This window comes from Plantibacter sp. ME-Dv--P-095, from assembly GCF_030209365.1.
GTDB lineage: Bacteria > Actinomycetota > Actinomycetes > Actinomycetales > Microbacteriaceae > Plantibacter.
This window is the reverse complement of the sequence record NZ_JARVSB010000012.1, coordinates 1-89,162: the sequence shown is the minus strand read 5'-3', so window position 1 is coordinate 89,162 and position 89,162 is coordinate 1. Positions and strand designations below refer to the sequence as shown.

Here is an 89,162-nt window from a genome sequence, read left to right as displayed (position 1 = left end):
AACGCGATATATCGCGTTCAATCGGAAGGAAGCGCACCATGGCACAGGAGAAGTGGATCATCGCCCCCGGCGAGAGCCGCATCATCGACCTCGAGCTCGTGAGGCGGCTGAAGGTCGGCCTCATCGGCGGCCAGGTCGACATCATCGGGCACGACGAGCCCGGTGCGCGCATCGAGGTCGGCGCCGTCACCGGCAAGGACCTCAAGATCACCATCGACGGCGACGTCGCGGAGATCGACCACCCGCAGCTGCGCTGGGACAACTTCCTCGAGGTCTTCTCGAACTTCGGCGCAAACCGCGCCACCGCCCAGGTGAGCGTGCTCGTCCCACGGGACATCGCGCTCACACTCGGCGTCGTGAGCGCCGGCGCGCTCGTCTCCGGACTCACCGCCGACGTGAAGCTCAACACCGTCTCGGGCGACCTCGTGGCCGACCGCATGACCGGCCGCCTCGACCTCAACTCCGTCAGCGGCGAGGTCACCGTCCAGCACCACACCGGCCGCATCAACGCCCACACCGTGTCCGGCGACGTCACCGTCTCCGGCGACATCACGAGGGCGTCCGTCGACGGGGTGTCCTCCGACCTCCTCCTCGACGTCCACGGCGCCGCGGAGCAGCTCGACCTGAACACCGTGAGCGGCGCGATCACGGTCCGACTCGACGACGACCTCGCCGCGCGCTACACGGCGAACTCCGTCGGCGGCCGCCTCGCCATCGACGGCGTCGTCCTCAAGGGGCTGCGCGGCGGCGGCTACAGCTCGCACACCGGCGCCCTGTCCGGTCAGTTCGCCGAGGTGCGCCTCAACACCGTCGGCGGTGCGGTCACGGTCCTCCGACGCGCGACTGCAGAGCCCGCCACGGCGACCGCCGGGAGCGAGGCCGGAGCATGAGCCCCGTCTTCGCGCACGGCAGTCTGCGCCTGTACCTGCTGAGCCTCCTGGAGGAGTCGCCCAAGCACGGGTACGAACTCATCCAGGCGCTGACGGATCGGAGCGGCGGGACGTACAGCCCGAGCGCCGGCACCATCTACCCCCGCCTCGCGAAGCTCGAGGAGGAGGGCTTGGTCACCAAGACGAGCGACGGCCGGAAGAGCGTCTACGAGATCACCGAGGCCGGCCGAGCGGAACTCGCGGCACGCGCCGGCGAACTCGACGGCATCGAGGACCAGCTCACCGACTCCGTGCGCCGGATCGCCGACGAGGTCCGGAGCGGGGTGACGGCGGCCATGAAGAGCCTCCGCGCCGATCTCGCCTCCGCGGCGCGCGAGGCGAAGCAGTCGTCGAAGCCCGGGCCGAGCTGGACGACAGCCTCCGAGGAGAGCGCCGACCAGAAGGTGCAGGGCCGCCTGGCGCTGCACGAGACGGACGTGTCGATCAACGAGTTCCGACAGGCGGTCCGCACGGAGCTCCGCGAACACGTCGCACGCGGTGGCGTCCTCGACGAGGCGACCGTCTCGGCCCTGCGCGCCGACCTCGTCGCCGTCCGCGACCGCCTGCGCGAGCAGCTCCGCGGCTCCTGACGATCCACGGACGATGAAGCGCCCGCCTCCACATCGGGAGACGGGCGCTTCATCGTCCGTCGGGTCAGCGCGCGGCGCCGGCGAGCGAGCCCGTGGTCGCGGCGGTGTCGAAGATCACGCAGGTGACGAGGCGGTCGTCCATCTCCTCCCAACTCCCCTTCGTCGGCGTGTAGTAGTTGAACTCGAGCGAGGAGTCCTCGTAGACGATCCCGGCGAACGCCTGGAACTGTGCGTAGCAGCCGTCGTCGGCCTGCTGCGTGACCGCCTCGTCGCCCGGCCAGTCGTCGCCGGTCAGGGTGACCTCGCCGTACACCTCGTACTGGTGGGGCTCGGAGCACGGCACGGTGGGCACTTCGGAGACCTCTTCCGTGGACGACTCGTCGTTCAGGCAGTCGCCGACGGAGAGCGTGAAGACGTCGGTGGTGCCCCCACCGACGATCTCGCCGGACTGCGCGTCACGGGTCTCGGCCGGCTTCGGGAGGATGCCCTCCACGACACTGCAACCGGAGAGCGTCAGGGCTGCGGCGAGGGCGGCGAGGGCGAGCGGGAGGAGACGACGGCGAGCGGTCACGATGAGGGTCCTTGCGGTGGGTGGTCGATCATGAGCGGCTGTCCCGGCTCACAGCCAGGCAACAGCCGTCGATCAGGATATTCGTCGGCCGTTCTGGTCCGCCACTCCCCCGCTCGATGAACACTGCGTCACGGTCGGGTGACGATGCCTGTCCATCCAGCCCATCTCCGCTTGACTCCCCTTGGCGAAGGAGTAATATCGCCGCTCGTGACAACTGAGGGTCGAGAGCCCGGGACAGAACCACGATCAGCAAAACGCTGGTTGATCGGGGACCCGCTGCCGACCGAGAACCTGGAGGGCCAGCTCCTCCCCAAGCGCCTCGCGCTGCCGATCTTCGCGAGCGACGCGCTGTCGAGTGTCGCGTACGCTCCGCAGGAACTCCTCATGATCCTGACCCTCGGCGGGCTCGCGTTCCTGAGCTTCGCGCCCTGGGTCGCCGCGTGTGTCGTGATCCTGCTGGTCGTGGTCGTCGCGAGCTACCGGCAGCTCATCAAGGCCTACCCCTCGGGCGGTGGCGACTACGAGGTCGCGCACCGCAACCTCGGCGAGAAGGCCGGCCTCGTCGTCGCCTCGGCGTTGCTCGTCGACTACGTCCTGACGGTCGCCGTGTCGGTCGCCTCCGGCGTCGACAACATCATCTCCGCGATCCCCGGGCTGAACCCGTGGCGCGTGGAGCTCGCGGTCGGCTTCGTGCTCGTGCTCATGGCCGTGAACCTCCGTGGCGTCCGCGAGTCCAGCAAGGCCTTCGCGATCCCCACCTACTTCTTCATCGCGAGCGTGCTCGTCATGATCGTCGCCGGGCTGGCGCGCACCTTCCTCGGCGACGCCCCGGTCGCGTCCAGCGCGGAGTTCACGGTCCAGGGTGAGAGCCTCACGCAGGCCGCATTCATCCTGCTCCTCCTCCGCGCGTTCTCCTCCGGCTGTTCGGCGCTGACGGGCGTCGAGGCGGTCTCGAACGGTGTCCCCGCGTTCCGTCGCCCGCAGATCAAGAACGCGCAGAAGACCCTCGTCCTCATGGGCGGAACGGCCATCGTGCTGTTCGTCGGACTCACCGCCCTCGCGCTCATCTCCCGCGTGCACTACGCCGAGAACGCCTGCCACCTCGAAGGGTTCGCGAACTGCGCCACCACGCCGCAGCCGAGTCTCATGGCGCAGGTCGCGACCGCGGTGTTCGGCGCGAACAGCATCCCGTTCTTCCTCATCCAGGCGGCGACGGCGTGCGTCCTCCTCCTCGCCGCCAACACCGCGTTCAACGGGTTCCCGCTCCTCGGCTCGGTCCTCGCGCGCGACTCCTACGCCCCCAAGTCGCTCAACACCCGCGGCGACCGCCTCGTGTTCTCGAACGGCATGATCATCCTCGGGCTCGCCGCCTGCGCGATCCTCGTGGTCTACCAGGCCAACCTCACGCAGCTCATCCAGCTGTACATCATCGGGGTCTTCGTCTCGTTCACGCTCGGGCAGACCGGCATGGTGAAGCACTGGCTGCGCATGCTCCGTGAGGGCTGCGACAACCGGGGCTCCGTCTACCGCGGCCTCGCGATCAACGCGTTCGGCGCGCTGCTCACCGCGAGCGTCCTCATCGTGGTCACGATCACCAAGTTCACCCACGGCGCGTGGCTCGTGTTCGTGCTCATGCCGATCCTCTTCGTGCTCATGCTGGGCGTCAACCGCTACTACCGCGACGTCGAGAAGGAGGTCGAGGTCGATCCGACCACGACCTTCGGCGCGACGGGCGACCACGCGATCGTCCTCGTCGGCAAGATGCAGAAGCCGATCCTCAAGGCGCTCGACTACGCGATCGCGGCCAAGCACGACAGCCTCGAGGCCGTGCACATCTCGGTCGACCCCGAGTCCACGAAACTGCTCGAGCAGCAGTGGATCGAGCAGAACATCCACGTCCCGCTCGTCATCCTCGAGTCGCCGTACCGCGAGTTCGCGATGCCGCTCGCGAAGTACATCAAGGCCCACCGCGCGGAGCACGGCTCCGAGGTCGTCACCGTCTACATGCCGCAGTACATCGTCGGCCACTGGTGGGAGAGCCTCCTCCACAATCGGCGGGCTTCACGGATCCGCAACCAGATCATGCTCGTGCACGGCGTCACCGTGGCGCTCGTGCCGTGGTTGCTCGACTCCTCGGAGCTCATCTACGGCCGCCGGTCCCGTCCGCTGCCCGGGCAGGAGCGACGCGGCGAGATCGTGCGCGTGAAGAAGCCGATCGAGCGGAAGCCGCACATCGACCGCAACACGGGCCGCACGAGGACCTGAGCCGAGCGCCCGGCGCCGGGCGTCACCGGTCTGGGCGGCTGTCGGGATCACGACGGTAGCCCGTCGGCGTCAGGCCGAGCACCCGTCGGAAGTCCGAGGTCAGGTGCGCGTGGTCGGCGTAGCCGAGGTCCGCGGCGACCTGGGCGATCGTGACGTCGGCGTCGTCTCGCAGACGCTGCGCCGCCTCCTGCAACCGGTAGCGCCGGATGATCGTCAGGGGCGGCAGCCCGACGGACCGCTGCGCGAGCCGCTGGACGGCACGGACGCCCACGCCGAGGCGTGCTGCGAGCTGCTCGACCCTGACGATGTCGCGGTCACCCGCAACGACCTCCTCCATCCGGTTGGCGAGCAGGCCGTCGGCGTCGGCCGTCGAGAACCGGTCGGCGCACCAGGCCAGGCAGGCGCGAACCGCCCCGCTGCGGGCGGCGTCGCGGTCTTGGCCGGCCATCGCCGCGACCACGTCGCCGTGGAGCGACGGCGCTGCGAACGGCACCTCGACGTCGCGGAGCGTCCCGGGATCGTCGACCAGGGTCATGAGCGCCGCCGGCCGCAGCAGCATGCCGACCACCCAGCCGCTCCCCGTGAGATCGCGGTGGGACGCGCTCGTGGTCGGGCCGGCGAGCGTCACCGCATCAGGCCCGACGACGAGGTTGGACGCGGGGAACGGCAGCAGTTCCTGGCGTGAGCTTCGCCCCGGTGCGAGTCGCCACTCCGGGATCCAGAACCACCGGACGAGGCCGGAGAGCCCCGGTGGCGCCTCCACCCGGTGGAAGGTCGGCAACCGGGCCGGGTAGAGCACGCCGCGGGGATCGATGGACGCCCCGGTGCCGTCGATACCGGACATCTGGCCCTCTCGTCGCGAATCTTCAAGCCACCCGGCCCTGCTGGTCCGTACCGTCGCAGCATGAGCGAATCCACTGCATCGAAGACCGGTGTCACCGGCGACCACACCACCGCCGGGGTGCCCAACGGCTCCACGAGCCTGACCCCGTTCCTCGTGGTGGCGCGCGCCGCCGAGGCGATCGAATTCTACCGAGCGGTCCTCGGGGCGCGACTGGTGGACGCCACCGAGATGGGCGGCGTCGTCGTGCACGCCGAACTCGACCTCGGCGACGGACGCCTCCAACTCGGGGAACCGAACCCGGAGTACGGCTTGATCCCTGCGCCCGGCGGCGAGTCCGACTGCTACTCCCTGGGCTTCTTCTGCGCCGACGTGGATGCGGTGGTCGCGAGGGCCACGGCCGCGGGTGCGACGATCCGGGAGCCGGCCACGGATTTCGTCTCCGGCGACCGCTTCGCGTCGATCCGCGACCCGCTCGGCGTCCGCTGGTCGATCATGTCCCGCATCGAGGACCTGTCCGAGGAGGAGAGCGCTCGACGCGTGGCCGACTGGGCGGCACAGGCCGCGTCCGGTCGGAGCTGACAGACTGAGGGCATGTTCACCTGGGGTCTCTCGCTGCTCTTTCTCGCGGCCGTGTCCGGCACCCTCTCGATGGCGCGACTGATCGCGGCGAACCCCGACTCCCCGCTGCCGATGTGGCAGGGGCGGCCGCAGCGGCTCCCCCAGTTCACGATCATCCTGCGCGGACTCTCCGGCGGCCTCGGGGTGTTCGGCGTCTTCCTCCTGTGGTCGGAGATCGGCTTCTGGAGCGTCCTGCTGCTGGTCATCGCCCTCGGCATCCCCATCGCGCTCAACATCCGGCACAACCGCCGGTTCGAGGCATAGCCGCCGTGTTCGATCGCCCATCTTCGGGCGAACGAATGCTCATTCGCCCAGAATTGGGCGAACGAGCGGCTAGGCGAGGAGCGAACCGAGCCCGTAGCCGACCAGGGCCGCGACGACCGACGCGACGAGCATGCCCAACACGTTCGTCAATCCGGCCCGGGAACGTCCGTCGTGGAGCAGCCGGACGGTCTCGATGCTCGCGGTGCTGAACGTCGTGTAGCCGCCGAGCAGCCCACCCCCGAGGACGAGGCGCCACGCCTCGTCGACGACCCCGCCGAGGGCCAGCGCCGTGACGAGGCCGAGCAGCAGCGACCCGCTGACGTTGATGACGGTCGTGCCCCAGGGGTACGCACCACCCACACGGGAGCGGATGAGGCCGTCGACGACGAAGCGGGCAGCGGCGCCGACACCGCCGGCCGCCGCGATCGCGAGGAACAGCCAGGGGGTCATGAGCGGCCACCGCCGATCCGTCGGGCGAGGACGATGCCGCTCCAGCTCGCGAGGACGCCCAGCACGACGCTCCCCACCGCGTACAGCACCCCCACGAGCGCGCTCCCCTCGAGGAGGAGGACACTGCTGTCGGCCGCGAGCGCGCTGTACGTCGTGAAACCGCCGAGGACGCCGGTGCCGAGGAAGAGGCGGAGATCACGTCGACGGCCGTCGTCGGGCCCGCGTCGGAGGAGCGACTCGAGGAGGAGGCCGAGCAGGAAGGCGCCGACGACGTTGATGCCGAGGATGGCCACAGGGACACCGCCGATGGGCGGGATCGCGAGCGAGATCGCCTCGCGGGCGCCCGTCCCGATCGCGCCACCGAGCGCGACCATCGCGATCGTGGCGGGTTGGAGGTGCGGAGCCCGTGTCCCCGTCGGAGCGGCCGTCACCGCAGGTCGCCGGCGGGGGCGTCCCACAGCGGTTCGTCGGTGGCGCTCGGCGCGAGAGGGACCACGACCACCGGACGCGCCTGCCGATGGGCCAGCGTCGCGGCGACGGAACCGTTGAAGAACTCGAGGATGCCCTTCCGCAGGCCACGCTCCCGGGTTCCGACGATGATCGCCCGCGCGGACACCGAATCGGCGAGCCTGCCGAGGGCGCGCGCCGGATCGCCGGCGAGCTGGGTCAGCTCCCACGCGACGCCGGTGTGGTCGAGGAGACGATGCGCGGTCGCCTCGAGGCCGGGATCGGCCGGCTCCGGGTCGAAGTCGTGCAGATCGGCGTCGAACGGCAACGACGTGACGGTGCCGTCGACGTTCTCGACCACGACGAACCGGCTCGCGTCGACGTGGGCGAGGACGAGCCGGCAGGCGAAGGCCTGCGCGAACGACGCTGCCTCGACGAGCACGGTATCGGGCTGCCCCGGCGTGACACCGACCACGATCGCGGTACCCCGCTGCGCTTCGCTCATGTCGTCACTCCCCCTTCGCGCGCTTCGCGGCGGCCTTGGCCGCCTGCTTGGCGGCTCGGACCTGCGCGAGCGACTCCGGGTCGACGATGTCGGCGACGGATCGCAGACTCCCGTCCTCGCCGTAGGGTTCCGACGCCTCGCGCCAGCCGTCGGCGCTCAGTCCGTAGCGCTTGCCGAGGAGCGCGAGGAAGATCTTCGCCTTCTGCTCACCGAATCCCGGCAGAGCGAGCAGGCGCTTCAGGATCTCCGGGCCGTCGGGCGCGCCGCGCGTCCAGATCGCCTCCGCGTCGCCGTCCCAGTCGTCGACGATCGCGGCGCAGAGCCCCTGCACCCGCCCGGCCATGGAACCCGGGAACCGGTGCACGGCGGGACTCGTCTTGAAGAGGGAGGCGAACGCCTCGGGTTCTTCCCGCGCGATGGTGGCCGCATCGAAGGAGCCGAGACGATCGCGGATCTTCAGCGGGCCGGCGAAGGCGGTCTCCATGGGGACCTGCTGGTCGAGGAGCATGCCGATGAGGAGGGCGAGCGGGTCCGAGGACAGCAGCCGGTCGGCGTCCTGGTCTCCCGTGATGTGCAGGGTTCCGGTCATGCCACCATCGTCCCACCAGTCGTCGCGCAGGCCCACCCCCGGTGCGGCACGCCGTGCAGCCCGCCCGCCGAGCGGGTCCTCCCGCACGAGCGCTCCGGCCACGGGCAGCATGGTAAGCTGAACGCTAGTCTTTATCGTTCCCTGGTAGGCGAAAGCCCCGGACGCCCCGCAAGCGCGGCCGGTCAGAAAATCATGAGGGGGTCTCGCATGGGTCGTGGCCGTCAAAAGGCAAAGCACACGAAGATCGCTCGTGAGCTCAAGTCGTTCAGCCCGGACGTGAACTACAACGCGCTCGAGCGCGAGCTCACGGGACACTCCGCCGACGGCCCGAACACGGGCGTCGACGAGAGCTACGACGACGAGATCGCGAAGTGGGCTGAGTACGCCGACAAGTACGCCGACGGTGAGGCGAAGGGCGCGTAGTCGCGTCCTTCCCGTTCGTCGAACGGTGTCCACCATCGGAGTCGTCACCCGCAGCTGAGGGGTTTCTCCGACGACCCTGGGCAAATGGAGTTCTGACGAGGCGAAGACTAGCCTGGACGGATGAACACCGACGAGCTCCGTAGTGCCGCCAAGAAGCGCCTGAAGGCGCAACACGATTTCAAGCAGTTCCTCGCCGTCTGGGGTGCGGTCTCCGTCCTCCTCGTCGTCATCTGGCTCCTCACGGGCGCCTGGGGATACTTCTGGCCGATCTGGCCGATCTTCGTGATGGGCATCGCGGTCCTGTTCGTCGGTCTCGACGCCTACGGGCCGTCGAAGCACATCACCGAGGACGCGATCGACGCCGAGGTCGCCCGTCTGGTCGAGAGGCAGCAGCAGCGTGCCGCGGCACGTGCGGCCGCCGCCCAGCCCACGTACGAGCAGGGTCAGCAGTACACCGGTGGCCAGACCACCGCCTACGACCCCTCCGTCTACCAGAACGGGCAGACCGGCCAGGCGCCCGTCTACGACCCGACGCAGTACCAGCGCCAGACGGGGTCCTACGACACCGCGCAGTACCAGACCGGCCCGACGGCCGGATACGGCGCCCAGCCGTCGCCCGACTCGGCGACCCAGGCCTACACCGGCACCCAGCAGTACGGCACGCAGGAGCAGCCGTCGGCTGAGACCACTGCCGTCCCAGCTCCGCCCCGGACCACCGAGCCGACGCCGACCGAGCAGTTCGCCGCCGTCTTCTCCGGCACCGGCCTGCCGACGGCCACGGACCACGCGCCGAGCGAACCGGCCGAGTCCATCGTCCTCGAGTCCACGGCCACCGGCGACACCGAGACGGTGACGGCGGCCGCCGACGAGACGCAGGCACGACTGGACGGCGAGACTCCGGTCGAGCACGTGTCCACCGAGGGCACCGCAACCGATGGCGCCACCGACCGGGCGACGACGTCCGCCGCAGCGGCACCCGCCGCGACCGTCAGTGCACCGCGGAAGACGACGACGCGCTCGACGACACCGCGGAAGCCCGCCGCCAAGGCGGCGACGGCCGCCGGCACCACGGTCCGGAAGACGAGCTCGACCCGCGCCTCCACCGGCGCCGCCGCACCGAAGGCTACCGGGGCGAAGGCTCCGGCCACGAAGGCCGCCGGTGCGACGGGGACGAAGCGGGCCACGTCCGCCTCCGCCACGGACGGCACGCCGAAGGCCGCGACGGCCAAGGCTCCGGCCAAGCCGCGCACGACGAAGCCGAAGGTCACGCCGACCGAGGCTCCGACGACGGCCACCGAGCCGGGCACGGCCGAGTAGCACCCGCGACACGACGACGGCGCGCGATCCCCTCGGGGGTCGCGCGCCGTCGTCGTTCAGGTGCGGGGGTTCAGCCGCTCAGGAGAGCTGCGAGCGCTCGACCCACTCGAGGTACTCCTCGGAGACGGTGCCCGTGACGTACTCACCGGTGAAGCAGCTCATCTCGAGGTCGCTGATGCCGGACCCCTCGAGGATGGCGGCCTTCATGTCGGCGACCTCCTGGTAGATGAGGTTGTCGGCGCCCAGCTCGCGGGCGATGTCGGGGATCTTCTTCCCGTGCGCGACGAGTTCCTGCCGCGAGGGCATGTTGATGCCGTACACGTGCGGGTACCGGACGGGTGGGGCGGCGGAGGTGAACGTCACCTTGTTGGCGCCGGCGAGCCGGGCCATGTCGACGATCTCCTTCGAGGTGGTCCCGCGCACGATCGAGTCGTCCACGATGAGGATGTTCTTGCCCTTGAACTCCGACCCCATGGCGTTGAGCTTCTGGCGCACGCTCTTCTTGCGCTGGGCCTGGCCCGGCATGATGAAGGTGCGGCCGACGTAGCGGTTCTTGTAGAAGCCCTCGCGGTACTCGATGCCGAGCTTCTGCGCCACCTGCATGGCCGCGGGCCGTGAGGAGTCGGGGATCGGCATGACGACGTCGATGTCGCCCATCGGCGTGTACTCGGCGATGGTGTCGGCGAGCCGGTTGCCGAGCCGCAGCCGTGCCTCGTAGACCGAGATGCCGTTCATGACCGAGTCGGGCCGCGCGAGGTAGACGTACTCGAAGGAACACGGGACGAGGCGCGGGTTCTTGGCGCACTGGCGGGAGTAGAGCTCGCCGGAGGCGGTGATGAAGACGGCCTCACCCGGGGCGATCTCGCGCACGGTCTCGTAGCCACCGGCCTCGAGGACGAGCGACTCCGAGGCGACGACCCAGTCGTTCCCGACCAGACCCGTCTGGCGCTTCCCGAGGATGAGCGGGCGGATGCCGAACGGGTCGCGGAAGGCCAGCAGCCCGTGGCCGGCGATGAGGGCGATCGTCGCGTAGGAGCCCTCGACGCGCTCGTGGACGTTCTCCACGGCGTTGAACACCTGGTCGGGGTCGAGGTCGAGGCCGCTGATCTGCCCCTGCAGCTCCGTCGCGAGCACGTTGAGGAGGAGTTCGGTGTCGCTCGTGGAGTTCACGTGACGGCGGTCGACGTGGAACAGGTCCTTGCTGAGCTCACGCGTGTTCGTGAGGTTGCCGTTGTGGATGAGCGTGATGCCGTAAGGCGCGTTCACGTAGAACGGCTGCGCCTCGCTCTCGTTGGCGGCGTCGCCCTTCGTCGCGTAGCGCACGTGCCCGAGCCCCATGTTGCCGAGCAGCGAGCGCATGTCGCGGGTGCGGAAGGCCTCCCGCACCTGCCCCTTCGCCTTCACCATGTGGAAGGTGCTGCCGTCGGCGGTGGCGATGCCGGTGGAGTCCTGACCGCGGTGCTGCAGGAGCAGGAGGCTGTCGTAGACCTGCTGATTGGCAGGCTCGGTTGAGACGATGCCGACGATGCCGCACATGCGTGGGGACTCCTTGTGGTTCGTGCTGGGCGAGTGACGGAACGGAGGGAAGCGGGACGTGCGGCGGTGGCGTCAGTCGCGGTAGGCGCCGACGAGGCGGACGGCGCCGCCGTCGACCCCCTTCGCGCCCTGCTCGAAGCCGGTGAGGTCGTGGGTGGCGGCGTCTGCACCGAGGTGCACGGTGCCGACCTGCCAGGTCGCGATGCCGTCGGCGTCGAGCGCCGCAGTGATGTCGGCCGCCAGCGCGGGCGACACGACGGCGAAGAACCCGACACCGAGGTTCCAGGTGCCTTCGCTGGACTCCAGCGTGGAGCCTGCGAGGTCGCTCAAGGTGCGGAACACGGGAGCGGGGCTCCAGGTGGAGCGGTCGACCTCGGCCCAGGAGCCCTTCGGGAGGACGCGTGCGAGGTTCGCGGCGATGCCACCGCCCGTGACGTGGCTGAGCGAGTGCACGCCACCGGCGAACGCGGGGGCGTCGAGCAGGCGCAGGAGCGGGAGGGTGTAGAGACGCGTCGGTTCGAGGAGGGCCTCACCGAAGGTGGTGCCGAGCTCGTCGCTGTGGTCGCCGTAGCCGACGCCCGCCTGGGCGAGGATGTGGCGGACGAGCGAGAACCCGTTGGAGTGCAGACCGGAGGACGCGAGGGCGAGGATGACGTCGCCGTCCTCCACCCGGTGCTCACCGAGGATCGCATCCGCTTCGACGGCTCCGGTGCAGGCTCCGGCGACGTCGTAGTCGTCGACCCCGAGGAGCCCGGGGTGCTCGGCCGTCTCGCCACCGATGAGTGCGGTCCCGGTGTCGGAGCAGGCGCGCGCGATGCCCGACACGATCGAGGCGATGCGCTCGGGGTGCACCTTGCCGCAGGCGATGTAGTCGGTCATGAAGAGCGGCTTCGCGCCCACCACGACGATGTCGTCGACGACCATGCCGACGAGGTCCTGACCGATGGTGTCGTGCTTGTCGATCGCCTGCGCGATCGCGACCTTCGTGCCGACGCCGTCGGTGGAGGTCGCGAGCAGCGGGCGACGGAAGGAGGTGAGCGCCGATGCGTCGAAGAGGCCGGCGAAGCCACCGAACCCACCGAACACCTCGGGGCCGTGCGTCTTGGCGACGGCAGCCTTCATGAGGTCGACGGCGCGGTCACCGGCTGCGGTGTCGACACCGGCTTCCCGATAGGTGGTGGATGAGGTCATGACCGTCCTGAACCTTCTGCGGTGGGTGGATTCGGGGGGCCGGACTCACCTGGCTCGGCACTCGCGGGACCGGTCGGCTCCGCGTCTGCCGCGGGGGTTCCGGCTGGATGCACGTCAACTCTATCCGCTCGGACGATCCGGGTCCGTCGTGCCATCGAGCGGTCGATGAGGAGGCCGATCCCGAGGGCGGCGGCGCCGAAGACCACGATGCACACGAGCAGCAGGAAGCCGAAGACCTGGGTGAGCGAGTAGTCGGGGCTCGTCGGGAACGCGAAGGTGAGGACGAGGGCCGCGATGATGCCCACGAAGGCCCCGATGACGAGGAACCGCCAGTAGCGGGGCGAGCGGCGGACGGCGACGGACCCCGAGGAGTACACGGTCGCGACCTCGGTGTCGGTGGCGGGTTCGGAGGGGAGCTGAGCTTCCGGCGCTGGCTGCCCGGTGGCATCTGTCATGACTCCATTCTCCCCCACGATCCCGGCCACCGTGAACCGATGGTGAACGCGGGCCGACATCCGTCGGCGACTACGATCGAGCGGTGGACACGATCGAGACGACCGGGGCGATCCCGTCCGACGACGCGTCCGAGCAGGACGTGCTCGCGGCCGTCGTCGCCGCCGCCCGCGACGCCGGCTTCACCCTGGAGCCCGAACAGCTCGAGGTGGTGCGCCGGCTGGCCGCGTTGCCGATCGGCGGGGACGAGCCCGCCCACCTGTACCTCTGGGGCGCGGCCGGTCGCGGGAAGACCTGGCTGCTCGATGCGTTCTTCGCCGCCCTGCCGACGTCGCGGAGACGACGGGTCCACTTCCACTCCTTCTTCCGCGGGCTGCACGCCTCGATCCATCGGCTCCGCACCGAGGCCGCCGACGCCGCCCGGGCGACGGGTGAGCCCGGCGCCGGCTCCCGCGCGGCGGCCGGAGCGGTCGTGAATGCGGTCGAGCAGGCCGTCGACGAACTGCTCGACGACGTCGACGTCGTGCTCTTCGACGAGTTCCACGTGCACGATCCGGGTGACGGCATGCTCATGATCCGGCTGCTCGAGGCGCTCTTCGCCCGGCAGGTGACCCTCTTGACGAGTTCGAACTTCCGGCCGCAGGACCTCCTGCCCGATCCGGTGTACCACCACCTCTTCGAGCCGGGCATCGCGATGATCGAGGCGAACATGACCGTGGTCGAGCTCGGCGGTTCGGCGGATCACCGCCGTTCCTCCCCGATCCGGCGACGCGACGGCTTCGCCCGGGGCAGCTGGTCCGTCACCGGCGAGGCAGCGGACGCCCATCTCGTCACCCTCGGCCTCCACCGTCCCAGTCCCGACGAGGCGACGACGCTGGCGATCAGCGGGCACGCCTTCCGCGCGGCGGCCGCTGGCGACGGCATCGTCTGGTTCACCGCGGCGGAGCTCCTCGAGCGACCGACCTCAGTGGGTGACTACCTCGCGTGGGCGGCGGACTACGACCGGTGGGTGCTCGACGCCCTCCCGGCTTCCCACGAGCTCACCCGCGAGGCTCGCGCCCGGTTCGTCCACCTCGTCGACGCGCTCTGCGACCTCGGCGTCGAACTGCACGTCGTCGCGGCGACCGACCGGGAGACCTTCATCGCCGGTCCCGGTCCCGGCCGGGGCGGCTTCGCCCGCGACGCGGTCCGGACGCGCAGTCGGCTCGCCCTGCTCCGCGAGATCGGCTGACGGAGACTCAGCCGCGGCCGAGCATGCGACGGGCTACTTGCGGCTGTGTTCCAACGATCCGGCACGCATGGCGGCCTCGTCGTTCAAGTCGACGCGGGAGGCGACGTAGTAGCTGCTCCACTTCGCCGCGTGGTACGCGGGGTTCATGACGAACCAGTACGCGCGGCGCTTCCAGCCGTACTGCCGGTCTCGGACGATCCGCTTCGCATCGCGTAGGGCGCCGAACACGGTGTAGGCCACCTGACGGAACCGACTCACGCGGGTGACGGGCTTGCCGATGCGGCGGAGCGCCGTCGTCTCGTCGAAGATGCGCTTGCGGTACTCGTCGAGCGTGAGGTCGTTGGAGTGGATCACCCAGCCGCGCGGTGCGTACGCCTTCCGCAGGCCCGCGGCGATGATGTCGGCACCGAACGCCATGTCCTCGGAGTAGGGCAGGTCGCGGTAGGGGATGTCGCCGAGCAGGAGGTCCCGCCGTGTGGCCGAGTTGACGTCGGAGTAGAACGCCAGGGCGTCGAGCAGGCCGCCGTTCCCGTCGGCGAAGCCGTCGTTCGCGAAGACCGTCGTCCCGAAGTCGGGCCCGAAGTTGTTGAAGACGTCGGTGATCTCGTACTTCAGCAGCGGGAAGCAGGTCGGGCGGGCGACCTGCTTGCCCATGACCGCGACGACGTCCAGGCCGTCGGGATCGAGCGGCGCGGTGAGCTCGTGCAGCCACCGTGCATCGCCGGGGATCGCGTCGTGCGTCAGGTAGGCGACGACCTTGCCACGGGCGAGCCGGGCTGCGAGCTGGCGGGTCCGCCCGTGACCGAACTCGCTGTTCGGGATGACGTGCAGGCGGACGTCCGGGTGCGCGGCGACGATGTCGAGGGTGCGGTCGGTCGAACCGGAGTCGATCACCAGGGTCTCGAAGGTGCCGTCGTACTCCTGCCCCTCGATCGCGGTGAGGATCTGCTCGAGGTACATCTCACCGTTGTACGTGGGGATGACGATCGTGGCGTCGAGCGTCGTCTCCTCGACGGCGTCGAGGGGATCGTGGGCGCCGTGCGGCTCGGCGTCGTCGGGACGGCTCGTCGCTGGGTCGATGTTGGAGGTCACCGCACCAATGTACCCGGACGCCGCTGCAGCCGGCCCGGGTTGGAGCCGCGTCGGTCGGCGGTCGGCGGCAGGGCTCAGCGCGGCAGGAGCAGGGGCACGAGACCGGAGAGGTCCGCCCGTTGCCCCGAAGCGTGGACCGTCCCTCCGGCCATCGCGGCCGCCCAGTCGATGCGCCCCGAGGCGAGGGCGAGCCAGGTGGGCGGGTCCATCTCCACGACGTTCGGCGGCGTCCCGCGAGTGTGCCGTGGGCCCTCGATGCACTGCACCGCTCCGAACGGCGGGACCCGCACCTCGACGGTGTTGCCCGGCGCCCGTTCGACGAGGAGCTCCAGCAGGTACCGCACCGCGGTCGCCATGTCGGTGCGCGCCACCGGTCCGTCACCGAGCGCCTGCTCGAGGGCGGCACGGCCGACGGCGTCGGTGATCCTGGGTCTGACCATGCATCCGAGGCTAGGGCATTGCGCCTTAAGCTAGACGGGTGAAGATCCTCGTCCTCGGTTCCGGTGCCCGCGAGCACGCCATCATCAAGGCTCTCCTCTCCGAAGAGGCCGGGCACCACATCATCGCCGCCCCCGGCAACGCGGGCATCGCGGGGGATGTGACCGTGGTCGGCATCGACCAGGAGAACCCGTCGATCGTGCGCGACTTCGCCCGCGACGAAGCGGTCGACCTCGTCGTCATCGGTCCGGAGGCGCCGCTCGTCGCCGGCGTGGCCGACAAGCTGCGCGCCGCCGGCATCCCGGTCTTCGGCCCCAACCGCTCCGCCGCCGCCCTCGAGGGCTCGAAGTCCTTCGCCAAGCGCATCATGGACGAAGCCGGTGTGCCCACGGGCCGTGCGGTCCGCGCCGAGGACCTCGACGCGGCGATCGCCGCCCTCGACGAGTTCGGCGCCCCCTACGTCGTCAAGGCCGACGGCCTCGCCGCGGGCAAGGGCGTCCTCGTCACCCACGACCGCGAAGCGGCCATCCAGCACGCGACCAACTGGCTCGGCTACGGCGGCATCCTCGTGGAGGAGTTCCTCGACGGCCAGGAGGTCTCCCTCTTCTTCATCACCGACGGCGAGACGGTACTCCCCCTGTCCCCGGCGCAGGACTACAAGCGCCTGCTCGACGGCGACGCCGGGCCGAACACCGGCGGCATGGGCGCGTACTCGCCGCTGCCCTGGCTCGACAACCGCTTCGGCAGCGAGACCGCCTTCGTCGACGAGGTCCTCGAGACCGTCGCGGTGCCGGTCGTCCGTCAGCTGGCCTCGGAGGGCAACCCGTTCCAGGGGCTGCTCTACGCCGGCCTCATCCTCACCGAGCGCGGCATCCGCGTGATCGAGTTCAACGCCCGGTTCGGCGACCCCGAGACGCAGGTCGTGCTGCCGCGCCTCGTGACGCCGCTGTCGGCACTCCTCCTCGGTTCGGCCACCGGCACCCTCGGCGAGCAGCCGCGCCCGGCCTTCGCCGAGGCCAGCGCCGTCACCGTGGTGCTCGCGAGCCAGAACTACCCGGAGACGCCGGTCACCGGACGCGGGATCACCGGTCTCGACGCCGCGGTCGCGGTGGAGGGCGTCCACCTGGTGCACGCCGCGACGGCGGACGTCGACGGCGGGCTCGTCGCCACGGGCGGTCGTGTGCTCAACGTGGTGGCGCTCGGGTCGACCTTCGCCGAGGCGCGGGGCCGGGCTTACGAGGCGCTGTCGCGCATCGAGCTCGAGGGCGGGCAGTACCGCACCGACATCGCCGCACGCGTCTCCTGACGCGACGACGACCGACACCATGCCGAGCCTCACGAGTCACGACGGCACACGCCTGCACGTCGACGTCATCGGCGACGAGTCGCTCCCGCCGTTGGTCGTGCTCGCCGGCGGCCCGGCCCGCCACCCGGTCTACCTCGGCGACCTCGGCGGTCTGAGCACTCGCCGGCGGTTGATCGTCCTCCACCAGCGTGGGGTCGGCGAGTCGGACGCCGGCCCGGCCGGGACGACGGCGACGTGGCCGGAACTCGCCGAGGACGTGGAAGCGGTCCGTCTGTGGTTGGGCCTCGACCGCTTCGAGCTGCTCGCCCACTCCGCCGGCACGCGGGTCGCGATCAGTTACGCCGCCCGGTACCCGCAGCACCTCGACCGCCTCTGCCTCGTCACGCCCCCGGCCACCTGGCTGGTGGACGCCGACGACGACAGCGCCGAGATCATCGCCCGGCACGCCGCCGCGGACTGGTACCCGGGCTTCCTCGACGCACTCCCGGCGCTCCTCGCCGCGCCGGACTCGGCGACCGGCAACCGGCTCTTCCCCGCGGTCGCCCCCATCGCCTGGGGCGATTGGGACGAGACGGCACAGGAGCACGAACGCCTGGGCGCCTGGCACCCGGTGGCTCAGGACGCCTTCGTCTACACCCCGACGCCCGACGAAGTCGAGGACCTCCGCGACGCGCTCCGTCACCTCGCGGCACCCGTGCTCATCATCGCCGGATCCGAGGACGGCCTCACCGGACTCGCACCGGTCCTCGATCTCGCGAAGCGCTTTCAGCTCGGCCAGGCGATCGTGCTCGACGGCTGCGGTCACTACCCCTGGATCGAGCAGCCGCGGTCCTTCGCCGCCGCCGTCACCCCGTTCTTCCCCGCCGACTGAGGCCCGACCGCAAGCCCTGCCGCCGAGAACCCGTCCGGTGTTGACTGGTGCGGTGCAGACGTTCCTCCCGTACCCCGACTTCCACGCCAGCGCCGAGGTCCTCGACGACCCGGCGACGCTGGACGACGTCTGGGCGGTGGCGACGGACTGATGGTGCACAGCGTCGATCTGACCTTCGACGACGAGCTCGACGCTGCCGTCCGAGCGCGCTGGCGTGCCCTGTCGGACCTCGGCCTGCCGAGCCTGTCGACGCATCAGGGCGCCAGCAACCGCCCGCACATCACGCTGCTCGCCGGGGAGACACTGGAGCTGCACGGGCGGCCGGTCTTCGAGCCGTTCACCGTCCGCCTCGGGGCGCCGCTGACCTTCCCGCGCCGATCGGGCGCGGTGCTCGCGCTCGGCGTCGTGCCGACCCTGGAACTCCTCGCGCTGCACCGTCGGGTCGCCGCCGTGGTCGAGGGTGGGTTCGACCACACGCGACCGGGAGCCTGGACGCCGCACGTCACGCTCTCCCGACGCATCGTCTCGGAGCAGACCGGAGCCGCGCTCGAGGCACTGGCCTCGCTCGGGCCGCTTCCGGACGGTGAGGTCCTCGGCCTCCGGTTCTGGAACGGCGACACCAGGACGGTCACGGAGCTCGTCGGCCCCTGACCCGCCCGGTGCCGCCGCAGCGCCCGGCTACTCCGTCTCGACCCGCGCGGCCTCGGCGGCCGCAGCGGCCTGGCCGTGCTGGGTCTCGGGCGTCGACCACGCCGCAGCCTTCGGCTTCTGGAAGAACAGGACGATGATCGCGCCGAGGAGGGCGAACCCTGCCGGCAGGAGCAGCGACTGCGACATCGCCGCGGTGAAGCCCGCGTGCAGGGCCTCGGGGAGCTCTCCACCGGTCACCTCGCTCACGCCGCCGGTCGCCCCGCCGGGAGCCGCGGGGAGTTCGGCCGCCAGCCGGCCCTGGATGAGGGCGGCGATGGCCGCGCTGCCGAGGACGGCACCGATCTGACGGGTGGTGTTGAAGACACCCGAGCCGGCGCCCGCCTGGTGCTGCGGCAGACCACGGGTGGTGAGGTTCGAGACCGGACCCCACATGAACCCGTTCGCCAGGCCGAGGACGGCGCTCGGGAGCAGCAGCATGAGGATCGGCTGCTCCGGTGTCAGCAGGATCGAGTACCACCCGAGCGACAGCGCGAGCAGCAGGAGCCCGGCGAGCGCGAACCACTTCGGGTTCACGCGGTCGATGGCGCGGCCGACCACCGGTGCCAGCCCGGCGGACAGCACGGCCATCGGGACGAGCATGAGCGCCGACTGCGTCGGGGTCAGCCCGCGCACCGTCTGGTAGAAGAACACGAGCGGCAGCGACAGGCTCGTCACCGTGAAGCCGATCGTCGAGATCGCCAGGTTGCCGACCGAGAAGTTGCGGTCGCGGAAGAGCGCCAGCGGGAGCAGCGGCTCGCCCTTCATGACGGCCTGCCAGACGACGAAGAGGGCCAGCACGACGACCCCCGCGATGATGAGGCTCCACACGGTGATCGGGCCGACGATCGTCCCCCACTCGTAGCTCTGGCCCTCCTGGATGCCGAACACCAGCAGGAACATGCCGAGCCCGCTGAGCACGACGCCGAGGATGTCGAAGCGGTGCGGGTGGGTGGCCAGGGCCGGCACGTTGCGCCAGACCATGATGAAGCCGACGATGCCGACGGGCACGTTGATGAAGAAGATCCACTCCCACCCGAGGCCGTCGACGAGCACCCCGCCGAGGATCGGGCCGACGAGGGTCGCGACACCGGCGGTCGCACCCCAGAGGCCCATGGCCGCACCGCGGCGGTCGGGCGGGAAGATGCGCGTGATGACGGCCATCGTCTGCGGCGTCATGAGCGCGGCGCCGAGCCCCTGCACGACGCGCGCGACGATCAGCATCTCGATGGTGCCGGAGAACCCGCACCAGAGCGACGCGAGCGTGAAGACGACGAGGCCGACGAGGTAGAGGTTCTTCGGCCCGAAGCGGTCGCCGAGGCGGCCGGTGATGAGCAACGGCACCGCGTAGGCGAGCAGGTACGCGCTCGTCACCCAGATGACGTTGTTGATGTCGGTGTCGAGGCCGCGCATGATCGCGGGGTTCGCGACCGACACGATGGTGGTGTCGATGAGGATCATGAAGAAGCCGATGACCAGGGACCAGAGGGCCGGCCACGGCCGCACCGCTCCCGGGGTCGGACCGCTGACACCCTGCGGTGGCGTGGACAAGGAGGTGGACATGGTGTCGCTTTCTGCGGGGAGGAGGAGGTCGCATGGCCTGCTCGTGGAGTGGGGCGCGGGCACCGGCACGTGCCAGGCGAGGGCGCGGGTGGAATATACGCCCATGCACCTACCCTCGCAAGCCCGCCGTCGGTCCCGCATGCCGCCGATGCAGGATACTGGTGGGGTGAGCGCATCCTCGGACACCAACGACTGGAACCACGTCTACTCGGGCAAGGTCCGAGATCTGTACGAACCGGCCGAGGGCCCCGAGGACGTCCTGCTCGTCGTGGCGAGCGACCGCGTGAGCGCCTTCGACCACGTGCTCGAACCGGGCATCCCCGGCAAGGGCGAGCTCCTCACGAGCCTGAGCCTCTGGTGGTTCGACCAGCTGCGGGACGTCCCGAACCACCTCGTCCCCGACCACCGGCTCGACGCCTCAGGTGTCGCCGTCGCGACGATCCCCGACGCGTTCGCCGGCCGGGCGATGCTCGTCCGGAAGCTCGACATGTTCCCCGTCGAGTGCGTCGTGCGCGGCTACCTGACGGGCTCCGGTTGGAAGGAGTACGTCGCCAGCCGCACGGTCTGCGGCATCCCCCTGCCGGACGGACTGCGCGACGGCGACCAGCTGCCCGAACCGCTCTTCACGCCCGCGTACAAGGCACCGCTCGGCGAGCACGACGAGAACATCTCGTTCAGTCGCATGGTCGAGCTCATCGGCGAGGACGACGCGGTCGCCCTGAAGGATCTGTCCCTCGAGATCTACCGGACGGCGTCGATGACCGCCGAGCGCCACGGGGTGATCCTCGCCGACACGAAGTTCGAGTTCGGCCGGAACCCGGAGACCGGCGTCATCACCCTCGGGGACGAGGTGCTCACCTCCGACTCCAGCCGCTACTGGGATCGCGACGTCTACCTCGCCGGCGACGACCCGACCGAGCGGATGGCCAGCTTCGACAAGCAGATCGTGCGCAACTGGCTCGCCCACAACTGGGACCAGCACGACGAGGCGACCCCCACGCCGCCGACGCTGCCGTCCGAGATCGTCACGCAGACCGCGGCACGGTACCGCGAACTCCTCGAGCGTCTCACGGGCCTCCCGCACGCTCGCTGACCACGGCGAGGGTCTCGACGACGGCAGCTCAGCTCAGCGCAGGCCGCTCAGAGCATCCGACGACGGGCTCGGAGTCGCGCACCGTCGGCCGCGATGGCCTGTGCGTCGGGCAGCGGCCCCTCCGGCACGATGACGCCCATGAGCTGGGCCGTCTTCTCGAGCGCGTCGCGCGCGTCGTCGGCAGCGAGCTGCGCTTCGACGAGGTCGCACTCGTCGTCGGCTCCCACCTCGCGTCGAGCCGCGCTGCGCTCCATCAGCTCGCGCTGCAACCGTTCGGCGGTGGCGTACATGCGGGTGAGCGTCCAGAGTGACGTCCAGGAGACGTCGTCGCTCAGGCCGATCAGGTGGTCGTTGAGCGGGTCGACCCAGCGCGACGGCTGGTGACCGCCGTCCAGCCGACGATGGTGGTTCCGCCGCTCGGCCCAGACGAGGAGGAGGACGGCGACGAGGATCACGCCGAGCAGTGCGCCGACGACGTCGAGTCCCGGGGCCCATTCCGGGTCGAAGCCGGGGAGTGAGACGGACCGGGTCTCGTCGTGGACGAGCATCCACTCCACGAGCACACCCACGGCCGCACCGACGATGAAGCCGACCAGAAGGAGGAACGTGCCGAGGAGGATGGTGATCCGACGTCGGAGCTGGTGGACGCGCTCCTGACCCGCGGTGAGCTCGCCTCGTTCCGCGAATGGATCCACGATCATGAGGCGGCCACCCACCCGGACCACACCGGGGTGGCGAGTCGTGACCGTCATGGCCCGAGGATACCCCACAAGGTGGGTGATCCGGGGCGTTTCGAGGCCCGGGATCGGCGGGAATCCGCGGAAAAGCCCGTGTGCTGGCCCCCGGAATGGGGGGCGCCCGAAGGGGTCACGTCGTGCGACGGCGATGGCCGGGCGGCGCACCGAGTCATGCGCGGCTCCGAGCGGTGGTGACTCAGGGCCGTACCCCGACCCGGGGGAACGCACCGGACGCGGCGGCGACGAGCGCCTCGTCGACGTCGTCCAGCGCGAACTCGGCACCGACGAGCTCGGCAAAGGGGTAGCGCCGCCAGGCACCGGTCAGGAAGTCGACCGCTCGCTGCAGGTCGCGCGGCCGGGAGTCGTGCACGCCGCGCACGGTCAGGAGACCGCGCACGATGCGTTCGGCGTCGATGCCGAGCGGCGCTCCGGGTGACTCGCTGCCCACGAGCACCGCGGTCCCGCCGATCGACAGCGCCCCGATCGCGGCGTCGATGCCGCTCACCTCACCGGACACCTCGAGGGCGACCGGGAAGCCCTCGACACCAGCCGCGAGACGCGCGAGGTCGAGGTGCTCGGCCTCGCCGGCGGCCGGGTCGACGGTGGCGACCGCCCCGAAGCGCCCCGCGAGTGAGCGACGGGCCGGGTCCGGGTCGCTCACCACGACGCGCGCGCCGGCGTCCGTCGCGATGGCCGTGACCGTGAGCCCGAGCATCCCCGCGCCGGTGACGAGGACCGCGGTTCCGGTCAGGTCGCGCCCGGCGGCGTCGAGTGCGGCGATCGCGGTGGCCGTTGCACAGGAGGCGGGTGCGAAGACGGCGGCGGGCGGCGTCTCCCCGACGATGACGATGGCCGTGCCCTCGAGGAGCTCGACGTGGGTCGCGAACCCACCGCTCAACTCCCACCCGCGATGCACGCGGTCGTGTCCGTACGTGGCGCGTCGGCGGCAGGTCTGCTGGAGGTCGGCGGAGCACCGGTCGCAGACGCCGCAGCTCACGACGACCGACCACACGACGCGCATGCCGGCCACGAGGAGCGTGCCGTCCATCGCCGTCACCGGGCCGCCGACCGCGACGACACGACCGACCTGCTCGTGCCCGAGGACGAGGGGCGTCGCCGCTTCACGGTGCCCCAGGACGGTGTGGACGTCGGAGCCGCACACCGTCGCGAGCTCCACCTCCACGAGCACGTCTCCCGACCCGAGGGTGACACCCGGGACCGCCATCGCCTGGTGACGCGTGCCGGGCCCCTGCCAGACCATGGCGACGGGCGACGGCCGGACGAAGACGTCCTTGCCGACGTGAGCGGTGAGCGTCGTGTGCATGGTTCCCCCCGTTGCCGTCTCCGCCACGCTATGAGTGGCACCCGAACAGGGCCGGGACGCCAGGTGAACAGCAGGTGAACCAGCGGCGACGGATGCGACCGACCGCCTCAGCGCCACGGCTCGAACGCCTCGGGCCACCAGCCCTAGACTGCTGTGACCCACTGTCCCGATGAGAGCAGGCGAGCTGACATGCCCCTCGATCCGATCTTCGTGGAACGGGCGCGGACGCACCGCGCCTACCTCATCTCGAGTGCGCTCGAGCAGGCGAAGGCGTTCTTCCTCCGGCCGAAGACGACGACCGTGAAGCGGCCGCAGCCGACCCCGGGCACGACGCCGGAACCTGGTCGACCGAAGCAGCCACCGAAGACGACGGCGGCCACCACCACGGCGGCCCCTCGCCGGAAGAAGACCCGCAAGCAGCACCGCAAGGCGGCCCTCAACTGGGACAAGAAGGAACTCGCGACGGTCGGCGTGCCCGGCCCGGCCTTGCGCATCGAGGAGCACACCGTCCCCGTCACCGGGTTCCCCGACGTCCGTGTGCGGCTCTACTACCCGCAGGGCTCAGACGCCGGTGCGCCGGTGCCCGCCGTCCTGTCCTGCTTCGGTGGCGCGTTCCGGATCGGCGGCATCGACTACCCGACGACCGACGCGGGCTTCCGGCGGCGGGCGGCGGACGCGGGCGTCGTGATCGCGGCCGTCGACTACGCGCTCGCGCCGGAACACCGGTACCCGACGCAACTCGAGCAGGCCCACGCGGCGCTCGAGTGGCTCTTCACCGAGGCGACGACGCTCGGGGTCGACGCCGAACGCATCGCCGTGGCCGGGGTGTCGGCCGGCGGCAGCATCGCAGCGGCGCTCACCCTGCTGAATCGCGAGCGCGGCCGGCGCCCGATCCGTCTCCAACTGCTCGAGGTGCCCGTCACCGACCTCACCGGAGGCCACATCGACCTCCGACCCGTCCGGGAGATGGGCATTCCGCGCTTCTTCGCGATCAAGGAGCTGCGGTCCGTGGCGAAGACGTACCTCCTCGACCGCCGTCAGGCGAAGGAGCCCCACGCGTCGCCGCTGCTCGCCCGTTCTCACGCCGACCTCCCGCGCGCGGTGATCCTCACGGCCGAGTACGACCCGCTGCGCGGCGACGGTGCGGCGTACCTCGCCGCCCTCCGGGCCGACGGCGTCGACGCGAGCGGGGTGCTCTACCTCGGCGCGACGCACGACACGCCCATCTTCGGCGGGGTGCTGCCGGCCGCGCGCCGCTGGCACGACGACGTCGTCACCGCGCTCCGCTCGCTCCACGACGAGCACCCGGTGGCCTCGGGCGAGTAGCCGACCGGACGCACGCTGGTCAGTCCCGCGCGCTGCCCGAGCCTGAGCCCGCACCCGCATCGTCGAGACTCACGAGGGCGAGCCAGACCTCCGTCCGCGCCGCGAAGGTGTCGAGCGGGCGCTCCAGCAGCCGCTCCACCCTGGTGATCCGGTTCCGCAGCGTGTGCCGATGGATCCCGAGGCGTTTCGCGGCCGGATCCCACTGCCCGTTGGCCTCGAGCCACTGCCGGAGACTCTCGACGAGTACTGAGCCCTCCTCGCGGTCGGCGAGCAGCACGGGCCCCAGGAGGTCCTCTGCGACCGGACGTGACCGTGCGGCGTCGAGGAGGCCGGTCATCCCACCGACCGCGAGCGCCCCGAACCGCTCGATCGACCGCCCCTGGGCCGCCGCCTGCGCGTGGGCCGACACCGCCTGGCCGACACCGAGGGCGAGGTCCGCGAGTCCGACCGCCCGGGACAGCCCGAGGTGACGGCCTGGCGTGCCGCCGAACAGCCCCTCGAGCACGGCGTCCGTGCCGGGCGTGTCGGAAGCGAGCAGGGACAGTCGGCCGTCGTGTTCCGCCACGAACAGTTCCCCGACGGCGAGCGCCGCGGCACGCTCGAGCTCGCTGAGCAACGCCTCCCGGCCGTCGTCGGCGGCGGTGGCCACGCCGACGCGGACGGCGCCCGTCGGGAGGGGCGTCGTGAGTTCCTCGGCGACGGTTCTGGCGGCATCGGACTCACCGGCGAGCAGCAACCGCCAGACGCCGAGCCGTAACGCTCGACCGGCCCGTCCGAGCGCCCCGCCCTGTTCCAGGGTGAGGCCGGTGATCGCGACGACGGAGGTCACGACGCCCTGGGCAGCGGCGTCGAGCGGGCCGTCGGCGCCGCCGATCGCGAGCACTCCGCGGAGGTCGCCGCGGCGGCCGAGCGTCTGGAGCGAGACCGTCCCGCTCGGGCTCGTGAACGTCGCCCCGGATCGCTGGCCGCGTCGGAGGAGCCCCTGCGCCTCCTCCGCGACCCGCTCGACGAGGCGGTCTCGGCCGCGGAGCCGCCCTCCGTCGGCAGCGGCGTCGGCGATGGTCGCGGCATGGGCGTCGAGCAGCACGACCCAGGCGCCGAGCGCGCGGGCGAGCTCGGTCACGACCGCGTGCGAGGCGTCCGGGCGGAGCGCCGCGAAGGCGATGGACCGCTGGGCGGCGAGGGCCCAGGCGTCCCGTTCCCGGTCGGCTTCGGCGATGAGGTCGGCGGCGTAGCGGATGACCGCGATGAAGGGTGTGCGGTAGGGCACCTCGAACAGCGGGACGCCGTGATCGGCACAGGCCTGGGCGAGTTCCGACGGCGGGCCGGCGGTGATGACCTCGGTGCCGAACCCGAGGGCGGCGACGCCCGCCGCGGCGAGGCGTGCCACGTACGCCTCCACCTGCGTGGCGGACACGGCCGTACCGAACTGGGTGCCGGTCGTCAGGACGATCTGGTCCGCGATCAGGAACGGGGTCGGGTCCGGGAGGTCGGAGCTCGACACCCACGCCACCGGACGCTCGAGCGATCCGGCCGTCCCGGCGACGACGAGTCGGAGACCGAGGGCGTGACGATCGAGGAGGTGCTGCAACGACGGGGCCATGGCGTGAGTCTACGTCGCGGTGCCAGTCCGTCCAATGGCGATGCTCGACATCGACGAACTGTCGAGTGTCCCGGGGATCGGCGCTGCCTAGCATGGCTGCATCACGAGCGGTCGACGTCGAGCAGCGGCGGCCGACCGCCAGATCGAACGGAGCATCGATGACGAGCATGAGCAGCGCCCCCACGACCGACGTCCTCGGCGGACCTGCACTTCCCCAGGAACGTCGTCTCGTCACCGCCATCCCCGGACCGATCTCCGAAGAACTCATGGCCAGGAAGCACGCCGCGGTGGCGTCCGGGGTCGGCACCACGATGCCCGTCTTCGCAGCGGGCGCCGGCGGCGGAGTCCTCGTCGACGTCGACGGCAACTCGCTCATCGACCTCGGATCCGGGATCGCTGTGACGGGTGTCGGCAACAGCAACCCACGCGTGGTCGAAGCGGTGACCCGTCAGCTGCAGGAGTTCACCCACACCTGCTTCACGATCACCCCGTACGACTCCTACGTCGAGGTCGCCGAAGCCCTGAACCGACTGACCCCCGGCGACCACGCGAAGCGCACGGCGCTGTTCAACTCCGGCGCGGAAGCCGTCGAGAACGCCGTGAAGATCGCTCGGAGCCACACGAAGAAGCAGGCGGTCGTCGCGTTCGACCACGCCTACCACGGCCGCACGAACCTCACGATGGCCCTCACCGCGAAGTCCATGCCGTACAAGAGCGGCTTCGGGCCGTTCGCCTCCGAGGTGTACCGCGCGCCACTCTCCTACCCGTTCCGTGACGGCGGGCTGTCCGGTGCCGAAGCGGCGCAGCGGGCGATCACGCAGATCGAGAAGCAGATCGGCGCGGACAACCTGGCCGCGATCATCATCGAACCCATCCAGGGCGAGGGTGGCTTCATCGTCCCGGCGGACGGCTTCCTCCCCGCCCTGCTCGACTGGGCCCGCGCGAACGACGTCGTCTTCATCGCCGACGAGGTGCAGACCGGGTTCGCCCGCACCGGCGCCATGTTCGCGTCCGAGCACTTCGGTGTCGTGCCGGACCTCATCATCACCGCCAAGGGCATCGCGGGCGGGCTGCCGCTCTCGGCCGTGACCGGACGTGCGGACATCATGGACGCCCCGCACGCCGGCGGTCTCGGCGGGACCTACGGCGGGAACCCGCTCGCCTGCGTCGCCGCGCTCGCCGCCATCGAAGCGTACGAGGAGGACGACCTCGCCGCTGCGGCCCGAGCGATCGAGACGCGCATCGTGGACCGGTTCACCGCCGCGCAAGCGACCGACCCGCGCATCGGCGACATCCGCGGACGCGGTGCCATGATGGCCGTCGAGTTCGTCGACCCGGCCACCGGCGAACCGGATGCGACGCTCACCGCGCGCGTCGCGAAAGCCTCGCACCAGGCCGGCGTGATCGTGCTCACCTGCGGCACCTACGGCAACGTGGTCCGGTTCCTCCCGCCGCTCACCATCCCACTCGAGCTGCTCGACGAGGGACTCGACGTCGTGCTCGAGGCACTCGCCACGAGCTGACGCCGCGCCCTTCGGCGAGCGGTCCCTGAGCCGGTCGAAGGGCGGAACGGCACGAGCCCGCTCCCCAGCACCCCGGCGACTCCACGACATCGCAACCCCGCTCACCGAGCTTGTCGAGGGGCACGCACGCTGAAACACTGTCACCGACGCCATCGACCCCAGCAAGGAGCTCCACCCATGACCGATGCACGCGAAACCGAACTGCTCAGCAAGGTCCCGAACGGCCTCTTCATCGGCGGCGTCTGGCGCGACGCGTCCGACGGTGGCACCCTCACGGTCACCGACCCGTCCACGGGCGACGTCATCAAGACCATCGCCGACGCCTCGGTCGCCGACGGCACCGCCGCGCTCGACGCCGCCGTCGCCGCGCAGGACGACTGGGCGGCGACCGCGCCCCGTACGCGTTCGAACATCCTCAGGAAGGCGTTCGACCTCCTCCAGGAACGCCGGGACGAGTTCGCGCTGCTCATGACGCTCGAGATGGGCAAACCGCTCGCCGAGGCGAACGGCGAGGTCACCTACGGCGGCGAGTTCCTCCGCTGGTTCTCGGAGGAGGCCGTCCGCATCTCGGGCCGCTACGGCTCCAACCCCGAGGGCACCGGCATGATGACCGTCTCGCAGCACCCCGTCGGGCCCTGCTTCCTCATCACACCGTGGAACTTCCCCCTCGCGATGGCGACCCGCAAGATCGCACCGGCGCTCGCCGCCGGGTGCACCGTCGTCGTGAAGCCGGCGGAGCTCACCCCGCTGACGACCCTCTCCTTCGTGAAGCTCCTCGAGGACGCCGGTCTCCCGGCGGGGGTCGTGAACGTCATCACCACGGCCAGCTCCTCGGCCGTGTCCGCACCGATCATCGCCGACCCGCGCCTCCGGAAGCTCAGCTTCACCGGCTCGACGCCGGTGGGCCAGAAGCTCATCGAGCAGTCGGCGAAGAACGTCCTCCGCACCTCCATGGAACTCGGCGGCAACGCCCCGTTCGTGGTGTTCGAGGACGCCGACCTGGACAAGGCCGTGGACGGCGCGATGGCGGCGAAGTTCCGGAACATCGGACAGGCGTGCACCGCGGCGAACCGCTTCATCGTCCACCGCGACGTCGCCGATGAGTTCGCCAAGCGGGTCACCGAACGGGTGCGCGCGTTCCGTATCGGCCGCGGCACCGAGGACGGCGTGACGATCGGCCCGCTCATCGACGACCGCGCCGTCACGAAGGCGAAGACGCTCGTCGCCGACGCCGTCGGACGTGGCGCCGAGGTGCTCACCGGTGGCGAGGCCGTCGAGGGCGCCGGGACGTTCTTCCAGCCGACCGTCGTCACGGGTGTCGTCCCGGGGTCCGACATCCTCCGCGAGGAGATCTTCGGCCCGGTCCTCGCGATCGTCCCCTTCGACGACGAGGACGACGCCGTGCGCCTCGCGAACGACACCGAGTACGGCCTCGTCTCCTACGTCTTCACCACCGACCTCGCGCGCGGACAGCGCATGATCGGCAGGCTGGAGACCGGCATGATGGGCCTGAACGTCGGCGTCATCTCCAACGCGGCGGCGCCGTTCGGCGGGGTCAAGCAGTCCGGCATCGGCCGAGAGGGCGGGCTCGAGGGCATCCACGAGTACCTGTACCCGAAGTACACCATGACGCCCATCGACTGACGGTCGCCACCACCCGCCCGGCGGACGACGACCGAAAGCGTCGCCGTCCGTCGGATCGACCGTCGAGATCGACACCGACGGTTCCATCCGACGGCGCGAACCGCCATACTCGACTATCGACGCGGATCCCGACCGGGTCACCCACCCGAGCGTCCTGGTCCCCGAGCACCACCCCGGTCCACCCGCACCACCCGATCCCCGAGCACCACCCCGGTCCCTGAGCTTGTCGCAGGGCCACGAACAGGAAGACACCTCATGAGTGCTATCGAACGCGACGTCGTCATCATCGGCGCCGGGGCCTCCGGGCTCACCGCCGCCACCAAGCTCCGCGCAGCCGGCCTGTCCGTCGCCGTCCTCGAGGCTCGCGACCGCGTGGGTGGCCGCCTGTGGACGAACCACATCGACGGCGCGATGCTCGAGCTCGGCGGGCAGTGGGTCTCCCCCGACCAGACGGCGCTCCTCGCGACGCTCGACGAGCTGGGACTCGACACCTACTCCCGCTACCGCGAGGGCGACAGCGTCTACGTCAACGCCGACGGCGTGCGCACCCGCTTCACGGGCGACATCTTCCCCGTGGCCGAGTCGACGGCCGCCGAGATGGAGCGACTGATCACCCTCCTCGACGAGCTCGTGGAACAGGTCGGGGTCACCGAGCCGTGGGCGCACGAGAAGGCGACCGAGTACGACCGCATCTCCTGGAGCGCCTGGTTGGCGGAGCAGACGGACGACGTCGAGGCGCGCGACAACATCGCCCTGTTCATCGCGGCCGCGATGCTCACGAAGCCCTCGCACTCCTTCTCGCTGCTGCAGGCACTGCTCATGGCGGCGTCGGCGGGTAGCTTCACCCACCTCGTCGAGGCGGACTTCATCCTCGACAAGCGGGTCGTCGGTGGGCTGCAGCAGGTCCCGATCAAGCTCGCCGAGGCCCTCGGCGACGACGTCCACCTGTCATCGCCCGTCCGACGACTCGAGTGGTCTGACACCGGCGTCTCAGCCGAGGCCGACAAGGTGACGGTGAACGCCCGCTACGCCATCGTCGCGGTCCCGCCGAACCTGTACTCGCGGATCGACTTCCAGCCGCCGCTGCCGCGACTCAGCCACCAGATGCACCAGCACATGTCGCTCGGTCTCGTCATCAAGGTGCACGCGGTGTACGAGACGCCGTTCTGGCGCGAGGACGGGCTCTCCGCGACCGCGTTCAGCCCGTACGAGCTCGTGCACGAGGCGTACGACAACACCAACCACGAGGACCCGCGCGGCACCCTCGTCGGGTTCGTCTCGGACGAGCGCGCCGACGAGGTCTTCAAGCTGAGCGCCGAGGAGCGCCGGGAGCGCATCCTCACCTCGCTCTCCCACTACTACGGCGAGCAGGCACTGTCGCCCGTCGTGTACTACGAGAGCGACTGGGGCAGCGAGGAGTGGACCCGCGGCGCATACGCGGCCAGCTTCGACCTGGGCGGCCTGTCGCGATACGGCGCCATGCAGTCGACGCCCGTCGGACCGATCTACTGGTCGACGAGTGACCTCGCGGCCGAGGGCTACCAGCACGTCGACGGCGCGATCCGCAAGGGCGCCGACACCGCCGCAGCGATCATCGCCCGGCACCAGGCGTAGCGTCTCCCGGTCCCTGACCTTGTCGAAGGACCACCCCCGTCGATACCCTGCACCAACGAAACACCCGCACACCGCCGTGCAGTCCGGCACCTTCGCACCCGATCGAAAGCGAACACCAGATGAGATACATCGTCGGCTACACAGACACTCCGGCCGGTCGCGATGCGCTCGCGCTCGGCATCAGGATCGCGAGGACGACGGGCGCCCGTCTCGACATCGTCCTCGTGCTCGCCAACGAGGAGCGGCCGACGATCACGCCGGCCGACCCCGGTTATGAGCGGTTCCTGCGCGAGACCGCCGAACGCTGGCTCGCGGAGGCCTTGGCCGCCGTCCCGTCCGACGTCATGGCGAAGACCCACCTGGTCTACGACGAGTCGTTCGCGGAGGGGCTGCTGGAGGCCTCCCGCATCCTCGAGGGCGGTCTCATCATCATCGGTGCGGCTCGCGGCGGGCTCCTCGGACGCTTCACCCTCGGCAGTGTCGCGAACACCCTCCTCCACTCGGCGGTCGTGCCGGTCGCCCTCGCACCGGTCGGGAGCCGCGACCTCCTCGAGGCGCAGCCCACCGGCGGCACGGTGAGCCGCATCACCTGCGCCATCGGCACCAGGGCCGGCGCACACCAACTGCTCGACGCCGCGATCGTCGTCGCGAAGAACGCGGTCATCCCGCTCCGCCTCGTGTCACTCGTCGCCCTCGACCAGCCGGAGGGCGCCGAGCACCCCGAGGCGACCACCCGGGCCGAGGCCCATGCGGCCGAGGTGCTCGCGTACGCGACCGAGCACCTGCCGTCCGACGTCGACGTCACCACGGAGATCGCCTCGGGCACCCGCATCGAGGACGCCGTCGCCGGTCTCGACTGGAAGCCGGCGGAGATCGTCCTCGTCGGCTCCAGCCGACTCGCCACCCCGAAGCACCTCTTCCTCGGCTCCACCGCAGCGAAGATGCTGCGCGAGCTCCCCGTACCCATGGTGGTCGTGCCCCGCGACTCCGTGCTGACCCTCGGAGACCCGACATGACTCCTCCCGAATCCACCCCGGCGCGCGACGTCGCCCACCCCGAGACGACGGCGACCGGCGCCCTCTCCAAGAAGGGACTCGGCGCCGGGACCGTCGGCCTCGTCGGCGCGATCGTCATCGGCATCTCGTGCATCGCGCCCGCGTACACCCTCACCGGGGCGCTCGGCCCGACGGTCGCGGAGGTCGGCACCCATGTGCCCGCGATCTTCCTCGTCGGCTTCATCCCGATGCTGCTCGTCGCCTTCGGCTATCGCGAACTCAACAGCCGCATGCCGGATTCCGGCACCTCGTTCACCTGGGCGACCCGCGCCTTCGGTCCCTGGGTCGGGTGGATGGCCGGGTGGGGCCTCATCGCGGCGACGATCGTCGTGCTCTCCAACCTCGCCGGCATCGCCGTCGACTTCTTCTACCTGATGCTGTCGCAGATCTTCCAGAACCCCGACATCGCCGGCCTGACGTCGAACCCGTTCATCAACGTCATCACGTGTCTCGCGTTCATGCTCGGGGCCACGCTCATCTCCTACCGCGACATGCAGACGACGCAGAAACTCCAGTACGTGCTCGTCGGCTTCCAGCTCCTCGTCATGGTGCTGTTCGGCATCGTCGCGTTCGCGCACGTCGCAGGCGGCGACGCGTTCGACGCCCTGCCGATCTCGCTCGACTGGTTCAACCCCTTCGCGGTCGGCTCGTTCAGCGCGTTCGCCGCCGGCCTGTCGCTCTCGATCTTCATCTTCTGGGGTTGGGACGTCACCTTGACGATGAGCGAGGAGACGAAGGGGTCGAGCTCGACGCCCGGCAAGGCGGCCACCGCCACCGTCGTCATCATCGTCGTCCTGTACCTGTTCCTGTCGGTCGCCCTCATCAACTACGCGGGTGTCGGCGACGGAGAGTTCGGACTCGGCAACGAGGACATCCAGGGCAACGTGTTCTTCTCGCTCGCCGGCCCCATCCTCGGCCCGTTGGCGGTCCTCGTGTCGATCGCCGTGCTGTCGTCCTCGGCGGCCTCCCTGCAGTCGACCTTCGTCTCGCCGGCGCGCACCCTGCTCGCCATGGGCCACTACGGCGCCCTGTCGCCGAAGTTCTCCAAGGTGCACCCGAAGTTCTTCACGCCCGGCTACGCCACGATCGTCTCGAGCGTCGTCGCCTCGGTGTTCTACGCGGTCATGCGGTTCATCTCCGAGGACGTGCTCTGGGACACCATCACCACGCTCGGCATGATGATCTGCTTCTACTACGGACTCACCGCGTTCGCGTGCGTCTGGTACTTCCGGAAGCAGTGGTTCTCGAGCGTGCGGAACTGCTTCTTCCAGTTCGTCGCCCCGCTCCTCGGTGGACTCATCCTGGGGGTGCTGTTCTTCACGACGATCATCGAGAGCGCCGACCCGTCCTACGGTTCGGGGTCGAACATCGGTGGTGTCGGCCTCGTGTTCATCCTCGGCATGATCATCATCGTGGCGGGCATCGTCATCATGCTCATCCAGGCGAAGCTCCGGCCCGACTTCTTCCGCAACAAGACCCTCGCACGCGGCATCGCGGGTGACGCGAACGAGGCGGACGCCGCACTGCCCGAGTGACCGATCGAGCCCGACACCCGTCCGACGCATCGCATCGGACGGGTGTCGTTCGCTCGACGCTAGACTGTTCGCATCCCCGCCGCGTCGCAACGAAAGAGACCTCCGTGCCGACCATCGTCGTAGAAGTCATGCCGAAAGCCGAACTGCTGGACCCCCAGGGCAAGGCCGTCGCCGGCGCCCTCGCGCGTCTCGGCAAGAGCGAGTTCACCGATGTCCGCATCGGGAAGCGCTTCGAGCTGACGGTCGACGGCCCCATCACCGACGCCACGCGCGCCACGGTGCAGCAGATCGCCGACGACATCCTGTCGAACGCCGTGATCGAGGACGTCGTGGCGATCCACTACCCCGAGGGCTCCGAGGCATGACCACCCGCGTCGGCGTCATCACCTTCCCGGGCTCGCTCGACGATCGCGACGCCCAGCGCGCCGTCCGCATGGCCGACGCGGAGCCCGTCGCGCTCTGGCACGGCGACCACGACCTCAAGGGTGTCGACGCGGTGATCCTCCCCGGCGGGTTCAGCTACGGCGACTACCTGCGAGCCGGCGCGATCGCCGCCGTCTCGCCGATCATGACGGAACTCAAGGAGGCGGCCGCGAAGGGCATGCCCATCCTCGGGATCTGCAACGGCTTCCAGATGCTCGTCGAGGCGCACCTACTGCCCGGTGGCCTCATCCGGAACGCCCACCAGCAGTTCATCCGTCGCGACCAGCTGCTCACGGTCGAGAACGCCGACACCGCTTGGACCCACCAGTTCTCGAAGGGGCAGGAGATCACGATCCCCCTGAAGAACGCGGACGGTGGCTACATCGCCGACGCCGAGACGCTCAAGCGCGTCGAGGGCGAAGGGCTCGTCGCGTTCCGCTACGCGGGCGTCAACCCGAACGGCTCCCTCGACGACATCGCCGGCCTCACGAACCCGGCCGGCAACGTGGTGGGGCTCATGCCGCACCCCGAGCACGCCATCGAGCCGGGCTTCGGGCCCGACACCCCGCTCGCCATGCGTTCCGGCGTCGACGGCCTCGCCTTCTTCACCAGCGCGGTGCAAGCCCTCCAGGCCGTCTAGCCAGCACGCGTCGTCTCCACGCCCGTCCCGATCCGTCGGGGCGGGCGTGTTTGCGTCGACGAAGCGACTTCCGGTCCCTGAGCCCACCCCGGTCCCTGAGCCTGCCCCGGTCCCTGAGCCTGTCGAAGGGCACCACCAGCTACCATCGTCACTGGTCGGACCAATCGAGGGGGCAGCATGTCGGAGCCGCTCGAGGCGCTCGTGGGGAGGCTCGTGGAGCTGGCCACGCCGGAACCCGGCACCACCGCGCGGCGGCTGCCACCGGAACGTGAGCTCGGCGAAGCGCTGCAGATGAGTCGCGGAGCGCTCCGCGAACACCTGGCCGTGCTCGAACGGCTCGGTTTCCTGCATCGCACCCAGGGCAGAGGCACCTACATCGATGCCCCGGGCGACGACTTCGTCCGCAGTTGGTTCACGATCTCCCGACAGCTCGGGTACCTCACGGATGCCCAGTTCGCGCGGTCGCGGATGCTGCTGGAGGAGACCGTCGCGGAGGCCGCCGCCGGCTTGGTGGGCGACGAGCAGGTCGAGCTCTTGCGCGCAGACGTCGACCGCATGATCGCCGCGACGCTCGCTGGGGACCACGACGCGGCGCTCGAGGCGGATGTCACCTTCCACAGTCGCCTGAACGCGATCGTCGACGACCCGATCCTTCGGCTCATGCACGAGGGCTTCAGCCATGTGCTGCGCGACACGATCCGGCAGCGTCGGCTCCGGGCGATCGAGGTGGAGGAGCCGGATGGCCGCGGCGTGCGGCGGACGGACAGCGTGCATCACGCCGTTGTCGACGCCTTGGCGGCTCGTGATCCCGACGCCGCGAGACGTGCGATGCGTCAGCACTTCGAGGACTGGTTGCAGCTCAGCGCAGACGACCGCCCGCGCTGACCGGCTCGCGACCCCGGACCGGGACCCGTTCCGCTCACCGAGCTTGTCGAGGTGCCCACGGCGGACCTCCATCAAGCGCACCCTTCCCTCTCCGAGCCGGTCGAGTTGCTGGCGTCCGCGTCGACAGGTCCAGGGACCGGAGAGGTGTGCCCGGGCTACGTTCGGTCCCAGCGCCTCGCGCACCGCCTTCCACGCCCGGTCCCTGAGCCTGTCGAAGGGCCCAAGAGTGGACGTCCACCACCGGCGCCTCTCAGCATCTGGAATGTCAGTGGTCCATGGTGGACTGGAGTCATGACCGAGAGCACCACTTCCGCAGTTCGAGCTGGCGACGAGTACGCCATGCAGCTCGCGGAGTTCTCGGACGAGTACGCGGACATCTGCCGGCAGCAGGCCGTGCTTGCCGCTCGGGCGGCGCGACTCCTGGCTCGCTCGGCGGCCTACGCCGACGCCCTCGCCGACTCGGTCGTCCCGGCCGTGTACCCACCCGCGGAACGGCAGGCCCTCTCCCGCCGATCCACCTGCGCGGCGCTCGCCATGGCTACGCGAACGCCCGAGCAGACGGTTCAGCGGGCGACGAACGAAGCGGAACGGCTCGTGAACGAGGCACCCGCAGTGCTCGCTTCGCTCGAGGCCGGTCGCATCTCCGCCCCGCATGCCCAGACCATCGTCGACCAGCTCAGCGACGTGCCGACCGCGGGTCGGGCGGCGTTCCTGGCGGCAGTGTTGCCAGTTGCAGAACGGTCCACCAACGCGAACCTTCGGAAGCGCGCCCGCGTCCTGCGCGAGCGCCTCCACCCCGAGTCGATCACCGCCCGAGCCCAGCGGTCCGAGGCAGACCGCCGCGTCGAGTTCGAGCGCGCCGCCGACGGCATGGCGTGGGTGCACCTCTTCACCACGGCACCCATTGCGCAGGGCATCATCGAGCGGGTCGAGGCGGCGGCTGCCGAATCACGCAAGGCCGGCGACGCCCGCACGTGCGCGCAACTCCAGGCGGACGCCCTCGCAGCCCTCGCGCTGATCGGAGTGACCCCGGAAGATGTGATGTCGAGCCCGGCGCTCCCGCACCCGATCGAGGTCCAGGAGCACATCAAGCCGACCGTGCAGATCACCGTCCCGGCCTTGAGCCTGGCCGGTGTCTCCGACGCACCGGCGACGCTCGACGGATACGGGCCGATCGATCCCGAGACCGCAGCTCGCATCGCGGTCAACGCACCCTCCTTCACCCGAATCCTCGTGCAGCCGGAAACCGGAGCCGTCCTCTCCGTCGGCCGCGGCCAGTACCGAGTGCCCGCGGATCTCCAGCGCGCTGTGCGCCTCCGGGACGGCACGTGTCGGGCCCCCGGGTGCGGGAGGCGAGCTCGGGCCTGCGATCTCGATCACTCGGTGGCGTGGGAAGACGGCGGCACGACGGATGTCGGGAATCTCGCGTGCCTGTGCCGACATCACCACCGCATGAAGCACCTCCCCGGATGGGACCTCGACCACGGGCCGGGTGGCGTGCTGGACTGGACGACACCCGACGGCAAACGCCATCGAACCGAGCCGGACCCCGCGCCGTTCTGACTACCTCAGGTCCCCGGGCCTGTCGAAGAGCTCCGATGCTTGCCTCCACGGAACGTCGTCGGTACGATTGGTCCAACCAATCTTCTGGAGGACTCCATGGCATCGACGCCACAGCCCGCATCCACCATCACCTTCGTCGGCATCGGTGCGATCGGGTTGCCGATGGTCAGCCAGCTTGCGGCGGCAGGTCACCAGGTCACGGGCGTCGACCCCTTCCCCGCCGCACGGGAACGCGCGTCCGCCGCCGGCGTCGCCGCGGTCGGGTCGATCACCGAAGCACCCCGCGCAGACACCGTCGTCGTCATGGTCGCGACACCCGATCAACTCGCCGAACTCGTCGACCTCGCCGTCGCCGACACGGACCCGGCCGGCCAGACCTGGATCATCATGAGCACCGTCGGACCCGCCTCCGTCATCGAGCAGGCAGCCCGCCTCGAAGCCGCGGGCGCGGCAGTCGTCGACGCCCCGGTGACCGGCGGTGTGGCACGCGCCAGCACCGGCGAACTCACCATGTTCGTGTCCGGCTCCCCCACCGCGACCGCCGCCGCCGCCGGGCCGCTCGCCGCCCTCGGGACCGCGAGGATCGTCGGCGAGGCGATCGGCGACGGACAGGCGATCAAGGTCGTCAACCAGCACCTCTGCGCCGTGCACATCGCCGCTGCCGCGGAAGCCCTCGCACTCGCGACCTCGCTCGGTCTCGACCCCGCGGCCGTCCTCCCCCTCGTCGAGTCCGGCGCGGCCGCGTCCTGGATGCTGTCGGACCGCGGGCCGCGGATGCTGCAGGACACCGACGCACCGGTGATGAGCCGCGTCGACATCTTCGTGAAGGACACCGGCCTCGTCGCCAGTGCGGCGAGCGCTGCCGGAGCCGCGACCCCCGTCCTCGACGCAGCGCGCGAGCGGTTCCTCGCCGCGGCGGCAGCCGGGCTCGGCGCGCGCGACGACTCGCGGGTCATCGAGACCTACCAGGGAGCCGACGCATGAGCGGGCTCAGGACCGATACCGCACATCGGGCCGATCAGGAGGCCACCGCATGAAGACCCTCATCCTCGACGACGACCCCACAGGCACGCAGTCGGCGTCCGGCGTCGACGTCCTACTGGAGTGGGACGCCGACCTCCTGGAGACTGCGCTCGGCTCTGCCGACGCCGTCTACCTGCTCACCAACACCCGCGCCGTCCCGGAGGACGAGGCCGTGGCGCTCCTGGAACGCACCCGTGACCAGGCGGCGGAGGCCGGGCGTCGTCTGGGAGAACGTATCCATGTCGTGCTCCGCGGCGACTCGACCCTGCGCGGGCACGTGTTCCCCGAGACCGCCGTCTTCACCGGAGACCGCAGCGTCATCGTGTTCGTCCCGGCCTTCCCGGAGGGTGGGCGCACGACGATCGACGGCACCCACTACGTCCGGATCGGTGACGAGACACTGCCCGCCCACGAGACGGAGTACGCCCAGGACCCCGTGTTCCCGTTCCGCTCGGGACATCTGCCGGACTACGTGCGCGAACAGTCCGGGCGGGAGGCCACCCACTTCGATCTGGCGGATCTCCGCGACGGCGCCGCCGCGTTCCGAGCAGCCCTCCGTGATGCCGTTCCCGGAACGGTGCTCCTTCCGGACGCGGAAACCGGAGACGACGTCCGGATCATCGCGCAGGCCATCACGGCAGCCTGGGCCGACGGAGCCGACGTGGTCGTCCGGTCCGCGTCACCGCTCGCCGCGGCCATCGCGGGCGTCGAGAGCGACGGCCTGCTCCCCTCGCCGCTCGTGGCGGAGCCGGTCCCCGTGCTCCTCGTCTGCGGCTCCCACACCATCGGTGCGACGCGACAGCTCGCGCCCGTCGAGGCGGCGTTCGGCCCCGCCGAGATCGTCCCCACGAGCGACGCCCTCCAGGATGCGGTCGCCACCGGACGGGCGGTGGCGGAGGTCGCTCGACCGAGACTCGCCGCGACGGGGTTCGCCGCCATCTCGTCGGAGCGGGAACGGGACGCCTCGCACAACACGCTCGACCACGGCGAGCGGGTGATGATCGCGTTGACGTCGGCGACCGCTGCGCTCCGACGATCGGTGGAGGTCGTCGTGTCGAAGGGCGGCATCACCTCCGCCGAGGTCGCCCGGGTCGGACTCGGTGCACGGCGCGCACGGGTGCTCGGCCAGGTGTTGCCGGGCGTGAGCGTCTGGAGCGTGGTCACCCCGGAGGACGAGGAGAAGCTCTACGTCGTCGTGCCGGGCAACGTCGGCGATCCGTCGACCCTCGTCGACGTCCTTGCGGCGCTCGGGCGGACCGCCTAGCGACCGAGGATCTCCGACGCGTTCCCGTCGATCCAAGCCATGAGCGGCATCAGGTGCTCGTTGAGGTCCCGGCCCCGATCGCTCAGGCTGTATTCGACCCGGGGCGGGATCTCGGGGTGGGCGACCCGGACGACGAGTCCGTCCTCCTCGAGGGTCCGCAGGGTCTGCGCGAGCATCTTCTCGCTGATGCCCTGGACCACTCGCCGCAGCTCACCCCAGCGGTGGGTGCCGTCGGACAGGGCGAGCAGGACGAGCACGCCCCACTTGCTCGTGACGTGGTCGAGCACCGTGCGTGACGGGCATGCCGCGGGCAGGATGCCGTCGGTGAATCCCGGGCGTCTTCCCAGCTGGACGGTTCCGCTTGTCATGGCTCATTCCTTACGTCGAAGACAGTAGCTTACCTGAAAGTGGGTACTGCAGATCGGGAAGTAATGTGATGGCGAGCGGGTTCCTCCTCAGCGAACCCCAACGAAAGGACCATCATGTCTCTCGTCGTCACCGGAGCCACCGGCCACCTCGGCCACCTCGTCGTCGAGCACCTGCTCGCCCGTGGAACCGATCCCGCCTCCATCGTCGCCACCGGCCGCCGCACCGAGGCCCTCGCCGACCTCGCCGCACAGGGTGTGCGCACCGCGACGGTCGATTTCGCCGACCCGAGCACGCTCGACGCCGCCCTCGAGGCCGGCGACACCGTCCTGCTCGTCTCCAGCAGCGAGGTCGGTCAGCGCGTCGCCCAGCACGCCAACGTCATCGACGCCGCGAAGCGCGCCGGCGTCGCCCGCATCGTGTACACGAGCGCCTCGAAGGCCGACACCTCGCCCCTCATCCTCGCGCCGGAGCACAAGGCGACCGAGGAACTCCTCCGCGCCTCCGGCGTCCCGTTCACCATCCTGCGCAACGGTTGGTACACGGAGAACTACGGCCAGGCCGTCGACCAGGCCAAGGCGACCGGGTCCTTCGTCGGGAGCGTCGGCGACGGACGCGTGTCGAGCGCGTCCCGCACCGACTACGCGGAGGCGGCAGCCGTCGTCCTCACCACCGACGGCCACGAGGGCGCCGTCTACGAACTCTCCGGAGACGTCGCCTGGACTCAGCCCGAATTGGCCCAGGCGATCGGCGAGCTCATCGGTCGCGAGGTCACCTACCAGGACCTCTCCCCCGAGGACCACTCGAAGGCGCTCCTGGCCGCCGGTCTCGACGAGGGCACGGTCGGCTTCGTCGTCGCGCTCGACGGCAACACCCGCGACGGCCTGCTCGGGGACACCTCCGGCGACCTCAGCCGCCTGATCGGCCGGCCGACGACGCCGCTCGTCGAGGGGCTCCGCCCGCTCGTCGGCTGATCGACGCCGTTCCACGACAGAACGCCGTCCACCCGCCTGAACTCAGGCGGGTGGACGGCGTTCTCGTTGCGGCGGGCCGACTCGGCGACCGACCCAGGGGCCGGCGCAGCTCAGCTCAGTGCAGCTTCTTCTGGACTTCCTTCTGCGCCTTCGCCGTGGCCTTCTTCGCCTTCTTCACGGCCTGCTTGCGGGCCTTCTCGACGCGCGGGTCGTTCCAGAACTCTTCGGCGGCGTGCTTGATCTCGCGGTACCGCGTGCGCCCGGCCTTCGCGCCGAGCGTGTAGGCGCCGAAGGCGACGAGGCCGACGATGATGAGGAGGATCTTCTTACCCATGGTGTTGCTCCCTCTCCCACGGATGCGCCGTGGGGCGTTGATGTGTCCCGATGGTTCATTCCGCGACACTGGCATTCTGCGACGCGGGGCTGCGGATCAGCCGATTCGGACTGGGGCTTGCAATTGCACCGGCGCGTCCTGCGCAGTGACGATCACTGCAGGACGCGTTTCGGTTTGGCGGCTCGGAAGCCACCACCGACCTCGACGAGGACGGGGAGCTCGACGCCGAGCAGGCGGTCGAGGGACTCGACGGCCGAGCTGACGGTCTCCACTGCCGTGCGGGGCGAGACGCCGCGCCGGCAGGTCACGGCGACCTTGAGCGCCTGCGCCCGGTTCACGTCCCATGCGGAGACCCGGACGGCCGAGAACGCCTCCGTGTCGTCGAGCGCATCACCGAGGGCGTCGGCCGCGACGTCCGTCTGGAGCACGATGTCGCCGTGGTCGACCGAGGCGCGATGCACGATCCCGGAACGGCCACGCCCCTGTCGCAGGACGAACGAGATGAGCAGGGCGGCGACGATCACGAGCAGCACGATCCCGGCGATCGGGACGAGGATCGGGGCCGCCTGACCGGCGTCCGTGCCCGGCACCGCGGCGAACGGGTTCCAGGCGAACCAGCCGTCGATCGTGTCGAGCACGGAGCCACGGTTGTCGCGCCACCAGTCGGCGACGACGGGCACGGTGACGACGGCGAGCGCCGCTGCCCCGAGGACGACGAGGAGGAGTCCGACGATGAGGATGAGCAGACGGTTGAGTCCGCGGTTGGTGGAGTTCACTGTCCGACCTTCCCGTTCGACGAGATGGAGGTGGTGGCCCGGAGCGACGGCTGCAGGCCGAACGCGTCGAGGTCTGCTGCGACGGCGCGGTCGACCTCCGAGCGGTCCACGGGCATGCCGCTGGCCGGGGTGATGCGGATCGCCGCGCTGCGTCGTCCGACCGCCACCGTGGTGCCGTCCGGGTGCGTGGCGGCCGTCGTCGAGGCGCGTTGTGCGAGGGCGGAGGCGATGACCTCGTCGTCGACGACCGCGAGGACGCGGCCGGTCGACAACAGGTGACGGTGCCGACGCCCGGGTCCGATGGCGATCCCGAGGAGGATCACGCCGAGGACGAGCACGAGTGCCCCCGCGACGCCGAGGATGACGGGCTGCGTGGTCGGCAGACTCGCCGCAGCGCCCGGGATCTCGCCAGGAGCGACGAGGAGCGGGCGGACGCCGATGAGGGCGAGCAGCGTCTCGACGGCGATCCAGAGCGCGACGAGCACGAGGAGGACGGCGAGGAGGATCGCGGCGGTGGAACGTGGCGAGTGCAGCTCGCGGCGAGCCAGGCGACGGAGCACCTTGGTCGGACCGGCGGCCGGGGTCGTGGCTGCGGTGGCGGTCATGAGACCCGTCCTTCCTGGTCGATCTCGAGTCCGCTCACGCGGATGGAGACACGCGAGACGCTCGAGCCGGACAACTGTTCGACGCGCGCGGCGATGGCTGCGGTGGCGGCCGAGACCCGCTCGACGATGGAGCCCCCGGAACGCTGGAGCGCCTCCGGGGCGGCCGAGACGCGCGCCAACGGGATCGCGCGCATCGGCGAGGTGACGATGAGCGCGAGCGCGCCCCGGTCGTCGGCGAGGTCGACCTTCACGCGTCCCGCCGGGACCCCGAGCGATTCGGCCGCGATGTTGACGGCGACGTGCTCGAGGGCCTTCGCGGTGATCCGCGTCCGGCCCGGCCCGCCGTGCGGGTGCACGACGGGCGCTTCGGCGACCGGGGTGACCCCGCGGTCGAGGACGGCGGTGGTCATGACGAGACGCGCTTCCCGCGGACGGCGTCGACGATCGCGTTCAGGTCGGTCTGGCCGGTGACGATGCGGGCCACGAGAGCACCGATCCCCATCGCGACAGCGACGAACACGAACGCCCAGAACCCGAAGGCCACCCAGCTGAGGGCGAGGACGGCGCCGATCAGGATGCCGGTGTTGGTCGCGGTCACTGGACTCGCGCCTCAGCGTCCTGGTCCTCGTCCTCGGACGGGATGAAGACGTCGCTGACGGTCACGTTGACCTCGGTGACCTCCATGCCGACGAACTGCTCGATCGCGCGGATGATCGAGGCGCGGACCTCGCCGGCGACGGCCTGCAGGTCGACCGGGTAGTCGGCGACGATCACGACGTCGACGGCGACCTGGGTCTCGCCGACCTCGACGCGGATGCCCTGCGACAGGTCGGAGGAGCCGATGGCGTCGCGGATGGCACCGAAGGCGCGGGCTGCGCCGCCACCGAGGGCGTGCACGCCGCGGACCTCGCGGGCGGCGATGCCGGCGATCTTCGCGACCACACCGTTGTCGATCACCGTCTTGCCGTAGGTGTTCGCCTGGGTCGCCGCGTTGTTCTCACCGACGACACCCTTCGTGACGGTGGGCTTCGGGGAGGAGGTGGTGTTCGACATGGTGTTGCCCTTCCTGGTTCGTCTCGAGCGAGCGGTTGATCGCTCCGTTGGTGATAGGACGCAGCCATCACGCCGTTCGTCACGGTCGATCTCGAAGCTCGTGAAGCGACCCCGAATCCAGCACCACACCGTGACGAATCGGCCTCGACCTCCGACGCCCATCCGAGGATCTGTTCGTCACCGCGCGCCGCTAAGATTGGTGGGTCCGGCATCCCCCCTCTTCCTTTGGAGTCCTGCCCTCGTGACGACCACCACCCCCACCACTTCCGCCGTCGCCGACACCGTCGAGAACGCGATCGCGACCCCGGATCGTGAGCAGCCCTACGGCGCGCTCGGTCTGAAGGCCGACGAGTACGCGAAGATCCGCGAGATCCTCGGCCGGCGTCCCACGAGCGGCGAACTCGCGATGTACTCCGTCATGTGGAGCGAGCACTGCTCGTACAAGTCCAGCAAGATCTACCTGCGCCAGTTCGGGCAGAAGGTCACGGACGAGATGAAGAAGAACCTCATGGTCGGCATGGGCGAGAACGCGGGCGTCATCGACGTCGGTGAGGGCTGGGCCGTCACCTTCAAGGTGGAGAGCCACAACCACCCCTCCTACATCGAGCCCTTCCAGGGTGCGGCGACGGGCGTCGGCGGCATCGTGCGCGACATCATCTCGATGGGTGCACGTCCGGTCGCGATCATGGACCAGCTCCGCTTCGGCGACATCGACCACCCCGACACGGCGCGCGTCGTGCACGGGGTCACCGCCGGCATCTCCTCCTACGGCAACTGCCTGGGCCTGCCGAACATCGGCGGCGAGACCTACTTCGACAAGGTGTACCAGGGCAACCCGCTCGTCAACGCCCTGTCGGTCGGCGTCCTGCGTCACGAGGACCTCCGCCTCGCGAACGCCTCGGGCGTCGGCAACAAGATCGTCCTGTTCGGTGCCCGCACCGGTGGCGACGGCATCGGTGGCGCCTCCATCCTCGCGTCGGACTCGTTCGACGCCAACGGCCCGACGAAGCGACCGGCCGTCCAGGTCGGCGACCCGTTCGCCGAGAAGGTGCTCATCGAGTGTTGTCTCGAGCTGTACCGCGACAGCCTCGTCGAGGGCATCCAGGACCTCGGTGCCGCCGGGATCTCCTGCGCCACGAGTGAGCTCGCGGCCAACGGCGACGGCGGCATGTTCGTCGAGCTCTCACACGTCCTCCTCCGCGACCCCTCGCTCACGCCCGAGGAGATCCTCATGTCGGAGTCGCAGGAGCGCATGATGGCCGTCGTCGAGCCGGGCAAGCTCGACGCCTTCCTGGCCGTCACCGACAAGTGGGACGTCGAGACCTCCGTGCTCGGCGAGGTCACCGACACCGGCCGCCTCGTCATCAACTGGCACGGCGAGGAGATCGTCAACGTCGACCCCTCGACCGTCGCGGTCGACGGCCCGGTCTACGAGCGCCCGGTCGCGTATCCCACCTGGATCGACGCCCTGCAGGCCGACTCCGCGTCGGCGCTCCCCCGCACCGACGCACCGGCCGAGCTCGAGCAGCAGTTCCGTGCCCTCCTCGGCTCCGCGAACCTGGCCGACAAGAGCTGGATCACCAACCAGTACGACTACTACGTGATGGGCAACACGGCGCTCTCCTTCCCCGACGACGGCGGCATGATCCGTGTCGACGAGGAGTCCGGTCTCGGCTTCGCGATCGCGACCGACGCCAACGGCCGCTACTGCCAGCTCGACCCCCGCCAGGGCGCGCAGCTCGCCCTCGCCGAGGCGTACCGCAACGTCGCCGTCACCGGCGCGGTGCCCGCAGCCGTCACCGACTGCCTGAACTTCGGCTCACCGGAGAACCCCGAGGTCATGTGGCAGTTCTCCGAGGCTGTCGCCGGCCTGTCGGACGCCTGCCTCGAACTCGGCGTGCCCGTCACCGGCGGCAACGTGTCGTTCTACAACCAGACGGGCGACGTCCCGATCTTCCCGACGCCCGTCGTCGGCGTGCTCGGCGTGATCGACGACGTCGCGCGCCGCATCCCGAGCGGCTGGCAGGACGAGGGCGACAACCTGTACCTCCTCGGCACTACGGCACTCGAACTCGACGGTTCCGCCTGGGCCGGCACGATCCACGACCACCTCGGCGGACACCCGCCCAAGGTGGACCTCGCGGGCGAGAAGACGCTGGCCGAGCTGCTGCACGCCGCGGCGAAGGAAGGCCTCGTGTCCTCCGCCCACGACCTCTCCGACGGTGGCCTCGCTCAGGCGTTGGCCGAGAGCGTCATGCGCTTCGGTGTCGGCGCGCGGGTCTTCCTGGGCGAGGTGCTCAGCCGCGACGGCGTCGACCTCACCACGGCGCTCTTCTCGGAGTCCACGGGCCGGGTGCTCGTCTCCGTTCCGCGCGAGGACGACGTGAAGTTCCAGGGGCTGTGCGAGGGCCGCGGGTACCCCGTGCTCCGCATCGGCGTGACCGACGCCTCCGCCGTCGGCGAGGCGACCGAGCCCGCCCTCGAGATCCAGGACGTCTTGACCATGACGGTCTCCGAGCTGCGCCAGGTGTCGAAGAGCGTCCTGCCGCAGCGCTTCGGGCCGGTCATCGGCTGATCCACCATCGGCTGATCAGAAGCCGTGACACAGCCCCCGCGCCCGAAGGCGCGGGGGCTGTTCCGTCGGGTGGGCGGATACCCGAAACCCACCCACCCGACTCACCCACGGGCGCTCAGGCCGGGAACCCGAATGTCCGGGCCGGCGTCTCCATGGATGTGGTCGCAAGCGACCTCTTCAGCATATCAGATGTTGGAATGCGTCCGGGTCATGCGTCATGCATCGAAGGGCATCATGCAGGAGAAGCAGCCATGCCGAAGAGACGCTCGACGGCCAACTCCGCCGCGATCGCGTCACCCTCGGCGACGGCATCGCGAAGGATCGGGAAGTCGACGCCCAACTCGGCCCAGTCGAGCCACTCGGTCTCGGCGGTCACCGACAGGTGCGGCGACAGGAGCGCGAGGGCGTCGCGGGCGGTCGTGACGAGGATGCGGTTCGGGCAGCAGGCCACGAGATGATCCATGAGCCGCCAGGAGTGTTCGGCGTAGCCCACGGGGTCGGCCCGCCCGATCAGTCGTACGATCACATCCATCTCCGCCACCAACGCGGCGCGTTCGGCATCGCCGAGCGAGGGGACGGTGACCCGGGTCACACCACCGATGAGCGCGCCGAGGGTCTGGAACAGGTGGATCCGTCGAGGACGCACCCCATCCCCCTCCGCAGCTGCGACCGACATGAGTCCCGCCTTCCCGCGATGCTGGGGGTGCATGCGCGCGCGCCAGGATAGCAAGAGCCCGGCCCTCAGGCCGTGAGGAGCGATGCCGACGGCAGGGGCCGGAACCGGTCGAAGTATCCGGCGCGGACGAACCGGATGAGATTCCCCGCCGGGTCGACGAGGCCGAAACCCGGGTAGCGCTCTCCGTGTCGACCGCCATGGTCCTCCGGGAGGAGCGCCGGTACACCGACCTCGAACACCTCACCGCAGTGAGTCAACATGCGTCGGGCAAACTCCAGGTACAGCGCCTTCGGGCTCACCGCCGCGAGGATGCAGACCGAGTCCCGCTCCCCACCCGTCGACACCGGTGCGATCCCACGTCGCTCGATGTAGAGGAGCTCGCCGCCACCCACCGAGACGTGGAGGCGGCGTTCGGTCGCGGTGTCCAACCGACTGATGCGCGCCCCGAGCATCGCGTAGAAGCCCGCCACCTCAGGGACCGAGGGGCATTCGAGCACGCTGACGGCAAGACCGGTGGACATGGTGGCTCCAATGATCGGGTGCTCGGAACACCTCCTGGCGGCCGGGAGGCGCCGGAGTGCAGCCGGGCGGGAACGGGTGCAGAGGCTGATGGAAGCCGCCCATCGGGCGAGCAGCACAACTAGAATATCAAATACTTGTGAAGATGTCGATGTTTTCCCGCATGATCCACAACACATGAGGCGTGAAACTGTCCAACACACCTCGGATATCGGTATCCTGAACAGGTCACATCCCAGCTCGACGATCGGAGACCCATGCCCGTGCCCAAGACCGTCGAGTCGAGCCCTCGGAAGCTCCTCCGCGACATCGTGTTCGACCAGCTGCTGACCGCCATCGAGGACGGCACGCTCGAGCCCGGGGAACGCCTGAACGACGAGGAACTCGAGAAGTGGCTGGGGGTGTCGCGCACCCCGATCCGCGAGGCCATCAGCAAGCTCGCCGACATCGGCCTCGTCGAGACCGCTCCGCAGCGGTACACCCGCGTCGCCAAGCCGACGTTGGAGCAGTACGCGGAAGCGCTGCGGCTCCTGAACGGGTTCCACGAGCTCAGCGCGCGCTGGAGCATCCCCCACTTCACGAACGAGGACGTCGAGACGTTCCGTGCGCTCGGCGACGCCGTCCTCGCCGACATCGAGGCCCGCGACAAGCACGTGCTCCGCTCCTCCTCCGACTTCGCCGACTTCATGGTCGAGCGCTCCGGCAACTCGCTGCTGCAGCAGGTCGCCCGCCAGATGAACACGCGGGTGACCTACACCGCGCTGCCCACGATCGAGTTCTTCCAGTGGGACATCTTCGCCGCGTACGTCGCAGGCCTCGTGGCGGCCGCCGAGGCGCGGAGTGCCGAGGACGCCGAGCGGGTCATGCGCGCCCAGGCGAAGGCCACCGACGCCTTCCTCGAGCAGGTCGTCGCGGCCGGCGGCGGAGTCCCCTCCGCGAGCTAGCCGCTCCACGCCGTCCCGGAGCCGCCTCCCGATCGGGAGGCGGCTCCGCTCGTTGTACGGTGGACCGTCGGCCGCGTGGCCGCGGATTGTCGGAACGGAGCACAGCAGTGGGATTCCTCCTCTGGCTCTTCGACGCGACCTTCACGATCGGCGACCAGGTGGTCCTCTGGCGGGAGGTCGTCGGCAACCTGTTCGGACTGGCGAGCGCCCTCGGCGGCATGCGTCGCCGAGCCTGGGCCTGGCCCGTCGGGATCATCGGGAACGCCCTGCTGCTGACCGTCTTCCTCGGTGCCGTGTTCCACACACCGAACCCGACGAACCTCCTCGGCCAAGCCGGCCGGCAGCTCATGTTCATCGTCGTCTCGGTCTACGGGTGGGTGCAGTGGCGGCGCAACGAGCACGTCGAGACGGCGACCGGTCCCGTGTCGGTCATCAGGCCCCGATGGGCCGGTGCGCGCGCCCGCCTCGTGCTCGTCGCTCTGCTGGTGGGTGGGACGCTCCTGTTGACGCCGCTCTTCCGCGCGCTCGGCTCCTACGAACCGGTCTGGGCCGACGCGTGGATCTTCATGGGCTCCCTGCTCGCCACCTGGGGCATGGCGAAACGGTGGGTCGAGTTCTGGCTCATCTGGGTGGCGGTGGACATCGTCGGGGTGCCGCTCCTGTTCGGGGCCGGGTACTGGGTCTCGGCATCGATGTACCTCTTCTACGGCGCGTTCACACTCGCCGGCTTCTTCGTGTGGGCGCGCGGCGAGCGAGCCGAACCGGCGAGGTGAGCCGACGCCTCGGTCGCCGCGTCTCCTCGGCCCGCCAGGAACGTGACGGTGGCGACGAGGCCACCCGAGGGGCGGGCGGCGAGGCGCATCTCCGCACCGTGGACCTCGACGATGCTCTCCACGATGGCGAGTCCGAGTCCCCGTGACCGCTCGGCGTCGCCCGCGACACGGCCACCGACGCGGTAGAACGGCTCCGTGAGCCGCGCGACGGCCTCGGCCGGGAGGTGCTCGCCGGAGTTCTCGACCCGGAGGACAACGGCATCCTCCGGTGTGCCCGCGCGGGCCAGCGACACGTGCACGAACCCGCCGTCGACATTGTGCCGGACGGCGTTCTGGACGAGGTTCCCGCACAGGTGCTGCAGCATCCCCGCGTCGCCCAGGACGGAGCACACCTCGAGATCGGTGGTGCACCGGAGACCACGGGCCGCTGCGGCCGTGGACACCGCGGCGACGGCGTCGGCGACGATCTCGTCGAGCTCGACCTCCGCGACGCCGAGCTCGGTGTGTCCGAGGTCGGCGAGGTCGAGGACGGCCTCCACGGTCCGGATGCTGCGCGTGTTCGTGTCGCGCAGGCGGGTGATGAGTTCGCGGACGGTCGCTTCGTCGAGGTGCTCGTCCTGTGCGGCGACGTCGAGCATCGCCTGCGTCGTCGCGAGCGGCGTCCGCAACTCGTGCGAGGCGTTCGCGGCGAACCGCTGGTGGGCGTGGAACGCGCGCTCGAGTCGTTCGAGCATGTGGTCGACAGTGTCGGAGAGGTCGGTGATCTCGTCGCGTGGTCCCGCGAGCGCGACCCGGTGGTCGAGCGAGCCGGCGGCCGCGCGCTGCGCCGCCCGGTTGATCTCCTGCAGCGGCCGGAGGAGTCGACCCGACATGAGCCACCCGACCCACGCGCTCGCACCGGCGAGGACGACGAGGACGATGAGGGACCACACCAGCAGGGTGTTCAGGATGTCCCCCTGGTCGGACACGATGAGCGCAGCGCCGCCGTCGGCCGAGGTCAGGCCTTCCACCGGTCGGTAGGTCGCGGCGTCACCAGGGCCGTCGGTCGGTGTCGCCGCCTCCAGGCGTGTCGCGTCGACGGTGCCCGTCGTCGTGCGAATCGAGGTGATCGCGTAGGTCGGGACGTACCGCATGAAGGTGTAGATGAGGACGAGCATGACGGACCCGGCGATCGTGAACAGCGCCGCGTAGGTGAGCGTCAGGCGGAGGCGGACGGTCAGGCGACTGGGTCGGGCGGCCCGGCCCGCGGCGGCGGTGCGCGGCATCAGTCGCCCTCGATCCGGTATCCGACACCGGGTACCGTCGTGATCACCCACGGTCGGCCGAGGCGACGGCGGAGGTTCGAGATCGTCACGCGGATGGTGTTCGTGAAGGGGTCGACGTTCTCGTCCCACGCCTTCTCGAGGAGCGTCTCCGCGCTCACCACACCGCCGTCGGCAAGCAGCAGTTGTTCCAGGACGGCGAACTCCTTGCGCGAGAGCTTGACGTAGGCGCCGTCGCGGAAGACCTCCCGTCGGAAGGGGTCGAGTCGGACGCCGGCGCGCTCCAGGACCGGAGGGCGGGACTCGGTGGTACGGCGGGCCAGGGCTCGGAGGCGGGCGATGAGCTCGGGGAACTCGAACGGCTTCGCGAGGTAGTCGTCGGCTCCGAGCCCCAGCCCGGAGACGGTGTCGTCGAGTCGGCGGGCGGCCGTGAGCATCAGGACGCGGACCTCAGGGTGCTCGGCGACGACGATGCGGCAGACGTCGTCGCCATGGGTGCCCGGCAGGTCGCGATCGAGGACGATGACGTCGTAGTCGTTGATCGTGAGCGCCTCCAGCGCGGCGCCGCCGTCGAGCGCGACGTCGGCGGCGATCGCGGCTTGCCGGAGACCCGTGCGGATCGCTTCGGCCAGGTAGGCCTCGTCCTCGGCGATCAGGACGCGCATGGCGGTTCCTTTCGATGGGCGGGTGGGTGGGTGACCCGGCGAGCGTACGGACACCGATCGGGCATACCCCGAATGTCGGTTAGTCATCGTGCGCTGCACGATGTTCCGAGAACGTCAACGGTTTCCTTGACGCCCGGGCAACGCGTCACCGAGTGGACTGGTCGTCACCAGTCAGCACGCAACGAAGGAGCGACCATGCCCGTGCACACCACCACCACCCGTCCCGTCCGTCGGCCGTTCAGCACGCTCGCCGCACTGATCGCCATCCCGTTCCTCGTCGGATCGCTCGCCGCCTGCGCGTCAGGCTCACCCGAATCCGAGTCCTCGTCCAAGACCCCGTCGACCGTCCAGAGCTTCGAGGACTGGCAGCTCGCCTTCGCCTCCTGCATGCGCGACGAGGGGGTGGACCTCCCCGACCCCGGCAAGGACGGCTCCGGCGCAGCCATCAGCCTCGGCGACGCTGACCCGGAAGCCTTCACGGCCGCGTCCAAGACGTGCACCGACAAGCTCGGAACCCCGCCCGCACCGTCAGGCGGCGACGTCCCCGTCTCGGACCGGTTCGACGAGCAGCTCCAGATGGCCGAGTGCTTCCGCGAGCACGGCATCGACGTCCCCGACCCGGTCAAGGGCGAGGCGATGAACATCCCGAGTGACATCCCTGAGGACGTGCTGGACGCCTGCGGCCTCGACCTGAGCAACGGCAGCTCGACCGGCTCGACCGGCCGATGAGCATCCGTCCTCGGATCGTCGCAGCCCTCTGCGTCGGCGCCGTCCTGATCTCGGGCGGCGCCGTCGCTAGCATCGCGGCTCTGTCCTCGGCCGGACCGACCGGCCAGGAGGAGCCGTCGAACACCGTCCGCACAGGTACCGCACCGATCACGGCAGGCGAGCTCGCCGGTACGACCCAGGCGACCGGCACCCTCGACTACGCCGATCAGCGGACCATCGGCGGCGGGGCCGGCATCGTCACCGCGGCCCCCACCCCCGGCAGCACGGTGTCGCTCGGCGGCACCCTCTACGCCGTCGACAACGTCCCGGTCACGCTCCTGCACGGACCGCTCCCCGCCTGGCGTGCGTTCGGGTCGGGCATGAGCGACGGACCGGACGTCCGGCAACTCGAGATGAGCCTCGCGGCGCTCGGGTACTTCGATCGTGAACCGGACGACGAGTTCGCCGCGTCCACCGCGCGTGCCATCGAGCGGTGGCAGGAGGCCCTCGGCGTCGAGGAGACGGGACGACTGGAGCTCGGCTCCGTCGTCTTCATGCCGGGCGACGTCAGGATCGCGTCGGTGGACGCCGCGGTCGGCACCGCCGCCTCGGACAAGGTCGTCACCGTGTCGTCGCTGACCAAGCGCATCGACGTCCCGCTCAAGCTGGCGGATCAGCGTCTCGGCGTCGTCGGGACGACGGTCGACGTGAACCTCCCCGGCGGCCAGCGCACGACCGGCACGGTGAGCGATGTCGGCGTCCCGACCGAATCGGACGCGGACGGTCAGAAGAAGGTCACGATCCCCGTCGGTGTCACCCTGGACGACCCTGCGGCGGTCGCGGAGCTCCAACGCGCGACCGTCACGGTCGGCTTCCCCACGGAACGACGCGAGAACGTCCTCTCCGTGCCGGTCGAAGCGCTCATCGCCATCGACGACACGACCTTCGGCGTCGAGGTCGTCGACGGGAAGGGGAAGCATCAGCAGGTCCCCGTCACGACGGGGCTGTTCGCCGACGGGCGGGTCGAGGTCTCGGGAGACGGTGTCCGCGAGGGTCTCGACGTCGTGGTGCCGGTGTCATGACGGACCCCAGGACGGTATCGCCCGCCGCACCGGCACGGGCGGCCAGACCACCGATCATCCACCTCGAGGGAGTCACCCGCGAATACGGAGAGCCACCCACCCTCGCGCTCGCCGGCGTCGACCTGGTGGTCGAGGAGGGTGAGTTCGTCGCGATCGTCGGACCGAGCGGCTCCGGGAAGTCGACGATGCTCAACCTCATCGGGACGCTCGACCGTCCCACCAGCGGCACCGCGCGGATCGCCGGCTCGGACGTCGGGCGCCTCTCGGACGCGAAGCTCTCGGCGCTCCGCGCGTACCGCATCGGCTTCGTGTTCCAGCAGTTCCATCTCGCCGACGGCTCGACCACGGTCGACAACGTCGCCGACGGCCTCATCTACGCCGGCGTCCCCCGGGCCGAGCGCCGTCGACGAGCGGTCGTCGCCCTCGAACGCGTCGGCCTCGGCCACCGACTCGGTCATCGTCCCACGCAGCTCTCCGGCGGTGAGCGGCAGCGGGTCGCGATCGCACGTGCCGTGGTCGGCGACCCGCCGCTCCTCCTCGCCGACGAACCCACCGGCAACCTGGACTCCGTGTCCGGGGCGAGCATCGTCGACCTGCTGCACGAACTCCACGGGGCGGGGACCACCGTCGTGGTCATCACGCACGACGCCGAACTCGCAGCGCGACTCCCCCGGCAGGTGGCGATCCGCGACGGCCACATCGTGAGCGATTCGGGGCGCGCCGCATGAGCGGGTCCATGAATCTCGACCACGACCGTCGGTCACGGCTCCTCGGTCGCGACATCCTCCGGCTCGGGACGACGGGTCTCCGGGCACGGCCGACACGTGCGGTCCTGTCCGCGCTGGGGATCGCGATCGGTATCGCGGCGATGATCGCGGTCGTCGGGATCTCCTCGTCCAGTCAGGCGAAACTGCAGGCGCAGCTCTCCGCCCTCGGGACGAATCTGCTGACCGTCCAACCCGGCAAGGATCTCTTCGGCGAGGCGGCGACCCTGCCCGCGAACACCGTCGGCAAGGTGGGGCTGATCGACGGCGTCGAACACGCCGGCTCGGCAGCGGCGCTCGACGGTGTGCTCGTCTACCGCAGCAGCCTCATCGACCGAGCGTCGAGCGGCGGCCTCTGGGCGGCCGCGGTGTCGGAGGGCCTGCTCGACGTCGTCGGCGGGAAGCTCGCCTCCGGTGACTGGCTGAACCGGGCGACGGGGAGCTACCCCGCCGTCGTCCTGGGGTCCAAGGCCGCTGAACGACTCGGCATCACGACGGTCGGTTCGATGATCCAGCTCGGCGACCAGTACGTCACGGTGGTGGGCATCCTGGAGCCGCTCGACCTCGCACCGGAACTCGACACCGCGGCGATGATCGGCGAGACCGTCGCCGCCGAACGCTTCGGGTACGACGGCGAACCGACCACGGTGTACGAACGGTCCACCGATGAGCGCGTCGAGGCCGTCCGCGACCTCCTCCCCCGCACGGTGAACCCCGCGGCGCCCGAGGAGGTCGAGGTCTCCAGACCGTCGGACGCCCTCGCCGCCAAACAGGCCGCCGATCGGGCCTTCACCGGCCTCCTCCTGGGGCTCGGCTCGGTCGCCCTCCTCGTCGGCGGGATCGGGGTCGCGAACACGATGGTGATCTCCGTGCTCGAACGTCGACGGGAGATCGGCCTGCGTCGAGCGCTCGGTGCCACCCGCGGCCACATCCGATCGCAGTTCCTGACCGAGGCCCTCCTGCTCTCCGCCCTCGGCGGGGTCGCGGGCGCAGGCCTCGGAACGGCGGTGACGAGTGTCGTCGCCGCGATGAACGACTGGCCGACGGCCGTACCGCCGGAGGTACTGCTCGCGGGGGTCGGCGCCACGCTGGTGATCGGCGCGATCGCCGGCCTCTACCCGGCGATCCGCGCAGCCAGGACCCCACCGACCTCGGCCCTCAGCGGTTGAGCCGGGCCGGAACCCGACACCACCGTCCCGGGCCCGCTCACGGAGACGCCGGAGCGGGCCCGGACGAGCGGAACCGCCTTCAGTCGTCGACGGCCTCGGTGAGGGCCCGGACGATGGCCGGGAGCGTCCGCATGGCGAGTTCGCGCGGCGAGCCCTCGTCGCCGTCCGGGTCCATGAGGACCGCCGTCTGGATCGCCGACTCGTAGAGGGCGACGACGATGTTCGCGATGTCGGGCGTCGGGATCGTGAACCTGACGTGCGCCAGCCCGGCCGCCTGGTCGAGCCACGCAGCGAGCTGCCGGCCCGCGCTCTCCTGATGCTGGAGGTACCGGGCGGCGACGCCTGAGTCGCGCATCGCGAGCATCCGGAACTCCGACTGCACGAGGCACCACCGGCGGTCGTCCGGCTGGAGTTCGAGGAACGCGCGGATCAGGGCTTCGAGTGATCCCTCGGTGTATCGGCCCGCTGCGTCGAGGAGCGACGGGCTGACGGTCTGCAATCCGGCCTCCAGCCGGTCGAGGCGGAGCTGGTTCTCCCGCGACTCGAGCGCGAAGAACAGCTCCTCCTTCGATTCGAAGTTGGAGTAGAAGGCACCCCGGGTGAACCCGGCGCGCTCACTGATCTGCTCGACCGAAGCCGCATGCACCCCGAGTTCGGCGAACACCTCGTAGGCGGCGTCGACGAGCCGCTCGCGGGTCCGTTGCCGGCGAGCCGATTCGACCGGCGCCTCGTCGTTCGGGGACTCGACTCCTTCGCGCACGTGCATCCTGACACCTTACTGACAGCAGTTCCGGCCCCTTGCCGATACACGAGTGTATCGAATACAGTCATGTATCGGATACACCGCTGTATCGAATCTGTCCGAACCCGTCGGCCGGTCCGACTGCTCGCAGCGCACCGGCCTCGCTAGGAGCGACGCGTGTCCTCACTGCTGTACACCCTCGGCCGCTGGGCCTTCCGCGCCCGGAAGCTGGTGCTGATCCTCTGGATCACCGTGCTCGCGCTCGCGGGCGCTGGAGCGCTGCTCCTCAACCAGGGCACCGACAACGCCTTCTCCATCCCCGGCACCCAGTCGCAGGAGGCGCTCGACTCGCTCGAGCACACCTTCCCGCAGGTCAGCGGCGCGTCCGCTCAGATCGTCGTCGTCGCCCCCGCCGGCGACACCGTCGAGGACACCGCTGTCCGGTCCGCCATCGACGACGCCGTCACCTCGCTCGGCCGCATCGATCAGGTCGAGCAGGCGGTGTCGCCGTTCGACGAGGACATCACCGGTGCCGTCTCCGACGACCAGCGGGCCGCCCTCATCTCGATCCAGTTCGACAGCGCCCAGTCCGACATCACCGCGAAGACCGTCGCCGACCTCGAGCGCGCGGAGGCGGACCTCGCCGACAGCCTGCCGACGGGTGCGCAGTCGTCGCTCGGCGGGCAGTTGTTCAGCAACAGCCTGCCCACGCTGAGCATCATCGAGCTCATCGGCGTCGTCGTCGCCCTCGTCGTGCTCGTCCTCACCTTCGGTTCCTTCCTCGCGGCAGGCATGCCCCTCATCACCGCACTGCTCGGGGTCGGCATCTCGATGGCGCTCATCTTCGTGGCGACGGTCTTCGGACCGATCTCCTCCACCACGCCGATGCTCGCACTCATGCTCGGCCTCGCCGTCGGGATCGACTACGCCCTCTTCATCATCTCGAGGCACCAGGACGGTCTGCGCACCGGTCTCGATCCGGAGGAGTCGACCGCCCGCGCCACCGCCACCGCCGGGTCCGCCGTCATCTTCGCGGGCCTCACCGTCATCATCGCGCTGCTCGGCCTGGCGGTCGCGAACATCCCCTTCCTCACCACGATGGGCGTGGCAGCGGCGGTCGGCGTCGCGATCGCGGTCGTCATCTCGCTCACCCTCATCCCCGCCATGCTGGGCTTCGCCGGCGAACGGCTCCGGCCGAAGGCGAGGCGCGCGAAGCGGCAGGCGACGGCCGGAGACCCGGTCCCTGAGCACCACGACCCGGCCCCTGAGCAGCAGCACCCGGTCCCCGAGCCTGTCGAAGGGCGCCCCAACCGCTTCTTCCTCGGCTGGGTCCGCGGCGTCACCCGCCTGCCCATCGTCACGATCGTCGCCGTCGTGGCCGTGCTCGGCGCCCTCGCCATCCCCGCCCTGTCCCTCCGGCTCGCGCTCCCCGACGCGGGCTCGCTCCCCGAGAGCGACAGCGCCCGCATCACCTACGACCTCGTCTCCGAGCACTTCGGCGAAGGCTTCAACGGCCCCCTCGTCGTCACCGGGAGCATCGTCGGCAGCACCGACCCACTCGGGCTCATGGCCGACCTCAAGCAGGAGATCGAAGGACTCGACGGCGTCGCAGCCGTCCCGCTCGCCACCCCGAACGCGACGGCCGACACGGGCATCATCCAGGTGATCCCGAGCGGTAGCCCCGATTCGCAGGCCACCAAGGACCTCGTCGCCGAGATCCGCGGCCTGCACCAATACTTCCTCGACGAGTACGACGTCGACCTCAAGGTCACCGGGTTCACGGCCATCGGCATCGACATCTCCGACCGACTCGGCGGCGCGCTCCTCCCGTTCGGCCTCATCGTGGTCGGCCTCTCGCTCGTGCTGCTGACGATGGTGTTCCGGTCCATCTGGGTGCCGGTCAAGGCGACCCTCGGCTACCTCCTGTCCGTCGCCGCCTCCTTCGGGGTCGTCGCGCTCGTCTTCGAGCACGGCGTGTTCGCCGAGGCGCTGCACGTCGCACGCACGGGGCCGGTCATCAGCTTCATGCCGATCATCCTCATGGGCGTGCTGTTCGGACTCGCGATGGACTACGAGGTCTTCCTGGTCTCCCGCATGCGCGAGGACTTCGTCCACTCGAAGCTCGCCCGCCGATCGGTGGAGACCGGCTTCCTCGGCTCGGCGAAGGTCGTCACCGCGGCCGCCGTCATCATGTTCGCCGTGTTCGCCGCCTTCGTGCCGGAGGGCGACACGAACATCAAACCCATCGCGCTCGGGCTCGCCGTCGGGGTGTTCGTCGACGCGTTCATCGTCCGGATGACCCTCGTCCCCGCGGTGCTCGCCCTCCTCGGCGACCGCGCCTGGTACCTGCCGAGATGGCTCGACCGGGTCCTCCCCTCGTTCGACGTCGAGGGCGAAGGGCTGCAGCGGGAACTGGAGCTGCGGGCCTGGCACGGCGGGGCCGACGTGGCGATCGCCGCCGACGGGCTCACCCTCGAGGGCCCTGGCGGTCCGCTGTACCGCGACGTCGAGACGACGGTGGCGGTCGGCGATGTGCTCGCCGTCCGAGGATCCCGACCGGTGTCCGTCACCGCGCTCCTCCTCACGCTCTCCGGTCGTCTCGAGCCGGACCGCGGACGGCTCAAGGTCGCCGGACTGGTCCTGCCCGTCCGGGCCGGGGCCGTCCGGGCCCGCGTCGCGTACGTGCGGCTCGACCACGGCGAACCGGTCGCCACCCTCAGCTCAGCGCTCGCCGAGCGTCCGGCGGTCGTCGTCCTCGACGGTGTCGACACGGTGCCGGACCAGGACACGAGACGTGCCCTGTACGAGCGGCTCCTGGTCGCGAAGCAGGCAGCAGCACGGGCGGCCCGGCCGCTCACGGTCGTCATCGGCACCGACGACGTCGCGTCGCTGTCGGACGTCCTGCCCAGCGGCGCGACCGAGGTCCTCGACCTCGATCCCGCCACCTCCTCCCCCACCGCCAGTGCTGAATCGAAGGTCGACGCATGAGCACCATCCTGAACCGTCTCGAACGGGCCCGCTCCGGCAAGGGCGTCACGGTCGTCTCCATCATCGGCCTCATCCTCGTACCCCTCGTGATCGCCGGCGGCCTCGTGTGGGCCCTGTGGAACCCGGCGGAGCGCCTCGGCCAGGTCACGGCGGCGATCGTCAACGAGGACGAGCCGGTCACCGTCGACGGACAGACGGTGCCGCTCGGCCGACAGCTGTCGGCCGGGCTCGTCGACGGCGACCAGGAGACCAACTACACCTGGGTCATCACCGACGCCTCGGACGCGAAGGCCGGGCTCGCCGACGGGTCCTACACCGCCGTGGTGACGATCCCGGAGAACTTCTCGAAGGCCGCGACCTCCTTCTCGGGCGACGCGGCCGACGCCGAGCGGGCGCGCCTCGACGTCACGACGAGCGACCGCAGCAAGCTCGTCGACGACGCCATCTCGCAGACCATCACGCAGACCGCCGCCTCGCTCCTCGGGCGTCAGCTCACGACCACCTACCTCGAGAACGTCTACGTGGGGTTCAACACCCTCCACGACCAGCTCGGGACGGCCGCCGACGGCGCTGAACAGCTCTCCGTCGGCGGGCTGTCCCTGGCGCAGGGCGCGCAGCAACTCGCGAACGGCACCACGCAACTCGCCACCGGTGCGGCACAACTGTCGACGGGTGCGACGCAGCTGAGCGACGGGGTGGGTGCGCTGGCCGACGGTGCGACGCAGCTGTCGTCCGGTGCGACGCAGCTGAGCGGCGGGGCGGGTCAGCTCGCCAGTGGTGCCGCGACGCTGAACGCCGGGGCGCAGGGTGACGGCAGCGAGAACAACCCGGGCTTGGTCGCTGGAGCGGCGGGGCTCGCGAGTGGTGCCGGTGAGGTGTCGTCCGGTCTGGCCGGGCTGTCGGCCGGCGCCCAGGGCACCAAGCAGCTCACGGCCTCCGTCGCTGCACAGCTGGCCAAGCTCACCGCCGACTGCGCTGCATCCGGAGCGTCCGCGATCTACTGCGCTGACGTCGCGAAGGCGAGTGGCCTCGCCACCACGGTCACGACCGGCGGGGACGTCGGCGCGGCCACGGACTACCCGGGGACCGCATCACTGGCGGACAGCACCACCAAGCTGGCCGGCGGCGCAGCCGGTCTGGCGGCCGGGGCGACGACCTTCTCCTCCAAGATGCCCGACCTCGTCGCCGGCATCGCCCAGCTCAACACGGCCGCGGCACAGATCGCCGCCGGGGCGGCCGGACTCGCCGACGGCGCGTCCCAGGCGGCCACCGGGACGGCGCAGCTGCAGACGGGTGCGTCCGCGCTCGCCGACGGCGCCGGCCAGACGGCCACGGGCACCACCCAGCTCGCCGACGCGTCGAGCCAGCTCGCGTCGGGCGCCGGGACCCTGTCCGGTGGGATCACCTCGCTCTCGTCCGGCCTGCAGAGCGCCGTCGACAGTCTGCCGACGTACACGAGCGACGACCGGAAGAACCTCGCCGACGTCGTCGCCGACCCGGTGTCCGCCGGGGACTCCGCGACCGTGTCGTTCGGGACGAACAGCGCGCCCTTCTACGCCGTCCTCGCCCTCTGGCTCGGGGCGCTCGCGAGCTTCCTCGTGCTGCGGCCGGTGCCGACGCGGGCGTTCGGCTCCACCCGCTCCTCCCTGCGACTCGCGCTCGGTGCCTTCGTCCCCGCGGGTGCGATCGGGATGCTGCAGGGCCTCCTCGTCGCCGTGATCACCGCGCCGCTGCTCGACCTCGACCCGGCGGGGTGGTCCGCGTACGCCGGGATCGCGGTGCTGGCCGGGCTCGCGTTCGCTGCGGCGAACCAGGCGCTCAACGCCCTGTTCGGTGGTGCGGGTCGGTTCATCTCGATGATCGTCGCGATCGTCGGTCTGGCGACGGGCATCATCGCGACCGTCCCCCAGGTACTCGACCAGCTCCTCGCCTTCCTGCCGATCGCCCCAGCGCTCGGCGGACTGCAGGCGATCGCCATCGGGGACACGGGAGCCGCGGCCGGTGTGGTGGGCCTCGTCCTCTGGCTCCTCGGGTCGCTCGCCGCGACGACGTTCGCGGTCGCCCGGGCGAGGACCACCTCGGTCAAGGCGCTCGTCCCGGCCACCGCCTGATGCTGGGGTGAACCCCCTCGCCGATAGGCTGGGACGATGAGTGATGGCGAAGATCGGGAACTGGCCGAGTGGGGCGAGCAGCGCAAGCGCCGTCAGCGGCTGATCGCCTGGGTGCTCGTCGTCGCGCTCGTCCTCGGTGGAGGCGGCGCGACCGTCCTCGGCTTCATCTTCACCTAGCCGAGAGCGACGAAGGCTACGGCCTCGCGTCGTGCAGGTCTCGCTGCTTCACGATGCGGTCGGGGTTCGCCGGTCGCATGCCGACGATGATCTTGCCGCGGGCGTGCAGACGCTCGAGGTCCTCGAAGGCGTCGATGATGAGGTCGAACGGGTAGAACGCCGAGACGACGACCTTCAAGGCATGGTCGGCCGCGTACTCCGCGAGTCGCTCGAGTTGCTTCGTGGCGTGTGCGGCGAACTCCTCGTCCGGTTCAAGAGCGGCGAGCTCGATCGCCTTCCGGTCCTCGCTCGACCGGTACTTCTCCGGCGGGACACCGAGCTCGGCGGCGAGCTGCTGCCCGTCCTGGCCGAAGTTGTCGATGAACGCCGTCACGCCGTTGGGAGCGAGGGTCCGGATCCGATCGGCCATCCCGTCGCCGTAGACGACCGGCTTGACGCCCTGTTCGCGGAGGAAGTCGTGGTTCCGTTCACCGCAGGTGCCGATCACGCGCACGCCCGCGAAGGTCGCCAACTGCGCCTCGATGTTCCCGACGCCGCCGGCCGCAGCGGAGATCACGAGCGTGTCGCCACGCTTCAGGTGCAGACCGTCGAGGGTCTCGAGCGCGGTGAGCCCGGCGAGGTACAGACCGCCGGCCTCCTCCCAGCTCACGCGCTTCGGCTTGCGGACGAGGGACGACGCCGGGACGACGACCTGGGTGGCGTGTGCCCCACGGACGGCGTGGCCGATCACCTCGTCACCGCGTCTCCAGCCGGTGACGCCGGTGCCGACCTCGCGGATCAACCCGGCGAAGTCGCTCCCCTGCCCGGTCGGCAGCTCGATCGGGACCGTGTCCGCGAGGTTCCCCTCGCGGACGAAGGCCTCGATGTGGTTGATGCCGCTCGCCAGGACGTCGACGACGACCTCGCCCCACCGCGGATGCGGCATCTCGGACTCGACGAACTCGAGGACGTCGGGGCCGCCATAGCGGGCGTAACGGAGGGACTTCGTCGTCTGCTTCGAACCGAACATGGTTCATCTTCCACCTGGAGGTCGCTAGAGAGACGAACTACCAGCTCGCTTCCAGGTTCGATTCGCTGCGGCGTCAGCCCTTCACCGCCCCCGAGGTCAGCCCCTGCACGATGTACCGGCTGGCGAAGGCGAACAGGACCATCGTCGGGATGATCGTGAGCACGGCGGCCGCCGACATGGAGCCCCAGTCGATGTTGTAGCTCGTGATGAAGCCGTTGAGCGCCGTCGGGATCGTCTTGTTCGCGTCGCTGTTGATGAGCGTCACCGAGAGGAACAGCTCGTTCCAACAGTTGACGAAGTTGAAGATGAACGCCGCGACGATGCCGGGCTTCAGCACCGGGACGAGCACCCGGAACAGGGCCCCGAACCGCGAGCAGCCGTCGATCATGGCCGCCTCCTCGAGCGCATCCGGGATGTTCTCGAAGAACCCGCGGAGCATCACCGTGCAGAACGGGATGCACACCGCGATGTAGATGAGGATGAGCCCGAACCGGTTGTCGACGAGCTTCAACTGCGTCATCAGCAGATACAACGGTCCCAGCGCGATGAACGACGGGATCATCTGGGTGGCGAGGAACGCGAGGAGGATCGCTCCCTTGCTCCGGAACTCGAACCTGGCCAGCACGTAGGCCGACAGCATCGAGATGAAGGTCGCCACGACGGCCGCGACCGTCGCGACGATGAGGCTGTTCAGCACGTAGGTGCCGAACTGCGCCTTGCTGAACAGGCCCAGGTAGTTCTCGATCGAGAACACCTCCGGCCAGTACGTCAGCGGGTAGGAGAAGATCGCCCCCGGCTTCTTGAACGAGGTCACGACGATCCAGTACAGCGGGAACACCGTGATCACGAGCCAGAGCCCGAGGAAGAGGAACTTGACGACCTTCGCGGTCCGGGTCTCCTGGTCGATCATGCCTTCACCTTCTTTTCGCGCATGGACAGCAGGTAGAACGCCGTGAAGACGAGCAGGATCGCGACGACGATGAGTCCGATCGCGGACGCCCGGCCGTAGTCACCGCGCTGGGTGGTCGCGATCATCCACGTCGTGAGGATGTGCGTCTGGTTCGCCGGACCGCCACCAGTCATGCCGTAGATGATGTCGGGGAAGTTGAAGATCCAGATGACCCGCAGCAGCACCGTGAGGGCGAGCGTCGTGCGGATGTACGGGATGGTGATCTGGAAGAGCATGCGCGCCTTGCCCGCACCGTCGAGCGCCGCGGCCTCGAAGAGGTCCTCCGGCACCGACTGCAGGGCGGCGAGGATCATGATCGCGAAGAAGGTGACGCCGTACCAGACGTTCGCCACGATGACGGCGAACATCGCGGTGTTCGGGTCGGCCAGCCACGGGATCGGGGTGTCGATGAGCCCGACCTTCTGGAGGAGGTCGTTGATGACGCCGAACTCGCTGTTGAACATCCAGCGGAACAGGATGCCGATGAGGAATCCGGAGATCGCCCACGGGAAGAAGATCATCGCCTGGTAGAGCCCACGGAAGCGGAACCTCCGGCGCAACCAGAGGGCGATGCCGAAGCCGATGACGAACTGCGGGACGATCGAGGCGACCACCCAGAGGACGGTGTTCGCGACGACCTTGCCGAACGCGGGGTCGGCGAACACGGCCAGGAAGTTCGCGAAACCGACCCACGAGGTGTCGGTGAGGTTGGCGAGGTTCCAGTTGCGGAACGCCATCTGGGAGCCCGCGATCATCGGGTAGTAGATGAAGATCGCGACGAAGATGAACGCCGGAGCGAGGAACGCGAGGAGGCCGAAGCCGCGGCGCACCGTGAAGGTGCGCCGCCGACGCCCGCCGGCGGTCCGCGGAGGACCGGCCGGGGGTGTCGGGGCCGCAGGCTGCTGCTTGCGACCCGCTTCGTCAGTGGTGGTCGTCATGGACGGTTACTCGCTCTTCCACTTCTCGGTCCAGTACTCGTCCCAGCCCGCGAGGAGCTTCTCCGGCGTCAGCTGGCCGATGAGGACCTGCTGGATCTCGGAGTCGGACTTCTGGATCCACTCGGTCCACCAGGAGGAGCCGCGCGGCTGCGTGACGCTCAGGTAGGTGTCCGGGTTCTCGTTCATCGTGACGTAGCTGGCCCACGGACCGGTCTTGTAGAAGTCGCTCTCGGCGGCGCTCTTCACGATCGGGACGAGGCTGTTCTCCTGAGCGAACGTCGTCGCCTGCTTGTCCTCGGACAGGAACTCGATGAGCTTCGCCGCCTCCGCCTTGTGCTCGCTCGACGCCGCCGTGCCCCAACCCGCGGTCGCCATGGGCTGGGCGGCCTTGCCGGTCGGTCCGGTCAGGAGCGGAGCCGTGCTCCACTGCTCGGCCGTGATCGCCTCGGACTGTTCGACGGTCGCGATGACCTCGGGGTCCTGCAGCAGGAACGCGGTCGAGCCGTTGGAGAAGCCCTCGACCATCTCGGGGTAGCCCCACGCGACGGACGACGGCGGCGAAGCCTCCTTGAAGAGGTCGAAGTAGGTGTTGACCGCGTCGAGCGCCTCCGGTGCGGAGAAGATCGTGTCGCCGTTCGTCAGCTTGAACGCGTTCTCGGTGTCGAGGTCGTCGGCGACGTAGGCCTCGATCGCGGCGACGACGTTGCTGTTGGCGTTGGTGCCGCCGCGGAAGGCGTAGCCGAACTGGTTCTTCGAGGGGTCCTGGATGGCCGAGGCCTGCTCGAGGAGGTCCTCCCAGCTCGCGGGCGGGCCGTCGAATCCGGCCTCCTTCACGAGGTCGGTGCGGTAGAAGAGGCTCAGGCCGTAGAAGCCGTAGGGCACGTACCAGACCTTGCCGTCCTCACCCTTCGCGTACTTCGTCGCATTGTCGGTGAGGTCGTCCCAGCCCTTCCAGTCCTTCAGCTCGCTGTCCATGTCGGCGAGCCAGCCGTTGGTGGAGAAGGGACCGACGGTGATGTCGCGGACCTCGAGCACGTCGACCCCGGAGCCGGACTGCAGCATCTGGGTGATCTTCTGGTCGGCCTGGTCGGTCGGCGGGGAGATGAGCTCGACCTTGATCTTCGGGTTCTCGGCCTCGAAGTCCGCGATGAGCGTCTTCAGGACCTCGGTCCGGGCGGGGTTGGTCAGACTCTCGACCATCTGCAGGGTGACGGTGCCGTCGCTCGCTCCGCCGGCGCAGGCCGACAGGGCGAGGCCGGCGACGACGGACAGGCCGATGGCGGCCGATGCACGTGACTTCCTCATGCTCGCTTCTCCTTTGAGTGGTGCTGGTGGGGGTGCTGTGTGGGGTGCTGGTGTGACGATGTGGGGTGCTGGTGTGACAGGCGTGCTCTCGACGCTCAGCTCGTGGCCGCGCGCTCCTGCTCGGCCCATCGCGCGAGGACCGGGACGGCGTGCTCGGCGAAGTCCTCGAAGTCCTCCGGGGTGTTGTAGACGTGGGTCGAGAGGCGGACGTAGCCGATCCCGTCGAGGCTCGTGAACGCCCCTTCGACACCGAGTTCGGCCGAGACGCGGTCGCGGAGGCCGTCCGCGGTGGCGTGCGTCGTCGCGAGACCCGTCGGCAGCTTCACGAGCCGCAGGGCGTTGACCGGCATCCCGACGTCGACCCGGCTGTCCTCGCCGGTGATGGCGGAGACCGCGTCGGCCACGACGTCGACGGCGTAGTCCGCGAGCTCCGTCATGTAGGTGCGCGCCTCGTCCCAGCCCCAGCTGTCCTCGATGAACCCGAGCGAGGTGCCGGCCGCGAGGTAGCTCGTGACGTCGACGGTTCCCTGGGTGTCGAAGCGCTCAGGGAACGGGTACGGCGAGCCCCACGAGTCGATGAGCGGGTACAGCTCCTGCGCGAGCGGGCTGCGGGCGACGAGGACGGCGGCCCCTCGGGGCGCACACCCGAACTTGTGGAGGTTGCCGACCCAGAAGTCGCAGTGGAGGTCGCGCATCGGGTCGGCGTACAGGCCGGGGACGTGGGCGGCGTCGACGAGGGTGGGGATCCCGGCAGCGCGGGCGGTGTCCGCGATCTGCTCGACCGGCAGGAGGCGGGCCGTCGGCGAGGTGATCTGGTCCATCACCACGAGGGCCGTGCGGTCGCTGAACTCGGCGACCACGGCGTCGTGGGCGGTCTGGGCGTCGGCGTCGAGCGGGATGCGCGCGGTCCGGACGGTGCCGCCCCACCGGCGTGCGAGCCGCTCGGCTCCCATCGTGACGGCGCCGTAGCCGTGGTCGGTGACGACGATCTCCAGGCCGCGCTGCACCGGGAGGCTGGAGAAGACGACGCTGGCGCCGGCGCTCGCGTTCGGGACCATCGCGAGCTGGTCGACCGATGCGCCGAGGAAGTCGGCGATGCCGACGCGCGCGGCGGCGACCTTCGCGGGGAGTGCGGGGAACCAGGTGAGCGGCGCGGCCTCCATCTCGCGGCGGAGCGCCTGCTGGTGGTCCTGGGCGACGATCGGGACTGCACCGAAGGAACCGTGGTTGATGTGGCGCTTGGTCGGATCCAGCGTCCACGCGGCCGTGGCAGGTCGGCCGTCGCCGAGCATGAGCGGCGCTGGCCGTGCGATGGTGCGAGTGTCCACAGTGACGTTCCTCCGAGTCGATTATGCAGTGGATTGTCCGATAACCATAGAGGTCACGTTTGATGACTTTGGTTTCTATCGTGTTACAACTGGTCGAAAGCACGTCTGCGAGGAATAGTCATCCGATGACTTGTGTCGGAGGCGTACAGTCATCGGATGTCTCGACGCCCCGCGTGCTCGCCGGCGCACCGTGGCACGGCCGCTACGATGGCGTGACGACCCTTGGGAGGACCGGCATGTCAGCAGTCGACACGGCGTTCCACGGGCTCCGGCACATGATCGCGTCCGGGCGCCTCGTCGCCGGTCAGCGCTTCCCCGCCGAGAGCGAGCTGTGCGACGAACTCGGTGTGTCCCGCGGCTCCTTGCGCGAGGCCGTCCGCATGCTCGCGGCACTCGGCATCATCGAGTCACGTCACGGCTCGGGCACCTACGTGTCGATGCTGCGTCCTGAGGAGATCATCGGCAGCCTGTCACTCACCGTCGACCTCCTCCCCCTCGACGGGCTGCTGCAGATGTACGAGCTCCGACGGGTCCTCGAGACCCATGCGGCCTCGCAGGCGGCCGCCCGCGCCGGCGAGCAGGTCCACGCCGAGCTGGCATCGCTCGTCGCGGCGATGGAGGAGACGACGGACCCCGCCGAGTCGAGCGAACTCGACCACCGGTTCCACGAACTGATCGCTCGGACCGCCGGCAACGCGACGCTGACGGCGCTCCTGCAGGTGTTCCGCTCCCGCTCGCGGGCCTACGACGTCTTCAGCCTGCCGGACGGCGACGAACTGCGGCGGGTGAGCAACCGAGGCCATCGCTCGATGACGGAGGCCATCATCGCCCGCGACCCGGTGGGTGCGGCCGGCGCGGCCTCCGCGCACGTCGCGCAGACCGAGGAATGGCTGCGCGTGCTGCAACCCCCGGCCACCCCCGCCGACTGAACGGCCCGACTCGGACGCTGGTCAGCGCGTCGGGAGGATGGGCGTGCCGATGAGCCGCTCGAGCTCGGTCCAGAGTGCCGCGGCGACGTCCCGGTCGGTCGTGATCGCCGCAGGGGCCTGGCGCACGGCGTCGCCCTTCGTGAGCCACCGCGGACCGAAGAACCAACCACCGTCGGCCGACTCGTCGGTGACCGCGCGAAGCGTCGGCTCGGCACCGCGCTGCTTGCTCTGCGCGTAGACGGACTGCAGCGTGTCGGAGCAGCGACGTCCGCGCGTCGGCTCGTTCACACCGGGGACACGACGGTCGAGTCCGTTGACCGAGTAGCCGGGGTGCGCGACGAGCGCCCGGACGGTGCTGTGCGACGCGGCGAGCCGGCGGTCGAGCTCGAAGCCGAGCGACGAGAGGGCGATCTTCGACTGGGCGTACGCTTGCCAGCCGCTGTATCCCTCACGGAGCTGCAGGTCGTCGCCGTGGAATCGGACGAGCAGGGTGGAGAGACTGCCGAGGAGCACGACGCGCGGCGCGGTGTCGTGCTCGTCCGCCGTGCGCTGCAACACGGGCAGCGCTTCGGCGAGCAGGGCGGCATGCCCGACGACGTTCGTCGCGAAGACCAACTCGATGCCGTCGGCCGTCTCCTGGCGGTCCTTCGGCATGTGCACCATGCCGGCGTTCGCGACGAGGGCGTCGAGCCGGTCGAGCTCCGACAGCCGGCCGGCGGTCGCGCGCACCGAGTCGAGCGAGGAGGTGTCGAACGGGAGGTGGCTGAGTCGGGCGTCGGGCACCTTCACCCGGATGGCGCGCATGGCCGCTTCGGTCTTCGATGCACTCCGCGAGGCGAGGATCACCTCCGCGCCCGCCTGCGCGAGTCCGAGGCTCGTCCAGAAGCCGAGGCCGGCATTCGCTCCGGTGACGAGGACGACGCGTCCGGTCTGATCGGGCAGGGAGTCGGCGTTCCAGGTCATGGTCCCATCCTGGCGCAGGACGCTGGACGCCGTCCGAAGGGGGTCACCCCTTGCGCGGCGAGATGCGAGGGGTGCCCGGGATCAGTGCTGGTTGGCGAGGCGCTCGTGGTGGTGGATGACCTCGGCGACGACGAAGTTGAACCACTTCTCGGCGAAGGCCGGATCGAGGTGCGACTCCTCGGCGAGCGCCCGCAGCCGGGTGATCTGGCGTTGCTCGCGCGCCGGGTCGCTCGCGGGCATGTCGTGTTCGGCCTTCAGCCGGCCGACCTCCTGCGTGCACTTGAAGCGCTCGGCGAGGAGGTGGACGAGGGCCGCGTCGATGTTGTCGATGCTGCTCCGGAGCCGGCCGAGCCGTTCGGTGGCCGCTGGATCCGTCGCAGCTGCGCCGGCGGTGGGTTCGGGGTGCTGGTCGGCCTGGCTCATGCCGAAACTCTAGCAACGCGCCGGGCCCGCGCAGCAGGCGACCAGGCGATACGCAGCCGGTTCACCGCAACGCCGGGACGAGGTGGCCGGACTCGAGGTGCAACCGCGCGTCGGCGTCCGTGACCGCGAGCGGATCATGGGTCACCTCGACGACCGTCGCGCCCCGCTCCGCCTCCGCGCGGAGGACCGCTCGGATCGCCCGCCCTGCAGCCAGGTCGAGGCCGACGGTCGGTTCGTCGAGCAGGAGGACGTCGGCTTCGCGGGCGAGCGCCTGGGCGACGAGGACCCGTTGACGCTGGCCGCCCGAGAGCTCCCCGAAGGAACGCGGCGCGAGGGGGAGGACGTCGAGGCGGTCGAGACTCGAGTCCACGAGGCGGCGATCACGAGCGTCGAGTCGCGCCCAGCGGTGACGGAGCGCCGGCCACCGCCCCATCGAGGCGACGTCGCGCGCGGTCACCGGGAAGTGCTCCGGCACGGCGCTCCGTTGCGGGACGTAAGCGAGGGCCCGCCCGGCCAGGCCGTCGACCTCGCCGGTGGTCGGTTGATGGAGCCCCGCGAGGACCGCGAGCAGTGTCGACTTCCCGGCTCCGTTCGCACCGGTGACCACGGTGATCGCGCCCGAGCGGAGCTCGGCGGAGATCCTGTGGAGGACCCGCTGGCCGTCGTACTCGGCCGTCACCTGGCGAAGTCGGATGGTCACGACCCTCGGGCGGCCGGGCGCTGCCGGAACAGGACGGTTCGACGGGGTTCGCATGGCTTCACCCTATCAATACTGAGAATCATTTTCATGTAGAGTGCTCGACCATGACCTGGATCACCGAGCCGTTCACCGCGGCCTTCCTTCTCCGCGCCCTCGTCGGCGGCGTGCTGGTGGCGGGGATCTGTGGGGTCGTCGGCACCTGGGTCGTGCTCCGTGGGCTCGCCTTCCTCGGCGAGGCGATGGCCCACGGCATGCTCCCCGGCGTCGCCACCGCAGCGCTGCTCGGCCTCCCGCCGGTCGCCGGGGCAGCCGTGAGCGCCGTGGTCATGAGCGCCGGTATCAGCCTCGTCTCCCGACGCGGCAGGCTCTCCCACGACACCTCCATCGGACTGCTCTTCGTCGGCATGCTGGCGCTCGGGGTCATCATCGTGTCGTCGAGCCGATCGTTCGCGACGGACCTCACGGCGATCCTCTTCGGCGACATCCTCGCGATCCGGAACGCCGACCTGCTCGGCCTCGCCGTCGCCCTCGTCGTCACGGTGCTCGTCGCGATCGCGTTCCACCGACCGTTCGTCGCCCTCGCGTTCGACCGTCGGGTCGCCGCGACGATGGGCCTCCGTCCGCGTCTCGCCCACGCGGCGCTCGTCGGCCTGGTGACCCTCGCCGTCGTCGCCTCCTACAGCGCCGTCGGCACACTGCTCGTCGTCGCGCTCCTCCTCGGCCCCGCGGTCGCCGCCGCCCACTGGGCACGATCCATCCCGCTCACCATGCTGCTCGCGACCGTCTTCGGCGCGCTGGCCGTCCTCCTCGGCCTGCTCGTCTCCTGGCACGGCGACACCGCCGCCGGGGCCTCGATCGCCGCCTGCTCGATCCTGCTCGCAGCGGCCTCGTGGGCCGTGCGGTCGCTCGTCGCACGCATCCGGCGGCCGGGCAGCCCCCACCTCGAACCATCGACCGATCCGACCCACCTGGAAAGCGCACCGTGCACCGACTCCCCCGACCGATCATCCGAACCGGCACTCCCCGGACCGACCGCCGCGGCCCCGGCCCCGCGCGGACCGCGCTCGCTCTCGGAGCGCTCGCGCTGACCCTCACCGCCTGTGCCCCGCCCGGCGGGGCGTCGCCGACCCCCACCGCCACCGGCGAGGCGCGTGGCCACGGCTACGTCGAGGGTGCGAGCGAACTCCCTGAGCCGCAACTGCACCTCGCGACGGCCGACCAGGCCGGCGCCGTGGAACTGACCGACCTCCTCAGCGAGGAGCGCACGACGATCGCCGAGCTCGGCCCGCTCGCAGCGCTCACGGGCGACGGGCGGTTCGTGGCCGCGCACTCCGAGCCCGCGGGGACCGTCACGATCATCGACACCGGTGTGTGGACGGTCGACCACGAGGACCACCAGCACTACTACCGGGCCGAGCCGCGCGTGGTCGGCGAGGTCGAGGGTGACGGACCGGCGGACGTCATCGCCGGCTCGACGACGACCGCCGTGCGGTTCGCGGGCTCGGGCGAGACCGTCCTCCTCGACACCGCCGCGCTCGGCACGGGCGACATCGCCGAGTCCGGGCGGATCGAGAGCTCCCCCGGCGCCCCCGGGCTGGCCGTCCCGATCGGCGAGACCGTCATCGCCACCGACGGCAGCGGGAAGCTGCGCGTCCACGGCACCGACGGTGAACTCCTCGACCCCGCGTCGACATCCGTGGCCGCGGCCGACGTCGTGCTCGCCGGCTGCACCGAACCGGCCGGCAGCATCGCGACCAACGTCGGCGTCATCATCGGCTGCGCCGAGGGCGCGCTCCTCGCCGTCGTCGACCGCAGCTCGAGTGACCCCGACCCGGTCCCCGCCTTCGAGGCGATCCCCTACCCGCAGGCCGTCGCCGCCGACGAGCGGGCGACGTCCTTCCATGCGCGTCCCGGTCGCCCGACCGTCGCCGCCGTCGCCGGCACATCCGGTGCCTGGCTCCTCGACACCCGCGAACGCCGTTGGGCCCTGCTGCCGACCCCCACACCCCTACGACTGGTCACCGCCGTGGACGACCGCGACCAGCACGTCGTCGGCCTGACGACGACCGGCGACCTCCTCATCGTCGACGGTGCCACCGGTGCCGTGACCGGGTCTGCGACCGCGCTGGCGGGCGCGCCCGACCTCGCCGCCGGGGTCCAGCTGGAGGTCGACCAGAACCGCGCCTACCTCAACCTCCCGAGCTCCCGCACCGTGGTCGAGATCGACTACGGCGATGCCGCGCGGATCGCCCGCACGTTCACCTTCGACACGCCACCGGCGTTCTTCGCCGAGACGGGACGCTGACCATGCGTGTGACCATCCCCCGCCAGACCACCGTCCTCCGCACCGCAGCCGTGCTCGTGTCGGGCCTCGTGCTCGGCGCCGGTCTCACGAGCTGTGCGGCGAGCGCCGACGACCGCCCGCTGGTGGTGGCGACGACCAACATCCTCGGTGACGTCGTCGGCGAACTCCTCGGCGAGCAGGCCGAGGTCATGACCCTCATGCCGCCGGACGCCGATCCGCACTCCTTCGAGATCTCGGCCAAGGAGGCGGCTCGGATCACGGGTGCGCAACTGATCGTCTCGAACGGGCTGGGGCTCGAGGAGGGGCTCACCCAGCACCTCGAGACCGCGGCCGACGACGGGGTGCCGCTCGTCGAGGCGGGGTCACTCGTCGATGTCCTCGAGACGGCGTCCGGCGCGGCCGATCCGCACTTCTGGACCGACCCGGTACAGATGGTCGCGGTCGTCGAGGGGGTCACCGAGGCCGTGATCGACGAGGTGCCGGGTGTCGACGCCGCCGAGGTGCGGTCGAACGCCGAGGCGTACACCGCGAAGCTCGAGGCGCTCGACGCGGAGATGGCCGAGGCCTTCGCCGCCATCCCGGTCGAGCAGCGGAAGCTCGTCACCAACCACCACGTGTTCGGTTACTTGGCCGCGCGGTACGACTTCGCGGTCGTCGGAGCCGTCATCCCGAGTGGCACGACGCTCGCGGCACCGAGCGCGTCCGACCTCGACGAGCTCGCCACCGCGATCGAGACGGCGGGGGTCCACACGATCTTCGCGGACTCCTCGCAACCCGACCGGCTCGTCCAGGTGCTCGCCGACGAGGCGGACGTCGACGTCGCCGTCGTCCCGCTCTTCACCGAGTCGTTGACCGCCGGATCGGGCGAAGCCCCCACCTACCTCACCATGATGCGCGCGAACACCGAGCGCATCGCCACCGGACTCTCGCCGTGAGCGGGCGTCCACGAACCCAGAAGGAAACCATGCAGCAGCACCACCGCAGTCCCCTGGCCTCGCGCACGAAGCGCGGCCGGATCCCGTTCCTCGCCGTCGGTACCGCCGCGGCGCTCCTCCTCACCGGATGCTCGACCGCGAGCGGTTCCGCACCGGACCCGAGCGCCTCCGCGTCCGACGGGCCGCAGAGCCGGATCGCCCTCACCTACGACGGTGGCCTCCTCGTCGTCGACGCCGCCACTCTCGACGTCGTGGGCGACCTGCCGCTCGCCGGCTTCAACCGGGTGAACGCCGCCGGCGACGGCCGCCACGTGCTCGTCACGACGACGAAGGGCTTCCAGGTCCTCGACACCGGGACGTGGACGGACGAGGACGGCACCTCGAAGCAGGCCGAGCCAGTCCTGACGGACCTCGTGTTCCCCGCCGACACCGCGGGCCACGTCGTGCGTCACGCCGGGAAGACCATCCTCTTCGCCGACGGCTCCGGTGACACGACGATCTTCGACAGCGCGGACCTCCTCGACGCCACCGACGAGCTGCCCGAGACCGAGACCGTCCCCTCGGAGGCCGCGCACCACGGCGTCGCCATCGAGCTCGAGGACGGCACCCTGCTGTCGACGATCGGTACCCCGGACGCCCGCACCGGTGTCCGGGTGCTCGACGAGTCGCGCACCGAGATCGCCCGCAACGAGCAGTGCCCCTCGGTCCACGGCGAAGGCACCGTCAAGGACGAGACCGTCGTCTTCGGGTGCAGCGACGGCGTCCTCGTCTACGACGACGGCGTCTTCACGAAGATCCAGGCTCCGGACACCTACGGCCGGACCGGGAACCAGTACGTCAGCGAGACCTCGTCCATCGCGGTCGGCGACTACAACAGCGACCCCGACGCCGAGGGCTACGACCTCCGTCAGCTCGCGTTCACCGACACGGTCGCCAAGACGACGAAGATCGTCGACCTGCCCGAGGGCGTCGGCTACACCTGGCGCGACGTGGCCCGTGGGCCGAACGACGACGTCGTCGTCCTCGGCAACGACGGATCGCTGCACGTCCTCGACGAGCAGACCGGCGCCGTCACCGACACCATCGCCGTCATCGACGCGTGGGAGCCGCCGGCCGAGTGGCAGGACGCCCACCCGGCACTGGTCGTCCACGACGGTGTCGCCTACGTGACCGACCCGGCGACGAAGACGCTCCACGCCGTCGACCTCGCCTCGGGTGACATCACGACGGGTGAACTGCCCGGTGTCCCGAACGAGATCGCGGTCGTCACCGGCTGAGGCCCGCAAGCCGAGAGCGCCCGTTCCGTCATGTGCTGGGATCCAGCCGACGGGACGGGCGCTCTGCGTTGGAACGCCGGGGATGGTCAGACGCGTTCCGGGGTGCCGAGCACCCGGGTGACGACCGGTCGGGTCGCGTGGAGCGCCGCCCAGACGAGGCCGATGCCGCCGACGAAGCATCCGACGATCACGAGGACCGACAGCGGGGCGAGGATGATGCTGATGCCCGCCATCGGCAGCACGAGGAGGACACCGAGTCCGGCCGAGCCGAGGGCGACGACCCGCAGCGGCAGCATGACGGCGCGGGTCCGAGCCCGCTCCATGACCTGCCGCGGCACTCCGAGGCGGTCGAGGCTGACGTACAGGTCTCGTCGGTCGAGCACCGCGGAGGCCTGGTTCACCCCGACGGAGCAGGCGACCATGAGGAACGACGCGACGAGCGTGATGACGACGCCGGTGCGGATGTCGTCGATGAGGATGGCGCTCTCGCGATCGAGGTCGGCACCTCCGGCGGCGTCCATGAGGGCGACGCCCGTGCCGGCGACGACGGCGACGAAGCTCGTCATCGCGACGCCGCTCACCTGCCGCCAGGCGGCCTTCGGCGACTCGAGGATGCTCCGGGCCGCGAGCAGCCGCTCCGGGGACGAGGCGCGCTTCGCCGATCCCCGCCCGATCATCCCGACGACCCAGGGGCCGATCAACCCGAGCACGCCGACGCCGGCGCCGAACCCCACGCCCAGGACGGCGACGATGGCGGCGACCTCCTGCAACCCGGTCACGACGGAGAGCAGGGCGTAGGCGACGAGGACCACGGCGGCACCGATGACGACGCGCACCCAGTGCACGGTCGGCGCCTGCTGCTTCGTCCGGACCCCGAGCGGGCTCACGTTCACGGCACGCAGACCGATGGCCGCGCTGGCCGCCGCGAGGAGCGTGACACCGAGGACGACGGCCGCTGCGACCGGCACACCGACCCAGACGCCCTCGACGCCGATCGGCGAACCGCCGAAGGGGATGAGGCCGACGAGGGGCAGCATGCCGAGGTACAGCACGATGCCGGCGAAGGAGCCGAGCAGGGCGACCGCGGCCGATTCGAGCACGGTCATCGCGGAGACGGTGCCGGGCGTCGCGCCGAGCAGCCGGAGGGTGGCGAGTCGGTCGTCGCGACGGCGCGCGGACAGGCGCGCAGCCGCTCCACCGAGGGAGCCGAGCGGGACGAGCAGCAGCGCCAGGGCCAGCACGCTGAGCACCTGGTAGAGCAGGGCCGTCTCGCCGGTCCACCGCCAGAACATCATCGCGCCGCCGAGCACGGTGAGCACGAGCGCCGTGGTGACCGCGAACGCGACCGCCGGGAGGACGATCGTCGCCGGGCTCTGGGCTCCCGGCCGGGCGAGCATCCAGGTGAGGCGGACAACGGGGCTCCGACCCGAGCCGGCGGGGACCGGTGTCCGCGGCGGAGCGGTGTCGACGACGGCGCTCATGAGCGCGCGCCGTTCGGGACGACGCCGGTCTGCGGCTGCGGCGGGTACGGCTGGCCCTGCGGCTGCGGCGGGTACGGCTGGCCCTGCTGCGCCATCGGGTACGGCGGCTGCGGCGCGGGCGGCGCACTCAGCGGCCCTGCGTCCTGACGCTGTCCGACGATCCGACCGTCGGCGAGACGGATCGTGCGCGAGCAGCGGGCAGCCACCGTCTCGTCATGCGTCACCAGGACGAGCGTCCGGCCCTGACCGGTGGTGGCGTGCAGGAGCGCACCCATCACGTCGGCCGAGGTGCGGGAGTCGAGCGCGCCCGTCGGCTCGTCGGCGAACACGATGGGAGCGCCCGTCACCTGGGCACGCGCGATCGCGACGCGCTGCGCCTGCCCGCCGCTCAATTCGCCGATCCGGCGGCCTTCGAGACCGGCGAGACCGAGGGCGGCGAGCCAGGCCGCCGCGCTCGACTCGGCCGCGGCCCGCGGGGTGCCGCCCAGCATGAGGGCGATGGCGACGTTCTCGACGGCCGTCAGCTCGGGGATGAGCAGGCCCTGCTGGAAGACGAACCCGAACGACTCGCGCCGCAACTGCGAGCGTCGCTTCTCGTCGAGCTGGTCGACGCGGACGACACCCGTCGGGGTGCTGAAGGCGATCGAACCGGTGTCCGGGGTGACGATCCCGGCGAGCGCGTGCATGAGGGTGGTCTTGCCGGAGCCGGAGGCGCCCATGATGGCGACCGACTCGCCCGGGAGGATGTCCAGGTCGACGCCGGCGAGGGCGAAGGTGGCCCCGTACTGTTTCGTGAGTCCGCGGGCGGAGAGGATCGAAGTGTTCATGATCCCATCGTGCGCGGGAGGCCCGGTGCGGCGCGTCGGCCGGGCGATGCACGCTGCCCGGTGCCGGTCATCCGCGAGGTGGACCCGGGGTCGGCCGCGAGGTCAGACGCCGCGGCGGCGGTACTGCGCGAAGAGGGCGGCGTCGGCCGCCCAACCGGCGCCGAGGAAGCGGAGACCCGAGCCCGTGTCGGTGGCGTCACCCGAGGACGCTGTGGCCGGCGTGGCCGAGAGGTCGACACCCGCAGCACCGGCGGCGACGTGCGCCGAGGCACGGACGCGCTCGGCGACCTCCACGGGTGCAGGATCCTCCTCGACCACACCCTGCACCGGGACCGGCAGCGGGACCGCCCGCAGCGGAGCGGTGACCCGGGTGTGGACGGCGTGCGACTGGGTGATGGAGGACATGCTCCCATCGTGCCGAGCGGCCATCCCCGACACATCCCGCAATCGGGTGATCCTCGTCGGCGCGGACTCATCCTCCGGTACCACGCGGGTCTCGGAGCGCGCGCCCCGCCCCGGCGGAGCGGGGCGGGATCAGACCGACTGCACGGGCACCGGTCGACCGACGAAGCGGATCCCGACGCGCTCCCCCGCCTCGAGCCGTTCGGTCGCGCCGTGCTGCACCGCGACGAGCGTCCCGTCGGGTAGTTCGACGGTCGTGCGACGCACCGGGCCGAGGAAGCTCGAGGTGAGCACCACCGCGTCGGACGAGCCAGCGGGCTGCTCCCCCTCGTCCGTGAACACGACGTCCTCCGGCCGGACGAGCGCGACGACGTCCCCGCTGCCCGTCGGTTCGCCGAGGACCGGGAGCACTTGACCGAGCACCAGCACGCCACCGTCGACGAGCGTCCCGGGGATCCGGTTGCTCAGCCCGATGAACTCGGCCACGAACGGCGAGGACGGTCGGGAGTACAACTCCTCCGGTGTGCCGATCTGCTCGATGACCCCGGCCCGCATGACGGCCACCCGGTCGGCGACGGCGAGCGCCTCCTCCTGGTCGTGCGTCACGAACAGCGTCGTGATCTGCAGCTCCGACTGGATGCGACGGATCTCGTCGCGCAACTGGACGCGCACCTTCGCGTCGAGGGCGCTGAGCGGCTCGTCGAGGAGCAGGACGCGCGGCCTCGTCACGAGCGCCCGTGCGAGGGCGACGCGCTGCTGCTGCCCACCCGACAGCTGGTGGGCGTAGCGGCCACCGAGGTGCGCGAGGCCGACGAGCTCCAGGCTCTCGGCCGCTCGGGCCTGCCGCTCCGCGGTCGGCACCCGGCGCATGCGCAGGCCGAACTCCACGTTCTCCAACACGGTCAGGTGCGGGAAGAGCGAGTACGACTGGAACACCATCCCGAGGTCGCGCTTGTTCGTGGGCACGGACACGACGTCGACCCCGTCGATCAGTACGCTGCCCGAGGTGATGTCCTCGAGCCCAGCGAGGCTGCGCAGCGCGGTCGTCTTGCCGCAGCCGGAGGGGCCGAGGAGGGCGACGAACTCGCCCGGCGCGAGGTCGAGACTCACGCCGTCGAGGGCACGGGCACCCGAACCGTAGTCCTTCACGACGCGGTCGAACCGCACCGCGGCACCCGTCGGGCGGGCGGCTCCCGGTGCGGCCGTGGATGCCGACTGGTCGATCGAGGTCATGGTGTCTCCCTGATGCGGCGGATCGATCCGACGCGGCCGATGATGAACAGCAGGACGAAGGCGAACGCGAGCGCGAGCAGCGCGAAGGCCACCGCCACGAACGGGTCGCTCTTCGACACCTGCACGAGCGAGGTCTGCAGGGTGTTGCGCCCGAGGAGCGAGGCGATCGTGTACTCGCCGAGGACGACGGCCACCGAGATGACCGCGGCGGTGAGCACGCCTCGCCGCAGGTTCGGGAGGAGCACGCGGAACAGGACGGTCCCCCATCCGGCGCCGAGCGTGCGGGCGGCCTCGGCGAGGGTGCCGACGTCGACCGACTGCAGGTTCGCGGCGATCGCCCGGTAGGCGTACGGCAGCACCGTGATCCCGTACGCGAACGCGAGCGTCCACGGGGCGCTGCCGAGGAGCTTGGCCACCACCGAGTACACCGGCGCGAGTCCGACGACGAGCACGATCGCCGGCACGGTGATCGGGATGATGCAGACGAACTCCAGCACCCGCTGCAGCTTCGGGAACCGGAGCTTCACGAGGATCATCGTCGGCAGGAGCAGGACGACGACGATGAGCACCGTGACCGCCGCGAGGATGACGGAGTTGCCGATGCCCTGGAACAGCACGCGGTACTTCCGCGCGTTCTCCGGGTCGACGATCGCCGCCCAGTGGCCGAGGTCGTGGCCGCCGTCGATCCCGGCGCGGAACGTGAACTCGAGCATCGACAGGATCGGCACGGCGAACACGAGCGCGACGACGACGAGGATGATCCGGCTCGTGAGCTTCGACGGCGTGGCCGAGTCGCGGACGGCGCTCATCGCTGCCACCGTTCCGTCCGGGCCTGGAGTGCGGAGTACGCCGTCATCATGACGACCATCACCACGATCATCCCGATCGCGAGCGAGCCGGCGAGGTTCTCCCGCCCGAGGACGGTCTCGCTGATGAGGGCTCCGCGGATCTGCAGCGGCACGATCTGGGCGCCCTGACTGATGAGCGCGGCGGCGGTCGCGTAGCTCGAGAACGCGTTCGCGAAGAGGAGCAGAAGCGATCCGAGGAAGGAGGGGGCGAGGATCGGCATCGCGATGCGGGTCCAGTACGTGAAGCGCGTGCCGCCGAGCGTGGCGTTCGCCTCCGACCAGGTGCGCTTCAAGCCCTCCATCGCCGGCATGAAGGTGATGACCATGAGCGGCACCTGGAAGTACAGGTAGGGCAGCAGGAGACCGGGCACCTGGTAGAGCCAGACGCCGTCCGCGAAGAGGTCGATCCCGAGCCGGTCCTTGAGGAACACGGTGACGAGCCCCTGGATCCCGATCGTCGCGATGAAGGCGAAGGCGAGCATGACGCCGCCGAACTGTGCGAGGACGCTCGAGGCCGCGTCGACGAAGGTGCGGATGAGCCCATCGGGTCGCACCGCGAGCAGGGCGTAGCAGACGAGGGCTCCGATGACGGCCCCGGCGACCGCGGTGACGGCCGAGACCCAGAACGAGCTCGCGAAGGCGCCGAGCACCGCCGGCTCACCGAGGGCGGCGAGGTTGTCGAGGGTGAACGCGCCGTCACCGTCGAAGAAGCCGGTGGCGAGGGCGGTGACCGTGGGGATCGCCAGGAAGAGCAGGGTGTACAGCGCGAAGGGCGTCAGCCCGAGGAGTGCCCAGCGCGGACGGCGACGGGGGCGCGCCGCGGCGGGTTCGGCCGAGGCGTCCGAGGTGGTGGTCGGCGGGAGCGAGACGGCGGGGTCGGCTTCCGCCGACCCCGCCCCACTCCGCCGCGTGGCGGAGGCACTCATCAGGAGATCGCTGCCGCCCACTTCTCGGCGAGCAGCGAGGTGGCCTGCTCGGTCTGCTCCGGCGTGAACTGCACGAGGTCGGCGGGCATCTCACCCACGGCGTCGAGGGCCTTCTGGTCGACGGTGTCCGCCTCGACCATCGCGGCGAGGGTCGACGGGTACGCGCCGGCGGCGAGGTACAGGTTCTGCGCCTCGGGGCTGAAGATGAACTCCTGCCAGAGACGGGCCGCCGCGGGGTGCGGAGCGTCGACGTTGACGGCCTGGTTGTAGTAGCTGCCGACCGCCGAACCGGGGAGGACGGTGGTCTTCCAGTTGCGCTGACCCTCGTTCTCGGTCGCCGCGGCCAGGTTGTTGTAGCTCCAGTCGATGACGACCGGGGTCTCACCGGACGCGATCGTCGCGGGCGTCGGGTCGAGCGGCAGGAAGTTGCCGGCCTGGTTGAGCTTCTGGAAGAAGTCGACACCGGGCTGGATGTCGTCGGCGGACCCACCGGACTGCAGCGCCGCGAGGTAGACGCCGGCTGCGGCGGCACCCGCCTGGGTCGGGTCGCCGTTCAGCGCGACCTTGCCGGCGAAGTCGGAGCCGAGGAGGTCGTCGAGCGACTTCGGGGCCGGGACGGCGTCCGCGTCGTACCCGATGGAGACGAGGCCGGTGTAGTCGTACACCCAGAGGCCCGTCTTCTCCTTCGAGCCCTCGGGGATGTCGTCCCAGTTGGCGACCTGGTAGGGCGCGAACTGGTCGAGGTTGTCGAGGGCGACGGCGGATCCGAGGTCGAAGACGTCGGGAGCGGTGTCCTGGCCCTGCTGGTTCTTGGCGGCCGTGATCTCCTCGGCGCTCGACACGTCCGGGTCGGCCGAGTTCACCGTGATGTCGTACTTGTCCTCGAACGCGCTGATGATCTTGCCGTAGTTCGCCCAGGTGTCGGGGAGCGCGATGACGTTGAGCTCACCCTCCGCCTTGGCGGCCTCGACGAGCGCGTCCATGCCACCGAAGTCCTCGGCGGAGGTCGCCTTCGTGGCGTCGACGTCGGAGGCGGCTCCGGTGTCCGCTCCGGCGGAGCATGCGGTGAGCGTCGTCGCGGCGAGCGCGACGATGGCGAGGGCGGTCATACGCCTGGTGTTCACGGTTCCTCCAGTGACGTCGGCGGCCGCCCGTGCTGTCGGGCCGTCGGATACCGCGTCCGTCGTCTGGAGGACAAGCTAGGGTCGCCACGTAGCGCGATCGGGACCGCGCGGTGTCTCGCGGGTGAACAGTGCCCTTCGACAGGCTCAGGGACCGGGGGTGGACTCAGGGACCGCCCTTCGACAGGCTCAGGGACCGGGGCGGAGCGCGACGGGGCCGGGGCTGCGCGCGAGGCGCTCCTCGAGACCGGCGCGCACCTCCGGCCACTCCTCCGCGATCACCGAGAACAGCGCGGTCGTCCGCCAGGTGCCGTCCGCCCGCTGCTTGTCGCGTCGGATGAGGCCCTCGAACGTGGCCCCGAGCCGCAGGATCGCGGTGCGCGACCGCTCGTTGCGCTCGTCGGCCTGGATCTTCACCCGGCCGAAGCCCGCGTCGAAGGCGAGGCCGAGGAGCAGCAGCTTCGTCTCGGCGTTGACGGCCGTGCCCCACACGCGCGGGTCGTACGCCGTCCAACCGAGGTGGGCGGCCTCCCCCGGCTCGTCGAAGTCGCCGAGCGTCGAGGTGCCGACGAGGAGCCCGTCGTGCTCGCCGCCCACGAGCCGGATGACGTAGGTATTGCGCACGCCGGTCGTGAAGTATCGGTCGGCGAAGACGTCGAACTCGGCCTGCGTCGTCGGCAAGCCGTCCGGTCCGCCGCCGTACCCGCCGGCGAACACCTCGGGGTGCGCGATCGCCACGAACAGCTCGGGATAGTGCGAGCGGGCGAGCGGTTCGAGTCGGATGGTCCGGCCGTCGATCGGTCGGGGTTCGGGGCGTCGTGCGGTCACCGTTCCACCGTATCCGCTGGCGAGCGTCGCGCGAGGACCGGTCTCGCGATCAGGCGAGGATGAGGCAGGTGGGCGACCCGGCGTCGAGGGTCCCGAGCAGCGTCGTCGGGACGCCCGTGCGTTCGTCGAGTCGGAAGCTCGCGACGCTGTTCGACAGCTGGTTCGCGACGTGCAGGAAGCGGCCCGACTCCCGGTGGTGGCGCGGCATCGTCCCGCCGCACTCGACGTCGGCCACGGCCTCGACCCGCGAGCCGTCGCCCGTCACGCGCAGGGTGGCGAGGCGATCGCTCCCCCGGACCCCGACGTGCAACTGCTCGCGCGATGCGGCGAGGCTGATCTCGGCACCCGTGTCGCCCTCCGACACCCCCTCCGCGGGCGCGACCGTGGCCGCCAGGAGGTGCCAGTGGCCGTCCGTCCCGTCCACCCCGAGGGTGAAGACCTCGACCGAGTACTCGGTGATGACATGGAGGTGACCGCTCGGGTGGACGACGAGGTGCCGCGGACCCGTGCCGCGCGGGAACACGACGGTGTGGTCGAGGACCAGTCGACTCCCCCGCAGCTGCCAGATCCGGACCGTGTCGTGGCCGAGGTCGGTGGTCGCGATCCGGCCGTCGGGCAGGAGGGCGGAGGCGTGTGCGCGGGACGGCCGGGACGGCAGCGCCTCGCCGACGGCGGCCTCCAACGCGAGGAGCGTCAGGGCGTCCTCACCGGCGTCCGCGGCTTCGGCGGCGAGTGCGGTGGGCGAGGCCCACGGGTCGACGGACGACTCTCCGAGCCGCGGGTCCCCTCCGAACGCCGCGTTCTCGGCGAGGGGCACGGACACCACCCGACCGTCGCCGTAACAGCTCGCGACGAGCAGGTCGGCGCCTGGGACGGTCGCGACGTGACAGACGCCGTCGCCCGCCTCGAGGGGCTTGCCGAACGGCGCGAGGCCGAACTCGCCGGAGCGCTTGAACGCCTCCACCGCGCCGGTCGACTCGCTGGCCGCGTAGACGATCGGGAGCGTCGGGTGCAGCGTCAGGAACGACGGTGACTGCGCCTCCGAGGACTGCACCTGCCGGAGGGTCCCCGCCTCGTCCTGCCGCAGCAGGCTGATCCCGGCACCGGTGCCGTCGGCCTCAGCGGTGTAGGAACCGAGGAGGAGGTAGGGGGTGTCGTCGCTCATCCCCACAGTCTCCCACCTGCACCGACGCCCACCGATGTCGGATCAGCTGGAGCGGCGGGCTCGGACCCCGGCCGCGTACTCCTTCGGACTCATGCCGATCGCTTCCCTGACGATCCGGATGAGCGTCGCACGCGTGATGCCGAGGGCGTTCGCGAGGGTGACGAGCGAGAGGTCGGGGTCGTCGTCGAGGGTCGCCAGGGCACGCCGGACCCGTGGGTCGAGCGTGCCGGTGTCACGCGGGGGACGCACCGCCGGCCGTGCACGGACCTCGCCGGTCGAGAGTTCCTCGACCGGCGGGAGCCCTGGCAGGGACGGCTGACCGGATTCGTTCACCACGGCAGATGCGACGCTCGTCCTCGGCTCAGTCGACGAGGTCGTGACGCACGACGATCGCGTCGCGGCCGGGGCCGACGCCGATCGCGGAGATGCGCGAACCACTCATCGACTCGAGCGCCAGCACGTAGTCCTGCGCGTTCTTCGGCAGGTCCTCGAAGCGGCGGACACCGGTGATGTCCTCCTGCCAGCCGGGGAACTCCTCGTAGATCGGGACCGCGTGGTGGAAGTCGCTCTGCGAGACCGGTACCTCTTCGACCCGCACACCGTCGACCTCGTAGGCGACACAGACCGGGATGGTGGCGAGGTCGTCGAGGATGTCGAGCTTCGTCAGGACGAAGTCGGTGACCCCGTTGATGCGGGCCGCGTACCGGGCGATCGGGGCGTCGTACCAGCCGACGCGACGCGGGCGTCCCGTCGTCGTGCCGAACTCGAAGCCCTTCGAGCGCAGGTAGTCGCCGGACTCGTCGAACAGCTCGGTCGGGAACGGACCGGCACCGACGCGCGTGGTGTAGGCCTTCACGATGCCGATGACGCGGTCGAGGCGGTTCGGGGCGACACCGGAGCCGGTGGCCGCGCCGCCCGAGGTGGCGTTCGAGGAGGTGACGAAGGGGTAGGTGCCGTGGTCGACGTCGAGCATCGTGGCCTGGCCGCCCTCGAAGAGGACGATCTTGCCCTCGTCGAGCGCCTCGTTCAGCACGAGCGCGGTGTCGGCGACCATGGGGCGCAGGCGCTCGGCGTACGCGAGCAGGTCGGCGACGATCTCGTCGACCGTGATCGCCCGGCGGTTGAAGACCTTCACGAGGAGGTGGTTCTTCTGGTCGAGCGCGCCCTCGACCTTCTGGCGCAGGATGTTCTCGTCGAAGAGGTCCTGGATCCGGATGCCGACCCGGTTGATCTTGTCGGCGTAGGCCGGGCCGATGCCGCGGCCGGTGGTGCCGATCTGACGCTTGCCGAGGAAGCGCTCCGTCACCTTGTCGATGGTGCGGTGGTACTGGGTGATGACGTGCGCATTGGCGCTCACCAGGAGGCGCGAGACGTCGATCCCCCGGGCCTGGAGGGCCTCGAGCTCGTGGAACAGCACCTCGATGTCGATGACGACACCGTTGGAGATGACGGGCACGACGCCGTTCGTCAGGATGCCGGACGGCAGGAGGTGCAGGGCGTACTTCTCGTCGCCGATGACGACCGTGTGCCCCGCGTTGTTGCCGCCGTTGAACTTCACGACGTAGTCGATGCGGTCACCGAGCAGGTCGGTGGCCTTCCCCTTGCCTTCGTCGCCCCACTGGGCGCCGACGATCACGATTGCTGGCATCTGGATGCCGCCCCTTCCGGATTCTCGTGTGCCCGGCGGACCCCCGGAGGAACCCAGCCCTGACAGGCCGGACGCCCACCCTCTGCGGGCGGGCGTCTCGTGCACGCACCCCTCCATCGTACCGGAGCCGGGTCTCGGGCATCGAGTTCCGGCCGGCGCTCGATACCATGATGGGATGCTCAGGCCCCGGCCGGCCGTTTCGCACGCCGATCGCCCTCGACGACCGACCTCCCGACCGACCGAACGGAATCCATGACCTCCCTGCCGCGCCTCGTCGCCTTCGATCTCGACGACACCCTCGCCCCGTCGAAGTCCGCGCTCGACCCTCGCATGGCCGAGCTGTTCGTCGCACTCCTCGAGCGCACCTCCGTGTGCATCATCTCCGGTGGCCAGATCGTGCAGTTCCAGAACCAGGTGCTCGACCGCATCGGCGCCGCCTCTCCAGAGGCCCTCGGCCGCCTCCACCTCATGCCCACCTGCGGCACGCGCTACGACCGCTTCGACGGCACCGCGTGGACGACGGTCTACCGCCACGATCTGAGCGACGACCAGAAGGCCCGCGCGATGGGTGCCCTCGAGACCGAGGCGAAGCGACTCGGCCTCTGGGCCGAGGAGACCTGGGGCCCGATCCTCGAGGACCGTGGTTCGCAGATCACCTTCTCCGCACTCGGCCAGGCCGCACCGGTCGCCGAGAAGACGGCCTGGGACCCGGACGGCGCCAAGAAGGAGTCGCTGCGTTCCGCGGTGCAGGCGCTGCTGCCCGACCTGGAGGTGCGCTCCGGCGGATCCACCTCGGTCGACATCACGATGGCGGGGGTCGACAAGGCCTTCGGCATGACGCGGCTCGCTGAGCACACCGGCATCCCGCTCGGGGAGATGGTGTTCGTGGGAGACCGCCTCGACGAGGGCGGCAACGACTACCCCGTGCTCGCCCTCGGGGTGCCGTCGGTCGCCGTCCACGGATGGCAGGACACCGCGGCGTACCTTGAGTCGCTCGGCCTGTAGGTCGTCGGTCCCTGAGCCGCGCTCCGGTCCCTGAGCCTGTCGAAGGGCTAGTCGGAACCGAGGATGACGATCGCCGAGGTGGGCGGAGCCGCTGCGGCGACGAGGTACTCGATCTCCTCGGACGCCGTCGGGTCGGCCTCGCGCAGGAAGGTGTCGAGTCGCTCGACCTCTTCCGTCTCGCCGATCGCCTTCGCGGAACGGCGCAGGGCGTAGAGCGACCGCAGCACGCCGCGGTTCGGGGCGTGCGACCACGGGATCGGTCCCTGGCCGCGCCAGCCGGCGGCACGCAGGGAGTCGAGGCCCCGGTGGTATCCGACGCGCGCTGCCGCGTAGCCGGGGATCGGGGACTGCGGGTCGTGGACCGCGTCGGCGAGCAGGGCCCAGCCGAGCGATGAGCGCGGGTGGGCTGCGAGGAGCTCGGCCAGCGCTTCGATCGAACCGACCGCCGCGTGGAACTCGGCGTCGGTGGCGCTGTCGTCCGGCAGCAGTGTCGGAGGGGTTGCCATCAGATTCTCACCGGTCATCGTTCAACCATAGCTCCGTTGCCGGAGCCCGGCGTGGGAGGAAGCTGGCAGCCGTCGCTGAGAGCTCGCCGCATGCATCCTCGACTATATTGCACACCGCTGTGCAAGATAGTACGATCGCTGTCATGACCACCACCGAAGTGCCGCCGAGCCCACCCCGGGCCCCGCGCCGCGACGCCACCGAGAACCGCGTCGCCCTGCTCGAGGCCGCCCGCCTGGCCCTCCGCAGCGATCCGGACGCGAGCCTCGAGACGATCGCCGCGGCCGCCGGTCTCACCCGCCGCTCGGTCTACGGCCACTTCGCCACCCGCGACGAGCTCGTGAACGCCGTCGTCGTGGCGGGCGCCGAACGGGTGGCCTCGTCGATCACGGCCGTCCGCGGCGACGACCCGCTCACGACGATCGCGCTCATCGGCGACGTCCTCTGGGCGCAGGTGGACCACGTGCGCATCATGGCGCCGCTCGCCGTGCGCGGCCCGCTGCGCGCCGTCACGGCTGCGGCCCTCGAACCGGTCCGCACCCTGCTCCTCCGCACCGTCCAGGCCGGGATCGCCGACGGGTCCATCCGTCCGGACATCGACGCCGACATCCTGGCCCGACTCGTCGAGAGCACCGCGATCGGCGTCCTCGAGGAGGCGAGCCGCTCCGAACTCTCGACCGACGCCGGTCGCCGACTCGTCATGCTCGCCACCCTCGGCGCGGTCGGCCTCTCCTGGCAGGACGCCGGCGCCGTCGCCGACCGCGCAGCCACCCACACCCACGAGGAGACCACCCATGCGCGTTGAACTCGACGGCGTCTCGAAGGGCAAGGGCGGCATCGTCCTCGAACCGACCTCGCTCTCCTTCCGGACCGGTGAAGCGACCTTCGCCCGCGCCGAGACCGAGCAGCGCCCGACCGTCCTCGGTCTCATCGCCTCCGGGCGCATGAAGCCCGACACCGGGACCGTGCTCGTCGACGGCACGACCGACCGCAAGACGATGCGTCGCACGATCGCCCTCATCGACGCGCCCGACGTCTCCGAACCCGCCAGCGGCGTCGCGGTCGCCGGGGTCGTCGCCGAGGAACTCATGTTCGCCGGTCGTGCGAGCCACCCCTTCGCCGTCGCGAGACTCCTCGACTCCCTCGGCCTCGCCTCGCTCGCGAAGCAGCCGATCTCCACCGTCGCGCCGACCGAGCGTGTGCGGCTGCTCACCGAACTCGCGGTCCTCCGCGAGGACGTCACCGCGATCGTCCTCGTCTCCCCGGACCGGCACGGCGGCGATCCACTCGGCTGGTGGACGATCGCCCGCCGACTCGCCTCCCGGGGCTACGGCGTGCTCGTCATCGCCGGAGACGCCTCCGCCACCGCGATCAACGCCATGTCGTACGCCCCCGTCTCCGAGAACGCCACGGACGAACTCGTCCCCCTCTTCCAGCAGGACTGGTCATGACGCACCGCGTGCGCCGACCCGACCCCGCCTTCCCCTCCGTCAGCACCACCCGTCCCCAGAAGGACCTCCTGTGAAGATCTTCGCGATGATCCGCGCCGAACTCTCCCGCCTGTGGGCCACCCCCATGTCGCGCCTCGCCCTCGTCGCCCTCATGTGCGTGCCCCTGCTCTACGGCGGCCTGTACCTGTGGGCCAACCAGGACCCGTACGCGAAGCTCGACCAGGTCCCCGTGGCGCTCGTCGTCGAGGACTCCGGTGCGCCGGCGACCGACGACACCACGGGTGACGCGACCGGTGAGACGGAGAACTACGGCGACGACATCGCCGAGCAGCTCATCGAGGACGGTTCCTTCGCCTGGCACGAGGTCAGCGCGGCCGACGCCGCTCGGGGGGTGAACGACGGGACGTTCGACTTCAGCGTCACGATCCCCGCGGACTTCTCGACCTCGCTCACCTCCGCGTCCGGCGACGCCCCGCGGCAGGCGACGGTCCAGCTCACGACGAACGACGCGAACAGCTACCTGGCGACGACGATCGGCGAGCAGGCGGTCAAGCAGATCAAGGCGACGATCGTCCAGACCGTCAACCGCCAGGCCGCGGGCCGGTTCCTCATCGCCCTCGACACCATCAAGACGAAGCTCGTCGACGCCACCTCCGGTGCCACGCAGCTGGCCGACGGAGCCCAGCAGGCCTTCGACGGCGCCGGGACCGCCCAGGCCGGCGCGGCGACCCTCGCGTCGGGCACGGCGCAGATCGCCGCAGGTACGGCCAGCCTGCCTGCCCAGACGGACCAGCTGGCGTCGGGGGCCGAGCAGGTCGCCACCGGCACCTCGACGCTCGCCGGCAAGGGCGACGAGGTCGGTGCGGCCGCCCAACGGCTCGTGAACTCGATCCCCACGGCACGCGCGCAGATCGCGCAGACCCTGACGGAGAACGGCTTCACGCCCGAGCAGATCGCCCAGGTCCTGGCCCTCCTCGACCCGGTCGCGGCCGACGCCACCACGGCGAACGAGCGGGTCCAGACCGTGGTGTCGCAGGTCGACCAGTTGAACAGCGGTGCCCAGCAGGTCGCGGGCGGCGCCAGGACCCTCAGCAACGCCATGCCAGCACTCGCCGCCGGGACGCAGCAGGCCGCGGACGGCGCAGCATCACTGCAGACCGGCCTCACCACGCTGCAGACGGGCCTCGGCACCCTGCGCGACGGCATCGTCACCCTCCGCGACGGACTGCAGTCGGGTGCCGACGCGATCCCGGCGACCACGCCGGACTCCCGCACGCTGCAGGCCAAGACGATCGCCGACCCGGTGAAACTGACGAACGCCTCGGTGACGAGCGCGGGCACCTACGGCGCCGGCCTCGCGCCGTTCTTCGTGAGCCTCGCCGCCTGGATCGGCATCTATGCCCTCTTCCTCATCGTCAAGCCGGTGTCACGCCGCGCGATCACCGCCCTCCACAGCCCGATCAAGGTGACGGTCGCCGGCTGGCTGACACCCGGCCTGCTCGGCACGATCCAGATGGTCGCCCTGTTCGGCATCCTCGCGGGCGCCCTCCACTTCGAGGTCCACAACCCGCTCGGCACCTACGGGATGATGGCGCTCGCCTCGCTGACGTTCGCGGCGATCATCCTCACCCTGAACGTGTGGTTCGGCAGCGTCGGCCAGTTCCTCGGGCTCGTCCTCATGGTGGCCCAACTCGTCACCGCCGGTGGCACGTTCCCCTGGCAGACGTTGCCGGCGCCGCTCGCCGCGCTGCACCATGTGCTCCCGATGTCGTACGCCGTCGACGGGATGCGGCAGCTGATGTACGGGGGCCGGATGGACGCGGCACTGCAGGACGCCGGAGTGCTGCTCGCGTGGCTGGCGATCGCGCTGAGTCTCTCCGCGATCGGGGTCACGCGGATGACGCACGCCCGCACCCTGCGCGATCTCCGCCCCAGCCTCATCGGCTGACGACCAGACGGAGCGCGCG

The 89,162-nt window shown here is 70.5% G+C and carries 91 protein-coding genes; 44 read left to right on the top strand and 47 right to left on the bottom strand.

What is annotated here, in order from left to right:
* Positions 1 to 38 precede the first annotated feature (38 nt).
* On the top strand, positions 39 to 890 hold the full coding sequence (locus QRN26_RS17615) for a DUF4097 family beta strand repeat-containing protein (RefSeq protein ID WP_056008678.1): 852 nt from the start codon (positions 39 to 41) through the stop codon (positions 888 to 890).
* Positions 887 to 1,519: a PadR family transcriptional regulator gene (locus QRN26_RS17610; protein WP_285037742.1), complete on the top strand. Its 633-nt coding sequence runs from the start codon at positions 887 to 889 to the stop codon at positions 1,517 to 1,519. Before QRN26_RS17615 ends, QRN26_RS17610 begins: the two co-directional genes overlap by 4 nt.
* A 64-nt stretch (positions 1,520 to 1,583) precedes the next feature.
* Here QRN26_RS17610 and QRN26_RS17605 read toward each other — a convergent pair whose 3' ends face one another.
* The gene (locus QRN26_RS17605; protein ID WP_285037741.1) at positions 1,584 to 2,090 is read right to left on the bottom strand and encodes a septum formation family protein; all 507 of its coding nucleotides are present in this window, start codon (positions 2,088 to 2,090) and stop codon (positions 1,584 to 1,586) included.
* A gap of 261 nt (positions 2,091 to 2,351) precedes the next feature.
* On the opposite strand from QRN26_RS17605, the gene QRN26_RS17600 reads away from it, so the two are divergent.
* On the top strand, positions 2,352 to 4,355 hold the full coding sequence (locus QRN26_RS17600; protein ID WP_502927722.1) for an APC family permease: 2,004 nt from the start codon (positions 2,352 to 2,354) through the stop codon (positions 4,353 to 4,355).
* 22 nt (positions 4,356 to 4,377) lie between these two features.
* On the opposite strand, the gene QRN26_RS17595 is transcribed toward QRN26_RS17600, so the two are convergent.
* Positions 4,378 to 5,199, bottom strand: a complete 822-nt coding sequence (locus tag QRN26_RS17595) for an AraC family transcriptional regulator (RefSeq protein ID WP_285037739.1) — start codon at positions 5,197 to 5,199, stop codon at positions 4,378 to 4,380.
* A 60-nt stretch (positions 5,200 to 5,259) separates the two neighbouring features.
* Between QRN26_RS17595 and QRN26_RS17590 the strand changes: the two genes are divergently transcribed.
* Together QRN26_RS17590 and QRN26_RS17585 are read left to right on the top strand one after the other, a co-directional pair.
* A complete protein-coding gene (locus QRN26_RS17590) occupies positions 5,260 to 5,778 on the top strand; it encodes a VOC family protein (protein WP_285037738.1) in 519 nt (172 codons plus the stop codon).
* Between the two features lie 12 nt (positions 5,779 to 5,790).
* Positions 5,791 to 6,081: a hypothetical protein gene (locus tag QRN26_RS17585; protein ID WP_285037737.1), complete on the top strand. Its 291-nt coding sequence runs from the start codon at positions 5,791 to 5,793 to the stop codon at positions 6,079 to 6,081.
* Between the two features lie 69 nt (positions 6,082 to 6,150).
* Here the strand turns inward: QRN26_RS17585 and crcB are convergent, their stop codons facing one another.
* From crcB to QRN26_RS17565, 4 genes are read right to left on the bottom strand one after another with little or no spacing between them, the layout of a single operon-like run.
* Positions 6,151 to 6,531 carry a fluoride efflux transporter CrcB gene (gene crcB, locus QRN26_RS17580; RefSeq protein WP_285037736.1) on the bottom strand — a complete coding sequence of 127 codons (381 nt, stop codon included), beginning with the start codon at positions 6,529 to 6,531 and terminating at the stop codon, positions 6,151 to 6,153.
* Complete coding sequence (locus tag QRN26_RS17575) at positions 6,528 to 6,962, bottom strand: fluoride efflux transporter FluC (RefSeq protein ID WP_350223932.1); 435 nt, start codon at positions 6,960 to 6,962, stop codon at positions 6,528 to 6,530. Before QRN26_RS17575 ends, crcB begins: the two co-directional genes overlap by 4 nt.
* On the bottom strand, positions 6,959 to 7,483 hold the full coding sequence (locus tag QRN26_RS17570; protein ID WP_285037735.1) for a universal stress protein: 525 nt from the start codon (positions 7,481 to 7,483) through the stop codon (positions 6,959 to 6,961). The genes QRN26_RS17575 and QRN26_RS17570 overlap by 4 nt, the downstream gene beginning before the upstream one ends.
* Positions 7,484 to 7,487: 4 nt before the next feature.
* Positions 7,488 to 8,072 (bottom strand): HhH-GPD-type base excision DNA repair protein, encoded by a 585-nt coding sequence (locus tag QRN26_RS17565; protein WP_285037743.1) that lies wholly within the window; start codon positions 8,070 to 8,072, stop codon positions 7,488 to 7,490.
* Between the two features lie 207 nt (positions 8,073 to 8,279).
* Between QRN26_RS17565 and QRN26_RS17560 the strand changes: the two genes are divergently transcribed.
* Both QRN26_RS17560 and QRN26_RS17555 read left to right on the top strand, forming a co-directional pair.
* Positions 8,280 to 8,495 carry a DUF3073 domain-containing protein gene (locus tag QRN26_RS17560; protein WP_056008702.1) on the top strand — a complete coding sequence of 72 codons (216 nt, stop codon included), beginning with the start codon at positions 8,280 to 8,282 and terminating at the stop codon, positions 8,493 to 8,495.
* Positions 8,496 to 8,615: 120 nt separating this feature from the next.
* Positions 8,616 to 9,812, top strand: a complete 1,197-nt coding sequence (locus QRN26_RS17555; protein WP_285037734.1) for a 2TM domain-containing protein — start codon at positions 8,616 to 8,618, stop codon at positions 9,810 to 9,812.
* Positions 9,813 to 9,890: 78 nt separating this feature from the next.
* Here QRN26_RS17555 and purF read toward each other — a convergent pair whose 3' ends face one another.
* From purF to QRN26_RS17540, 3 genes are all read right to left on the bottom strand, one after another.
* On the bottom strand, positions 9,891 to 11,348 hold the full coding sequence (gene purF / locus QRN26_RS17550) for an amidophosphoribosyltransferase (RefSeq protein ID WP_056008709.1): 1,458 nt from the start codon (positions 11,346 to 11,348) through the stop codon (positions 9,891 to 9,893).
* A 72-nt stretch (positions 11,349 to 11,420) separates the two neighbouring features.
* On the bottom strand, positions 11,421 to 12,539 hold the full coding sequence (purM, locus tag QRN26_RS17545; RefSeq protein ID WP_285037733.1) for a phosphoribosylformylglycinamidine cyclo-ligase: 1,119 nt from the start codon (positions 12,537 to 12,539) through the stop codon (positions 11,421 to 11,423).
* On the bottom strand, positions 12,536 to 12,994 hold the full coding sequence (locus QRN26_RS17540; RefSeq protein ID WP_285037732.1) for a hypothetical protein: 459 nt from the start codon (positions 12,992 to 12,994) through the stop codon (positions 12,536 to 12,538). Before QRN26_RS17540 ends, purM begins: the two co-directional genes overlap by 4 nt.
* An 83-nt stretch (positions 12,995 to 13,077) precedes the next feature.
* On the opposite strand from QRN26_RS17540, the gene zapE reads away from it, so the two are divergent.
* The gene (gene zapE / locus QRN26_RS17535; protein WP_285037731.1) at positions 13,078 to 14,223 is read left to right on the top strand and encodes a cell division protein ZapE; all 1,146 of its coding nucleotides are present in this window, start codon (positions 13,078 to 13,080) and stop codon (positions 14,221 to 14,223) included.
* 33 nt (positions 14,224 to 14,256) lie between these two features.
* On the opposite strand, the gene QRN26_RS17530 is transcribed toward zapE, so the two are convergent.
* Together QRN26_RS17530 and QRN26_RS17525 are read right to left on the bottom strand one after the other, a co-directional pair.
* Positions 14,257 to 15,315, bottom strand: a complete 1,059-nt coding sequence (locus QRN26_RS17530) for a glycosyltransferase family 2 protein (protein WP_285037730.1) — start codon at positions 15,313 to 15,315, stop codon at positions 14,257 to 14,259.
* A 74-nt stretch (positions 15,316 to 15,389) separates the two neighbouring features.
* Positions 15,390 to 15,755 (bottom strand): sterol carrier family protein, encoded by a 366-nt coding sequence (locus tag QRN26_RS17525; protein ID WP_056779136.1) that lies wholly within the window; start codon positions 15,753 to 15,755, stop codon positions 15,390 to 15,392.
* 38 nt (positions 15,756 to 15,793) lie between these two features.
* Here QRN26_RS17525 and purD point away from each other — a divergent pair, with 38 nt between their 5' ends.
* The 3 genes from purD (at position 15,794) to QRN26_RS17510 (ending at position 18,581) form a co-directional block, all read left to right on the top strand.
* Complete coding sequence (purD, locus tag QRN26_RS17520; RefSeq protein ID WP_056779139.1) at positions 15,794 to 17,059, top strand: phosphoribosylamine--glycine ligase; 1,266 nt, start codon at positions 15,794 to 15,796, stop codon at positions 17,057 to 17,059.
* Between the two features lie 19 nt (positions 17,060 to 17,078).
* The gene (locus QRN26_RS17515; protein WP_285037729.1) at positions 17,079 to 17,930 is read left to right on the top strand and encodes an alpha/beta fold hydrolase; all 852 of its coding nucleotides are present in this window, start codon (positions 17,079 to 17,081) and stop codon (positions 17,928 to 17,930) included.
* Positions 17,931 to 18,080: 150 nt separating this feature from the next.
* Positions 18,081 to 18,581: a 2'-5' RNA ligase family protein gene (locus QRN26_RS17510; RefSeq protein ID WP_285037728.1), complete on the top strand. Its 501-nt coding sequence runs from the start codon at positions 18,081 to 18,083 to the stop codon at positions 18,579 to 18,581.
* A 27-nt stretch (positions 18,582 to 18,608) separates the two neighbouring features.
* Here QRN26_RS17510 and QRN26_RS17505 read toward each other — a convergent pair whose 3' ends face one another.
* Positions 18,609 to 20,180, bottom strand: a complete 1,572-nt coding sequence (locus QRN26_RS17505) for a DHA2 family efflux MFS transporter permease subunit (protein ID WP_285037727.1) — start codon at positions 20,178 to 20,180, stop codon at positions 18,609 to 18,611.
* A gap of 148 nt (positions 20,181 to 20,328) precedes the next feature.
* Here QRN26_RS17505 and QRN26_RS17500 point away from each other — a divergent pair, with 148 nt between their 5' ends.
* Positions 20,329 to 21,273: a phosphoribosylaminoimidazolesuccinocarboxamide synthase gene (locus tag QRN26_RS17500; protein WP_056011536.1), complete on the top strand. Its 945-nt coding sequence runs from the start codon at positions 20,329 to 20,331 to the stop codon at positions 21,271 to 21,273.
* Positions 21,274 to 21,320: 47 nt separating this feature from the next.
* Here the strand turns inward: QRN26_RS17500 and QRN26_RS17495 are convergent, their stop codons facing one another.
* Positions 21,321 to 22,025: a hypothetical protein gene (locus tag QRN26_RS17495; RefSeq protein ID WP_056008731.1), complete on the bottom strand. Its 705-nt coding sequence runs from the start codon at positions 22,023 to 22,025 to the stop codon at positions 21,321 to 21,323.
* Between the two features lie 181 nt (positions 22,026 to 22,206).
* Entirely contained in the window at positions 22,207 to 23,334 is a 1,128-nt protein-coding gene (locus QRN26_RS17490; protein WP_285037726.1) for an alcohol dehydrogenase catalytic domain-containing protein, read from the bottom strand.
* 189 nt (positions 23,335 to 23,523) lie between these two features.
* Between QRN26_RS17490 and QRN26_RS17485 the strand changes: the two genes are divergently transcribed.
* The gene (locus QRN26_RS17485; RefSeq protein WP_285037725.1) at positions 23,524 to 24,660 is read left to right on the top strand and encodes an alpha/beta hydrolase; all 1,137 of its coding nucleotides are present in this window, start codon (positions 23,524 to 23,526) and stop codon (positions 24,658 to 24,660) included.
* Positions 24,661 to 24,679: 19 nt separating this feature from the next.
* On the opposite strand, the gene QRN26_RS17480 is transcribed toward QRN26_RS17485, so the two are convergent.
* Positions 24,680 to 26,263 (bottom strand): helix-turn-helix domain-containing protein, encoded by a 1,584-nt coding sequence (locus QRN26_RS17480; protein ID WP_285037724.1) that lies wholly within the window; start codon positions 26,261 to 26,263, stop codon positions 24,680 to 24,682.
* 158 nt (positions 26,264 to 26,421) lie between these two features.
* Between QRN26_RS17480 and gabT the strand changes: the two genes are divergently transcribed.
* The 11 genes from gabT to QRN26_RS17425 all read left to right on the top strand — a co-directional run bounded on the left by gabT (position 26,422) and on the right by QRN26_RS17425 (position 39,432).
* Positions 26,422 to 27,786, top strand: coding sequence for a 4-aminobutyrate--2-oxoglutarate transaminase (gene gabT / locus QRN26_RS17475; protein WP_056011539.1), 1,365 nt, complete (start codon positions 26,422 to 26,424; stop codon positions 27,784 to 27,786).
* A 177-nt stretch (positions 27,787 to 27,963) separates the two neighbouring features.
* Entirely contained in the window at positions 27,964 to 29,430 is a 1,467-nt protein-coding gene (locus tag QRN26_RS17470) for an NAD-dependent succinate-semialdehyde dehydrogenase (RefSeq protein WP_285037723.1), read from the top strand.
* Positions 29,431 to 29,685: 255 nt separating this feature from the next.
* Positions 29,686 to 31,044 (top strand): flavin monoamine oxidase family protein, encoded by a 1,359-nt coding sequence (locus QRN26_RS17465; protein ID WP_285037722.1) that lies wholly within the window; start codon positions 29,686 to 29,688, stop codon positions 31,042 to 31,044.
* A 119-nt stretch (positions 31,045 to 31,163) separates the two neighbouring features.
* On the top strand, positions 31,164 to 32,060 hold the full coding sequence (locus tag QRN26_RS17460) for a universal stress protein (RefSeq protein WP_056008746.1): 897 nt from the start codon (positions 31,164 to 31,166) through the stop codon (positions 32,058 to 32,060).
* Positions 32,057 to 33,634, top strand: a complete 1,578-nt coding sequence (locus QRN26_RS17455; protein ID WP_056779171.1) for an APC family permease — start codon at positions 32,057 to 32,059, stop codon at positions 33,632 to 33,634. Before QRN26_RS17460 ends, QRN26_RS17455 begins: the two co-directional genes overlap by 4 nt.
* A 104-nt stretch (positions 33,635 to 33,738) precedes the next feature.
* Positions 33,739 to 33,999 carry a phosphoribosylformylglycinamidine synthase subunit PurS gene (purS, locus tag QRN26_RS17450; protein WP_064294182.1) on the top strand — a complete coding sequence of 87 codons (261 nt, stop codon included), beginning with the start codon at positions 33,739 to 33,741 and terminating at the stop codon, positions 33,997 to 33,999.
* Positions 33,996 to 34,697, top strand: a complete 702-nt coding sequence (purQ, locus tag QRN26_RS17445; RefSeq protein WP_056008754.1) for a phosphoribosylformylglycinamidine synthase subunit PurQ — start codon at positions 33,996 to 33,998, stop codon at positions 34,695 to 34,697. Before purS ends, purQ begins: the two co-directional genes overlap by 4 nt.
* Positions 34,698 to 34,874: 177 nt before the next feature.
* Positions 34,875 to 35,582 carry a FadR/GntR family transcriptional regulator gene (locus tag QRN26_RS17440; RefSeq protein ID WP_285037721.1) on the top strand — a complete coding sequence of 236 codons (708 nt, stop codon included), beginning with the start codon at positions 34,875 to 34,877 and terminating at the stop codon, positions 35,580 to 35,582.
* A gap of 291 nt (positions 35,583 to 35,873) precedes the next feature.
* Positions 35,874 to 37,145 carry an HNH endonuclease signature motif containing protein gene (locus tag QRN26_RS17435; RefSeq protein WP_285037720.1) on the top strand — a complete coding sequence of 424 codons (1,272 nt, stop codon included), beginning with the start codon at positions 35,874 to 35,876 and terminating at the stop codon, positions 37,143 to 37,145.
* 96 nt (positions 37,146 to 37,241) lie between these two features.
* Positions 37,242 to 38,129, top strand: a complete 888-nt coding sequence (locus QRN26_RS17430) for an NAD(P)-dependent oxidoreductase (protein WP_285037719.1) — start codon at positions 37,242 to 37,244, stop codon at positions 38,127 to 38,129.
* A gap of 49 nt (positions 38,130 to 38,178) precedes the next feature.
* On the top strand, positions 38,179 to 39,432 hold the full coding sequence (locus QRN26_RS17425) for a four-carbon acid sugar kinase family protein (RefSeq protein WP_285037718.1): 1,254 nt from the start codon (positions 38,179 to 38,181) through the stop codon (positions 39,430 to 39,432).
* Here QRN26_RS17425 and QRN26_RS17420 read toward each other — a convergent pair.
* Positions 39,429 to 39,800: a winged helix-turn-helix transcriptional regulator gene (locus QRN26_RS17420; RefSeq protein WP_056008769.1), complete on the bottom strand. Its 372-nt coding sequence runs from the start codon at positions 39,798 to 39,800 to the stop codon at positions 39,429 to 39,431. The two genes, QRN26_RS17425 and QRN26_RS17420, sit on opposite strands and share 4 nt — an antisense overlap.
* Positions 39,801 to 39,914: 114 nt before the next feature.
* On the opposite strand from QRN26_RS17420, the gene QRN26_RS17415 reads away from it, so the two are divergent.
* Positions 39,915 to 40,772 carry an SDR family oxidoreductase gene (locus QRN26_RS17415; RefSeq protein ID WP_056779187.1) on the top strand — a complete coding sequence of 286 codons (858 nt, stop codon included), beginning with the start codon at positions 39,915 to 39,917 and terminating at the stop codon, positions 40,770 to 40,772.
* 115 nt (positions 40,773 to 40,887) lie between these two features.
* Here QRN26_RS17415 and QRN26_RS17410 read toward each other — a convergent pair whose 3' ends face one another.
* The 6 genes from QRN26_RS17410 to QRN26_RS17385 all read right to left on the bottom strand — a co-directional run bounded on the left by QRN26_RS17410 (position 40,888) and on the right by QRN26_RS17385 (position 43,540).
* Positions 40,888 to 41,106 carry a hypothetical protein gene (locus QRN26_RS17410; RefSeq protein WP_056008777.1) on the bottom strand — a complete coding sequence of 73 codons (219 nt, stop codon included), beginning with the start codon at positions 41,104 to 41,106 and terminating at the stop codon, positions 40,888 to 40,890.
* 152 nt (positions 41,107 to 41,258) lie between these two features.
* Positions 41,259 to 41,882, bottom strand: a complete 624-nt coding sequence (locus QRN26_RS17405; RefSeq protein ID WP_285037717.1) for a hypothetical protein — start codon at positions 41,880 to 41,882, stop codon at positions 41,259 to 41,261.
* Complete coding sequence (locus QRN26_RS17400) at positions 41,879 to 42,487, bottom strand: DUF6286 domain-containing protein (RefSeq protein WP_285037716.1); 609 nt, start codon at positions 42,485 to 42,487, stop codon at positions 41,879 to 41,881. Before QRN26_RS17400 ends, QRN26_RS17405 begins: the two co-directional genes overlap by 4 nt.
* Complete coding sequence (locus QRN26_RS17395; RefSeq protein WP_056008787.1) at positions 42,484 to 42,897, bottom strand: hypothetical protein; 414 nt, start codon at positions 42,895 to 42,897, stop codon at positions 42,484 to 42,486. Before QRN26_RS17395 ends, QRN26_RS17400 begins: the two co-directional genes overlap by 4 nt.
* Positions 42,894 to 43,085 carry a DUF2273 domain-containing protein gene (locus tag QRN26_RS17390; RefSeq protein WP_056008790.1) on the bottom strand — a complete coding sequence of 64 codons (192 nt, stop codon included), beginning with the start codon at positions 43,083 to 43,085 and terminating at the stop codon, positions 42,894 to 42,896. Before QRN26_RS17390 ends, QRN26_RS17395 begins: the two co-directional genes overlap by 4 nt.
* On the bottom strand, positions 43,082 to 43,540 hold the full coding sequence (locus QRN26_RS17385) for an Asp23/Gls24 family envelope stress response protein (RefSeq protein WP_056008793.1): 459 nt from the start codon (positions 43,538 to 43,540) through the stop codon (positions 43,082 to 43,084). The genes QRN26_RS17390 and QRN26_RS17385 overlap by 4 nt, the downstream gene beginning before the upstream one ends.
* 241 nt (positions 43,541 to 43,781) lie before the next feature.
* Here QRN26_RS17385 and purL point away from each other — a divergent pair, with 241 nt between their 5' ends.
* Positions 43,782 to 46,115, top strand: coding sequence for a phosphoribosylformylglycinamidine synthase subunit PurL (purL, locus tag QRN26_RS17380; RefSeq protein ID WP_056008796.1), 2,334 nt, complete (start codon positions 43,782 to 43,784; stop codon positions 46,113 to 46,115).
* Positions 46,116 to 46,347: 232 nt separating this feature from the next.
* Here purL and QRN26_RS17375 read toward each other — a convergent pair whose 3' ends face one another.
* Together QRN26_RS17375 and QRN26_RS17370 are read right to left on the bottom strand one after the other, a co-directional pair.
* Positions 46,348 to 46,791, bottom strand: a complete 444-nt coding sequence (locus tag QRN26_RS17375; RefSeq protein ID WP_157579838.1) for a GntR family transcriptional regulator — start codon at positions 46,789 to 46,791, stop codon at positions 46,348 to 46,350.
* A gap of 65 nt (positions 46,792 to 46,856) precedes the next feature.
* Positions 46,857 to 47,312: a DUF8817 family protein gene (locus tag QRN26_RS17370; RefSeq protein WP_285037715.1), complete on the bottom strand. Its 456-nt coding sequence runs from the start codon at positions 47,310 to 47,312 to the stop codon at positions 46,857 to 46,859.
* 255 nt (positions 47,313 to 47,567) lie between these two features.
* Between QRN26_RS17370 and QRN26_RS17365 the strand changes: the two genes are divergently transcribed.
* Positions 47,568 to 48,254 (top strand): GntR family transcriptional regulator, encoded by a 687-nt coding sequence (locus QRN26_RS17365; RefSeq protein WP_285037714.1) that lies wholly within the window; start codon positions 47,568 to 47,570, stop codon positions 48,252 to 48,254.
* A 107-nt stretch (positions 48,255 to 48,361) separates the two neighbouring features.
* On the top strand, positions 48,362 to 49,027 hold the full coding sequence (gene pnuC / locus QRN26_RS17360) for a nicotinamide riboside transporter PnuC (RefSeq protein WP_056779192.1): 666 nt from the start codon (positions 48,362 to 48,364) through the stop codon (positions 49,025 to 49,027).
* Here the strand turns inward: pnuC and QRN26_RS17355 are convergent.
* Both QRN26_RS17355 and QRN26_RS17350 read right to left on the bottom strand, forming a co-directional pair.
* Positions 48,958 to 50,292 carry a sensor histidine kinase gene (locus QRN26_RS17355; RefSeq protein ID WP_285037713.1) on the bottom strand — a complete coding sequence of 445 codons (1,335 nt, stop codon included), beginning with the start codon at positions 50,290 to 50,292 and terminating at the stop codon, positions 48,958 to 48,960. The two genes, pnuC and QRN26_RS17355, sit on opposite strands and share 70 nt — an antisense overlap.
* Complete coding sequence (locus QRN26_RS17350; RefSeq protein ID WP_285037711.1) at positions 50,292 to 50,954, bottom strand: response regulator transcription factor; 663 nt, start codon at positions 50,952 to 50,954, stop codon at positions 50,292 to 50,294. The genes QRN26_RS17355 and QRN26_RS17350 overlap by 1 nt, the downstream gene beginning before the upstream one ends.
* A gap of 195 nt (positions 50,955 to 51,149) precedes the next feature.
* On the opposite strand from QRN26_RS17350, the gene QRN26_RS17345 reads away from it, so the two are divergent.
* From QRN26_RS17345 to QRN26_RS17330, 4 genes are read left to right on the top strand one after another with little or no spacing between them, the layout of a single operon-like run.
* Positions 51,150 to 51,683 (top strand): hypothetical protein, encoded by a 534-nt coding sequence (locus QRN26_RS17345; protein ID WP_285037710.1) that lies wholly within the window; start codon positions 51,150 to 51,152, stop codon positions 51,681 to 51,683.
* Entirely contained in the window at positions 51,680 to 52,744 is a 1,065-nt protein-coding gene (locus QRN26_RS17340) for a peptidoglycan-binding protein (protein ID WP_285037709.1), read from the top strand. Before QRN26_RS17345 ends, QRN26_RS17340 begins: the two co-directional genes overlap by 4 nt.
* Positions 52,741 to 53,472 (top strand): ABC transporter ATP-binding protein, encoded by a 732-nt coding sequence (locus tag QRN26_RS17335; RefSeq protein WP_056008821.1) that lies wholly within the window; start codon positions 52,741 to 52,743, stop codon positions 53,470 to 53,472. The genes QRN26_RS17340 and QRN26_RS17335 overlap by 4 nt, the downstream gene beginning before the upstream one ends.
* 8 nt (positions 53,473 to 53,480) lie before the next feature.
* The gene (locus tag QRN26_RS17330; protein ID WP_285037708.1) at positions 53,481 to 54,677 is read left to right on the top strand and encodes an ABC transporter permease; all 1,197 of its coding nucleotides are present in this window, start codon (positions 53,481 to 53,483) and stop codon (positions 54,675 to 54,677) included.
* A 79-nt stretch (positions 54,678 to 54,756) separates the two neighbouring features.
* Here the strand turns inward: QRN26_RS17330 and QRN26_RS17325 are convergent, their stop codons facing one another.
* Positions 54,757 to 55,437, bottom strand: coding sequence for a TetR/AcrR family transcriptional regulator (locus QRN26_RS17325; RefSeq protein ID WP_285037707.1), 681 nt, complete (start codon positions 55,435 to 55,437; stop codon positions 54,757 to 54,759).
* Between the two features lie 159 nt (positions 55,438 to 55,596).
* Between QRN26_RS17325 and QRN26_RS17320 the strand changes: the two genes are divergently transcribed.
* From QRN26_RS17320 to QRN26_RS17310, 3 genes are read left to right on the top strand one after another with little or no spacing between them, the layout of a single operon-like run.
* Positions 55,597 to 58,407, top strand: coding sequence for an MMPL family transporter (locus tag QRN26_RS17320; protein ID WP_285037706.1), 2,811 nt, complete (start codon positions 55,597 to 55,599; stop codon positions 58,405 to 58,407).
* Complete coding sequence (locus QRN26_RS17315; protein ID WP_285037705.1) at positions 58,404 to 60,518, top strand: YhgE/Pip domain-containing protein; 2,115 nt, start codon at positions 58,404 to 58,406, stop codon at positions 60,516 to 60,518. Before QRN26_RS17320 ends, QRN26_RS17315 begins: the two co-directional genes overlap by 4 nt.
* Before the next feature lie 36 nt (positions 60,519 to 60,554).
* Positions 60,555 to 60,695, top strand: coding sequence for a hypothetical protein (locus QRN26_RS17310; protein WP_285037704.1), 141 nt, complete (start codon positions 60,555 to 60,557; stop codon positions 60,693 to 60,695).
* Positions 60,696 to 60,711: 16 nt separating this feature from the next.
* Here the strand turns inward: QRN26_RS17310 and QRN26_RS17305 are convergent, their stop codons facing one another.
* The 5 genes from QRN26_RS17305 to QRN26_RS17285 all read right to left on the bottom strand — a co-directional run bounded on the left by QRN26_RS17305 (position 60,712) and on the right by QRN26_RS17285 (position 66,224).
* Positions 60,712 to 61,704: an NADP-dependent oxidoreductase gene (locus QRN26_RS17305; RefSeq protein ID WP_285037703.1), complete on the bottom strand. Its 993-nt coding sequence runs from the start codon at positions 61,702 to 61,704 to the stop codon at positions 60,712 to 60,714.
* Positions 61,705 to 61,777: 73 nt separating this feature from the next.
* Complete coding sequence (locus QRN26_RS17300) at positions 61,778 to 62,614, bottom strand: carbohydrate ABC transporter permease (RefSeq protein ID WP_056008838.1); 837 nt, start codon at positions 62,612 to 62,614, stop codon at positions 61,778 to 61,780.
* Positions 62,611 to 63,591 carry a carbohydrate ABC transporter permease gene (locus QRN26_RS17295; protein WP_285037702.1) on the bottom strand — a complete coding sequence of 327 codons (981 nt, stop codon included), beginning with the start codon at positions 63,589 to 63,591 and terminating at the stop codon, positions 62,611 to 62,613. Before QRN26_RS17295 ends, QRN26_RS17300 begins: the two co-directional genes overlap by 4 nt.
* 6 nt (positions 63,592 to 63,597) lie before the next feature.
* Positions 63,598 to 64,896, bottom strand: a complete 1,299-nt coding sequence (locus QRN26_RS17290) for an ABC transporter substrate-binding protein (RefSeq protein WP_056008845.1) — start codon at positions 64,894 to 64,896, stop codon at positions 63,598 to 63,600.
* A gap of 95 nt (positions 64,897 to 64,991) precedes the next feature.
* Positions 64,992 to 66,224: an aminotransferase class V-fold PLP-dependent enzyme gene (locus QRN26_RS17285; protein WP_285037701.1), complete on the bottom strand. Its 1,233-nt coding sequence runs from the start codon at positions 66,222 to 66,224 to the stop codon at positions 64,992 to 64,994.
* Between the two features lie 236 nt (positions 66,225 to 66,460).
* On the opposite strand from QRN26_RS17285, the gene QRN26_RS17280 reads away from it, so the two are divergent.
* A complete protein-coding gene (locus QRN26_RS17280) occupies positions 66,461 to 67,153 on the top strand; it encodes a FadR/GntR family transcriptional regulator (RefSeq protein ID WP_056008848.1) in 693 nt (230 codons plus the stop codon).
* Positions 67,154 to 67,174: 21 nt separating this feature from the next.
* Here the strand turns inward: QRN26_RS17280 and QRN26_RS17275 are convergent, their stop codons facing one another.
* From QRN26_RS17275 to aztA, 3 genes are all read right to left on the bottom strand, one after another.
* Positions 67,175 to 68,116 (bottom strand): SDR family NAD(P)-dependent oxidoreductase, encoded by a 942-nt coding sequence (locus tag QRN26_RS17275; protein WP_285037700.1) that lies wholly within the window; start codon positions 68,114 to 68,116, stop codon positions 67,175 to 67,177.
* A gap of 81 nt (positions 68,117 to 68,197) precedes the next feature.
* Positions 68,198 to 68,539 (bottom strand): chorismate mutase, encoded by a 342-nt coding sequence (locus QRN26_RS17270; protein WP_056008853.1) that lies wholly within the window; start codon positions 68,537 to 68,539, stop codon positions 68,198 to 68,200.
* A gap of 61 nt (positions 68,540 to 68,600) precedes the next feature.
* Positions 68,601 to 69,239: a zinc ABC transporter ATP-binding protein AztA gene (gene aztA / locus QRN26_RS17265; protein ID WP_285037699.1), complete on the bottom strand. Its 639-nt coding sequence runs from the start codon at positions 69,237 to 69,239 to the stop codon at positions 68,601 to 68,603.
* A 104-nt stretch (positions 69,240 to 69,343) separates the two neighbouring features.
* Between aztA and aztB the strand changes: the two genes are divergently transcribed.
* The 4 genes from aztB to aztD are packed head-to-tail and all read left to right on the top strand — an operon-like array spanning position 69,344 to position 73,756.
* Positions 69,344 to 70,327, top strand: coding sequence for a zinc ABC transporter permease AztB (gene aztB, locus QRN26_RS17260; protein WP_285037697.1), 984 nt, complete (start codon positions 69,344 to 69,346; stop codon positions 70,325 to 70,327).
* Positions 70,222 to 71,544: a hypothetical protein gene (locus tag QRN26_RS17255; RefSeq protein ID WP_285037696.1), complete on the top strand. Its 1,323-nt coding sequence runs from the start codon at positions 70,222 to 70,224 to the stop codon at positions 71,542 to 71,544. The genes aztB and QRN26_RS17255 overlap by 106 nt, the downstream gene beginning before the upstream one ends.
* A 2-nt stretch (positions 71,545 to 71,546) precedes the next feature.
* Positions 71,547 to 72,479, top strand: a complete 933-nt coding sequence (gene aztC, locus QRN26_RS17250; protein WP_285037695.1) for a zinc ABC transporter substrate-binding protein AztC — start codon at positions 71,547 to 71,549, stop codon at positions 72,477 to 72,479.
* A gap of 29 nt (positions 72,480 to 72,508) precedes the next feature.
* Positions 72,509 to 73,756, top strand: coding sequence for a zinc metallochaperone AztD (gene aztD / locus QRN26_RS17245; RefSeq protein WP_285037694.1), 1,248 nt, complete (start codon positions 72,509 to 72,511; stop codon positions 73,754 to 73,756).
* Positions 73,757 to 73,842: 86 nt separating this feature from the next.
* Here the strand turns inward: aztD and QRN26_RS17240 are convergent, their stop codons facing one another.
* The 11 genes from QRN26_RS17240 to QRN26_RS17190 all read right to left on the bottom strand — a co-directional run bounded on the left by QRN26_RS17240 (position 73,843) and on the right by QRN26_RS17190 (position 84,235).
* Positions 73,843 to 75,237, bottom strand: a complete 1,395-nt coding sequence (locus QRN26_RS17240) for an FtsX-like permease family protein (RefSeq protein ID WP_285037693.1) — start codon at positions 75,235 to 75,237, stop codon at positions 73,843 to 73,845.
* Positions 75,234 to 76,064, bottom strand: a complete 831-nt coding sequence (locus QRN26_RS17235; RefSeq protein WP_285037692.1) for an ABC transporter ATP-binding protein — start codon at positions 76,062 to 76,064, stop codon at positions 75,234 to 75,236. The genes QRN26_RS17240 and QRN26_RS17235 overlap by 4 nt, the downstream gene beginning before the upstream one ends.
* 102 nt (positions 76,065 to 76,166) lie before the next feature.
* Positions 76,167 to 76,469 carry a hypothetical protein gene (locus QRN26_RS17230; protein WP_285037691.1) on the bottom strand — a complete coding sequence of 101 codons (303 nt, stop codon included), beginning with the start codon at positions 76,467 to 76,469 and terminating at the stop codon, positions 76,167 to 76,169.
* Positions 76,470 to 76,598: 129 nt separating this feature from the next.
* Complete coding sequence (locus tag QRN26_RS17225) at positions 76,599 to 77,699, bottom strand: ABC transporter ATP-binding protein (protein ID WP_285037690.1); 1,101 nt, start codon at positions 77,697 to 77,699, stop codon at positions 76,599 to 76,601.
* On the bottom strand, positions 77,696 to 78,508 hold the full coding sequence (locus tag QRN26_RS17220) for an ABC transporter permease (RefSeq protein WP_056011547.1): 813 nt from the start codon (positions 78,506 to 78,508) through the stop codon (positions 77,696 to 77,698). Before QRN26_RS17220 ends, QRN26_RS17225 begins: the two co-directional genes overlap by 4 nt.
* Entirely contained in the window at positions 78,505 to 79,473 is a 969-nt protein-coding gene (locus QRN26_RS17215) for an ABC transporter permease (RefSeq protein WP_157579840.1), read from the bottom strand. The genes QRN26_RS17220 and QRN26_RS17215 overlap by 4 nt, the downstream gene beginning before the upstream one ends.
* Positions 79,473 to 80,582, bottom strand: a complete 1,110-nt coding sequence (locus QRN26_RS17210; protein ID WP_056008873.1) for an ABC transporter substrate-binding protein — start codon at positions 80,580 to 80,582, stop codon at positions 79,473 to 79,475. The genes QRN26_RS17215 and QRN26_RS17210 overlap by 1 nt, the downstream gene beginning before the upstream one ends.
* A 201-nt stretch (positions 80,583 to 80,783) precedes the next feature.
* Positions 80,784 to 81,422, bottom strand: coding sequence for a GNAT family N-acetyltransferase (locus QRN26_RS17205; RefSeq protein ID WP_056779233.1), 639 nt, complete (start codon positions 81,420 to 81,422; stop codon positions 80,784 to 80,786).
* Between the two features lie 49 nt (positions 81,423 to 81,471).
* A complete protein-coding gene (locus QRN26_RS17200) occupies positions 81,472 to 82,587 on the bottom strand; it encodes a lactonase family protein (RefSeq protein ID WP_056779235.1) in 1,116 nt (371 codons plus the stop codon).
* 42 nt (positions 82,588 to 82,629) lie between these two features.
* Positions 82,630 to 82,923 carry a winged helix-turn-helix transcriptional regulator gene (locus QRN26_RS17195; RefSeq protein WP_056008881.1) on the bottom strand — a complete coding sequence of 98 codons (294 nt, stop codon included), beginning with the start codon at positions 82,921 to 82,923 and terminating at the stop codon, positions 82,630 to 82,632.
* Between the two features lie 25 nt (positions 82,924 to 82,948).
* Positions 82,949 to 84,235: an adenylosuccinate synthase gene (locus tag QRN26_RS17190; RefSeq protein WP_056008884.1), complete on the bottom strand. Its 1,287-nt coding sequence runs from the start codon at positions 84,233 to 84,235 to the stop codon at positions 82,949 to 82,951.
* 252 nt (positions 84,236 to 84,487) lie between these two features.
* Here QRN26_RS17190 and QRN26_RS17185 point away from each other — a divergent pair, with 252 nt between their 5' ends.
* Positions 84,488 to 85,240: an HAD-IIB family hydrolase gene (locus tag QRN26_RS17185; protein WP_056008887.1), complete on the top strand. Its 753-nt coding sequence runs from the start codon at positions 84,488 to 84,490 to the stop codon at positions 85,238 to 85,240.
* 47 nt (positions 85,241 to 85,287) lie between these two features.
* On the opposite strand, the gene QRN26_RS17180 is transcribed toward QRN26_RS17185, so the two are convergent.
* Positions 85,288 to 85,764, bottom strand: coding sequence for a DUF3151 domain-containing protein (locus QRN26_RS17180; protein ID WP_285037689.1), 477 nt, complete (start codon positions 85,762 to 85,764; stop codon positions 85,288 to 85,290).
* A 125-nt stretch (positions 85,765 to 85,889) separates the two neighbouring features.
* Here QRN26_RS17180 and QRN26_RS17175 point away from each other — a divergent pair, with 125 nt between their 5' ends.
* From QRN26_RS17175 to QRN26_RS17165, 3 genes are all read left to right on the top strand, one after another.
* Positions 85,890 to 86,549 (top strand): TetR/AcrR family transcriptional regulator, encoded by a 660-nt coding sequence (locus QRN26_RS17175; RefSeq protein ID WP_056779244.1) that lies wholly within the window; start codon positions 85,890 to 85,892, stop codon positions 86,547 to 86,549.
* A complete protein-coding gene (locus QRN26_RS17170) occupies positions 86,539 to 87,195 on the top strand; it encodes an ATP-binding cassette domain-containing protein (RefSeq protein ID WP_285037688.1) in 657 nt (218 codons plus the stop codon). The genes QRN26_RS17175 and QRN26_RS17170 overlap by 11 nt, the downstream gene beginning before the upstream one ends.
* A gap of 70 nt (positions 87,196 to 87,265) precedes the next feature.
* Positions 87,266 to 89,143 carry a YhgE/Pip domain-containing protein gene (locus QRN26_RS17165; protein ID WP_285037687.1) on the top strand — a complete coding sequence of 626 codons (1,878 nt, stop codon included), beginning with the start codon at positions 87,266 to 87,268 and terminating at the stop codon, positions 89,141 to 89,143.
* Positions 89,144 to 89,162 lie beyond the last annotated feature (19 nt).

Excerpts from the sequence above, each read along its gene's own strand:
- QRN26_RS17590 (WP_285037738.1), top strand. The coding sequence starts at position 5,260 with ATGAGCGAATCCACTGCATCGAAGACCGGTGTCACCGGCGACCACACC.
- purM (WP_285037733.1), bottom strand. The coding sequence starts at position 12,539 with ATGACCTCATCCACCACCTATCGGGAAGCCGGTGTCGACACCGCAGCC.
- QRN26_RS17560 (WP_056008702.1), top strand. The coding sequence starts at position 8,280 with ATGGGTCGTGGCCGTCAAAAGGCAAAGCACACGAAGATCGCTCGTGAG.
- QRN26_RS17295 (WP_285037702.1), bottom strand. The coding sequence starts at position 63,591 with ATGACGACCACCACTGACGAAGCGGGTCGCAAGCAGCAGCCTGCGGCC.
- QRN26_RS17315 (WP_285037705.1), top strand. The coding sequence starts at position 58,404 with ATGAGCACCATCCTGAACCGTCTCGAACGGGCCCGCTCCGGCAAGGGC.
- crcB (WP_285037736.1), bottom strand. The coding sequence starts at position 6,531 with ATGACCCCCTGGCTGTTCCTCGCGATCGCGGCGGCCGGCGGTGTCGGC.
- QRN26_RS17510 (WP_285037728.1), top strand. The coding sequence starts at position 18,081 with ATGGTGCACAGCGTCGATCTGACCTTCGACGACGAGCTCGACGCTGCC.
- QRN26_RS17225 (WP_285037690.1), bottom strand. The coding sequence starts at position 77,699 with ATGACCTCGATCGACCAGTCGGCATCCACGGCCGCACCGGGAGCCGCC.
- QRN26_RS17455 (WP_056779171.1), top strand. The coding sequence starts at position 32,057 with ATGACTCCTCCCGAATCCACCCCGGCGCGCGACGTCGCCCACCCCGAG.
- QRN26_RS17440 (WP_285037721.1), top strand. The coding sequence starts at position 34,875 with ATGTCGGAGCCGCTCGAGGCGCTCGTGGGGAGGCTCGTGGAGCTGGCC.
- QRN26_RS17500 (WP_056011536.1), top strand. The coding sequence starts at position 20,329 with ATGCAGGATACTGGTGGGGTGAGCGCATCCTCGGACACCAACGACTGG.
- QRN26_RS17485 (WP_285037725.1), top strand. The coding sequence starts at position 23,524 with ATGCCCCTCGATCCGATCTTCGTGGAACGGGCGCGGACGCACCGCGCC.
- QRN26_RS17410 (WP_056008777.1), bottom strand. The coding sequence starts at position 41,106 with ATGGGTAAGAAGATCCTCCTCATCATCGTCGGCCTCGTCGCCTTCGGC.
- QRN26_RS17280 (WP_056008848.1), top strand. The coding sequence starts at position 66,461 with ATGTCAGCAGTCGACACGGCGTTCCACGGGCTCCGGCACATGATCGCG.
- QRN26_RS17340 (WP_285037709.1), top strand. The coding sequence starts at position 51,680 with ATGAGCATCCGTCCTCGGATCGTCGCAGCCCTCTGCGTCGGCGCCGTC.
- QRN26_RS17305 (WP_285037703.1), bottom strand. The coding sequence starts at position 61,704 with ATGTTCGGTTCGAAGCAGACGACGAAGTCCCTCCGTTACGCCCGCTAT.
- QRN26_RS17585 (WP_285037737.1), top strand. The coding sequence starts at position 5,791 with ATGTTCACCTGGGGTCTCTCGCTGCTCTTTCTCGCGGCCGTGTCCGGC.
- QRN26_RS17555 (WP_285037734.1), top strand. The coding sequence starts at position 8,616 with ATGAACACCGACGAGCTCCGTAGTGCCGCCAAGAAGCGCCTGAAGGCG.
- QRN26_RS17200 (WP_056779235.1), bottom strand. The coding sequence starts at position 82,587 with ATGAGCGACGACACCCCCTACCTCCTCCTCGGTTCCTACACCGCTGAG.
- aztB (WP_285037697.1), top strand. The coding sequence starts at position 69,344 with ATGACCTGGATCACCGAGCCGTTCACCGCGGCCTTCCTTCTCCGCGCC.
- purF (WP_056008709.1), bottom strand. The coding sequence starts at position 11,348 with ATGTGCGGCATCGTCGGCATCGTCTCAACCGAGCCTGCCAATCAGCAG.
- QRN26_RS17330 (WP_285037708.1), top strand. The coding sequence starts at position 53,481 with ATGAATCTCGACCACGACCGTCGGTCACGGCTCCTCGGTCGCGACATC.
- QRN26_RS17240 (WP_285037693.1), bottom strand. The coding sequence starts at position 75,237 with ATGAGCGCCGTCGTCGACACCGCTCCGCCGCGGACACCGGTCCCCGCC.
- QRN26_RS17570 (WP_285037735.1), bottom strand. The coding sequence starts at position 7,483 with ATGAGCGAAGCGCAGCGGGGTACCGCGATCGTGGTCGGTGTCACGCCG.
- QRN26_RS17525 (WP_056779136.1), bottom strand. The coding sequence starts at position 15,755 with ATGGTCAGACCCAGGATCACCGACGCCGTCGGCCGTGCCGCCCTCGAG.
- QRN26_RS17365 (WP_285037714.1), top strand. The coding sequence starts at position 47,568 with ATGCCCGTGCCCAAGACCGTCGAGTCGAGCCCTCGGAAGCTCCTCCGC.
- QRN26_RS17480 (WP_285037724.1), bottom strand. The coding sequence starts at position 26,263 with ATGGCCCCGTCGTTGCAGCACCTCCTCGATCGTCACGCCCTCGGTCTC.
- QRN26_RS17460 (WP_056008746.1), top strand. The coding sequence starts at position 31,164 with ATGAGATACATCGTCGGCTACACAGACACTCCGGCCGGTCGCGATGCG.
- QRN26_RS17310 (WP_285037704.1), top strand. The coding sequence starts at position 60,555 with ATGAGTGATGGCGAAGATCGGGAACTGGCCGAGTGGGGCGAGCAGCGC.
- aztC (WP_285037695.1), top strand. The coding sequence starts at position 71,547 with ATGCGTGTGACCATCCCCCGCCAGACCACCGTCCTCCGCACCGCAGCC.
- QRN26_RS17425 (WP_285037718.1), top strand. The coding sequence starts at position 38,179 with ATGAAGACCCTCATCCTCGACGACGACCCCACAGGCACGCAGTCGGCG.
- QRN26_RS17335 (WP_056008821.1), top strand. The coding sequence starts at position 52,741 with ATGACGGACCCCAGGACGGTATCGCCCGCCGCACCGGCACGGGCGGCC.
- QRN26_RS17395 (WP_056008787.1), bottom strand. The coding sequence starts at position 42,897 with ATGACCACCGCCGTCCTCGACCGCGGGGTCACCCCGGTCGCCGAAGCG.
- QRN26_RS17235 (WP_285037692.1), bottom strand. The coding sequence starts at position 76,064 with ATGAACACTTCGATCCTCTCCGCCCGCGGACTCACGAAACAGTACGGG.
- QRN26_RS17300 (WP_056008838.1), bottom strand. The coding sequence starts at position 62,614 with ATGATCGACCAGGAGACCCGGACCGCGAAGGTCGTCAAGTTCCTCTTC.
- QRN26_RS17435 (WP_285037720.1), top strand. The coding sequence starts at position 35,874 with ATGACCGAGAGCACCACTTCCGCAGTTCGAGCTGGCGACGAGTACGCC.
- QRN26_RS17355 (WP_285037713.1), bottom strand. The coding sequence starts at position 50,292 with ATGCCGCGCACCGCCGCCGCGGGCCGGGCCGCCCGACCCAGTCGCCTG.
- QRN26_RS17595 (WP_285037739.1), bottom strand. The coding sequence starts at position 5,199 with ATGTCCGGTATCGACGGCACCGGGGCGTCCATCGATCCCCGCGGCGTG.
- QRN26_RS17345 (WP_285037710.1), top strand. The coding sequence starts at position 51,150 with ATGCCCGTGCACACCACCACCACCCGTCCCGTCCGTCGGCCGTTCAGC.
- QRN26_RS17515 (WP_285037729.1), top strand. The coding sequence starts at position 17,079 with ATGCCGAGCCTCACGAGTCACGACGGCACACGCCTGCACGTCGACGTC.
- QRN26_RS17540 (WP_285037732.1), bottom strand. The coding sequence starts at position 12,994 with ATGACAGATGCCACCGGGCAGCCAGCGCCGGAAGCTCAGCTCCCCTCC.
- QRN26_RS17290 (WP_056008845.1), bottom strand. The coding sequence starts at position 64,896 with ATGAGGAAGTCACGTGCATCGGCCGCCATCGGCCTGTCCGTCGTCGCC.
- QRN26_RS17420 (WP_056008769.1), bottom strand. The coding sequence starts at position 39,800 with ATGACAAGCGGAACCGTCCAGCTGGGAAGACGCCCGGGATTCACCGAC.
- QRN26_RS17230 (WP_285037691.1), bottom strand. The coding sequence starts at position 76,469 with ATGTCCTCCATCACCCAGTCGCACGCCGTCCACACCCGGGTCACCGCT.
- QRN26_RS17470 (WP_285037723.1), top strand. The coding sequence starts at position 27,964 with ATGACCGATGCACGCGAAACCGAACTGCTCAGCAAGGTCCCGAACGGC.
- QRN26_RS17190 (WP_056008884.1), bottom strand. The coding sequence starts at position 84,235 with ATGCCAGCAATCGTGATCGTCGGCGCCCAGTGGGGCGACGAAGGCAAG.
- QRN26_RS17505 (WP_285037727.1), bottom strand. The coding sequence starts at position 20,180 with ATGTCCACCTCCTTGTCCACGCCACCGCAGGGTGTCAGCGGTCCGACC.
- QRN26_RS17385 (WP_056008793.1), bottom strand. The coding sequence starts at position 43,540 with ATGTCGAACACCACCTCCTCCCCGAAGCCCACCGTCACGAAGGGTGTC.
- QRN26_RS17215 (WP_157579840.1), bottom strand. The coding sequence starts at position 79,473 with ATGAGTGCCTCCGCCACGCGGCGGAGTGGGGCGGGGTCGGCGGAAGCC.
- gabT (WP_056011539.1), top strand. The coding sequence starts at position 26,422 with ATGACGAGCATGAGCAGCGCCCCCACGACCGACGTCCTCGGCGGACCT.
- QRN26_RS17220 (WP_056011547.1), bottom strand. The coding sequence starts at position 78,508 with ATGAGCGCCGTCCGCGACTCGGCCACGCCGTCGAAGCTCACGAGCCGG.
- aztD (WP_285037694.1), top strand. The coding sequence starts at position 72,509 with ATGCAGCAGCACCACCGCAGTCCCCTGGCCTCGCGCACGAAGCGCGGC.
- QRN26_RS17175 (WP_056779244.1), top strand. The coding sequence starts at position 85,890 with ATGACCACCACCGAAGTGCCGCCGAGCCCACCCCGGGCCCCGCGCCGC.
- QRN26_RS17270 (WP_056008853.1), bottom strand. The coding sequence starts at position 68,539 with ATGAGCCAGGCCGACCAGCACCCCGAACCCACCGCCGGCGCAGCTGCG.
- QRN26_RS17615 (WP_056008678.1), top strand. The coding sequence starts at position 39 with ATGGCACAGGAGAAGTGGATCATCGCCCCCGGCGAGAGCCGCATCATC.
- QRN26_RS17490 (WP_285037726.1), bottom strand. The coding sequence starts at position 23,334 with ATGCACACGACGCTCACCGCTCACGTCGGCAAGGACGTCTTCGTCCGG.
- QRN26_RS17370 (WP_285037715.1), bottom strand. The coding sequence starts at position 47,312 with ATGTCCACCGGTCTTGCCGTCAGCGTGCTCGAATGCCCCTCGGTCCCT.
- QRN26_RS17400 (WP_285037716.1), bottom strand. The coding sequence starts at position 42,487 with ATGACCGCCACCGCAGCCACGACCCCGGCCGCCGGTCCGACCAAGGTG.
- QRN26_RS17375 (WP_157579838.1), bottom strand. The coding sequence starts at position 46,791 with ATGTCGGTCGCAGCTGCGGAGGGGGATGGGGTGCGTCCTCGACGGATC.
- QRN26_RS17610 (WP_285037742.1), top strand. The coding sequence starts at position 887 with ATGAGCCCCGTCTTCGCGCACGGCAGTCTGCGCCTGTACCTGCTGAGC.
- purQ (WP_056008754.1), top strand. The coding sequence starts at position 33,996 with ATGACCACCCGCGTCGGCGTCATCACCTTCCCGGGCTCGCTCGACGAT.
- QRN26_RS17210 (WP_056008873.1), bottom strand. The coding sequence starts at position 80,582 with ATGACCGCCCTCGCCATCGTCGCGCTCGCCGCGACGACGCTCACCGCA.
- QRN26_RS17415 (WP_056779187.1), top strand. The coding sequence starts at position 39,915 with ATGTCTCTCGTCGTCACCGGAGCCACCGGCCACCTCGGCCACCTCGTC.
- QRN26_RS17565 (WP_285037743.1), bottom strand. The coding sequence starts at position 8,072 with ATGACCGGAACCCTGCACATCACGGGAGACCAGGACGCCGACCGGCTG.
- QRN26_RS17495 (WP_056008731.1), bottom strand. The coding sequence starts at position 22,025 with ATGACGGTCACGACTCGCCACCCCGGTGTGGTCCGGGTGGGTGGCCGC.
- QRN26_RS17185 (WP_056008887.1), top strand. The coding sequence starts at position 84,488 with ATGACCTCCCTGCCGCGCCTCGTCGCCTTCGATCTCGACGACACCCTC.
- QRN26_RS17180 (WP_285037689.1), bottom strand. The coding sequence starts at position 85,764 with ATGACCGGTGAGAATCTGATGGCAACCCCTCCGACACTGCTGCCGGAC.
- QRN26_RS17275 (WP_285037700.1), bottom strand. The coding sequence starts at position 68,116 with ATGACCTGGAACGCCGACTCCCTGCCCGATCAGACCGGACGCGTCGTC.
- QRN26_RS17350 (WP_285037711.1), bottom strand. The coding sequence starts at position 50,954 with ATGCGCGTCCTGATCGCCGAGGACGAGGCCTACCTGGCCGAAGCGATC.
- QRN26_RS17430 (WP_285037719.1), top strand. The coding sequence starts at position 37,242 with ATGGCATCGACGCCACAGCCCGCATCCACCATCACCTTCGTCGGCATC.
- QRN26_RS17170 (WP_285037688.1), top strand. The coding sequence starts at position 86,539 with ATGCGCGTTGAACTCGACGGCGTCTCGAAGGGCAAGGGCGGCATCGTC.
- QRN26_RS17465 (WP_285037722.1), top strand. The coding sequence starts at position 29,686 with ATGAGTGCTATCGAACGCGACGTCGTCATCATCGGCGCCGGGGCCTCC.